Consider the following 108347-nt stretch of genomic DNA (forward strand, 5'->3'; position numbering starts at 1 on the left):
TGAAAGTAGGTCATCGTCAGGCTCTTACAGCCCAGAAAACCCCAGTCAGAATATGACTGGGGTTTTTTGCTTTGCGCAATGGCGTTCGCCAATACAAATACGCGAACAAGCAGAACCACGCAGACGTAAACACGCAGACGTAAAAAAGCCCGATGAATCCATCGGGCTTTTTGCTATCTGAAGCAGCTGAAAATCAGGCAGCCAGGCGCTGCGCGATGCTCAGTGACCAAGCCAGTCCTTCAATTCGTCGGCATGCTCTTCCTCGTCGGAGAGGATGTCCTCGAGCATGCGGCGTGTAGTGGGGTCCTTGTCCCCGATCAGCGCGATCATCTGCCGATACGACTCCACTGCAATACGCTCGGCAATCAGATTGGCGCGCACCATGGCTTGCAGGTCGGTGGACTCGTCGTACGCTGCATGGCTTCGTTCCAGCAGGTGCGACGGCGCAAAGTCTGGTTCACCCCCGAGTTGCACAATTCGTTCGGCAATTCGGTCGGCATGGCCGGACTCTTCATTGGCGTGCACAAGGAACTCGTCCGCAATGGCTGGGGACTCGACGCCATTGGCGGTGAAGTAGTGCCGTTTGTAGCGCAGCACGCAGACGAGCTCGGTCGCCAGTGCATCGTTCAGCAGCTTGACAACATCGTCACGCCACGGCCCGTAGCTAGGCGTCACCGCACCGTCGTCCAGGCTGTTGCGCGCGGCATCGAGGCCACTCTGATCGAGCACCAGGTGCTTGTGTTCAGAGGGCTTGTCTGAAGAGGAAACATCGGATTTCATGAAGGGTCCTTTCGTGGGGAGCTTGAGTTCTTCTGCATCAACGTGTTGACAACGTCAGCCACGTCGGATGTTTTCAGTACCGCTGCCAGCACTGCCGTGACCGACAACAGACGCCACGGCCTGACAAGCACCACAAGCGCCCCTGTGCCGGCGGCGATGGCCATGAGCTTGGCTGGCTGCTTGCGTGCGTAACTTTCCAGCAATGGACGGGCCAATTGGCCGGCCGCATGCGCAGGGTGCCGCTGCCACCAGCGCTGCACCACATTCCGGCCCATGGAAAACCAAAGATTGCCGCTGAGCCCTTGAGGCCGCCCGTTGCGCTCGCCAAGTGGCGGCAAAGCAGCAGCCGCTTCAGCATGCGCATATTCGAGTTCATCTTCGGCCGCTTGGGTTGGCCGGTAGTGTTGCTCTTCGTGAGGCTCGGAGGCCCCATTGAGTTGGCGAACCAGCGCCCGCCGTGACAGCGACAAGCGTTGCTGCGGTGTCAGAGGCGAACGTTCAGCGACGGCCATGTCGAGTTCCTGCTTCACGCAATGCCTGCAGATCAGCATCGAGTTGCGAACGCAGGTCGTCGAAGCCGTGGCTCGGGCTGGGTCGGGTGGCGTACCAGGCGCAGAAAGCTGCAATCACCAAGGCAATGCCCGGCACGGCGACCAGGACCCAGTGAAAGCTGCCGTGAAGCACGCCAAGCAGCACAGCCACGCCAATGAGGCCGAGTGCCAACATGGCGCTGGCCGCCGCCAACACGCCGGCGACGACGCGGGTAACAAGGCCGCGTCCCGCTTGCGCAGTTTCCTGGCGAACGAGAGCGGCGTAGTTTGCTAGGTGATCAGCGACGAGTTCCGGATGCCCGAGCACCGTGGAGAAAATCGGATGAAGCATGGTGCCAGAGGTCGTTGAAGCGACGGGAACTCAGCGAATCAATAGTCGTCCCGGCTGCGGCGGCTGGCGAGCACGATCAGCGCAGTGATGGCTGCACCTGCGGCTGCAGCAATCAGCACCGAGCGAACCGGCTGGTCGGAAATGTAGCGACCCGTCACGTCTGCGGCCTGTTCGAGGCGGCGCTGGGCGCGTGCACTCGTGGTGGAAGCAGCATCGAGTCCACGTTGAACGGCTTGCTGCACGCGAGCAGCCAGTTGTTCAACGGCCGGCTCTGCATCGCGGCGCAGGTCGCGGACCTTTTCGCCGGCCGCATTCACTGCGTTCTGTGCGTAGGCACGAGTGGATTCCACCGCTTCGTTGGCGGTCTGGCGCGCGTCATCGGCGAGTTGCGAGGCGGTCTTGGTCGTGTTCATGTGAAAGTCCTTTCCGGGGAAGTGAAATGCGGGAGCCTGTAGATCGTAACGACGCTACTTGCGTCGTAGCAAGCCGGCAAGGAAGCTGGCAATCGCCAGGATGGCGAAGATCACGAAAAGAATCTTTGCGATTCCCACCGCGCCGGCTGCAATGCCGCTGAAGCCGAGCACTGCGGCGATCAGTGCGATGACCAAAAACACCACCGTGTAATGCAACATGCGGAACTCCTTCGAGGTTGGCCTCGTCGTCTTGAAAAATGGCGGCTTCGGCACCCTTGAGAAGGGATTCGAAGAGCACAGTGCAACCTTAAGTGGGGTAGCGTCTCGGACCTGTCAGCGGTCGGGCGCGGGGTGCGTAGGAGATGGCCGAGTTAGCCTGCGCTGGGGCGTAAAGGAGTTCCGGCCCTCCTCCAACCGTCAGCCGCCTGACGCAGGTTTGACGATGGGCAGCATGGCGCTCAGGTGCGTGCCCTTGCCGGGCGTGGAGGACACCGTGAGCTTGCCGCGCGCGGCTTCCACCCGATGCCGCATGCCCGCCAGGCCATGCGTCGACGGTCGCATGCGTTGGGTGTCGAAGCCCTTGCCGTTGTCTGCCACCTCCACGATCACGTGGCTCTCGTAGTTCTTCATCACGATGGTGGCTTCGCTGGCGTGGGCGTACTTGCCGATGTTGGTCAGGCTCTCTTGCACCATCCGGTAGATGGTGAGCTGGCGCGATTCGTCCATGGCCGCGGGCTCCAGCGCCATTTCGATCTGCAGGCCCGAACGTTCGGCAAACTCGCGTCCCAGGATTTCCAGCGAGGCCACCAGACCGAGATTCGACAGCGAGGACGGCCGCAAGTCTTCGATGATGCGGCGCTTGAGCGCAATCCCGCTGTTGAGCAGCTCGGTCAAATGCTGCAGCCGCTGGATGGCATCGGGCGCGTCGGCGAGCCGCGACTTGAGGCGCGCCACGTCCAGCTTGGCGGCGGTGAGCAGCGAGCCCAACTCGTCGTGCAGTTCACGTGCGAGGTAGCCGCGCTCGGTCTCACGCACGTCCTGCAGGTGGGTTGCCAGTTCTGCCAGCGACGCCGTGCGCTCGCGCACCTCGTCTTCCAGCGCATTGCGTTCGCGCTGCAGGGCCTCCTGCTGGCGCTCGCCGATCGAGCGCAGCGCATGGGTCTGGCGCAGGTACAGGAAAAAGGCGATCAGTGCGGCCAGCGCGACGATGGCGGTACCGATGCGGGCCAGCTGCAGCGAGCGCAACACCTGCGCCTGGCTCTCGTGCAGGGTGTCGTTGCTGATCTTCACCAGTTCGCCCGCGGTCGCGCGGATGGCGTCCATTTCCTCGCGACCGACGTCCGTCGTGATGACGAACTTCCATGCGTCTTCCTTGCCGTCCTGGCGCAGCCGCACGCTCATGTCCATTTCTGCCACCTTGCGCAGCACGTGCTTCGACAGTTCGGTCAACTGATTGAGCTCGGCCGGCCGGCCGGCATACATGCGGCGCAGCGATGCCAACTGGCCGTCGACCTGCTTGACCGCCGTGTCGTAGGGTTGCCGGTAGCTGGCCTCGCCTGTCAGCAAGTAGCCTCTGCTCCCTGTCTCGGCGTCCAGCATGCTCTGCAGAATCTGGCTGAGCGTGCCGCGCACCTGCTGCGCCTCTTCGATGTCGTAAAGCGCGCGGCTGGACTGCCGGTAGCCGGCCTCGTTGATCCCGACGAGGGCCAGCGCAGCGAGTGCCGCAAGCAGCAGGCTGACGGCCATTTTTGGAGGGGCTAACCAGTGCATGAAACTTTCAGGGCTGCGTACTGCGCAAGTTCGTGAATAATTGACAACAATCAGGGACCCGGAATGTCGCGACCCGTATGTCCGCAACACAACGACGAAAGTAACAGATGATCAAAATTGGAATTGTGGACGACCACGCCATCGTGCGGTCTGGCCTCCGGCAGTTCTTCTCCGAGCACGTGGACCTGCGCGTGGCGGGTGAAGCTGCCAGCGGGCGCGAAGCCATCGAACTGGTGCGCACCACGGAGCTGGACGTACTGGTCATGGACCTTTCGATGCCCGGGCAAAGTGGAATCGACGCCCTGGCCATGATCCGCGCCAAGGCGCCGGACGTAGGCATCCTGATCCTGAGCGGCTATCCGGAAGAGCACTACGCGATGAACCTGATCCGCCAGGGCGCAAGCGGCTACCTGAACAAGGAATGCGATCCGATAGAAATCGTGAACGCCATTCGCACCATTTCGCTGGGCCGCCGCTACATCACCCCCGCCGTGGCAGAACTGCTGGCTCGCCAGCTCGACCGCAAGGACGACGCCGCGCCGCACGAGCAACTGTCGGAACGCGAATTCCAGGTGTTCCTGAAGCTGGCCAAGGGCGAAACTGCCGGCGACATCGCCAAGACCCTGTCGTTGTCGGTGAAGACCGTGAGCACTTACCGCACGCGTCTGATGGAGAAGATGAACCTGTCCTCCAACAGCGACCTGACGTACTACGCGCTGAAGAACAAGCTGATCGACTGAGATCTGCGCGACGCAAAAGAAGAGGCCCGAGGCGGCCTCTTCTTCAGCGCGCCCTGGCCGCCCGCAGGGCCTCGGCCTGTACAAGGCAGAAGTCCACCAGCGCGTCGATTTCGTTCGACTTGTCGAACACCGCATCGACACCGAACTCGGCGCAGCGCCGCCGGATGTCGGGCGTCGCATAGTTGCTGAGCACAGCCACCTTCTGAGCGGGCTTGCGGCCCTCGCACGCCTGGAGGACGCCCAACCCGCTGCCCTGCTTGAGAAAAAGGTCGACGATGACCAGGTCCCACCCGTCTTCGTGCGCGCCGAGCCACGCGCGGACGCCGTCCTCGGTCTCGGCAAAACCGACGACCGTGCTGAGGGTGAGCTCTTCCAGAGTGCCAATGAGGTTTTCACGGATCGTGAGGTTGTCTTCGACGACGTATATCTGCAATCTGGAATCCATGCCGAACCGCGCTTCCTCTCACGTTGGCAGGTGCTTTTGCAGCGCCCGCTGATGGGGGAAAGCCTGCATCGGGAGATTGCAGCCATTCCGTCGCGCATCATGCAAGCTGCAGGGGGCGGGCGTTGTAGGCGGGTTCCGACGCTTTCACCCGCGCCACAACGATACCTCGCTCGTAGGCGATGCCCCACGGTCTGTGCGGTCCCTTGCCGACCCGGGCGGCGCGATCGATGAGGTAACAAGGACGCCATGGCAACGAATATCCTGCGAACCCGGCCGCTATGGCTGAAGCTGCTTGGCGGCGTCGTGCTCCTGTTCGCGGCATTGGTGCTGGTGCTTGCGTTTTTTCCCTGGGACGTGCTGCGCGAGCCGCTCAACCGGTACGTCAGCGAGAAGACCGGGCGCAAGTTCGAGATCACGCGGCGGCTCGACGTAGGCCTCGGCTGGCGGCAGGCCACCGTCAAGTTCGACGGCATCGAGTTCGCCAATCCATCCTGGGCGCGCGACGCCTACCTGGTGAAGGCGGACCGCGCCGAATTCGACATTCGCCTCTGGCCGCTCATCACCAGCAAGATCGTGATTCCGCGCCTCGCGCTGTTCGCTCCGGCAGTGGGCCTGCAAATGGAGGCCGATGGCCGCCGTACCTGGGCGTTCGGCAAGGACACCTCGGATGCAGGCAGCGTACCCAGCATCGGCCTGATCCAGGTGGACACCGGCTCGATCGACTTCCTTGCCAAGCACCTGGGCGTCGACCTGCATGCGGACCTGAGCTACGACTCGGCCCTTGGCGAGATGCCCCTGACCTATCGCATCAAGGGCCGCTACAAGGGCCAGCCGCTGACCGCCAACGGGCGCGCCGGCAACGTGCTGCAGATCGATGCCGCAGGAGCGCCGCCGTTCCCTATTGAGATCAACGCCGCCGCCGGGCAGACCCAGTTGAAGGCCGCCGGCAGCGTGGCCGCGTTGTCCGGGCTGGACGGCATCGATGCCAGCTTCGAGATCAAGGGGCAAACGTTGGGCGCGCTGTTCCCGTTGCTCGGCATCGCGCTGCCGCAGACCTCGCCTTATGCGCTGAGCGGAAAGCTGGGCAAGCGCGGCCAGCTTTGGGAGGCTACCGGTCTCAAGGGCAAGCTGGGCTTGTCGGATATCGCAGGCGACATGAAATTCGACCAGGCCGGGAAGTTGCCGCATCTCGCGGGCGATCTGCGTTCGCGGGTGATGGACATGGACGACCTCGGTCCGCTGATCGGCCTTCCGCCGACGGCGCGTACGGCCAACACCGTCGAAGGCGTGGCCCCGCCGCCGACCGTGACCCAGGTCAAGCGGGCTGGCGGTAAGGTGCTGCCCACGGCACCGCTCGACTTCGAGCGCCTGCGCGCCATGAACGCCGACGTCAAGTACACGGCCGACAAGATCCAGAACGTGCGCGATATCCCGCTCGACCGCGGCAGCGTGCAGGTCAAGCTCGACAACGGCGTGCTCACGCTGGATCCGCTCGACCTGGGCGTGGCCGGCGGCAAGCTGGGCGGCGCGATCCGCATCGACGCATCGAAGAACCCCGCGGACATCCGCGCTTCGCTCGACATCAAGGCCATGCAACTGGCCCGCCTGTTCCCCAAGCTCGAGACCACAGGCAACAGCGTGGGGCGGCTCGACGGGCGCATCAACCTGTCGGGGTCGGGCAGCACCGTGGCCAACTGGTTGGGCGGCGTGTCCGGCGACGTGGCCGTGCTCTCGGGCAGCGGCCAGTTCGGCAACCTGCTGCCTGTGTTCGCTACGCTGGTGGGTGGCGACATCATCAAGTTCCTGCTGCGCGGCGACCGCAATGTCGAATTGCGGTGCGCGGCGATGGCGTTCGACGTCAACAAGGGGCTGATGACGGGCCGCACGCTCGTGGTCGACACCACCAACGCCGTCTTCACGGCCACCGGCCAGGCCAACCTCGCGACCGAGGGGCTGGACTTCGTGATTCGCCCCGAACCCAAGAGCAAGAGCATCCTGTCGATCCGCACGCCGCTGGTGTTGAGCGGGAGCTTCGGCGCCCCGAAGGGCGGCCTGCAGGTCGCTCCTCTCGCGGAGCGCGGACTGGCCGCACTGGCATTGGGCGCCATCAATCCGTTGTTGGCCCTGGCCGCGACCATCGAGACAGGCCCGGGCCAGGATTCCGATTGCAAGGGTGTCTTGGCGGATGCAAACAAGCCGGCGCCCGGCGCCGCCGCCAACGGTGCCGCCCGCGCCAAGGGTGCGCGCCAGCCTTCCTAAGCGCCTTGCAGGGTGGGGGCTGCGCTCGGCGCAGGGCGGTGTGCACAGACCCCGCATTGCGGGTCGCGGGCCACGCGCAAGGTATCGAACGAGGTGCTGCGACCGTCGAACATCAGCAGCTTGCCTGCCAGCGATGGGCCGATGCCGGCAAGCAGCTTGAGCGCCTCGCTGGCTTGCAGCGTGCCGATGGTGCCGACCACCGGGCCGAACACCCCCAGAACCGCGCAGCGCGTCTCCTCGAACGCAGCATCCGGTGGGAACAGGCAGGCATAGCAGGGCGAGGCGGCGTCACGGGTGTCGTAGACACTCAGCTGCCCGTCGAACCGGATCGCCGCGCCCGCCACCAACGGTTTGGAATGATTCACGCAAGCGCGGTTGACGGCTTGGCGGGTGACGAAGTTGTCGCAGCAATCCACCACCACATCGGCCTCGGCGACCAGGCGCGAGAGCAACGGCGCGTCGGCGCGCTCGGCGTGGGTCTCGATGGAAATGCCAGGGTTGATGTCGCGCATGGCCTGCGCTGCGGATTCGACCTTGGCGAGACCGACCCGCGCCTGCGTATGGGCGACCTGGCGCTGGAGATTGGTGAGGTCGACCTCGTCGTCGTCGACCAGCGTGATGTGGCCGACACCTGCTGCCGCGAGGTACAGGGCCACCGGCGAGCCGAGCCCGCCGGCACCGATGACAAGAACCCGTCCGGCACTGACGCGCTCTTGCCCGTCGATGCCGAATTCCTCGAGAAGGATGTGGCGCGAGTAGCGCAGCAGCTCGCTATCTTCCATGCGCCACCGGATCAGTTTTCCTTCTTCTCTTCCTTGTTTTCGACGATCACCTGCGTCTTGCTGACCAGCACCGGCTGGCCCTTCAGGCGGTTGAGCGCCTGCACCAGCGGGAAGTCCTTGTCGGTGCCGAACTCGGGCGTCTTGCGGTCCTGCGGCGGCTTCTTGGCTTCTTCCTCGAGGCGCTTGCGGGCTTCGTCGCGGGCCTTTTCACGTTCCGGGTCCTTGACTTCGGGACCCTGGCCGCTGGCCAGGTGCTTCTCGAGGTCGGCCTCGCGCATGCGCAGGGCGGCGAAGGGGCTGCCCTCGGCGCTTTCGTCGACCAGCACATTCGGCACGATGCCCTTGGCCTGGATCGAGGTTCCGCTCGGCGTGTAGTAGCGCGCCGTGGTGATCTTCAGGCCGGTGTCCGGACCGAGCGGGCGCACCGTCTGCACCGAGCCCTTGCCGAAGGTCTGGCTGCCCATGATGATGCCGCGCTTGTGGTCCTGCAGCGCGCCGGCCACGATTTCGCTGGCCGAGGCAGAGCCCTCGTTCACCAGCACCACCAGCGGCACGGTCTTCAGCGCGGCCGGCAGGCTGCGCAGCGGGTCGCTGCCCGAACGGCGCTGGTAGAACTCCGGCGCCGCCTTGTAGACCGACTTGCTTTCGGCCAGCTGGCCATCGGTGGTGACCACCGTGACGTTCTCGGGCAGGAAGGCCGAAGATACCGCCACCGCCGCGTCGAGCAGGCCGCCCGGGTCGTTGCGCAGGTCGAGCACCAGGCCCTTGAGATTGGGATCTTCCTTGTACAACTCGTCGATCTTCTTGACGAAGTCGTCGACCGTACGTTCCTGGAACTGCGACAGGCGGATCCAGCCGTAGCCGGGCTCGATCATCTTGCCGCGCACCGACTGCGTGCGAATTTCCTCGCGCGTGATCGTCACGGGGAAAGTGCGGCTCTCGTCCTTGCGGAAGATGGTCAGCAGCACCTTGGTGTTGGCTTCGCCGCGCATGCGCTTGACCGCCTCGTTCAGCGACAGGCCGCGCACGGCGGTGTCGTCGATCTTGGTGATCAGGTCATTGGGCTTCAGGCCGGCGCGGAACGCTGGGGAGCCTTCGATGGGAGAGACGACCTTGATCAGCCCGTCTTCCTGCGAAATCTCGATGCCCACGCCGACGAATCGGCCGGTCGTGCCTTCGCGAAATTCCTTGAAGGACTTCTTGTCGAAGTACTGGGAATGCGGGTCGAGCCCGGCGACCATGCCCGAAATGGCGTCGGAGATGAGCTTTTTCTCATCGACCGGCTCGACGTAGTCGCTCTTGACCATGCCGAAGACGGCAGCGAGCTGCTGCAATTCCTCGAGCGGCAGTGGCGCAAGCGATCCGCGTGCGACTGTCTGCAACGAGACGGTGGTCAGGACGCCTGCAACGGCGCCGGCGGCGACCCAGCCGGTGATCTTCAATTTCTGGCCCATCATGAGTGCTTGTCCTTGTCGGCGGCTGTCGAACCAATATACACAGCTTGGAAACAATTTGCCTGCCGGGGTTCCACGAAGTGGCCGGCAGAAAGGGGTTTCTTCAGCCTTTACCTTGCGAAGCGACCGCAGCGGCCGCCTGTTCGGCGGCTGCGGCGTCGCCGAGGTAGTAGTGACGCAGGGGCTTCAGGTCGTCGTCGAGCTCGTAGACAAGCGGAATGCCGTTCGGAATATTCAGGCCGACGATGGCGTCGTCCGAAATGCCGTCGAGGTACTTCACCAGCGCCCGGATCGAGTTGCCGTGGGCCGCCACCACCAGGCGCCGCCCGGTGCGGATGGCCGGCGCCATCGATTCGTTCCAGAACGGCAGCACGCGCGCGACCGTGTCCTTCAGGCATTCGGTCAGCGGAATCTGCTCAGGCGACAGCTTGGCGTAGCGCACGTCGCCTCGCTCGCTGCGCGGGTCGCCGGTTTCCAGTGGCGGCGGCGGCGTGCCGTAGCTGCGGCGCCAGACCAGCACCTGCTCGTCGCCGTACTTCTTGGCCGTTTCAGCCTTGTTCAGGCCCTGCAGGCCGCCGTAGTGGCGTTCGTTCAGGCGCCACGAATGCACCACGGGCAGCCAGGTGCGGTCCAGCTCGTCGAGCGTGTGCCACAGGGTGCGGGTGGCGCGCTTGAGCACGCTCGTGTAGGCGACATCGAAGTCGTAACCCTCGGCCTTGAGCAGGCGGCCGGCCTGCTTGGCCTGCTCCACGCCGGTCTCGGTCAGGTCGACGTCGGTCCATCCGGTGAAGCGGTTTTCGAGATTCCAGGTGGATTCGCCGTGACGGATCAGTACCAGTTTGTGCATGTGGGAGGCCTTTGGCTGCGCTTGCGAAACCTCGCATTCTAAAATCCCCGGTTTGCCATTCAAGGAACCCTCGTGAAATTGATCGAATTCGTCACCGCGAACTGGATGCTGATCCTGATCGCGCTCAGCTCGGGCGCCATGCTCGCCTGGCCGCTGGTGCGGGGCGCGGGCGGCGGAACGCTCACGGCGCAGGGTGCCGTGCAGCTCATCAACCGCGAACGCGCCGTGCTCGTCGACGTGCGCGAGCCGGAAGAATTCGCCACCGGCCACATGATCGGCGCCAAGAACGTCCCCCTGAACCAGCTGGAAGAAAAGCTCACCGGCGCCGTCAAGAACAAGAACGTGCCGCTGCTGCTGGTCTGCGCCACCGGCGCCCGCGCCCAGCGCGCCGTGGCCACCGCCAAGAAACTCGGCTACGAGCAGGCCCAAGCGGTCGCCGGCGGCCTCAAGGCCTGGAAAGAAGCTAACCTGCCGGTTGAAAAAGCCTGAGTCTTCCCAAGGTAAAGAGCATGCAAGCCGTCAAGATGTACACCACCGCCGTCTGCCCGTACTGCACCCGTGCGAAGCAGATCCTGAAGTCCAAGGGCGTCGAGCAGATCGAAGAGATCCGCATCGACAGCGACCCGCAAGCCCGCGCCGCCATGATGGAGCTCACCCAGCGCCGCACGGTGCCGCAGATCTTCATCGGCGACACGCACGTCGGCGGCTGCGACGACCTGATCGCGCTCGACGGCCGCGGCGGCCTCGTTCCGCTGCTGCAGGCCGCCTGAAACACAAAGCAACCGGCGTCACGAAGGTGGCCCGGGCGCCGGGCGATAATCATTTGCTCATTCATCTGCAGCCCGCTGCGGGAACCTCTCCCCGGCGGGCATTGTTTTGACTCTCGAAAGTTCAGCCATGGCCGACCAGCAAGCCCAAGATCCCATCTTCCAGATCCAGCGCGTCTACCTCAAGGACCTGTCGCTCGAGCAGCCCAATTCGCCCGCGATCTTGCTGGAACAGGAGCAGCCCACCGTCGACATCCAGCTCGGCGTGGACGCCCAGCCCGTGGCTGACGGCATCTTCGAGATCACCGTGTCGGCCACCGTGCAGACCAAGATCGGCGACAAGACCGTGTTCCTGGTCGAAGCCAAGCAAGCCGGCATCTTCGAGATCCGCCACCTGCCCGAAGACCAGATGGGCGCCATCCTCGGCATCGCCTGCCCGCAAATCGTGTACCCGTACCTGCGCGGCAACGTGGCTGACGTGATCCAGCGCGGCGGCTTCCCGCCCGTGCACCTCGCCGAAATCAACTTCCAGGCGATGTACGAACAGCAGCAGGCGCAGGCCGCCGGCCAAGCCGCCGCGCCGACCCTCACGCAGTAAACCGGCACAACGCCGCCAACGCACGATGAAGATCTGCGTTCATGGCGCCGGTGCCTGGGGCACGGCCGTCGCAGTCAACGCGGCGGCCCGCCACGAGGTCACGCTCTGGGCGCGCGATGCCGCCCAGGCCGACGCCATGTCGGCCGCACGTGAAAACACCCGCTACCTGCCCGGGCTGGCGCTGCCGGCGTCATTGGTCGTGCGCGCTGGCGAGATCGCCCAGGCGCAGGCCGGCGCCGACCTCGTCATCGTGGCCACCCCCATGGCCGCCCTGCGCGAACAGCTCATTGCGCTGCGCGGCACGACCGCGCAGGTGGCCTGGCTGTGCAAGGGCGTCGAGCCCGCGCTCGATGCATCTCCCACCTCCTTCGGCCTGCTGGCCCACGAGATCTGGGCGCAGGTTGCGCCCGACCTGCGGGCGGGCGTGCTCAGCGGCCCCAGCTTCGCGCAAGAAGTTGCCGAAGGGCGGCCCACCGCGCTGGTGGCGGCCAGCCCGCACGCCAGCGTGCGCGACGCGCTGGTCGATGCCTTCCACGGACCGGCGCTGCGCGTCTACGCCAACGAGGACATCGTGGGCGTGGAAGTGGGCGGCGCAGTCAAGAATGTGCTCGCCATAGCCACCGGCCTGTGCGACGGCCTTGCGCTCGGGCTCAACGCCCGTGCGGCCCTGATCACCCGCGGCCTCGCCGAAATGACTCGCTTCGGCCTCGCGCTGGGCGCCCGCGCCGAGACCTTCATGGGCCTGTCGGGTCTGGGCGATCTGGTGCTGACATCCACCGGCGATTTGTCCCGCAACCGCAAGGTCGGGCTGCTGCTGGCCCAGGGCCGTACCCTGGCGCAGGCCGTCGCCTCGCTGGGCCACGTCGCCGAAGGCGTGTACTGCGCGCGCACCGTGGTGCAGCGCGCGCGCGGCCTGGGCATCGAGATGCCGATCGCCGAAGGCGTGGTCGCGTTGCTCGACGGCCGCGTGAGCCCGCAGGATGCCGTGGCCACCCTGACTGGCCGCGACCCCGTGCCTGAATCCGTGCCGTCCACAACGCCCGGCTTGGCGGCTTCCCCTCGTCAATCCTCTTAAAAAAACGCAGAGACAAAGAGCCATGAGCCTTCGCTTTGATTTTTCAGCGTCGGCCGTGGCCGCGCTGGCCCTCTCCGACGCCACCCGCGCTTTGCAGGAAGACGTCGCCGAGGGCGACCTCACCGCGTCGCTGGTCGACCCTGCCCGCACCGCCCGTGCCCGCGTGCTGGCGCGCGAAGCCGCCGTCGTGTGCGGCGCGCCCTGGGTCGAGGCCACGCTGCGGCAGCTCGACCCTCAGGTGCGCATCCATTGGCTGTGCGCCGAAGGCGAGCGCTGCGCCGCCGACCAGACCGTGCTCGAAATCGAAGGGTCCGCCCGCGCGCTGCTGACGGCCGAGCGCACCTCGCTCAACTTCCTGCAACTGCTGAGCGCGGTCGCCACCAAGACGGCGCTGTACGCCGACGCGATCAGCGGCACGCGCGCCCGCATCGTGGACACGCGCAAGACACTGCCGGGCCTGCGCCTGGCTCAGAAGTACGCCGTGCGCACCGGCGGCGGCCTGAACCACCGCATCGGCCTGTACGACGCGGTGCTCATCAAGGAAAACCACATTGCCGCCGCCGGCGGCGTGGCCGCGGCGCTGCGAGCGGTGGCGCCGGTGGCGTCGCAAGCCGCCTTCGTCGAGGTCGAGGTCGAAACCCTGGCCCAGCTGCACGAGGCGCTGGACGCCGGCGCGCGCATGGTGCTGCTCGACAACATGGACCTGCCCACGCTGCGCGAGGCCGTGCGCATCAACGACGCGGTGGGCGACGCGCGCAAGGCGGTGCTCGAGATCTCGGGCGGCGTCACGCTCGACGGCCTGCGCGCCCTGGCCGAGACCGGTGTGGACCGCATCTCGGTCGGCGCGCTGACCAAGGACGTGAAAGCCATCGACTACTCGATGCGCTTTCAATAAAAAGATCTTCTCCATGACGACCGCTTCCGTCATCGACGTCGACTACGAACAGCCTGCGGAATCGGCCGGTTCCGGTTCCGTCTGCGACACCCGCCACGCCTGGGCCCGGGTGCCGCCGGAGCCCTCGCCCGACGAACGCATCGCGCTGAAGAGCCGCATCCGCCGCCTGCTGCGTGAACGCAATGCGGTGATGGTGTCGCACTTCTACGTGCACCCCGACCTGCAGGACCTGGCCGAGGAAACCGGCGGCATCGTGAGCGATTCGCTCGAAATGGCGCGCTTCGGCCGCGACCATGCCGCGCAGACGCTGGTGGTGTCGGGCGTGCGCTTCATGGGTGAGACCTCGAAGATCCTCTCGCCTGAAAAGCGCGTGCTGATGCCCGACCTGGACGCCAACTGCTCGCTCGACCTGGGTTGCCCGGTCGAGCAGTTCAGCGCCTTCTGCGACCAGCACCCGGACCGCACCGTGGTCGTCTACGCCAACACCAGCGCGGCCGTGAAGGCGCGCGCCGACTGGCTGGTCACGTCCAGCTGCGCGCTCGACGTGGTGGGCGCGCTGCATGCGGCAGGGCAGAAGATCCTCTGGGGCCCCGACCGCCACCTGGGCGACTACATCCAGCGCCAGACCGGTGCGGACATGGTCAGCTGGAACGGCGCCTGCATCGTGCACGACGAGTTCAAGGCGCTGGAGCTCGAGCTGCTGATGAAGGAACACCCCAAGGCCAAGGTGCTGGTGCACCCGGAGTCGCCGTCGGACGTCATTGCGCTGGCCGATGCCGTGGGCTCCACCTCGGCCATCCTGGGTGCGGCGCAGCGCATGGACGCCCGCGAGTTCATCGTCGCCACCGACAGCGGCATGCTGCACAAGCTGCGCACGCTGAACCCCGGCAAGACCTTCATCGAGGCGCCGACGGCCGGCAACGGCGGCACCTGCAAGAGCTGCGCGCATTGCCCGTGGATGGCGATGAACGGGCTGGTGGAGCTGGCGAATGCGCTGGAGACGGGCGTGGGGGAGATCCATGTCGATCCGGCGCTGGGGTTGAGGGCGCGGGTGCCGATCGACCGGATGCTGGCGTTTACCGCGGGTTTGAAAAACGGCCATCCGCCGGGCAGTCTGATCGCCGGCATCGGCGCCGCCTGACCCCCGCATTGCTCCTTCCCCCTCTGGGGGAAGGCTGGGATGGGGGCTCGCGGCGCCAAAGACGCCGACAACAATGGATGCGCCGCTTGCCCCCACCCCAACCCTCCCCCGGGAGGGGAGGGAGCAAGACTAGAACTCCACGCTGCAGCTGTCCCCCAGCGCCTCGCGCCACACCTTCACGCGCGCCAGCGACCCCCGCAAATCCGGCAGCGCCTGCGCAATGAACACGCACAGGTTCTCCAGCGTCGGCGGATGCAGCCCCGGCACGTCGTCCAGCAGGTGATGGTCGAGCTGCTCGCGCACCTCTTCCAGCCGCCGGCGCAGCAGTCCCAGGTCGATCACCATGCCCGTCGCGGGATCGCGCTCGCCCGCGAGCCACACCTCCGCGTGGTACGTGTGGCCGTGGACACGGCGGCTGCCTTCGACTTCGATCTCGCGTTTCAGCGTGTGGGCGGCGTCGAAGAAAAAACGTTGGCTGATGGTGAATCGCATCGTCGAAAAAACTCAGGAAAAAAGAGGCCGCCGCTTCAGCGGATGCCGGTGATCTTGTGCGTCTGCACGCTCAGGCGCCACGCCGGCTGCCGCATGCATTCGGCGATGCACAGCTCGGTGTTGGCGATGCGGTCGGGCCCGTCCATCGGTTGCAGGAAGCGGTGCGTGAACTCGCCCGTGCGCGCCATCGTGTCGAGGTCGAATGCGGTCTGCGGCCACACCAGCTTCAGCTCCTGCCCGCGCTGCTGCACCCACGGCGCGCCGGCCTTGGGGCTGATGCACAGCCAGTCGATGCCCTCGGGCGCCTCGACCGTGCCGTTGCTCTCCACCGCGATGCGAAAGTGCCGTGCGTGCAGCGCATCGACCAGCGCCGCGTCGACCTGCAGCAGCGGCTCGCCGCCGGTCAGCACCACGAGGCGGTGGTCGGCGTCGCCCGCCGGCCATTGGGCGGCGATGGTGTCGGCCAGCAGCTCGGCGTTCTTGAACTTGCCGCCCAGCGTGCCGTCGGTGCCGACGAAGTCGGTATCGCAGAAACGGCAGACGGCGGTGGCGCGGTCGGCCTCGCGCCCGCTCCACAGGTTGCAGCCGGCGAAGCGGCAGAACACCGCCGGCATGCCGGCCTGGCCGCCTTCGCCCTGCAGGGTGTAGAAGATTTCCTTGACGCTGTAGCTCATAAGGTGAAGGGAGTCTCGATCTCCAGGTTGTCGATCAGCCGCGTGCGGCCCAGGCGCGCCGCGGCCAGCGCCACGAGCGGCTCGCCGGGCGAATCGGAAGAGGGGGGCTGCAGGTCCGAGCGGCGCCGCAGCACAAGATAGTCCGGTTGCCAGCCGCGCTGCGCCAGCGACTGCATTGCCCGCGCTTCGATCGCGGCCACATCGGTCTCGCCCGCGCGCACCGCCTCGGCCATGGCCTCGAGGGCGCGCGACAGCTGCACGGCTTCGGCGCGCTCGTCCTTGCTCAGGTAGCCGTTGCGCGACGACAGCGCCAGGCCGTCGTCGGCGCGGAAGGTCTCGCTGCCCACGATCTCGATGGGCATCGCGAACTGCCGCACCATGTGGCGGATCGCCATGAGCTGCTGGTAGTCCTTCTTGCCGAACACGGCCACGCGCGGCTGCACGCACTGGAAGAGCTTCATCACCACCGTGCACACGCCGATGAAGAAGCCGGGCCGGAAGTGCCCTTCGAGCACGTCGGCCAGCGCCGGGTCGGGGTGCACCTTGCAGGTCTGGGGCTCGGGGTACAGCACGCGCTCGGTGGGCGCGAACAGCACGTCGCAGCCGGCCGCGCGCAGCTTCTCGCAGTCGCTGTCCCAGGTGCGCGGGTAGGTGTCGAAGTCCTCGTGCGGCAGGAACTGGAGCCGGTTCACGAAGATGCTCGCGACCGTGGCGTCGCCCAGCGGGCGAGCCTGCTTGATGAGCGCGATGTGGCCGTCGTGCAGGTTGCCCATGGTGGGCACGAAGGCCGGGCGCTTGCTGGCGGACAGGCGGGCGCGGAGTTCTTCGATGGTGGTGGCGATGTACATGGTTGGGTTTCTCCCTGCGGGCGTCGGTGGCCGGGCATCCTCGAGTGAAAACAGCAGTCGGTGGGGTCGGTCAGCTGGCCGGCGGCGCCAGCACCGTGGGTGCGGCGGGCTCGGCGAGCGATGGATAGTCGCGGCTGAAATGCAGCCCACGGCTCTCGTGGCGGGCTTGCGCGCAGCGCACGATCAGCTCGGCCACCTGCACCAGGTTGCGCAGCTCGAGCAGGTCGCGCGTGACATGGAAGTTCGCGTAGAACTCCTGGATCTCGGCCTGCAGCAGCGCAATGCGATGGCTCGCGCGCTCCAGCCGCTTGTCGGTGCGAACGATGCCCACGTAGTCCCACATGAAGCGGCGCAGCTCGTCCCAGTTGTGCGAGATGACCACGGCTTCGTCGGCGTCGGTGACGCGGCTGTCGTCCCAGGCGGGAAGCTCGGTGCGTGCATGCACCGGCGCCTGCGCAATGGCGCCGGCCGCGGCGCGCGCGAACACCATGCACTCGACCAGCGAGTTGCTGGCCAGCCGGTTGGCGCCGTGCAGCCCGGTGCAGGCGGTTTCGCCGATCGCGTACAGGCCCGCGATGTCGGTGCGCCCGCTCAGGTCGCTGAGCACGCCGCCGCAGGTGTAGTGCGCGGCCGGTACCACGGGAATCGGCTCGCGCGTGATGTCGATGCCCAGCTCCGCGCAACGCGCGAGGATGTTGGGAAAGTGCTCCTGCAGGAACGCGGGCGGCTGGTGCGAGATGTCGAGGTACACGCAGTCCAGCCCGTGCTTCTTCATCTCGAAGTCGATGGCGCGGGCGACCACGTCGCGCGGCGCGAGTTCGGCGCGCTCGTCGTGCGCCGGCATGAAGCGCGTTCCATCGGGAAGCTTCAGCAATCCGCCTTCGCCGCGCACCGCTTCGCTGATCAGGAAGGACTTGGCGTGCGGGTGGTACAGGCAGGTCGGGTGGAACTGGATGAACTCCAGGTTCGACACCCGGCAGCCGGCGCGCCATGCTGCGGCAATGCCGTCGCCGGTGGCGGTGTCGGGGTTGGTGGTGTACAGGTACACCTTGCCCGCGCCGCCCGTCGCCAGGATGGTGTGCGGCGCGCGAAAGGCCAGCACCTTGTCGGTGGCGTCGTCGAGGGCGTACAGGCCCACGCAGGCCGGGTCGTCGAGCCCGAGCTTGGTGCCGGTGACCAGATCGACCAGCGTGTGGTGCTCGAACAGCGTGATGTTCGGTGTGCGGCGCACCCGCTCGATCAGCACCTGCTGCACGGCCGCGCCGGTGGCATCGGTCACGTGAACGATGCGGCGCTGGCTGTGGCCGCCTTCGCGCGTCAGGTGCAGGCCGCCGCCTTCTTCCCTGGACGCTTCGGAAAACGGAACGCCCAGCTCGCGCAGCCAGCCGATGGCCTCGGGCGCGTGCTCGACCACGAAGCGCGTGGCCTCGGGGTCGCACAGGCCGGCACCGGCCACCAGGGTGTCCTGCACGTGGGCGTCGAAGCTGTCGCCCGCCGCCAGCACCGCCGCAATGCCGCCCTGCGCCCAGGCGCTGGAGCCGTCGTTCAGCGCGCGCTTGGTCAGTACCGCCACGCGGTGCGTGGGGGCCAGGTGCAGCGCGGCCGACAGGCCGGCCAGACCGCTGCCGACGATCAGGACGTCGAAGTCGCGCGCATTCATTGGTTTGAATGCCAGCCGGTGCCCTCGGTCACTTCGTGGAACACCGTGGAACCGGCTTTGCCGGGCCACCAGTGTTGCCCCCTGGAAGGGGGGTGGCGAAGCGACACGAAGTGCGCGAAGACTGGGGGTGAGCCATTGCTAAGTTGGCGAGTAGGCCAGCCGGACGTAGATGGGCGCGAAGGCTTCCGCCTGCGTGATGTCGATCAGCGTTTCCTTCGCAAGCTCCAGCATCGCGATGAAGGTGACGATCAGCACCGGCGTGCCGCGCGTCACGTCGAACAGCTTCTCGAACTCCACGAAGCGCTGCCCCTGCAGGTGGCGCAGCACGATGCTCATGTGCTCGCGCACGTTGAGCTCTTCGCGCGAGATCTTGTGGTGCTGCACGAGCTTGGCGCGCTTCATGATGTCGGCCCACGCATCGCGCAGTTCGATCACGTTCACCTCGGGGAAACGCGGCTTGAGCGACTGCTCGATGTAGACCTGCGCCTTCCAGAAGTCGCGCCCGTAGGTCGGCAGGGCGCTGAGGGCGGCGGCCTGCAGCTTGGTCTGCTCGTACTCCATCAGGCGGCGGACGAGTTCGGCGCGCGGGTCTTCGGCCTCTTCGCCGTCGGCCACCTTCTTCGGCGGCAGCAGCATGCGCGACTTGATCTCGATCAGCATCGCGGCCATCAGCAGGTATTCGGCTGCCAGCTCGAGGTTGGTCTGGCGGATCTCGTCGACGTAGCTCAGGTACTGCCGCGTGAGCCCCGCCATCGGGATGTCGAGGATGTTGAAGTTCTGCTTGCGGATCAGGTAGAGCAGCAAGTCCAGCGGGCCTTCGAAGGCCTCCAGGAACACCTGCAGCGCCTCGGGCGGGATGTACAGGTCCTTCGGCATCGCGAACAGCGGCTCGCCATACAGCCGCGCGAGCGCGACCTGGTCGATCACGTCGGGCATGGCGACCACCAGCGCGCCGGAATCGTCGTTCCTGCTCATTCGGCGATTGCTATCATTTCAATAGCTGAAGGCGCAATGCGGACGCGCGTATCCTGCCAATTCGGCATCAGGAAATTACTTGGATTGCGTCTGGTAGACGTACGGCTGCATCGGGATGCGGGCTTCGTCGTACTCGTTCAGCAGGCTGCGGTCGAGGTGCTTGTCCCAGAGCAGGGCGCGCCCGGCGCGCTGTTCGGCTTCCAGGGTGGGCTTCTTTTCCTTCATCTCTTCGATGAAGTTGGTGATCTCGGAAGAGTAGTGGGGGCGACGGAAGATGGACATAGACTGGACCTTTATGGCGCGAATTTTACCGGGGACGGCATGACGCAACGGCGAGGGTGGCAGATTGGCATGGCAAGCGCACTGCTTGCGGCCGCACTGGGGCTCGCGGCATGCGACCCGAAGAACATCAGCGAGCTGGAAGAAGGCGTCTCCACCGAGGCCGATGTGCGCGCACGTTTCGGCGAGCCCGAGAACGTCTGGGAGGCGCCCGGCCCCGGTCGTGGCGCCCGCGTGTTCGAGTACAACCGCCAGCCCGCGGGCCAGAAGAACTACATGATCACCATCGGGGCCGACGGCAAGATGAGCGCGCTGCGCCAGGTGCTCACGCCCGAGAACTTCGCCAGGGTGCAGCCCGGCCTGATGATGGAAGACCTGCGCAAGCTGCTCGGCAAGCCCGCCAAGGTCGCGCCCTATGCGCTGAAACGCGAGACCGAATGGGAATGGCGCTGGGTGCAGCCGCCGAACTCGCCCATGGTCTTCACCGCCACGCTGAACGACGACCAGCGCGTGGTGCGCAGCGGCTCCTCGCCCGACCGGGGCACCGAGGCGCCCTGAGCCGATCGCCTGGCTTACTGGCTGTCGGGAATCACCGCATCGGCCGCCGCGCCCACCGCCTTGCCGGTGATGCGCACGGTGCCGATGGCGGCATCGGCAGCCAGGCCGACCGCACTGGCGCCCACGCTCACCGCGGTGCCCGCCACGGTCACGACCGCGCAGCCGCCCAGCAAGGCGGACATCGACAGCAGCACAAGCGCACGGCAAAGGCGGGTCATGGGAGCTTCCTTGTCGTCGGTCAGCGCACGCGCATGCCAGGCGTCGCGCCCGGCCAGGGTTCCAGCACGTGGATGCCCGGGTGGGCCCTTTCGTCGCCGTGGCTGGCGGCCAGCACCATGCCTTCGCTGATGCCGAACTTCATCTTGCGCGGCGCCAGGTTGGCGACCAGCACGGTGAGCTTGCCCACGAGCTGCTCGGGCTGGTAGGCCGAGGCGATGCCGCTGAACACGTTTCGGGTCTTTCCCTCGCCGGCATCGAGCGTCAGGCGCAGCAGCTTGGTCGAGCCTTCGACCTTCTCGCAGTTCACGATCTTTGCGATGCGCAGGTCGATCTTCACGAAGTCGTCGATGGTGATGGTGGGTGCGATGGCTTCGCCGCCCGGCAATTCCAGAGCCTCCACGGCGGCCGGGGCGGCTGCTACAGGCTCGGGCGCGTCGAACAGCTTGTCGACCACCTTGGCATCGGCACGCTGCATCAGGTGCTTGTAGTCACCGATGGCGTGGCCCGCAGGCAGCGCTTGCGCCGCATCCGCCCACACCAGCGGCGAAATCTTCATGAAGGCCTCGACGTTCACCGCCAGCGCCGGCAGCACCGGCTTCAGGTACAGCGTGAGCAGGCGGAAGGCCTCGATGCACACGGTGCACACGTCGTGCAGTCGCGCCTCGGCGCCTTCCTTCTTGGCCAGCTCCCAGGGCTTGTTCTGGTCGACGTATTCGTTCACCTTGTCGGCCAGCGCCATCACCTCGCGCAGCGCGCGGGCGTAGTCGCGGCCGTCGTACAGCGATTGCACCTGCGGCGCGGCGGCACGCAGCGCCGACAGCAGCGTTTCGCCATCGGCCGACACGGCGCCCAGCTGGCCTGCGAAGCGCTTGCCGATGAAGCCCGCCGCGCGGCTGGCGATGTTGATGTACTTGCCCACGAGGTCGCTGTTGACGCGCGCCACGAAGTCCTCGGGGTTGAAGTCGATGTCTTCGTTGCGGCCGTTGAGCTTGGCCGCGATGTAGTAGCGCAGCCATTCCGGGTCCAGCCCGATCGACAGGTACTTCAGCGGGTCGATGCCGGTGCCGCGGCTCTTGCTCATCTTCTCGCCGCTCACCGTCAGGTGCCCGTGCACGTACACCGCGTTCGGCGCCTTGCGGCCGCTGAAGTGCAGCATCGCGGGCCAGAACAGCGTGTGGAAGGTGATGATGTCCTTGCCGATGAAGTGCACCTGCTCCAGGTCGGGATCGGCCATGTACTCGGTGTACGAGATGCCGTCCCCGCCCAGCTCGATGCAGCGCTTGTCCAGCAGGTTCTTCAGCGAGGCCAGGTAGCCCACGGGGGCGTCGAGCCACACGTAGAAGTACTTGCCCGGCGCATCGGGAATCTCGATGCCGAAGTAGGGCGCGTCGCGGCTGATGTCCCAGTCGCCCAGGCCGCCCTTGCCTTCGTCGTCCTTGTAGAGCCACTCGCGGATCTTGTTCTGCACTTCGGACTGCACGTGGCCGGGGGCCGCGGTCCATTCCTTCAGGTAGGCCTCGCAGCGCGGGTCCGACAGCTTGAAGAAGAAGTGGTCCGAGCTGCGCAGCTCGGGCTTGGCGCCCGACAGGGCCGAGTAGGGGTTGATCAGCTCGGTGGGCGCGTACACGGCGCCGCACACCTCGCAGTTGTCGCCGTACTGGTCCTTCGAGTGGCAGTTGGGACACTCGCCCTTGATGAAGCGGTCCGCCAGGAACATGCCCTTCTCGGGGTCGTAGAACTGCTCGACGCTCTTGGTTTCGATGAGGCCGGCGGTGCGCAGGTCGCGGTAGATGTCCTGCGCAAGCTGGTGGTTCTCGGGCGCGTCGGTCGAATGCCAGTTGTCGAACGAGATGAAGTAGCCGTCGAGGTAGGGCTTGCGGCCCGCGGCGATCTCGGCCACGAAGGCCTGCGGCGTCACGCCGGCCTTGTCGGCCGCGATGGTGATGGCCGCGCCGTGCGCGTCGTCGGCGCACACGAAGTTGACCTCGGCGCCGTTCATTCGCTGGTTCCGCACCCAGATGTCGGCCTGGATGTACTCCATCATGTGGCCGATATGGAACTTGCCGTTGGCGTACGGCAGGGCGGTGGTGACGAAGAGCTTGCGCGGGGCGGACATCGGGGAGGGCGCTTTCGGGAGTGGAACTGACGGAACCGGGCATTTTAGGTGCGGCGTCGGCGGGCGCGCTTTCATGGGTTTGATGGCAGCATCGCCCGATGCCCCACGCCATCGACCTCGGCGCCTGCATCGCCGGATTTGCCGCCTCTCCCCTTGCACCCTGGGCCGCATCGCTGCCCTGGGAGCTCCCGCGCGGCGAAGGAGATCTTCGTGCGCAGCGGCGAGGGCGGGGCGCTGCAGCCCACGGGCTGCGAGAAGTTCGGCGCGCTCATCGGCGACGGTGTGCGCATCGGCGCCAATGCGGGCATTGCGCCCGGCGCGCTGCTACGGCCGGGACGGGTGGTGGCGCGTGCCTCGCTGCTCGACCCCGAAATCCCCGGCCACGAGTGACCCACGAGGTCGCAGGGTGTCTCGCGCGAGACGTATGCTCCAGCCCCTGATACAGAAAGCGAGACGCCGCCGATGACCACTCCCATTCCCGCAACCCTCATTCCTGGCGATGGCATCGGCCCCGAGATCGTCGACGCCACCCTGGCCGCGCTCGACGCGCTGAAGGCGCCCTTCGTGTGGGACCGCCAGATCGCCGGCCTCGGCGGCGTGGTGGCCGCCGGCGACCCGCTGCCCGTGGCCACGCTGGACAGCATCCGCCGCACCCGCCTGGCCCTGAAGGGCCCGCTGGAAACGCCGTCGGGCGGCGGCTACCGCTCGTCGAACGTGCGGCTGCGCGAGGAGTTCCAGCTGTACGCCAACCTGCGCCCCGCGCTCACCATCATTCCCGGCGGCCGCTACGACAAGATCGACCTCGTGGTGGTGCGCGAGAACCTCGAGGGCCTGTACATCGGCCACGAGCACTACGTGCCGATCGACGGCGACCCCCATGCCGTGGCCATGGCCACCGGCATCAACACCCGCCAGGGCAGCCGCCGCCTGCTGGAGTACGCCTTCGAGACGGCCGTGGCCACGGGCCGCAAGAAGGTCACCATCGTGCACAAGGCCAACATCATGAAGGCGCTCACGGGCATCTTCCTGGAGACCGGCCTCGACCTGTACGAGCAGAAGTACAAGGGCAAGTTCGAGCTCGACACAGTCATCATCGACGCCTGCGCGATGAAGCTGGTGCTCAACCCCTGGCAGTTCGACATGCTGGTCACCACCAACCTGTTCGGCGACATCCTGTCCGACCTGGTGGCGGGCCTGGTGGGCGGCCTGGGCATGGCGCCGGGTGCCAACATCGGCGCCGACGCGGCGATCTTCGAGGCGGTGCACGGCTCCGCACCCGACATCGCCGGCAAGGGCATCGCCAACCCGACGGCCATCATGCTGGCCGCCGCACTGATGCTCGATCACGTCAAGCTGCCCGAGCTGGCCACGCGCCTGCGCAAGGCCATCGACGAGACGCTGAACATCGACAAGGTGCGCACCGGCGACCTGGGCGGCACGGCGGGCACGGCGGCGTTCACGAAGGCGCTGGTCAGCCGTATCAACGGCGGCTGAGGTAGAAGAAAGCAACCAATTCCCCAGGGCTGAAAAAATTCGGCCGGCAGGAACTTCAAAGGGCGACGCGCGCGGCTACAGTGCTGGCCGCACGCGCCTGATTGGCAGGCGGTGCTGTCATATCAAAAACAAGCCTGGAGGGTTTCCAATGAAGAAGTTTCTCGTCGCCACCGCAGTGGCCATCGCCGCGCTCAATCTGGTCGGATGCGCATCCGTGAGCATGGGCAATGCCGAGCAGGATGCGGCAGTGAAGAAGTTCGCCGCGCCTGCGGCCGACAGGTCGGCCTTGTACATCTATCGCAACGAGTCGATGGGCGGCTCGGTGAAGATGGACGTCTCCGTCGACGGCAAACCCATCGGCCAGACCGCCTCGAAGACCTTCCTCTACAAGGAAGTCGCGCCGGGCAAGCACACCATCGCCTCGACGGCCGAGAACACCGACACACTGACCGTCGACACCCAGCCGGGCATGTCGTACTACATCTGGCAGGAAGTGAAGATGGGCGTCATGTATGCGCGCAACAAGCTGCAGCTCGTGGACGCCGCCACCGGCAAGAAGGGCGTTCAGGAAACCAGCCTCGCCGTGACCAAGTAACGGCCTGCGAATGACACCGATGGCGCAAAGCCATCGCTGAACACGTGTACGCTGCCGGGGCCATGCTCCGGTGGCGTTTCTTTTTTGAGCTGCCATGTCCTCGACACCTCTTCCCGTCCTGTCCCTCCTCGAAACCCGTGTCCTCGGCGTGCTGGCCGAAAAGCAGCGCACCGTGCCCGACAGCTACCCGCTCACGCTCAACTCGCTGGTGTCGGGCTGCAACCAGAAGACCAGCCGCAACCCGGTGCTCGAACTCACCGAGTCGCAGGTGCAGGCCGCCATCGACAGCCTGAAGGGCTACAGCCTCGTGGCCGAGACCAGCGGCGGGCGCGCCTTTCGCTACGAGCACAACACCGACCGCGTGCTGCGCATTCCGTCGCAGTCGGTCATCTTGCTGACCGTGCTGATGCTGCGCGGCCCGCAGACGGCGGGCGAACTGCGCATTGCCTGCGACCGCATGCACAACTTTGCCGACATCTCGTCGGTCGAGGGCTTCCTGAACGAGCTGGCCGAGCGCGAGGCCGGCGCGCTGGTGGTCAAGCTCGCCCGCCTGCCCGGTGCGCGCGAAAGCCGGTGGGCGCACCTGCTGAGCGGCGCGCCGGCGGAAGAGGTCGCCGGTCCCGGGTCCGATGCGCCGTATGCCGCGCACGACGTGTCGCTGGGCGAGGTCGCGGCGCTGAAGGCCAACGTGGCACGGCTCGAAACCGAGGTGGCATCGCTGAAGGCGCTGTTGGGGCGCGTGTGCGCCGAGCTGGGTATCTCCGAAGCGGGCTGATTGCGGGGGTTTGCCAGCCGAGCCGGCTGATGGCTGGCAATGGTCTCCTGCGTGCACCACTTCACACAGTCTTCACGCGGACCGCACACGGCGCCTCTAACGTCGTACCCATTGCACACATCAATGGAGCACCGGCCATGGACAACGGACACCTCGCGGCGTGGCGCGACCACATGCCCTTCGACGACATCACCCGGCGCGCGCTGGCGTGGCTCGCCGTCCTGGCTGGCGCCGCCAGCCTCTACGCGTTCTTCTGGTGGGCCGCATCGGCCACCGGCTTCTTCCTGTTTGACGGCTACCGCCACACCTGGCAAGGGCTGGGCACGGCGATCGCGTTTCGCGACCTGGACTCGGCGTACTACCTGTCGAGCTGGGTCTTCTCGGTGATCGGCGGCTTGTTCGGCTGGATCGCGCTGATCGGGTTCGCGGTGGCGCACCGGCGCGGCTGGGACGCCGTGGCGCCGTGGATCAAGACCGGCTGCGCCGTCGGCGTGGGGGCCGGGCTGGCGTTCGAGCCGGGCCGCCTGCTGGCGCTGGCGCCCATCGTCTGCATGGTGGCCCTGCTGCTGCGCTCGATGCTGGTGCTCGCGGCCGACAACACCCGGCCGGGGCTCGGCCTGCGCCAGCAGGCACGCCGCGGCGACGGTGCCTCCATGACCAATGGCACTGTCGCGCCGCAGCCTCGCCGATAGCATGAGCGGGTGACCACCCGCGACCTCGTTTCCCCGCAGTGCCTCGGCGCCCGCCGCGCCGCGCCATGACTGCGGCCGCCGTCGCGCCGCTCGACGACCGCGAGCTCGGCCAGCGCGTGCTGCGCGAGCACGTGGCCTCGGTGTATGCGTCGCGCCGCGTGTCGCTCAGCGCGCACCTGTGCTTTGCCTGTGCGCTGGGCATCGCTTTCTACCTGCAATACGGCACGCAATGGGCGCTGTTCTGGCTGGCGGTGATCGCCGCGGTCGATCTCTACGCGCTGCTCACGCCCGGCTGGCATCCGGGCATTCCGGTGGCCGACAGCCCGTACTGGGCGCGCAAGTACACGCGGCTGGTCACGCTGGTCAGCACCGCCACGGCGCCGGCGCCCCTGTTCGTGATTTCAGGCGACAACCTGCCCATCACCACGCTGCTGGTGGTCGTGATCATGAGCAGCTGGACCCGCGCCATGCAGGCGCTGTGGCCCCTGAAACCCGCGCTGTTCGGCTACGGCCTGCCGATGATGTTGGGGCTGATCGTGGCGCTGGCCTGGCAGCGCGATGCGTTGCACGTCTTCCTCGCGGCCTTCGGTGCGGCGCACCTGGGCCTCACCTTGCGCACCGGCATCCGGCAGAACCGCATCCTCACCGACGCGCTGGTGCTGCGCTTCGAGAACGAGGCGCTGGCCGCGCGCCTGGGCGAGCAGATCGCCGCCACCGAACGCGCCAGCGCCGAGAAAACCCGCTTCCTGGGCACGGCGAGCCACGACCTGCGCCAGCCGCTGCACGCCATTGCGCTGTTCGGCGCGGCGCTGCGCAACGAGCTGAGCGACCGCCCCGAAGGCCGGAACGCCGAGCGCCTGATGCGCGCCGTCGATGCGCTGGGCATGTCGCTGGACACCATGCTCGACGTGTCCCGGCTCGACGCCGGCGTGGTCACGCCCGTGGTGCGCCCGGTGCAGCTCGATGCGCTGTTCGTGCGGATGAACTTCACCTTCGGCCCGCCGGCCGAGCAGAAGGCGCTGCAGCTGCGCGTGCGGGCCAGTCGCCTGTGGGTGCGCAGCGACCCCGAGCTGCTGCACCGCATGCTGTCGAACCTGGTCGACAACGCGCTCAAGTACACGTCGCGCGGCGGTGTGACCGTGATGGCGCGCGAGCGTGGCAACGCGGTGTGGATCGAGGTGCGCGACACCGGCATGGGCATCGCGCCCGAGCAGTCGGGCCGCATCTTCGAGGAGTTCTACCAGGTGGGCAACCTGGGGCGCGACCGCTCGCGCGGGCTGGGCATCGGCCTGTCGATCGTGCAGCGGCTGTCGCGGCTGCTGGGACATCCGGTGCAGCTCCAGTCGCGCTTTGGCCGCGGCACGCGCTTGCGGGTGGTGGTGCCGGTGGCCGAGCCGCCGCCGGGCGTACCGGTCAGCGCGCAGAGCGACGCCGCCGCGCCGCAGCCGCCCGCCGGGGCGCCTGCGGGCTTGCCGCGCCGCGTGCTGCTGATCGACGACGAGGCCGACATTCGCGCCGCCATGACCGGCCTGCTGCACTTTCATGCGATCGACGTGCGCAGCGTGGCCGACGAGGCCGGCGCGGTCGACGAACTGGCGCGCGCGCAGGCCGAGCACCGGCCCTTCGACATGCTGCTGTGCGACTACCGGCTGGCCGACGGCGCCGACGGGCTCGATGCCGGGCTGCGGCTGCAACAGCAACTGCACGGACAGGTGCCCCTGCTGCTGGTGACCGGCGAGACCGCGCCGCACCGGTTGCAGCGCGTGCGTGAATCGGGCGTGCCGGTGCTGTTCAAGCCGGTGGCGGCGGAGAAGCTGCTGCAGGCGATGTCGGCGCTGGTGTCGGCCCGGGGCGCCGCGCACTGAGGGCGCGTCAGGCCGTATTCCAGCCGAAGAAGCGCAGCACCTCGTCGCGTTGCGCCATGGCGTCGGTCCGCCCGAGCGCCATCAGCTCGCGCGTGTAGGCCGACTCGAACAGCAGGTAGCTCGCCAGGGCGCCGCCCTTCACGTCGGCCGCGACCTTCGAGCCGCCCAGCAGGTGCCGCACCGCGCCGGGCAGCGCGTCCACATGGCGCGCCGCGATCACGTCCAGGCGCTCCGAGGGCGAGATCACCAGCAGGTCGAGCGGACGCAGCGCGCTCGCCGCGCGCGCCTCCTCGGGAATCAGCCCCAGCGTGTGATTGATGCGGCGCAGGCGCTCGATGTCCACCGCCAGTGCGTCCAGGAAGATGCTCGAGAGCGCATGGCCCGCGATCTGCGCCATGGTCGGGTAGCCGCTGTGCGTGTTGGGCCCCGGGCTCTCGCGCGGCTCGTGCATGCGGCCCGCGCCAATCACCAGGATGCGCTGCGCACCCAGGTGGATGGCCGCGGCGATGGGCGCGGACTGCCGCATCGAGCCGTCGCCGAAGTACTCGGTGTGGCCTTGCTGCATCGGCAGCGCGGTGGCCGGGAACACGAAGGGAATGGCCGAGGAGGCCAGCAGGTGCATGTGCGTGATGCGGTCGCGCACCGACAGGCGCTGCGAGCGCACCCAGGGCTCCATGGGCACGGCCGCCTCGAAGAAGGTGACGTGCTCTCCCGAGCTGTAGCTCGACGCCGTCACGGCCAGCGCCTGCACGTGGCCTTCGGCCATCAGCCGGGGCAGCCGGTCCAGCGGCACCATGCGCTGCAGAAGCTCGGCCAGCGGCTGGTTGTCGAGCAGCGACTTCGGCTTGATGCGCATCCAGTTGGCCGCGAAGCGCCCCAGGCCGAGCAGCATGCGCCAGCGCGTGCCGCTGCCGATGACCGAGAGCGAATCGGCGCGGTACACCTGCTCGGCGCGGAACTCGCGCCAGACCTTGGCGATGTGCGCCACCATGGCGTCGAAGTTGTCGGCGCCGCAGGCCAGCGCGGCCGCGTTGATGGCGCCCGCCGAGGTGCCGGTGATGACGGGGAAGGGGTTGCCGGTGCCGGTGACCGCGGGGCCGGCGGCGCGCCGGATGTCTGCAATGGCCTCCAGCACGCCCACCTGGTAGGCGGCCCGGGCGCCGCCTCCGGTGAGCAGGAGCCCGGTGACGGGGGGTGTCTCTGGCATTTTTATTGTTTCAGGCTATTGGGAGGCCGTGCGGTGTGGCCTTGGAGAGCGAACTAGACTACCCGCCATTCAGGAGTTAGATCAATGGCACTCACCCCAGAAGGGCTCATGGACGCGCTCAAGGCCGTCGCAGACCCTAACACCGGCAAGGAATTCGTGGCGAGCCGGTCGCTCAAGAACCTGCAGATTTCAGAGGGCGACGTGTCGTTCGAGCTCGAGCTCGGCTACCCCGCCAGGAGCCAGCACGCGGCCATCCGAAAAGCGCTGGTGGCAGCCGCGAAGGCGGTACCCGGCGTGGAGAACGTGTCGGTCAACATCCTCACCAAGGTCATCAGCCACGCGGTGCAGCGCGGCGTGCAGCTGATGCCCAACGTGAAGAACATCATCGCGGTGGCCTCGGGCAAGGGCGGCGTGGGCAAGAGCACCACGGCCGCCAACCTGGCGCTCGCCCTCGCCGCCGAAGGCGCCACGGTGGGCCTGCTGGACGCCGACATCTACGGCCCCAGCCAGCCCATGATGATGGGCATCGAAGGCCGCCCCGACAGCGCCGACGGCAAGACCATGGAGCCCATGGAGCGCCATGGCGTGCAGGTGATGTCGATCGGCTTCCTGGTCGACCAGGACCAGGCCATGATCTGGCGCGGTCCCATGGCCACGCAGGCGCTGGAGCAGCTGCTGCGCCAGACCAACTGGAAAGACCTCGACTACCTGATCGTCGACATGCCCCCGGGCACCGGCGACATCCAGCTCACGCTGAGCCAGCGCGTGCCGATGACGGGCGCGGTGATCGTCACCACGCCGCAGGACATCGCGCTGCTCGACGCCAAGAAGGGCATCAAGATGTTCGAGAAGGTCGGCGTGCCGATCCTGGGCATCGTGGAAAACATGGCAGTGCACATCTGCTCGAACTGCGGTCATGCGGAGCACATCTTCGGCGCGGACGGCGGCAAGAAGATGGCGGCCGAATACCAGATGGAGTACCTCGGCGCGCTGCCGCTGGACATCAAGATTCGCCTGCAGGCGGACAGTGGCGCGCCGACGGTGGTGTCCGAGCCCGACAGCGACGTTGCCGTTCTCTACAAGGACGTGGCCCGTCGCGTGGCCGTGGGCATTGCCGAGAAGGCCAAGGACTTCTCGTCGAAGTTCCCGACGATCTCGATCAGCAAGAACACCTAGAGAGCAAGCGGATGAACCTGCTCGCCTCCATGCGCTACCTGGTGGCGCTGAACGAGCACAAGCACTTCGGCCGCGCAGCGCAGGCCTGCCACATCACGCAGCCTGCCTTGTCGAATGCGCTGCGTGCCCTGGAGGGCGAATTCGGCGTGGTCATCGTCAAGCGCGCCCGCGTGTACGTCGGCCTCACGCACGAGGGCGAGCGCGTGCTGGCCACGGCGCAACGCATGCTGAGGGACAACGAAGTGCTGCTGCAGGAACTGCGCAGCGCAGACGGCGACCCCCATGGGCGCCTGCGCATGGCGGCCGTGCCCACGGCCATCCCCATGCTGTCGCGCTTCGCGGCCATGCTGCAACAGCGGCATGCGGGCATCGTGCCGGCCGTGCTGTCGATGAGCTCGCAGGAGCTGGAGACGGGGCTCGAAAGCCTGTCGATCGACCTCGCGCTCGGCTACACCGAGCGCATGCACCTGCCGGGCGTCAAGCTCACGGCATGGCCGCAGAGCATCGAGCACTATTTCTTGCTGCGCCGCGCCCGCAAGGCGTCGACCGACCAGCTGCGCATCGGCAAGCCCATGACCTGGGCCGAGGCCGGCAAGCTGCCGCTGTGCCTGCTCACGCCCGACATGCACAACCGCACCATCGTCGACCAGGCGCTGCGCGAAGCCGGCGTGCCGGTCACGCCGGCCATCGAGACCAACTCGGTGCTGACGCTGGCGCTGGCCGTGAGCGTGGGCACCGTCAGCAGCGTGCTGCCCGGCGGCATGGTCGCGGCCGTGCGCAGCCACCGCGAACTGGAGGCGCTGCCGCTGGTGGCACCCGAGGTGCGCACGCCCATCGGCTTCATGACGCAGGACGGCGTGCGCTCCTCGCGCGCGCTCGAGGCCGCGCTGGCCTTCATGCAGACGCCCGAGTGGCAGGCCCAGGTGCAGCAGCACAGCGGCACGCTCGGGCAGTGAACGGGCGGTTCATTTACTTATTGAATCGGGCCATGCGTTGATCGAATTTGACGCAGATCAAAGCGTTCACTCACACTCCGCGGCCCGGATCAGCAATTACTTACACATCCGGCGAACTAGGAGAAATATGGCGGGTTCATCTGCAGGCGTTCTCGAGGGAGAGCGCATCAACGGAGGCGGATTGCAGCAGCAACCCGGCTTCCTCGACAAGGAACGCATCATCGCGGGCCCGGGCTTCAACCGCTGGCTGGTGCCACCCGCCGCATTGGCCATTCATTTGTGCATCGGCATGGCCTACGGCTTCTCGGTGTTCTGGCTGCCGCTGTCGAAGGCACTCGGCACCGCGGGCACCGGCGCGCAGGCCTGCGCCAAGGACATGAGCTTCTTCGCCGAGCTCTTCGCCACCACCTGCGACTGGCGCGTGGCCACGCTCGGCTGGATGTACACGCTGTTCTTCGTGTTCCTCGGCTGCTCCGCAGCGCTGTGGGGCGGCTGGCTCGAACGGGCCGGCCCGCGCAAGGCCGGCGTGGTGTCGGCCGTGTGCTGGTGCGGCGGCATGCTGCTGTCGGCGCTGGGCATCCACCTGCACCAGTTCTGGCTGATGATCCTCGGCTCGGGCGTGATCGGCGGCATCGGCCTGGGCCTGGGCTACATCTCGCCGGTGAGCACGCTGATCAAGTGGTTCCCCGACCGCCGCGGCATGGCCACCGGCATGGCCATCATGGGCTTCGGCGGCGGCGCGATGATCGGCTCGCCGCTGGCGGTCGACCTGATGAAGCGCTTCGGCACCGCCACCGACGTGGGCGTGATGCAGACCTTCGTGGTCATGGCGCTCGGCTACTTCGTCTTCATGATGGCCGGCGCGCTGGGCTACCGCGTGCCGCCCTCGGGCTGGAAGCCCGAAGGCTGGACGCCGCACCCGGCGCAGACCAGCAACACCATGATCACCCAGCGCCACGTGCACGTGAAGAAGGTCTGGGGCATTCCCCAGTTCTGGCTCGTGTGGCTGGTGCTGTGCATGAACGTGAGCGCCGGCATCGGCGTGATCGGCATGGCCTCGCCGATGCTGCAGGAGGTGTTCGGCGGCGCGCTGATCGACCTGCCGGCCAAGTACGGCCAGCTCGACAAGGCGCAGCTCGCGGCCATCGCGGTGGTGGCGGGCGGCTTCACCGCGCTGCTGTCGCTGTTCAACATCGGCGGTCGCTTCGTGTGGGCCAGCCTGTCGGACAAGCTGGGGCGCAAGCTCACCTACACGGTGTTCTTCGTGCTCGGCGCCGTGCTGTACGCGAGCATTCCCTCGTCGGCCGGCGCGGGCAGCAAGCTGCTGTTCGTGGGCGCGTGCTGCGTCATCGTGTCGATGTACGGCGGCGGCTTTGCCACCGTGCCGGCCTACCTGGCCGACCTGTTCGGCACGCAGTTCGTGGGCGCCATCCACGGCCGCCTGCTCACCGCATGGGCCACGGCCGGCATCCTCGGGCCGGTGGTGGTGAACTACATGCGCGAGTACCAGCTGGGCCTGGGCCTGCCGCGCGAGCAGGTCTACAACCAGACCATGTACATCCTGGTGGGCATGCTGGTGATCGGCTTCATCGCCAACCTGCTGGTGCGTCCGGTGGCCGACAAGCACTTCATGACCGACGCCGAACTGGCCGTCGAGAAGAAGCTGGCGCACGAAAAGGCCTCGGCCGCCGAAGTGGGCAGCGGCTCGGGCCGCGCCGACGCGGTGAGCCCGCTGGTGGTGGCGCTGGCCTGGATCGCCGTGGGCATTCCCCTGGCGTGGGGCGTCTACAAGACCCTGGTCAGCGCGGCCAAGTTCTTCGGCTGACCTTTCTGAACCTTTGGCCGGCTTGACCGGTCAGCGGCCCGAAGGCCGCGCGGCGAACACCTCGCTCGCCGCCAGCCGGGCCACCGAACAGCCCGGCTTCGGCGTTGCCGCCAGGTCGAAGGTGGCGCGCCGTATTCAGTCTTGCATAGCGACGAACCGGGGCGATGGCTGGCCGCGGGCGGACAATGACGGCCCGCATTGGTTTACGCTTCGTGCCCACATGAAATCCAAAGTCCAGTTCCGCCTGCGCGTCTACCGGGACGACACCATCGCCATCGGTCCCGGCAAGATCGCCGTGCTCGAAGCCGTGGCCGAGACCGGCTCGATCTCCGCGGCCGCCCGGCTGCTCGGCATGTCGTACCGCCGTGCCTGGATGCTGATCGACGAGATGAACCATGCGCTGGCCTCGCCCGCTGTGAACACAGCGGCCGGCGGCTCGCGCGGCGGCGGTACCGCGCTCACGCCGGTGGGCGAAGACATCGTCAAGCACTACCGCGCCATCGAAAACGCGGCGCGGCTGGCCACTGCGGCGGACATCCGCGCGCTGACCCGGCTGCTGGCGCCATGAGTCCAGCGCCGGCAGCCGTTGTCTGCTGCCCTGTGCGGCTCGTATCGGTGGACGGTACCACGCTGCACTTCAGCGGCAACGACATGATGGACGGCACGCCCATGCTCGACATCAAGCCCTGCGTGCCCAGGTTCGACGTGCGCCAGACCGAGCGCGTGGGCTGGTTCGGTGGCAGGCTCGACCCGCTGCAGCGCATCCGCTCCGACGACCGGATGGCCTGAACCGCTGCAGGGGGCGCCAGGGGCTCCCTCTGCGCGCTGCATGCGCGTCACTGCGCCCGATGGTCGATCCAGGCAGCTTGCCGGCGCAGCACCTCGCCAATGTCGTCGGCGTCCGCGTCGGCCACGAAGAAGCACTGGCTCGCGCCGTCGGGCCCGGTGATGGAGAGCACGAAGCCGCCGGCGTCCATGGCGCGCTCGATGCGCCATTCCTGCACCCGCGTCACATGGCGAAGCTCCGGCCGGCCGGAGATCGAGCGGACAACGGTGTCGTGGGCGGATTGGCGCATGGGGACGGTCTCCTACGCTGTATTCCTCAGTATATGAAGACTCATGGTTTTGCGCACCCCCGTGTGAACGTTGAGCCTCACCGTGTAACAATCCCGCCGTATTTTCATGAACACGACGAACTCGCTCATCGCTTCGACCGACTGGTTCCCGCTGGTGCTGTCGCTCAAGGTCGCCGCCGTCGCGACCGTGCTCGCGCTGGTGGCCGGCGTGGCGCTGGGCTTGGTGTTCGCGCGCAAGCGTTTCTTCGGGCGCACCGTGCTGGAGGCCGTGTTCATGCTGCCGCTGGTGCTGCCGCCCACGGTGATCGGCTACGCCATCCTGGTGGCCGCCGGCCGCCGCAGCCCGCTGGGCGCGTGGCTGCGCGAGCACCTCGACTACACCATCATCTTCAGCTGGCACGGCGCCGTGGTGGCCTCGGCCGTGGTGGCGCTGCCCCTGGTGCTGAAGTCGGCCAGCGCCGCCTTCGCGAATGTCGACCGCTCGCTCGAAGCGGCGGCCAGCACGCTGCGGCAGTCGCCGTTGTCCGTGTTCCTGCGCGTGACGTTGCCGCTGGCCTGGCCCGGCATCCTGGCCGGCACGCTGCTCGCGTTCGCGCGGGCCATGGGCGAGTTCGGCGCGTCGCTGATGGTGGCGGGCTCCATCCCCAAGCAGACCCAGACGCTGTCGATGGCCATCTACGACGCGGTGCAGGCCGGGCATGACGACCTGGCGCTGCTGCTGGTCATCGTGACCTCGGTGCTGTCGATCACCGTGCTGGTGCTGTCGAACCGCTTCTTTTCACTTCGCTGATTTCATTCTTGTAAGGTGTTGCACATGCGTCCGTTCCGTCTCTTGTCACTCGCATGCGTGGTCGTGGCGCTTGCCCTGCCGCTGGCCGCCGCTGCGCAGCAGATCACCGTGTCGGCCGCCGCCAGCCTGACCGACGCGTTCAAGGAAATCGGCGCCAGGTTCGAGGCCGCCAGGTCGGGTGCCACGGTGCGCTTCAACTTCGCCGCCTCCGGCGTGCTGCTGCAGCAGATCGGCCAGGGCGCGCCCGTGGACCTGTTCGCCAGCGCCGACCAGGACACCATGAACCGTGCCGTCGAGCAGAAGCTGATCGACACCGCCACCCGCAAGGACTTCGTCACCAACAGCCTGGTGCTCGTCGAGCCCACGCAGGGCGCCGTGGGCGTCAAGACGCTGCAGGACCTGGGCGGCGCCAACGTGAAGAAGATCGCCGTCGGCAAGGTCGCCACCGTGCCGGTCGGCCGCTACACCAAGCAGGTGCTGGACGGCGCCAACCTGTGGACCTCGCTCGAGCCCAAGTTCGTGCAGGCCGACAGCGTGCGCCAGGTGCTCGACTACGTGAGCCGCGGCGAGGTCGAGGCCGGTTTCGTCTACCGCACCGATGCGGCCGTCGCCGGCGACAAGGTGAAGATCGCCTTCACGCCCACCGGCCACACGCCCGTGACCTACCCGATCGCCGTGGTGGCCGACAGCAGGCAGAAGGTGCTGGCCGCTGACTTCGTGGCCTTCCTGTCGACACCCGCGGCCCAGGAAGTCCTCACGCGCTACGGCTTCGGCAAGCCATGATCGATGTCGATCTGAAACTGTCGGTGAAGGACGGGGCACGACGCTTCGACCTCGCCGTGCGCTTTCAGACCGACGTGCCCTTCGCCGCCCTCTACGGCCCGTCGGGCGCGGGCAAGTCGCTCACGCTGCAGGCCATTGCCGGCCTGCTGCATCCCGCGTCGGGCCATGTGCGGCTGGACGGCCGCACGCTGTACGACTCGGCCCAGGGCATAGACGTGCCCGCGCCGGCGCGCCGCGTGGGCTACCTGTTCCAGGACTACGCGCTGTTCCCGCACCTGAGCGTGCGCGAGAACGTGTCCTTCGGCCTGACCGCCTGGCACCGCCGCAAGCCGCCCGCGAAGGACGCCGGGCGCGTGCAGGCCCTGCTCGACAGCTTCGGCCTCGCGGCGCTGGCCGACAGCCGGCCGCAGAAGCTGTCGGGCGGCCAGCAGCAGCGCGTGGCGCTCGCCCGCGCGCTGGCCTGCGAGCCGCAGGTGCTGCTGCTCGACGAGCCCTTTGCCGCGCTCAACCCCATGCTGCGCGCCGAGCTGCGCTCCGAGCTGGCCCAGGTGCGCAAGGACTGGGGCATTCCCGTGCTGATGATCACGCACGACATCGAGGACGTGCTCGCGCTGGCCGACGTGGCCTTCGTGTACAGCAACGGCCAGGTGGTGCGCGAAATCGACCTGCACAACGCCGAGAGCCGCGACTTCGCGCTGCGCGACATCGCGGGTGTGCAGGCGGTCGAGGAGACGCCGCTGCGCAGCAGGCTGCGCGGGCTGCTGATGCAGGGCGCGCGCGGGTGATGTCCGTGTATCGCATAAGCGATACACTTTGGCGATGAAAACCGCCACCATTCCTTCCGTGCGTGTGGAGCCCGAGTTTCGGGACGAAGTCGAGCAGGTGCTTGGCAAGGGCGAGTCCTTGTCCCAGTTCGTCGAGACGGCCGTTCGCGCCTGTGTGCTCCAGCGAAAGAGCCAGGCCGAATTTGTGGCGCGCGGTGTGAAGTCACTCGCCAGCGCGCGTCGCAGCGGTGACTATGTCGACGCCGGCGAGGTGGTTGATCGACTGAAGACAAAGCTTGAATCGGCGAAGAAGCGGCAGGACGCGGCGCGCCGGTGAGTTACGCGGTCCGGTTCACGCGCCAGGCTGTTGAAGATCTGGAGCGGTTGTACGACTTCGTTCTCGAGCGGGAACTCGAAAGGGGCGGTGACCTGGAACTGGCCTCGCGGGCTCTCGATGCCATTGAGCACGGCATTGCCGCACTCGCTTTTTCGCCATTCACTTGCCGCAAGGCAGGCGACAGCCCCTTCATCCGCGAACTTGTGATCCCGTTCGGCGCCAGCGGTTATGTCGCATTGTTCGAAATCGAGGCGAGCGACTCGATCGTCGTGGCTGCGGTCAGGCACCAGCGCGAAGACGACTACCACTGAAGAAAGAACGGCAAAGCCTGGCTGTTCGGCGGGGGGCCTTCATTTCCATTTTGAATCGCTGCATGTGCCAATCCAATTTGACGGCGGCACCCGAGGGACGAACACTCCCGGCATGAGCGAGCAGAAGATCGAGTTTTACAAGGGCCCCGCCGGTGGCTGGGGCGCGTTGCGCAGCGTCACCAACGCGTTGCTGCGCCAGGACATTCCCATCAAGGGCGCGAAGACGCTGCTGTCGGCCAACCAGCCCGACGGCTTCGACTGCCCCGGCTGCGCCTGGCCCGACCGCAACCATGCCTCGACCTTCGAGTTCTGCGAGAACGGCGTGAAGGCCGTGGCCGCCGAAGCCACCGCGCGCCGCGCCGGGCCCGAGCTGTTTGCAAAACACACCGTGGCGCAACTGGCCGAGCAGAGCGATTTCTGGCTCGAAGACCAGGGCCGCCTCACGCACCCCATGGCCTACGAAGCGGCCAGCGACAAGTACGTGCCCATCGAGTGGGACGACGCCTTTGCGCGCATCGCCGGGCACCTGAACGCGTTGCCCGACCCGAACCAGGCCATCTTCTACACCTCGGGCCGCGCGAGCAACGAGGCCGCCTTTCTGTACCAGCTGTTCGTGCGCGAGTACGGCACCAACAACTTCCCCGACTGCTCGAACATGTGCCACGAGCCCAGCGGCAGCGGCATGCGTCCGCAGATCGGCGTGGGCAAGGGCACGGTCACACTCGAAGACTTCGAGAAGGCCGACGCCATCTTCATCTTCGGCCAGAACCCCGGCACCAACCATCCGCGCATGCTCGGCGAGCTGCGCGCGGCGTCGAAGCGCGGGGCGCGCATCGTGAGCTTCAACCCGCTGCGCGAGCGCGGGCTGGAGCGATTCGCCGACCCGCAGGACAAGCTCGAGATGGCGACCATGGGCTCCACGCCCATCAGCACGCACTACTTCCAGCTGCGCGTGGGCGGCGACTTTGCCGCCGTCAAGGGGATGATGAAGCACGTCATCGAGCGCGAGGACGCGGCCGTGGCGCGGGGAGAGCCGTCGGTGCTCGACCATGAATTCATCGCCACCCACACCACCGGCTTCGAGGCCCTGGCCGACGACCTGCGCGCCGAGTCGTGGAGCATCCTGGTGCAGGAGTCGGGCCTGAGCGAAGCGCAGATCCGCGCCGCGGCCGACGTGTACCTGGGCGCCAAGCGGGTCATCGCCTGCTGGGGCATGGGCATCACGCAGCACCAGCATTCGGTGGCCACCATCCAGATGATCGGCAACTGGCTCATGCTGTGCGGCCACATGGGTCGTGAAGGCGCGGGCGCGTGCCCGGTGCGCGGCCACAGCAACGTGCAGGGCGACCGCACCATGGGCATCTGGGAAAAGCCGCCGGCGGCGCTGCTCGACCGGCTGCAGCAGGTGTTCGGCTTCGAGCCGCCGCGCGAGAACGGCGTGGACACGGTCGAGGCCATCCGGCTGATGCTCGACGGCAAGGGCAAGGTGTTCTTCGCGCTCGGCGGCAACTTCGCGGCCGCCACGCCCGACACCTACCAGACCTGGAAAGGCCTGCAGAAGTGCGACCTCACGGTGCACGTGACCACCAAGCTCAACCGCAGCCACGTGATCCACGGACGCGAGGCCCTCATTCTTCCGTGCCTGGGCCGCACCGAGATCGACATGCAGGCCAATGGCCCGCAGGGCGTGACGGTGGAAGATTCGATGAGCATGGTGCACATCTCGATGGGCATCAACCCGCCCGCGTCGGAGCAGCTGCTGTCCGAGCCGGCCATCGTGGCGCGGCTGGCCGCCGCCACCATCGGCGCGCGCAGCAGGACGCCGTGGCTCTGGCTCGTCGAGGACTACGCGCGCATCCGCGACAAGATAGAAGCCGTGTTCGACGACTTCAAGGACTTCAATGCCCGCGTGGCGCACCCCGGCGGCTTTCGGCTGCGCAACACGGCGAGCGAGCGCGTGTGGAACACCGCGTCGAAGAAGGCCGTGTTCTTCACCCACGCCGTGCCGCTGGACACGCACGCCCATCGCGCCCGCGCGCGCTTCGCGAAGAAGGGCGACACCATCGTCTTCACGCTGCTGACCACGCGCTCGCACGACCAGTACAACACCACCATCTACGGCATGGACGACCGCTACCGCGGCGTGTTCGGCCAGCGCCGCGTGGTGTTCATCCACAAGGAAGACATCCGCCAGCTGGGCATGAAGGACGGCGACTGGGTCGACATCCAGACCGTGTGGAGCGACGGCCAGGAGCGCCGGGCCGACCGCTTTATGCTGGTGGCTTACGACATTCCGCGCGGTAACCTGGCGGCGTACTACCCCGAGACCAATCCGCTGGTGCCGCTGTCGTCGGTGGCGGAGAACGCGGGCACGCCGACCTCCAAGTCCATTCCCGTGGTGCTGTCGCTGCATGTGGCGCCCGCAGCCGCGCCTGCTGACGCCGATACCGTGGCGGCATGACTGCTGCCGCCTTCGACGCCGATGCCGTTGCCGTCGCCATCCTGCGCGCGCTGGCCGAGGCGCCGGGCGAGCGCGGCATGTCGCTGCCGCGCCTGGGCAAGCGGCTGGGGCAGGGCGCCAGCGTGGTGATGCGCCAGCTCACGCTGATGGGCGACGCCGCCATCGGCGGCGTGCGCGGGCCCGGCTGGGTGCGCGTGGTGCAGCTCGACGACCGCTGGGTTGCGCACCTCACCGATGCCGGGCGTGCCCTGGTCGACACATTGCCGGCTGACGAAAACCCCGGCTGAGCGGACAATGGCCGAGGCCATGACAGACACCACCGAAACAGACCCCCTGCCGTCGCTTGTGCGGCATGCCGTGCACGTCGTCGGCGAGCGCGGCCTCGCGCCCGAGGGCGTGGTGCGCGACGACACGCTGGCGGCCGAAGTGCCGGTGGCACTGGTGTTCAACGGCGTATCGCACGCGGTGATGATGGCCACGCCGCAAGACCTGGAGGCCTTCGCATTGGGCTTCTCGCTGAGCGAAGGCATCCTCGACACCGCGGCGGACTGCCGCGGCATCGACGTGCAGGTGGTCGATGCCTCCGACGCCGGCCTGCCCGACGGCATGCCCGGCATCGAGGTGCAGCTCGATATTTCCACCCGCAGCTTCGAACGCCTCAAGGACCGCCGCCGCAGCCTCGCCGGGCGCACCGGCTGCGGCGTGTGCGGCGTCGAAAGCTTCGCGGGACTCGACCTCACGCCACAGCGCGTGCCGCCACGCGCATGGATCGAGCGCATCGACCTGGCCACCGTGCTGCGCGCCTTCGCGGCCATGCCGCCGCGCCAGGTGCTCAACGCCGAGGCGGGTGCCATCCACGCAGCCGCATGGGCCACGGTCGACGGCGAGCTCACCGACCTGATGGAAGACGTGGGACGTCACAACGCGCTCGACAAGCTGCTCGGCAAGCTCGCGCGGGCGGGCCGACTTGAAGAACCGGGCTTCGTGCTGATGTCCAGCCGCGGCAGCCACGAGCTGGTGCGCAAGTGCGCGCGCCTGGGCGTTGCGGCGATGGCCACCATTTCCGCGCCGACCTCGATGGGCGTGCGCATGGCCGAACTCAGCGGGCTGCGGTTCTGGGGGCTGTGCCGCGCGCCGCGTGGGGTGCTCTATGCGGACGGGTTTGCGGTTCAGCCCAGCCCCAGCACCGCATCCGCCACTGCCTCGATCCCCTGATCCGACAGATCGGTTGCCGCCACGCTGCGTCGCCGGTCCCACGCCTTGAAGTGCAGCTCCTGCGACTTCTCGTAATGCGGGTCGTAATGCAACGCCATCAGCTCCGCGAACAGATGCGGCAAGGCTGCTTCGTGCGCCCATTGCTGCCAGCGCGCCACCGTTTCCTTGCCCTGCAGCTCCTTCAGCACCCCGAGCTTGTCGGCCAGCGCGCCGCGGTCGTCGCCCAGGTAGGCGTAGTCGCGCAGCAGGTAGGCGAGGCGCGCCTCGGGCGTGGCGGCCACCTCGATGCACGACGCCGCGCGCATTCGCGCCACCAGCGACAACGGCAGCGACACCCTGCCGATGCGAATGCTCTCGCCTTCCACATACAGCGGGCGCGAGAGATCGAGGGTTTCGAGCACCGCCGCAATGCGCGTCTCGAAGTGCTTCTGCGAGGGCTGCGCTACGCCCGGCAGCGCGCCCAGCAATGAACCCTTGTGGTTCGCGAAATCTTCCAGGTCGAGCACCTGCGCGCCGCGCGCGGCCAGCGCATGCAGCACGCGGGTCTTGGCGCTGCCGGTGGCGCCGCAGACCACGCGCAGGTCTAGCTGCGGGGTCAGCGTATCGATCTGCGTGATCACGTGGCGGCGAAAGCTCTTGTAGCCGCCCGCGAGCTGCTGCGCGTCCCAGCCCACGAGGCGCAGCCAAGTCACCATCGAGCCGCTGCGCATGCCGCCGCGCCAGCAGTAGACCAGCGGCTTCCAGTTCTCAGGCCGGTCGGCCAGGGTGTCGCGCAGATGCCGTGCGATGTTGGCCGCCACCATGGCGCCGCCGATGCGCCGCGCCTCGAAGGCGCCGGTCTGCACGTAGATGGTGCCGACGATGCGGCGCTCGTCGTCGTCGAGCACCGGGCAGTTGATGGCACCGGGAATGTGGTCGAGCGCGAACTCGGCCGGCGAGCGGGCGTCGATCAGCGTGTCGAAGGCGTGGCGGTCGGGCACGCGCACGGGCTGGCGATGACTCATGGGAGGAACCTCATGCCGCGATTGTCAGGCGTACGCCGGGCCTAGGCCCTTTCGCAAGCGAGCGCTCGCCAAGTCCACGAAGGTGACCAGCACGAACATCGCGATCAGCACCGTCATCGCCTGCTGCTGCTGGAAGATCGACAGGTGGAAGTACAGCAGCTGCCCCAGCCCGCCGCCGCCGACGAAGCCCAGCACGGCCGCCATGCGGATGTTCATTTCCCAGCGGTAGAGCGTGTAGGCCACCCACTGCGGCAGCACGATGGGCAGGCTGGCGTAGCTGAAGGCCGCGACCGGGCCGGCGCCCGAGAGCGTCAGCGCATGCTCGGGCTCGCGCGGGGCGTTCTCCAGCGCTTCGGCGAACAGGCGGCCCAGCACCCCCGTGGTGTGCAGCGACAAGGCCAGCGCCCCGGCAAAAGGGCCGATGCCCGCGGCCAGCACCATCAGCGCGGCCCACACGAGCTCGGGCACGCTGCGCAGAAAGTTGAGGACAAAGCGCGCGCCATGGCGCAACACACCGCCCGCGCGGCCCGACGCCGGCAGCGCGAGCAGCGCGCCCGCAACAGCCGCCAGCACGGTGCCCAGGGCCGACACCGCGAGCGTCTGCAACGCGCCGTTGCCAACCTTGGCGAGGAAGTCCGGCGACACATCGGGCGGGAAGAACTCCGCGATGAACTTGCCCATGAGGCGCAGCGACTCCGAGGAGGCCAGCGCGCGGTAGTCGATGCCCAGGTAGACAAAGCTCGCCACCACCGCCACGCCGATCAGCAGCAGCGCGATGCGGCAGCGCCAGCAGGGCCGCGGGGGAGGGGGCAGAACGGGAAGAGGGGACAACGTGGTCATGCCAGCAGCCTCCGCAAGGCAGTGCTCAGCAGGTCGGCCAGCAGCACCAGCGCCAGGAACACCAGCAGGATGCTGCTCGCCTCGCCGCCGTTGAGCATCTTCATCGACTGGTCCATCAGCTGGCCCAGCCCGCCCGCGCCCACGAAGCCCATCACGACCGAGGCGCGCACCGCGCATTCCCAGCGGTACACGGTGTAGGAGGCCAGTTCCTGCGCGGTGTTCGGCAGCAGGCCGTAGCACAGCGCCGAGAACCGGCCGCTGCCGCTTTCGAGCAGGGCGCGCGCGGGCCGGGTGTCGGTCGATTCGAGGATCTCCGCGTACACCTTGCCCAGCATGCCGCCGTAGGTGATGGCCAGCGCCAGCACGCCCGACGCCGGCCCGAGCCCGAGCGCGCGCACGAACAGCAGCGCCCACACGATCTCCGGAATGGCGCGCAGCACCATCAGCAGCCAGCGCGCGGCCTGCCGCACCACGCCGGCCTGCACCCGGCCGGGGCCCGGGCCGATGCGCGAGATCGACAGCGCCCGCGTGGTCACGAAGCCCAGCGGCGCGCCGATCAGCAGCGCCAGCGCGGTGCCGGCCGTGGCCATGGCCAGCGTCTCGAGCGTGGCCTTGAAAAGCAGCGCAAGAAAGTCGGGCGAGCCGTCGGGCGGAAAGAAGCCCGCGAGAAAGCCGCCGATCACCGCGAGGTTGCCGCCTTCGAACAGCGCCCAGGGCTTGAATTCGGACAGCGCCAGCATCGGCCATGCGATGACGAGCGCGGCGAGCCACGCGGCCAGGCGGCGCGCTGCGTGCGGATCGCGATGGGCGATGGCCGTGCTCACGGGCAGTCGGGCCGCTGGAAGGCTGCTTCCGCCGTCGCGCCCGGCGGCAGGGGCCGTTGCGTGGCGACGCCGCCTTCGCTCGCATAGAGCGCATCGAGCATCGCCGGCGTGACCTGCGCGGCGGGCAGGTCGAACATCACCTGCCCGTTGCGCATGCCGACGATGCGCGGAAACCAGCGCAGCGCCAGGTCCACCGCATGCAGCGAGGCCACGAGCGTGGCGCCGGTGGTGTCGCTCTGCGCGACCAGTTGGCCGATGGCGGCGTCGGCCAGCGTGGGGTCGAGCGCCGACACGGGCTCGTCGGCCAGCAGCAGGGCGGGGCGCTGGTACAGCGCGCGTGCAATGCCCACGCGCTGCAGCTGCCCGCCCGAGAGGCGGTCGCAGCGGTCGAACAGGCGGTCTTCCATCGACAGGCGCGAGAGTGCCTCGTGCGCGCCGGCGATGTCGGAGGGGTAGAACAGCGAGCCCAGCGCGCGCAGCGTCGACCATTCGCCGAGCCGCCCCGCGAGCACCGCCGTGACCACGCGCAGGCGCGGCGCGATCGGCGGCGACTGGTGCACGGTGCCGATGCGCGCGCGCAGCTTCTTCAGCGCGGCGGCCGGCAGTTGCCAGGGGCTGGTGTCCAGTGCCCGCACTTCGCCTTCGGTGGGCCGCAGCGCGGCGCCCAGCACGCGCAGCAGCGTGGTCTTGCCGGCACCCGAGGGGCCGATGACGGCGATGCGTTCGCCGTCGCGCGCGGCGAGCGCGACGCCGGCCAGGGCGCGGTGGGCGTTGGGGTGGACGACGCCCACGCCTTCCAGCGAAAAACTCATCCGCGCAGGCTCACTTGATCAACCCAGCCGACTTCCCCGCCGTCTCGATCCCGTCATAGTTCGACGACTTCGTCGGAATGAACTTGCTCGCGCGCTGCAGCGCCATGATGTCCTTGTGCGCCGGGTTGGCCGGGTCTAGCTTCAGGAAGGCATCGGTCAGCTTCTTCTGCAGCACCGGGTCCATGCCCGGGCGCACCGTCCAGTTGTAGTCGTAGTAGGTCGGCGTGGTCGCCAGCACGCGCACCTTGGCGGCGTTCGGGTTCTTGGCCTCGACCAGCTTGTCCCACACCGACGCATTCAGCACGCCCGCTTCCGCACGCGATGCGGCCACGAAAGCCACCGTGGCGTCGTGCGCGCCCGAGAACGCGACCGTCTTGAAGTCCTTCTCGGGGTTGATGCCCGCCTGCAGCAGGAAGTAGCGCGGCATCAGGCTGCCCGAGGTGGAAGAAGGCGCACCGAAGGCAAAGGTCTTGCCCTTCAGGTCGGCCAAGGTCTTGGCGGGACTGTCGATGGGCACGATGAACTTGCTGGTGAACACCTCGTCTTCCGCGCGCTGCACGATCGGCACCGCACCGCCGTTGGTGCGGATGCGCGCCTGCACGAAGGTGAAGCCGCCCAGCCAGGCCAGGTCGATCTTGTTGGTCGCCAGGCCCTCGACCACGGCGGCGTAGTCGGTCACGGGCGTGAACTGCACGTCCATGCCGGTTTCCTTCTTGAGGTAGTCGCCCAGCGGCGTGAACTTGCGCTGCAGTTCGGTGGGCGCCTCGTCGGGAATGGCCGAGACGCGCAGCACGCCCTGGGCGAGCGCGCCGAAGCTGGCGAGGGAAACAGTGAGCGCAAGTGCCAGTCGGGAGAGCTTGTTCATGAGGTGGCCTGTGGTGGTTGTGAAAAAAGGGTGTATTCGGGAGAAGGGGCGCAGCAGGGGCGGGGCTTCGATAATCGCGGCTTGTCTCATTCGACCGAAGCGCTGCCATGACCGATGCCGCCACCCCCAGACCCATGAATCCGCTGGCACCGCTGCGGCTCACCAGCTTCTCGCACGGTGGCGGCTGCGGCTGCAAGATTGCACCCGGTGTGCTGTCGCAGATCCTGAAGAACCATGCCGGGGGAATGATCCCACCCGAGCTCATGGTGGGCATCGAGACCGCCGACGACGCGGCAGTCTACAGGCTCAACGACCAGCAGGCGCTGATCGCCACCACCGACTTCTTCATGCCCATCGTGGACGACCCCTACGAGTTCGGGCGCATCGCGGCGACCAACGCCATCAGCGACGTGTACGCGATGGGCGGCCGGCCGATCATGGCGCTGGCGCTGGTCGCCATGCCGATCAACCAGCTGCCGGTGGAAGTGATCGCCGAGATCGTGCGCGGCGGGCAGGACGTGTGCCGCGCGGCGGGCATTCCCATTGCCGGCGGCCACACCATCGATTCGGTCGAGCCGATCTATGGCCTGGTCGCGATGGGGCTGGTGCACCCTGACCGCGTGCGGCGCAATGCCGATGCAAGAGCCGGCGACGTGCTCGTGCTGGGCAAGCCGCTGGGCGTGGGCGTGCTGTCGGCCGCGCTCAAGAAAGAGCAGTTGCCCGAGGCCGGCTATCGCCAGCTGATCGACAACACGACCAAGCTCAACACGCCGGGCATCGCGCTGTCGGCGCTCGACGGCGTGCATGCGCTGACAGATGTGACGGGCTTTGGGCTGGCCGGACACGCGCTCGAGCTGGCGCGGGGGGCAAAGCTCACTGCGGTGGTCGAGTGGTCGAAGGTGCCGTTGCTCGACAACGTGGCGGCGATGGCGGCCGAGGGTTTCGTCACCGGTGCATCGGGTCGCAACTGGACCGGGTATGGGGCCGATGTGGAACTGGCTGCCGGCCTGCCGGCCACCGCGCAGGATTTGCTGAGCGATCCGCAGACCTCGGGCGGCCTGCTCGTGAGCTGTGCGCCTGAAGCGGTGGATGGCGTTTTGAAGATCTTCCGTGACGAAGGGTTTGCGCAGGCTGCGGTGATCGGGCTTGTAGAGGCCGGTGAGCCCTCGCTGCGTGTGGTGCCGTAGCTCCCCGCATTTCGCCCTCCCCCTCTGGGGGAGGGCAGGGGTAGGGGCAAGCGGCGGTCGATGAAGCACTGCGCAAAAACCAGCGCCGCTTGCCCCCATCCCAGCCTTCCCCCAGCGGGGGAAGGAGCAAGACAGAAGCGGCGGAAGGGGGAAGGAGTCGAACCTTCCCGGCGACGACTGGCGCCACCCACTGGGTTTGAAGCCCAGCCGCCCCACCAGGGACGATCCCCTCCCATAAGCGCTGTTCACGGGCTCGCCCCGAACAACGACGTATCAGGCCGCAGCAGGTGCGTGTCTTTCACGCGCCGCGTATAGCCCACACGGTCAAAGAATTCCAGCAGCTGGATCGCGCGCTTGCGACCCAGCCCTGTCGCATCGCGAAAGCTCGCCGCCTGCAAGCCCTCCGGCCCTTCGAGGCAATCGCGCGCCATGGCCGCCAGCCGCTCGACGGTCGCCAGCGGATAGTACAAGTCCTTCACCACCTGGAAGGCCTCGCCGCGGCGCGCGAGGCTTGCGAGCGTCTGCCGCACCATCGGCTCGCTCGCCGCGCAGTCCTTCGCCAGGTCGCGCACCCACGGTGGATCGAAGCCGCCGTCGGCCAGCCTGGGCAGCAGCTTCTGCGCGAGCTTCTGCTCGGCCTCGTTCAGGCGTGCCGCATGGTCTGGCAGGTGCAGCCAGGTGCCGCTGCGCACCAGCGCGCCGCGTGCCAGCAGCGCGTCGATCGCATGGCGCCACAGCGCATCGTCGGTGCGCGGCGCGGCCAGGCGCTTGAGGCGGCGCGCATCGGGGCCGACCTCGTCGGGCGCGCCCTGGTGAAAGTCGGCGAGCCGGTTGATGACCTGGGCTTCGAGCGCGTCCAGGTGCATGCCCGCGATGGCCGTGCGGTCGATGCGCACCGCGTCGCCGGGCCACGGCAGCGCCGCTTCGCTGGCCAGCGACAGTGCGCGCGCCAGCCGCTCGGCATCGATGCCCAGCGGCGCGTTGTGCAGCAGCGCGGCCACACGCGCGGCGCGCGCGTCGACGGCCCATGCCGCCAGCGTGCGCAGCCGCTCAGGCGTGCGCCGGTAACGCACCGGCGCGAACGGGTCGAGCACGCGCACGCCGGCCACGGTGCGGGTGGCCGAGGCGTCGCGCAGCACGCCGCGGTCACCATGCCAGGCGCCCACCTCTTCGCGCAAGACCAGTTGGGCCAGCGCGGTTTCGCCCGGTGCGATCGCATCGCGGTCGAGCAAGGCCACCGAGGCCATCACATCGCTCGCACCCATGTGCGCATGCACCGTCGCGCCCGAGCGCAGGGGCTTGGCTTCGTCCGGCCAGAGCGTGAGCAGCACGTCGATGCGCGCCGTCGCGAGTGCGATCGCCGGGGTGCAGACCCAGTCGCCGCGGCGCACCTCGTCCTTCGTCACGCCGGCCAGTGCGAGCGCGCAGCGTTGCCCCGCGTGCGCCGATTCGGCCTGCTTGTTCTGGGCGTGAATGCCGCGCACCCGCACCGTGCGCTCGCCGGGCGCCACGCGCAGCTCGTCGCCGATGCGCACCGTGCCACTGAAGACGGTGCCGGTGACGACGGTGCCCACACCCGCCAGCGTGAAGGCACGGTCCACCGCAAGGCGGAACGCGAGGTCGTCTTCGCGCGCGTGCGCTTCGCGTGCGACATCGAGCAGCCGCGTGCGCAATGCGTCGATGCCTTCCCCCGTGGTGGCGGACATCGCGAGCACCGGCGCGCTGGAAAGCGCCGTGGGCGCGAGCAAGGCGTCGATTTCCGCACGCACGTCGTGGAGCCTTGCGTCGCGCACCGCCTCGTCGACGCGGTCGATCTTGGTGAGTGCGACGGTCGCCTCCCGCACACCCAGCAGCGCGACCACCGCCAGATGCTCGCGCGTCTGCGGCATCACGCCGTCGTCGGCCGCCACCACCAGCAGCGCATGGTCGATGCCGGTGGCACCGGCCAGCATGGTGTGCAGCAGCCGCTCGTGGCCCGGCACGTCGACGAAGCCGAGCGACACGCCGTCGGGCGCGTGCAGGTAGGCGTAACCCAGCTCGATGGAGATGCCGCGGCGCTTTTCCTCGGGCAGCCGGTCGGTGTCCACGCCGGTGAGCGCGCGCACCAGCGTGGTCTTGCCGTGGTCGATGTGGCCTGCGGTGCCGATGATCATGACGGGGGGGCTTGCTCCTTCCCCCTTTGGGGGAAGGTCGGGATGGGGGCCTGCCCTCGATCAGGCGCTGCCCTTCTCCGAAGGCCGTCGTGCCCCCACCCCGGCCCTTCCCCAGAGGGGGAGGGAGGAATGCGGGGCGATGTCACGAGAGCTGCTCCTTCAGCAAAGGCAACTGCGCAACGAATGGTGCGCTGTCTTCCAGGCAGCGCAGGTCGAGCAGCAGGCGGTCTTGCGCGATGCGGCCGATCACCGGCAGCGGCAGGCTGCGCAAGGCGGTGGCGAGCGCGTCGAGCGCCGTGCCCAGGCCCTTCTTCGACGTGCCGGCCGGCGCGAGCGCCAGGCCCGCCGAAGGCAGGCGTTCGACGGGCAACGAGCCGGAGCCGATCTGCCCCAGCAGCGGCACGACCGCGACGGTGAAGCGCGGCGACACGGCGGCCTGCACGGCAGGAAGAAGCGCCTCGGCCATCTCGCGGATCGCCTCGGCCGGCCGCGTCAGCAGCCGCAGCGTGGGCAGGTCCTGCGCGAGCCGCTCGGGCCGCAGGTAAAGCGCCAGCGTGGCTTCCAGCGCGGCCAGCGGCAGCTTGCTCATGCGCAGCGCGCGCTTCATCGGGAACTTGCGGATGCGGCCCACGGCCTCCTTGCTGCCGACGATGAGGCCGGCCTGCGGGCCGCCCAGCAACTTGTCGCCCGAGAAGGTGACCACGTCGCAGCCGGCGGCCAGCATCTCCTGCGGCAGCGGCTCGCGCGGCAGGCCGTAGTGCGCCAGGTCGATCAGCGAGCCGCTGCCCAGGTCGGTGGCCAGCGGCACGCCGCGCGCGTGCGCGATGCCGGCGAGCGTGGCCTCGTCGACCGCGGCCGTGAAGCCCTGCACCGCGTAGTTGCTGGTGTGCACCTTCATCACCAGCGCGGTGTGGTCGTTGATGGCGCGCTCGTAGTCCTGCGGGTGCGTGCGGTTGGTGGTGCCGACCTCGACCATGCGCGCGCCGGCGCTGGCCATCACGTCGGGCATGCGGAAGGCGCCGCCGATCTCGACCAGTTCGCCGCGCGAGACGATCACCTCGCGCTCGCGAGCGAGCGCCGCGATGGTGAGCAGCACCGCGGCCGCGTTGTTGTTGACCACCGTGGCGGCTTCGGCGCCGGTGATGGTGCACAGCAGCTCTTCGACCAGCGAATCGCGGTCGCCGCGGCTGCCGGTGGCCAGGTCGTACTCGAGGTTGTTGGGCGAGGTCATCACCGCGAGCAGCCGCTGCAGCGCGGCATCGGCGAGCAGCGCGCGTCCGAGGTTGGTGTGGATGACGGTGCCCGTCAGGTTGAGCACGGCGCGCATGCGCGGTGCGAGGCGGGAGCGCACACGCGCTGCCAGCGCCGCGCCGAGGGCCTGCTGATGCACGTCGGACGCCGGCAGCGTTCCGGCAACGGCTTGCGCACGGAGCCCTTCCAGCAATGCGCGCGCTTCCTTCACCACCAGTGTGCGGCCGTGCTCGGTGAGCAATGCGCCCGGCACTTCGAGGCGCAGCAGTTGATCGACAGAAGGCAGATCCTGGGGCCTTGCCGTCGAGCCGTGGACCACGGACTCTTTCGGCGTCGCCATCAGCCGCCTCCGCCGTCGTCTGCGATCTCGGGGTCGCCGAACAGCAGCATCAGGTTGTGGCCGCTGCGTTGATGCCCGGCTTCGGAGACAAGCAGGTCGAGCGTGACGCTGGCCAAGTCGTCGGCGACGGGTTCGACCTCGGGGTCTTTCTCCATCGCGATCTGCTTGAGGTAGTGGCCGCAGCTGTCGCAGCACTCGGCCTTCACCGCGCCTTCGCGCGCGCCGGTGGCCGGCAGTTCCACGCCGGACTGCGGCGAGAGCGATTCGAAGTGGATGCCCTTGGTGCTCTCGCAGTGCGCGCACTTGATGCGCACGTAGTGCCACTCGGTGCTGCACAGCGAGCAGTGCAGGTAGCGAAACCCCGCTTCGTCCGCGCCGATGCGCGTGACGCTCACGGTGGGCGCGCTGCCGCAGCAGGGGCATTCGGTGCCGGGGTCGGTGCGGCCGAAGATGCTTTCGCCGTCGCGTTCGGCCACCTGCAGCACGAGATGGGTCCAGTAGGCCTGCAGCCCGGCAGCGATCAACGGGGCCGCGGCCAGGTCGAGCCCGAACATGATGCGGCGCGAAAGAAGGTCGGCCTGCTGTTCGAGCCATGCGTCGTCGGCGGCCACCACGCGGTCGAGCGTGTCGCGTGCCGCGCCTTCGGGCACGCGAACGCGGAAGAGACCGAGCAGCCTGCGAAGCTCTTGTCGCCACACGGCATCGCGCGTCCAGCCGAACGCGGGCATCGGCGGCTTGAGCACTTGCGCCGCGGCTTCGAGCGCGGTCGATTCGGGCAGCGCAACCTGCGGGTAGTTCTGCAGCACCTGGTGCTGCGCCTGCGCAAGGTCTGCGATGAAGATCAGGTACTCGCGCATCGGATGCGAGGCCGCGAGCTGGCGCAATCGCAATTGCCGGTCGGAGAACACGGCGGCACGCACGGGCAGGCGCAGGAACGGCATCTGCCGCCCGGCCTGCATCGCGATCTGTTCGGGATCGAGAACCCGCGTGGTCCGGATCGGCGGAGGACTGTTCATTGCGCTCACTCTACAGCGATCTGGCGATTTGTCTTGCTCCTTCCCCTGCCGGGGGAAGGCTGGGATGGGGGCAGTGCCCAACGAGCACCCGGGTGGTGTCCAGGCCGTCGTGCCCCCACCCCAGCCCTCCCCCGGGAGGGGAGGAGGAAATGCGGGGAGGCGCTATTCACCGCGCGTCATCTTTCGATGCCACAGCGGGTGGTTCAGCTTGGCCCAACCCTCGGTGACGGTGCCGCGCGTCATGGCGCGCAGCGTGCCCTTGACCCAGATCGCGGCGTAGATGTGCGTGATGACCGAAAGTATCAGCACCACCGCCGACACCGAATGCACCACCACCGCGATGCGCCGCAGCAGGATGGGGAAGAACCCGACGAACCACGGGCTCCAGAACATGAAGCCGGTCACGAACAGCAGCAGCAGGCTCACGCCGAAGGCCCAGAACACCAGCTTCTGACCGGCGTTGTACTTGCCCACGGGCGGCATGCCCGACTTGTCGCCCTTGAGCATCCTGGGCGCGTTCTTGATCCACTCGCGGTCGCCACGGTCGAGCACGTTCTCGCGCCACATCGTGAAGAACAGGAACACGAAGCCCAGCACCATCAGCACGCCCATGAAGGGATGCAGGATGCGCGTCCACGGCCCGCCGCCGAACAGCGTGCTCAGGAAGAACAGGGCCGGGTGGAAGAAGGCCAGGCCCGAGAGCGCGGCCGCGAAGAACATGATCGCAACGAACCAGTGGTTCATGCGCGTCGCATCGCGGTAGCGGCGAAGGTAGTAGCGGGTCATCGCGTTCTCCTCATGCACGGGGTGTGTCGTGGGGGCGCTCGGCGGTTGCCGTCGACGACGCCGGCGGCGCCTCGATCACCACCACGTCGCCGGGCCTGCCGTCGAGATCGGCGTCCGGATGCTCTTCCTTCGGCTCGATCGGCCCGGTCTTCATGTAGTGGAAGAAGCTCCCCACCACCGCACCGATCATCGCGACCATCGCCAGCGGCTTGGCCACGCCCTTCCACAGCGACACCAGCGGGCTGATGTGCGGGTCTTTGGGCAGGCCGGCATACAGGCCAGGGCGGTCGGCATGCTGCAGCACATACATGACGTGCGTGCCGCCCACGCCGGCCGGGTCGTAGACGCCGGCGTTGGCGAAGCCCCGGTCCTTCAGGTCGACGATGCGTTCCGAGGCGTACTCGTGCATGTCTTCCTTGGTGCCGAAGTGCAGCGCGCCCGTGGGGCAGGCCTTGACGCAGGCCGGCTCCAGGCCCACGCCCACGCGGTCGGAGCACAACGAGCACTTGTAGGCCTTGTTGTCGGCCTTGCTGATGCGCGGCACGTCGAAGGGACAGCCGGTGACGCAGTTGCCGCAGCCCACGCAGTGCTCGCTGATGAAGTCGACGATGCCGTTGCTGTACTTGACGATGGCGCCCGGCGCGGGGCAAGACTTCAGGCAGCCGGGGTCGTCGCAGTGCATGCAGCCATCCTTGCGGATCAGCCATTCGAGCTTGCCGGCTTCGGGCTCCACTTCGGAGAACTTCATCACCGTCCAGGAGGCCGGCGTGAGGTCGACCGGGTTGTCGTAGGTGCCGTGGTTGGTGCCGACCTCGTCGCGCAGGTCGTTCCACTGCATGCACGCGACCTGGCAGGCCTTGCAGCCAATGCAGGTGGACACGTCGATGAGCTTGGCCACCTGCTGCACCTGCGGGCGGTGGCGGATGTCGGGCGAGGGCGTGGTGGTGGCCGAGCGGGCGGCGATGTCGAGGGTCTGGAGGGAGGACATCAGCGGCTCCGGTTTTTGGTCTTGCCCCTTCCCCCTTTGGGGGAAGGCTGGGATGGGGGCAGGCCTTCGAGGAAGCGCTGCGTGGCAGTGGAGGCCGTCGTGCCCCCACCCCGGCCCTCCCCCGGAAGAGGAGGGAGAAAGACGAAGGCATCGAGGGCGTTGAGGAACTGCTTCATCTCACGCCTTCTCGATGTTCACAGTGAACGACTTGTACTCCGGCGTCTGCGTGTTCGCGTCCCCCACGAAGGGCGTGAGCGTGTTCACCAGGTAGCCCGGCTTCGCGATGCCGACGAAGCCCCAGTGGTTCGGCAGCCCCACCGTGTGCACCGTGCGGCCGTCCACCTGCAGGCCGACGATGCGCTTGGTCACCACCGCCACCGCCTTGATGTGGCCGCGCTTGCTCCACACCTTGACCATGTCGCCGTGCGCGATGCCCTTGTCCTTCGCCAGCTCCTCGCCGATCTCCACGAACTGCTGCGGCTGGATGATGGCCGAGGTGCGCACGTTCTTGGTCCAGTAGTGGAAGTGCTCGGTCAGCCGGTAGCTGGTCGCCACGTACGGAAAATCAGCCGGCACGCCCAGTCGCTCGAGGTCGCCCTTGAAGATGCGTGCCGCCGGGTTGGCGCGCGCCACCGCGTTGTTCGGGTGCATCAGGTTGTTGACCAGCGGCGACTCGAAGGGCTCGTAGTGTTCCGGCAGCGGCCCTTCGGCCATGCCGGTGGGCGCGAAGAGCCGCGCCACGCCCTCGGCCGTCATGATGAACGGGCGCACCGCCTCGGCCTCCATCGGGTTGGCGTCGGGCCGGATGTCAGGGATGTCGGAGCCTGCCCACTTGGTGCCGTCCCAGGCGATGAGGCCGCGCCTGGCGATCCACGGCTTGCCGGTGGTGGGATCGGTCGAGGCGGCGTTGTACAGGATGCGCCGGTTCGCCGGCCAGGCCCACGACCAGTTCAGCGCCTGCCCGATGCCGTAGGGGTCGGCGTTGTCGCGCCGCGCCATCTGGTTGCCGGCCTGCGTCCACGCGCCGCTGTAGATCCAGCAGCCGCTGGCCGTGCTGCCGTCGTCGCGCAGCAGGCCGAAGCCCGAGAGCTGCTCGCCGGCCTTGGCCGTGGGCGGCTTGCTCGGGTCCTTCGGGTCGAGCAGGTCGGTGAGCGCGCGGCCGTTGTATTCCATCGCCAGCTCCTGCGCGGAGGGCGAATGCGGGATCTTGTACGGCCAGGTCAGCTTGACGATCGGGTCGGGGAAGGCGCCGCCGTCCTTGATGTACGCCGTGCGAATGCGGTTGAAGAGGCTCGCCACGATCTCGATGTCGCCCTTGGCCTCGCCCGGCGGCTCCGCGCCCTTGTAGTGCCATTGCAGCCATCGGCTGGAGTTGGTGAGCGAGCCGTCTTCTTCCGCGAAGCAGGTGGAGGGCAGGCGGAACACCGTGGTCTGGATGTCCGCGGTCTTCACGTCGTTGAACTCGCCGAAGTTGCGCCAGAACTCGCTGGTCTCGGTGACCAGCGGGTCGATGGTGACCAGGAACTTGAGCTTCGAGAGGCCGTCGACGATCTTCTTCTTGTCGGGGAACGAGCCCACCGGGTTGAAGCCCTGGCAGATGTAGCCGTTGAGCTTGCCCAGGTTCATGAGCTCGAAGGCCTGCAGGATGTCGTAGAGCTTGTCGATCTTGGGCAGGTAGTGAAAGCCCCACTCGTTCTGCGCGGTGGCCGCGTCGCCCCACCACGCCTTCTGCATGCTGACGAAGAACTTCGGGTAGTTCTGCCAGTAGCTCATCTGGTTGGGGCGCAGGGGTTTCAGCGCACGGGTCTTGTAGTAGTCCTCCAGCGTCTGCTCGCTGTCACGCGCCAGCGACATGTAGCCCGGCAGCGAGTTCGACAGCAGCCCCAGGTCCGTCAGGCCCTGGATGTTGCTGTGCCCGCGCAGCGCGTTCATGCCCCCGCCCGCCACGCCGATGTTGCCCAGCAGCAGCTGCACGATGGCGGCGGTGCGGATCATCTGCGAGCCCTGGCTGTGCTGCGTCCAGCCCAGCGCATACAGGATGGTCATGGTGCGCGTGGACGTGCTGGTGCTCGCGATGTACTCGCACACCTTCAAAAACTTGTCCTGCGGGGTGCCCGTGATGCGGCTCACCAGCTCGGGCGTGTAGCGCGAATAGTGCCGCTTCATGACCTGCAGCACGCACTGCGGGTCCTGCATGGTCATGTCGACCCTGGCCATGCCGGCCTCGTCGAGCGCGTAGTTCCACGACTTGGGGTCGTAGTTGCGCTTCTCGGCGTTGTAGCCGCTGAAGATACCGTCCTCGAACTTGTAGTCAGGCCCGACGATGAACGGCGCGTTGGTGTAGTTGCGCACGTACTCGGTCTGGATCTTCTCGTTGCCCAGCAGGTAGTTGATGACCCCGGCCAGGAACGCGATGTCCGAGCCCGCGCGCACCGGGGCGTAGTAGTCGGCCATGGCGGCCGAGCGCGTGAATCGCGGGTCGACCACGACCAGGCGTGCCTTGTTCTGCTTCTTGGCCTCGATCACCCACTTGAAGCCGCACGGATGCGCCTCCGCCGCGTTGCCGCCCATGATCAGCACGACATCCGCGTTCTGGATGTCCTGCCAGTGGTTGGTCATTGCGCCTCTGCCGAACGTCGGGGCCAGACTGGCCACCGTGGGTCCGTGTCAAACGCGTGCCTGGTTGTCGAAGACCAGCATTCCGGTCGAGCGGAATGCCTTGTGGGTGATGTAGCCGGTTTCGTTGGACGAGGCCGAGGCGCACAGCATGCCGGAGCTGGTCCAGCGGTTCACCGTCTTGCCGTCGGCGTTGGTGGTCTGGAAGTTGGCGTCGCGGTCGGCCTTGAGCAGCCTGGCGATGCGGTCGAGCGCCTCGTCCCAGCCGATGCGCTTCCACTCGGTGGCGCCCGCCTCGCGCACCTCGGGGTACTTCAGGCGGTTGGGGCTGTGCACGAAGTCGAGCAGGCCCGCGCCCTTGGGGCACAGCGTGCCGCGGTTCACGGGGTGGTCGGCGTCGCCCTCGATGTGCAGGATGTCGGACACCACGTTCTTCGCCTTGTCGCCCAGGCTGTACATGATGATCCCGCAGCCCACCGAGCAGTAGGGGCAGGTGTTGCGCGTCTCGGTGGTGCGCGCGAGCTTGAAGTTGCGGGCCTCGGCCAGCGCGGCGGTCGGCGAGAAGCCGAGCGCCACGATGCTGGAGCCGACCAGCCCCGCGCTGCTCACGCGGAAGAATTGCCGGCGGTTCATGTCCATGACGTGACCTCCTGCAGCGGTGAAGTGGGGTGTTTCATCGGGAGCTTCTTCTTTGCCTGGGGAAAGCTGGAGGCGGCGAACCGCGCTACTTGGGCGCGGTGCCGTCGCCGCCGCTCGGCGAGGGCGCCGCGCCGCCGGAGGAGCCGCCGCCGTTCGGGCCGCTCATGCCGCCGACGGCCGCGCCGCCTTCGGAGGGGCCCTTGTGTGCGGCAGAAGCGTCGACCTTGTCGCCGGAGTCGGCGGGTTTGATGCCGGCCGGGCTGGCGCCCGAAGGCGCGGTGGCAGGCGCACTCGCGGCCATGCCGGTCGTGGGCTTGGGGTCGCAGGCAGTCAAGAACAAACACGCGGCCAGGCAAAGGCCGACGGCTGGCAGGCGCTGGGAACGAGGCATCGACACTCCTTCGTGGGAAAGGCGATCGGACCGCGGATTGTTGGTGTGTCCCCGCGGCCACCCCTTGAATGTTCGGTGTTCCGGGGCGGGGATGTTTTTTTGCATCATGCGACAGCACCTTGATGCGATCAAGTAGGCCAAGGCCGGCAATCACCCCGCAATAACCCTTGAATGCCGCCGCGTGGGGGCCTCTGGGCTATCGTCGCGGCCATGAATGCCTCCCTCCGCCTGGGTTGGCGCACGCTCTGGCGCGATCTGCGCGCCGGCGAGTTGCGCCTGTTGATCGTCGCCGTGCTGCTGGCCGTGGCCGCGCTGACGGCAGTCGGCTTTTTTGCCGACCGCCTGCAGGGCGGACTGAAGCGCGATGCGCGCCAGCTGCTGGGCGGCGACGCGGTGGTGGTCAGCGACAACCCCACGCCCGAGGCCTTCATGGCGCAGGCGAAGTCGCTGGGCCTGGAAGGCACCGGCACCTACGGCTTTCCGACCATGGCGCGGGCCGAGGACGCGCAGGGCGGCGCCAGCAAGCTGGTGGCATTGAAGGCCGTCGCGCCGGGCTACCCGCTGCGCGGCAGCCTGCAGACCTCGACCACGCTCGACGGCGCGGGCGCGGTCACGCGCGACATTCCGCCGGCCGGCGAGGTGTGGGTCGATGCCTCGCTGCTCGACTCGCTCGGCCTGAAGGTCGGCGACACGCTGCTGCTGGGCGACGCCGGCCTGCGCGTGGGCCGCGTCATCACGCTGGAGCCCGACCGCGGCGCCGGCTTCATGAGCTTCTCGCCGCGCGTGATGCTCAACCAGGCCGACGTGGCGCGCACCGCGCTCGTGCAGCCGGCCAGCCGCGTGGGCTACCGCTATGCGGTGGCCGGCAACGACGTGGCGGTGAAGCGCTTCACCGACTGGGCCGACGCCTCCATCAAGAAGGGCGAGCTGCGCGGCGTGCGGCTCGATTCCTTCGAGAGCGGCCGTCCCGAGATGCGCCAGACGCTGGACCGCGCCGAGAAATTCCTCAGCCTGGTGGCGCTGCTGGCGGCGCTGCTGTCGGCCGTGGCCGTGGCGCTGGCCGCGCGCGGCTTCGCGGCCAGCCACCTGGACGACTGCGCCATGCTGCGCGTGCTGGGCCAGAGCCAGCGCACCATCGCCATGGCCTATGCCTTCGAATTCGCGGTGATCGGCCTGGTGGCCAGCGCGCTGGGCGTGGCCATCGGCTTCGCGGTGCACTACGTGTTCGTGCTGCTGCTGGCCGGCCTGGTCGAGACCGCGCTGCCGGCCGCCACGCTGTGGCCCGTGGCCTTCGGCCTGGGCATGGGCCTCACGCTGCTGTTCGCCTTTGGCCTGCCGCCGGTGCTGCAGCTGGCCAAGGTGCCGCCGCTGCGCGTGATCCGGCGCGACGTGGGCGGTCTCAAGCCGGCGTCGCTGGCCGTGCTGGGCGTGGGCGTGGCAGGCTTCGCGGCCTTGCTGATGGCGGCCAGCAGCGACCTCAAGCTGGGGCTGATCGCGGTCGGCGGTTTCGCGGCCGCGGTGGCCGTGTTCGCATTGCTGAGCTGGCTGGCGGTGAAGGTGCTGCGCCGCAGCGTGAACGAAACCACCGCGCCGCGCTGGCTGGTGCTGGCCACGCGGCAGATCTCTGCGCGGCCGGCCTATGCGGTGGTGCAGGTCAGCGCGCTGTCCGTCGGGCTGCTGGCGCTGGTGCTGCTGGTGCTGCTGCGCACCGACCTGGTGGCCAGCTGGCGCAAGGCCACGCCGCCCGACGCGCCGAACCGCTTCGTCATCAACGTCATGCCCGACCAGAGCGACGCCTTCCAGAAGTCGCTGCGCGACGCGGGCGTGGCCAAGTTCGACTGGTACCCGATGATCCGCGGCCGCCTGGTCGCCATCAACGACAAGCCCGTGACGCCAGACGACTACGCCGAAGACCGTGCCAAGCGCCTGGTGGACCGCGAGTTCAACCTGAGCAACGCCACGCAGGCACCCGCGCACAACGGCATCACCGCCGGCAAGTGGACGCCCGGCGCGGCCGGCGAGGTGAGCGTGGAAGAGGGCCTGGCCGAGACGCTGGGCCTGAAGCTGGGCGACAGCCTGCGCTTCGACATCGGCGGCATGCAGAACGACGCGCGCGTCACCTCGCTGCGCAAGGTCGACTGGGGCTCGCTGCACGCCAACTTCTTCGTGATGTACACCGTGGCCTCGCTGGCCGACGTGCCGGTGACCTACATGGGCGCCTTCCGCGCGCCCGAGACCAAGGGCTTCGACAACGCCCTGGTGCGCAGCTACCCCAACGTGACCAACGTGGACATGAGCGCGACCATCAACCAGGTGCAGCGCGTGCTCGACCAGGTGATCCGCGCGGTCGAGTTCCTGTTCGGCTTCACGCTGGCGGCGGGCCTGGTGGTGCTGTTCGCGGCGGTGACGGCCACGCGCGAAGAGCGCGCACGCGAGTTCGCCGTGATGCGCGCGGTGGGCGCGCGCGCCAGCCTGCTGCGGCAGGTGCAGCGCGCCGAGCTGGTGGGGGTCGGGCTGCTCGCGGGCTTTCTTGCGAGCATCGTGGCTTCGGTGATCGGCTGGGCGCTGGCGCGCTACGTGTTCGAGTTCACCTGGACCGCGTCGCCGCTGGTGCCCGTTGCCGGCGCGCTGGCCGGCGCGGTGCTGGCGCTGGGCGCGGGCTGGTGGGGCCTGCGCGACGTGCTGCGCCGGCCCGTGGTCGACACGCTGCGGCGCGCGTCCGAGTAGCAACGCCCGGCGCTGGACAGCGCCGCGCAGTTTTTTCTTCTGCCGTCGAGGCCGCGGGGTCGGGGATGCAATACATTCCCCGACCCCGTATTCAATTCAGAAGAGAACCCCTGCATGCGCTTGGCGTCATTCCAGATCACCAACTTTCGCTCGATCCACGACAGCGGCCTCATCGATTCCTCGCAGATCACGGCGATCCTCGGTCGAAATGACAGCGGCAAGTCGAACCTGCTGCGCGCGCTGCACAGCCTGAACCCGGCCGAGGGCCTGGCCGAGCTGAGCCCCATCAAGGACTTTCCGCGCCACCGCCGCCTGGACGAGTGCACCGGCGACACGCCGGTCGTCTTCACGCGCTGGGCGCTGGACGACGGCGAGCAGGCTGCGCTGGCCGACATGCTTCCGCGCGCGGCCGGCGTGCGCCATGTCACCGCGAGCCGGGGCTACGGCACGGCGCGCTCGGCCGGGCTCGAAGGGCTCGCGGCGCTGTCGCTCGACGTGAGCGACATCAAGGGCAAGGTGCGCAAGATCGTGCCGGCCGTGAAGGCGGCCGCCGAGAAGGTCGCTGACGAGGCCCGGGCCCTGCTGGAACAGGCGGCCGACACCTTCGACGCCGTGATGATCATGAGCCCCGACTACATCCGGTGGTCCGCCGGCGCGGTCGCGGCGGCGCAGGCATTGCGCCGTGCGCTGGCCGCGGCGGGCGCCGAGCTCAGCGACAAGCAGGACCAGATGCTGGCCGAGCTGGAAGACATGGCCCTGGCCATTGCCAACGACGCGCCGGCGCTGGCCAGGGCACAGGCCTGGGTGCTCGAGAAGCTCCCGCGCTTCGTCTACGTCGACGAGTACCCGGCGCTGCCCGGGCGCCAGAACATCGCCGAGTACCTGGGGCGCCAGGGCTGGGGCCAGCTCACGCCCGCGCAACGCAGCTTCGGCCAGCTGTGCAAGGTGGCGGGGCTGGACCCGCAGCGGCTGCAGGACCTGCTCGAGAAGAACGACCTGGCCACGCGCAACCAGCTGGCCAACCGCGCCGGCGCGGTGGTCACGGCAGAGATCCGCCGGCTGTGGAAGGACCGGGCGTTGAAGGTGCGCTTCAACCTCGACGGGCAGCACCTGGACACGCTGGTGTCCGACCCGGGCGACGCCTACGAGGTGGAGGTGAACCTCGACGAGCGCAGCCGCGGCTTCCAGTGGTTCTTCTCGTTCTACGTCGCGTTCTTCGCCGACACCCAGGGCGGCCGGGCGCAGGACGCCGTGCTGCTGCTGGACGAGCCCGGGCTGCACCTGCACGCCCACTCTCAGGCCGACCTGCTGGCGCACTTCGAGAAAGACTTCGGCAGCCAGATTCTCTACACCACGCACTCGCCGTTCATGGTGCCCGTGCACCGGCCCGACGCGGTGCGCACGGCCAGCAGGAGCGAGCGCGCCGGCACCACGGTGAGCAACACGGCCGAGGGCGATGCGCGCACGCGGTTTGCGCTGACGGCCGCTCTGGCGTTGAGCCGGATGGCGGCCGAGGCTGCGCCGGCGGCCGTGCCCAGCCCGGCGGCGGCAGTTCCTGCACCCGCCCCGGCGGCAGTCGCAGAGCCGGCCTGATCCGTTGCGGCAGGGCTCAGGCGGTCAGGCCCGGCTGTCCGCCGCTTCCAGCCGCGCCATCGCCTGGTTCACCGCGCCCAGGCGCACGTCCTGCGTGCGCGAGGCCTCGACGATGGCTTCCATGATCTTCGAGGCCTGCTGCGCCGAGTGCTGAATTTCCTGCATCACGCGGCCCGACTCCTGCACCTTTGCATTGCCGGTCTGCACGCGGGCCGCCGAAGCGGAGATCAGCCCGCTGATCTCGCGCGCGGCCGCCGCGCTGCGGTGGGCCAGGCTGCGCACCTCGCCGGCGACCACGGCAAAGCCGCGTCCCTCTTCGCCCGCGCGGGCGGCTTCCACGGCCGCGTTGAGCGCCAGCATGTTGGTCTGGAAGGCAATGCCGTCGATCAGCCCCACGATGTCGGAGATGCGCTTGGAGTCCGCCTGGATCTGCTGCATCGTCGTCATGGCGTCGGCCGAGGCGCTGGCGCCGTCGAGCGCAACCGTGGCGACCTGGCGGGTGTGGCTGTGCGCGTCGTCCGCCTGCGTGGCGCTCTGCTTGACCAGGTGCTGCAGTTCCTCGAACGCGCCCTGCACCATGCGCGTGGCTTCGAACCGTGCCGTGATGTCGGTGGCGTACTTGACCACCTTGAACGGCTGGCCCGACTGGTCCAGCACGGGGTTGTAGTTGGCCTCGATCCACACCGTGTTGCCTTCGCGGCCGACGCGCGCGAACTGGCCCTGGTGGAACTGCCCGCGCCCGAGGTGCTCCCAGAACGCGCGGTACGCGGCGCCCTGGCGCTCCTCGGCGCTCACGAACATGCTGTGGTGCTTGCCGACGATCTCGTGTTCGTGGCGGTAGCCCAGTGCGTCCAGAAAGTTGCGGTTGGCGCGCAGGATGCGGCCTTGCAGGTCGAATTCGATCACGGCCTGCGCCCGGCCGACCGCGGCCAGCTGGCTTTGCGTCTCGGCGTCGCGCAGCACCTGCTGCGAGATGTCCATGGCGTACTTGACGACCCGCACCACCTTGCCCGAGCCGTCGAACACGGGGCTGTAGTTGGCCTGCAGCCACACCTCGCGGCCGTTGCCGGTGATGCGTCGGCAGCGCCCCACAAAGGCCTCGCCGCGCTGCAGCCGGCTCCAGAACTGCAGATAGTTCGGCGAACCCTGCTCGGTCGCGTCGACAAAGGTGCGGTGGTGCCGGCCCTTGAGTTCCCTCAGCGAATAGCCCATGAGCGCCAGGAAGGGCTCGTTGGCATAGACCACGGTGCCGTTAGGCTCGAACTCGATGACCGCCTGGTTGCGGTAGAGCGACTGGAGCTGGCGGCGCGCGGAAACACGCGGACCCGACACAAGGGAGACCAGGGATGCGAAGAGGTTCATGACTCGAATCTGAGAACGATGGCATTACTCTACGCAGGCAAAGTCTGTCCGGATGTAAGAAATGTGCGCAATTTAATTGCGTAGCAGCCTATCTTTCAGAGGTCATCCGACCACCCGCTTCAGCGCCTCGAAGCAGGCCGGGTCGATGGCGGTGCCGACGCTTGCGGCCATCACCGTGAGCGCTCCGGCGAGCGGAACCGCAGCGCGGTAGGGGCGCGTGGCGCAGAGCGCATCGAAGATGTCCGCGGTCGTGATGATGCGTGTCTCCAGCGGGATCTGTTCCGCCTTCAGCCCACGCGGATAGCCCGTGCCGTCGAGCCGCTCGTGGTGGGCCGCCGCGATGCGTCCCAGGTCGCCGAAGGCGCCGATGCGCGACAGGATCGTTTCGGTGTGCTGCGCATGCCGCCGCACGGCGTCCCATTCGGCGCGGTCCAGCTTGCCGGGCTTGTCGAGCACCGCGTTGCTCACGCCCAGCTTGCCGACGTCGTGCAGCAGTGCGCCGCGGCGCAGCCAGCGCCGGCGCGCGGGCGCCAGGCCGAACTCAAGGGCGATGTTGTCCACGCTGGCGGCCACGCGCGCGCTGTGGCCGGCCATGAACGGGCTCTTGCCGTCCACCACCTCGCCGAAGGCTTCGGCGATGTCATCGAGATAGCCGTCGTCCAGCGCGACCCGGCCCCTGGCCGGTTCCATCGCGAACACGCGGGCCTCCAATGCCGGCGAAGCCAGGCGGTGCCAGAACAGGGGGTCGAGCGCGACGTGGTCGAACGCCGCCACCAGCGACGGGTCGAACCAGGTGCCCGCGCGGCGGCGCACTTCATGAATGGCCAGGGGGGCGTGCCCCGCGCCATGGAGCACCTCCACCGCCTGGGACAGCAACGCGATGCGCGCATGCAGCGGAATGGCGTCGCCCTTGAGTTGTTGCGGCCGTCCGCTGCCGTCCCAGTGTTCGTCCAGGCTTGCAATGCCTTGCGCCACCGGCTCGCCGAAGCGCAACCGCCGGGCGATGGCCGCGCCGCGCGTGCAGCGGGTGCGAATGAGCTCGTCCGCAATCAGCGGGCCGTTGCGCAGCACGTGCAGCAGCCCGCGCAGCCGCGCCGGAAGGCCGGCCTTCGAGCCGGTGTGCCTGAACACGAAGCGCAGCATGCGCGGCCAGCTGTCGCCGACCTGCTTGAACTCGCGCTTGAAGCGCAGGTCGTCGGTCATGTACAGCTCGGAAATGCGCGCGGCGTTGCTGCTGCAGCCCAGATCCTTGAGAAGCACGGTGTAGTACAGGTCGCGCAGCGACGCCTCGTCCAGGCCGATCTGCCGCCCGATGTTCATGCCGATCCAGCAGGCGCGCACGCAATGCCCCCTCGGCTGGCCCGAGGTGAGGTCCAGCGCGTGGCTCAGGGGTCCGATGAGTTCGGACAGCGCGAGGCCGCCGGCCGTGAACGCCTGCGAGTCCGGGAAGGCGTGGGAGGAAGGCATCTCCGTGTTATCGGCACGGCCGCCGGAAACTTTAAGCCTTAGTTCTCAATGCCGGTGGCGTCGCCGGCTGGCTTGAACATGTGCTCGCCCGCGAAATCCACGAACGCGCGCACCTTGGGCGAGAGCTGCCGGCTCGACGGCCACAGCGCCGAGAACTGGCCCTGGCGCACCAGGTGCGTGGCCAGCACACGCTGGAGTTCGCCGCGGCGCAGCGCATCGCGCGCCAGAAAGTCGGGCATGTAGGCCACGCCGAGGCCCGCGATGGCCGCGCCCAGCATGGCCTCCATGTTGTTGCACAGCAGGCCCGGCGGCAGCTGTTCGGGCAGGCCGGGCAGGTCCCATTCCTCGACCTTGCCGCCGGTGACGAACTTGTAGCGCAGGCAGGCGTGCCGCGCGAGGTCGGCCGGCACCAGCGGCACGCCGTGGCGCGCCAGGTAGGCGGGCGACGCCGCCAGCACGAAATGGAACGGGCCGAGCCGGCGCGCGACCAGCTGCGAGTCGACCAGCTCGCCGCTGCGGATGGCCACGTCCACGCCTTCGGCGATCACGTCGACCAGCCGGTCGTTGAAGTCGAGGTCGAGCTCGATCTCGGGAAAGCGCGCCTTGAAGGCCGGCAGCACCGGCAGCAGGAAGCGATAGCCGATGGTCGGCAGGCTCACGCGCAGGCGGCCGCGCGGCGCGGCCACGGCGTCCTGCATCATGGCGCGCGCGTCGTCCAGTTCGTCGAGGATGCGGCGGCAGCGCTCGTGGAACATCGCGCCTTCCTGCGTGAGCCGCGTGTGGCGCGTGGTGCGGTTGAACAGGCGCACCCCGAGCTGCTGTTCCAGCCGCGCGACGTTCTTGCCCACGGCGGAGGCCGAGATGCCCAGCAGCCGCCCGGCCTTGGCGAAGCTCAGGAGGTCCGCCGCGCGCACGAAGGATTCGAGTCCGCTGAAACTGTCCATGGATTGGCAACCTTGGGTTGGGGGTCTGAGGATCAAAGGCGCCATTCTCATTGCATTGAATCCTTTTTATCTTTGCCCCTTCTTGTTCTTTCTGCGCGAAGGCGCTTTTTCGATGCTGTCGTCCTCCCCCAAGAACTGGCTGCTCGCCGCCGTCTGCCTGGCCGCGCTGGGCATGCCGCTGAGCTTCACCGGCCCGGCCGTGGTGCTGCCCGCCGTGCATGCCGCGCTCGGCGGCAGCCCGGTGCAACTGAACTGGGTGACCAATGCCTTCATGCTGAGCTTCGGCGCCACGCTGATGGCCGCCGGCGCGCTGGCCGATGCGTACGGCCGCAAGCGGGTGTTCCTGCTGGGGCTCGCGGTGATGGCGCTGGGCAGTTCGCTGCTGACGCTGGCGCCGGGCATCTTGGCCTTCGACCTCGCGCGCGCCCTGCAGGGGCTGGGCTCGGCCGCGGCCTTCGCGGCAGGCACCGCCGCGCTGGCGCAGGTGTTCGACGGCGCGGCGCGCATGCGGGCGTTCAGCCTCATCGGCACCGCGTTCGGCGTGGGGCTGTCGTGCGGCTCCGCGCTGTCGGGCTGGCTGGCCGTGGCGTTCGGCTGGCAGGCCGTGATGCTGGGCCCCGGGGCCGTCAGCCTCGTGGCGCTGTGCATGGCCGCGGCCTGCATGCGCGAGTCGCGCAATCCGCACGCGATGGGCCTGGACCTGCCGGGCACCATCACCTTCACCGCCGCGCTGAGCCTGCTCACGCTGGGCGTGCTGCAGGCGCCCGACAGCGGCTGGGGCAGCCCGTGGGTCGTCGGCCCGCTGGCGGGCGCGGCGCTGATGGGTGCGGCCTTCATCGCCATCGAGCGGCGCGTGGCGCACCCGATGCTCGACCTGACGCTGTTCCGCTTTCCGCGCTTCGTCGGCGTGCAGCTGCTGGCCGCGGCGCCGGCCTATGGCTTCGTGGTGCTGCTGGTGCTGCTGCCGATCCGCTTCATCGGGCTGGAAGGGCGCAGCGCGCTGGAGGCGGGCAGCATCATGTTCGCGCTGTCGGGGCCCATCCTCGTGGTGCCGACGCTGGCCGCGTGGCTGGCGCACCGGTTCTCGGCCGGTGCGATTTCCGCGGTCGGGCTGCTGGTGTGCGCGGCCGGGCTGGTCTGGCTGAGCCGCTGCGCGCCGGGCGCGCCGCTGCACGAACTGGCCGGGGCGCTGCTGCTGATCGGCGCGGGCATCGGCCTGCCGTGGGGCCTGATGGACGGGCTGGCCGTGAGCGTGGTGCCGCGCGAGCGTGCGGGCATGGCGTCGGGCATCTTCAACACGGTGCGGGTGGCGGGCGAGGGCATCGCGCTGGCGCTGGTCGGGGCGGGGCTCGCGGCGCTGGTGGCGGCGCAGCTGGGGCGCCTGGGCCATGACGCCGGGGCGTCGCAGGCGGCCCAGCGCATGACGACGGGCGACCTGTCGCAGGCGATGGCGTTGCTGCCCGGCATCGACCGCGCGGTGCTGCTTCAGGCGTACGGCGCGGCGTTCGGCACCTTGCTGTGCGTGCTGGCGGGGGTGACGGTGCTGACGGCGCTGGTGGTGTTCGTGTTCCTGCGCGGCGAGGCGCAGGCGCAAGAGGCGGCGGGGGCGTTGAAGTCGCCGGCTTGCTGAGGGGACGTCTTGCTCCTTCCCCTCACGGGGGAAGGCTGGGATGGGGGCACGCGGCCTTAGCAAAAGCCGCTGGTGTTTGACATGCCGCTTGCCCCCACCCCAGCCCTCCCCCGGAAGGGGAGGGAGCAAGGCAGGGTGTCACAAGGAAGCACTCGATCTTCCTGTCCAATAGCGGCATGGACCATTCACCGAACGCGCTCGCAGAGCGGCTGACCGAACTCGAGATCAAGTCCAGCTACGCCGAAGACCTGCTCGAGCAACTGAACATGACGATCTACCGCCAGCAGGAACAGATCGACCGGCTGATCCGGCAGGTTGCGCAACTGCGCGAGCAGAGCCAGAACGCGATGCAGGACGGCTCGGGGAGCAATCCTCGCGACGAGTTGCCGCCGCATTACTGAGGCGCAGGCTCGGCCGTGCGCACCGAGGCAGGCGCTCAGCCGTGTGCACGAGGCAGGCGCTCAGCCGTGCGCGTGCCAGAGCACGGCGAAGAAATGGCAGGTGCTGCCCGCGAGCACGAACAGGTGCCACACCGAATGCGCAAAGCGCACCTTGTTGTCGAACAGGAACACCACGGCGCCCGCCGTGTAGAAGAGCCCGCCCGCCACCAGCCAGCCCAGCCCCGCCGCCGACATGCGCTCGTACAGCGGCACGGCCGCCATCAGCGCCATCCAGCCCATCGCCACGTACAGCCCGGTCGACCACAGCGGATGCTGCAACCGGTTGAACAGCTTGGCGCTCACGCCCAGCACCGCGGCCGCGCAAATGGCCCCGAACAGTGTCCAGCCCAGCGGGCCGCGCAGCACGCCGAACAGGAAGGGCATTTAGCTGCCCGCGATGAACAGGTAGATGGCCGCGTGGTCCAGCCGGTTGAACCAGGCCTTGGCGCGGCCCATGGGCAGCGCGTGGTACAGCGTGGAAATCAGGTACAGCACGATCGCCGTGCCCGCGAACAGGCAGGCGCCGACCACGCCCGCGGCCTGCCCCTTCTGCGCCGCGCTGTAGACCAGCACGGGCAACGAGGCGATGGCCAGCACCAGGCCCAGGCCGTGGCTCAGCGTGTTGAAGAGTTCTTCCATCGCCGTCTGGTCGCGTGCCGCCAGGAGGGTGCTGCGTGCCGCGGGTTGCGTCTGTGAAGGAGCTGTCATCGATACCTCATGCGCGTGGGGTGGATGTGGGGAGCCGGTTTGCAAGAACCGCACCGTGCCGGTTTGGCCCGGCCCTATTTGACCTGCTGCTTGCCCAGCTTGCGCGCCAGCGTGCGCCGGTGCATGCCGAGCCTGCGCGCGGTCTCCGAGATGTTGAAGCCGGTCTCGGCCAGCGTTTCGTGGATGCGCTCCCATTCGAGCGTCTTGATCGAGGTCGAGCGGTTGGTCAGCTCCACCTCGGTGGTGCCGGCCGCACGGCCGAAGGCGGCCTCGATGTCGTCGGTGTTCGACGGCTTGGCCAGGTAGTGGCAGGCGCCCAGCTTGATGGCCTCCACCGCGGTGGCGATGCTGGCGAAGCCCGTGAGCACCACGATCAGCATCTTGGGGTTGTGACGGTGCAGGATCTGCACGCAGGCCAGGCCCGAGGCCTCGCCGTTGAGCTTCAGGTCGACCACCGCGTAGCCGGGCGACCTGGCGGCCAGCAGGGACTCGACCTCCACGAGGTTGCTCGCCTGCGCCACGCCGTAGCCGCGGCGCTCGAACGAGCGGCCGAGCGCGCGCGCGAAAGCGTCGTCGTCCTCGACGATCAGCAACTGGCGCTCAGCTTCGGTGTCTGTCATGGCCTTCCGATTCGATGGTTCCGCTCGCCGGGAGGGCGTCGTTCCCGACGAACGCGACTTCCTCTTCTTCCACTTCTTCCTCTTCCAGCACGATCGCCGCCAGCGGCAGCGTGATCTTCACGATGGCGCCGCCTTCGGGCCGGTTGAGCGCCGCGACGCGTCCGCCCACCGTGCGCGCCACGTTGACGACCAGAAACAGCCCCAGGCCACCGCCGGGGCGGCCCTTGCTCGACTGGTAGGGTTTGCCGAACTCCTTCAGGATGGCCGGCAGGAAGCCGGGGCCCGCGTCGGTGACGGTGATGGTCAGCGTGTCGGCGTCGTGCGCCGCTTCCAGGCGCAGCCAGTGCGGCGAGGCTTCCAGTGCATTGTCGAGGACGTTGCAGATCATCTGCTTGAGCGCCGAGTCGGAGACCATGGGCAGGTCGCGGCCAAAGCGGTTGTCGTACTCGAAGTCCTCGATGGGGCGGGTGGTGCGCCATTCCGCGACCAGCGCGTCCAGGAAGGTGCTGACGGTGGTTTCCTCGGACGACTCGCCGCGCGCCTCGCCGGCCGACAGCAGGATGCCGCTCACGATGCTCTTGCAGCGCTGGATCTGCAGTTCCATTTCGGCCACCTCGGTCAGCAGCTCGGGGTCGGAGCTGAAGTGCGGCAGCCGGCGCCAGTCGCCCAGGATCACCGCCAGCGTGGCCAGCGGCGTGCCCAGCTCATGCGCCGCGCCCGAGGCCAGCAGGCCCATGCGCACGATGTGTTCTTCTTCCGAGGCGCGCTGGCGCATGTCGGCCAGCCGCGCATCGCGTGCGCGCAGGTTGCGGCTGATGCGGGTGATGAAGATCACCAGCAGCGCCGCGTTCAGCGCAAAGCACACCAGCATGCCCTGGATGTAGGGGCTCCACAGGCCGCGGTCGTGGTCCAGCGGCAGCGCGAGCGGGCGCGAGAACAGCGCCAGCAGCGCAAAGCACAGGCTGGTGATGACCACGATGGTCCAGGTCGACCAGGGCTTGAGCAGCACCGCGCCCAGCGTCACCTGCAGCAGGAACAGAAACACGAAGGGGTTGGTCGCGCCGCCGCTCAGGTAGAGCTGCGCCGTGAGCGTGGCCACGTCGATCAGCAGCGCCAGGAACAGTTCGCCGTTGGTCACGCGCCGGGGGCTGCGCGAGCGCCACAGGCTGACCATGTTGAAGAGCGCCAGGCAGGTCAGCACCTGCAGCATGTGGTCCAGCGGCAGCCGGATGGCGAAGCCGTAGTGCACCAGCAAGATGGTGACCACCTGCCCGACCACGGCGAACCAGCGCAGCTGGATCAGCTGCAGCATGTTCTGGTGGCCGGTGGCGTTGTCCAGGTTCGAGAACCCGACGCGGGGGGCAGGCAGCTCGCCCGCGACAGCCTCGGTCGTGGCGAACATCTTGGGTGGGGTGGGCGTCGGCATGGCCTGCATTTTCGCCGCACCCTTGGGGCTCACTCCGGTGACCCTCGGCGCTTCTCGTCGCGCCAGACGAACCACGCCGCGCCCAGCACCATCAGCGCCAGGCCGTACCAGGTGAAGGCATAGACCGCGTGGCTGTTGGGAAAGGCGATGACCGTCAGGCCGCCGGCGGGCCATTCGGGTGTGTCGGTGGACTGCGCTGCCTGCGCCGGTGCCGCTTCGGCGTCGATGAAGTAGGGCGCCACGTTCGTCAGGCCGCGCGCTGCGGCAATGGCCTGCACGTCGCGCGAGAACCAGCGGTCAGCCGCGGGGTCGTTCTTGCGCAGGAAGCCGCCGTTCGGCTCGGTGAGGCGCAGCAGGCCGTCGACGGTGGTCTCGCCCTGGGGCTCGGGGGCGGTGCGCGCCTTGCGTTCACGCGCTTCGGGTGGCACGAAGCCGCGGTTGACCAGCACCGTGGTGCCGTCGGCGGCCTTCAGCGGGGTCAGCACCCAGAAGCCGGCGCCGAGCCGGGTGCTGGCCTGCACCAGGGTCTCTTTGTCGTGGAGGAAGGTGCCGGCGATGCGAAGGTGCCGGTACTCGTCGTTGGCCGCGCTGATGGCGGACCATTCGCCTTGCCCGGGGGCCGCGGAGGCCGGGGCGTGCACGCGCTGGTCGACGCGGGCGATGAGATCGAGCTTCCAGGCGCGGCGCTCGACTTGCCAGGTGCCGAGTGCGAAGAACCCGGCAAAGGCGATGACGGCGCAGGCCGCCAGCGCCACCCGCGCGGCGGCTGAGCGGTGGTGGCGGACTGCGCTCGCCGTCAAGGCATGTTCTTCATGTCGTGCATGGACGGCATCATGTTGGTGTTCATGTGATACATGACCCACAGCGAGCCGGCCAGCGTGATGACCACGACCACGATGGTGAAGATGAGCGCAAGCAGGTTCCAGCCGCCTTCGGACTTGGCGTCCATGTGCAGGAAATACACCATGTGCACCACGATCTGCACCACGGCGAAAGCCAGGATGACCAGGGCGGTCGTGTTGGGCTTGTCGAACACCTTGGCCATCACCAGCCAGAACGGAATGGCGGTCAGGATCACGGCCAGCACGAAGCCGGTCATGTAGCCCTTGAAGGTGCTGTGGCTCACGGGGCCGTCGTCATGGTCGTCGTGGCCATGTGCGCCGTGGCCGGCGTTGTCGATATGCGCGCTCATTGCAGCGATCCCATCAGGTACACGAAGGTGAAGACGCCGATCCAGACCACGTCCAGAAAGTGCCAGAACATCGACAGGCACATCAGGCGGCGGCGGTTGGCGGCGGTGAAGCCGTGCTTGGGCAGCTGGAACATCAGCACGATGAGCCAGACGATGCCGAAGGTCACGTGCAGGCCGTGGGTGCCCACCAGCGCGAAGAACGACGACAGGAAGGCGCTGCGCTGCGGGCCGGCGCCTTCGTGGATCAGGTGCGCGAATTCATACAGCTCCAGGCCGATGAAGCCCGCGCCCAGCAGGCCGGTGATGGCCAGCCAGACCAGCACGCCGCCCATGCGGCGCTGCTGCATCTGCAGCATGGCGAAGCCGTAGGTGATGGACGACAGCAGCAGCAGCGAGGTGTTGATCGCCACCAGCGGCAGGTCGAACAGGTCGGCGCCCGAGGGGCCGGCCGCGTAGCTGCGGCCCAGCACGCCGTACACCGCGAACAGGCACGCGAAGATCAGGCAGTCGCTCATCAGGTAGAGCCAGAACCCCAGCAGGGTCCCGTTCTCCGGATGGTGGTCTTCGTTGCGGACGTTGAACAGCTCGAAGGTGGGCACGCTCGAGGCGTTGCCCACGGTGTTCGTGTGGCTGGAGGGGAGGGTGGTGCTGTTAGACATGGGCAGCCAGGAGGCGCGTGCGCGCGTCTTCGGTGCGAACCACTTCATCCGCGGGGATGTGGTAGTCGCGCTTGTAGTTGAAGGTGTGGACGATGATGGCGACCAGCATGGCGACGAAGCTCACGCCGGCCAGCAGCCACATCTGCCAGATCATGGCGAAGCCGAGCACCGCGCTCAGTGCGGCGATGACGAAGCCGGCGGCCGTGTTCTTGGGCATGTGGATCGGGCTGAAGCCGTCCAGTGCGCGCTGGTAGCCGCGGGCCTTCATGTCCGACCAGGCGTCGTTGTCATGGATGCGCGGGGTGAACGCGAAGTTGTAGGCCGGCGGGGGCGACGAGGTCGACCATTCGAGCGTGCGGCCGTCCCACGGGTCGCCCGTGGTGTCGCGCAGCGAATCGCGGCGGATGTAGCTCACCACCAGCTGGATGATGAAGCACGCAATGCCCAGTGCGATCAGCACGGCGCCGAAGGCGGCGACCTGGAACCAGATCTGCAGCGACATGTCCTGGAAGTGGCTCATGCGGCGCGTGACGCCCATCAGGCCGAGCACGTACAGCGGCATGAAGGCGGTCCAGAAGCCGACGATCCAGAACCAGAACGAGCACTTGCCCCAGAACGGGTCGAGCTTGTAGCCGAAGGCCTTCGGGAACCAGTAGGTGATGCCCGCCAGCATGCCGAACAGCACGCCGCCGATGATCACGTTGTGGAAGTGGGCGATCAGGAACAGGCTGTTGTGCAGCACGAAGTCGGCCGGGGGGACCGCCAGCAGCACGCCGGTCATGCCGCCGAACACGAAGGTGATCATGAAGCCGATGGTCCACATCATGGGCAGCTCGAAACGGATCCGGCCGCGGTACATGGTGAAGAGCCAGTTGAAGATCTTCGCCCCGGTCGGGATCGAGATGATCATGGTCGTGATGCCGAAGAACGAGTTCACGCTGGCGCCGGAGCCCATGGTGAAGAAGTGGTGCAGCCACACGAGGTACGACAGGATGGTGATCACCACCGTGGCGTACACCATCGAGGCGTAGCCGAACAGGCGCTTGCCGGAGAAGGTGGAGACCACTTCCGAGAAGATGCCGAAGGCCGGCAGGATCAGGATGTACACCTCGGGGTGGCCCCAGATCCAGATCAGGTTCACGTACATCATGGCGTTGCCGCCCATGTCGTTCGTGAAGAAGTTGGTGCCGACGTAGCGGTCGAGCGACAGCAGGGCCAGCACGGCGGTCAGCACCGGGAATGCGGCGACGATCAGCACGTTGGTGCACAGGGCGGTCCAGGTGAAGACGGGCATCTTCATCATGGTCATGCCGGGTGCGCGCATCTTCACGATGGTCGCCAGCAGGTTCACGCCCGAGAGCAACGTGCCCACCCCCGCTATCTGCAACGACCATATGTAGTAGTCGACCCCCACGTCGGGGCTGAAGATGATGCCCGACAGCGGCGGGTATGCCAGCCAGCCGGTCTTGGCGAACTCGCCCACGAACAGCGACGCCATCACGAGGCCGGCGCCGAAGGTGGTCATCCAGAAGCTGAAGTTGTTCAGGAACGGGAAGGCCACGTCGCGCGCGCCGATCTGCAGCGGCACCACGAAGTTCATGAGGCCAGTGACCAGCGGCATCGCCACGAAGAAGATCATGATCACGCCGTGGGCGGTGAAGACCTGGTCGTAGTGGTGCGGCGGTAAAAAGCCGGCGTTGTCGCCGAAGGCCATGGCCTGCTGGGCGCGCATCATCAGCGCGTCGGCAAAGCCGCGCAGCAGCATCACCAGGCCCAGGATGATGTACATGATGCCGATCTTCTTGTGGTCGATGCTGGTGATCCAGTCACGCCACAAGGGGCCCCACAGCTTGAAGTACGTCAGGGCGATGAGGACGGCGAGGCCGCCCAGCACCACGCCGCCGAAGGTTGCGAGCAGGATGGGCTCGTGGAAGGGAATCGCCTCCCAGGAGAGGCGGCCGAAGACCAGCTTCGTGAGGTCGAGGTGTTCGAGCATCGTTATTCTTCGGTAGTGCACATTGCCGTGACGTACTTACGCTTCGGCGAATTGATGTTGTCGGGCTGCCAGGGTTGCATGGTGGCCACGTTGAAGGCGCCGGGCTTGCCCAGTCCGCCGTCGGCATCGATGGCCATCATCTGCTTCATGCACATCTTGCTGCTGTCGACGCAGCGGTTCAGGATGGCGTCGTACAGGTCGGGCGCGACGGTCGCGTAGTGGCGCACCGGCTCGCGTTCGCTGGGCGCCTCGAGCTTCTGGTAGAGCGCGCGGCTGAGTTCGCCTTCGGTGCCGGTCTTGACCTTGGCGACCCACTGGTCGAAGTCGCCGTGGCTCAGGCCGTGGAACTTGAAGCGCATGCCCGAGAAGCCGGCGCCGCTGTAGTTGGCCGAGAAGCCTTCGAACTCGCCCGGCTTGTTGATGACCGCGTTCAGCTTGGTCTCCATGCCGGGCATGGCGTAGATCTGGCCGGCCAGCGCGGGAATGAAGAAGGAGTTCATCACCGAGGAGGCCGTGATCTTGAACAGGATCGGGCGGTCCACCGGGGCGGCCAGCTCGTTCACCGTGGCAATGCCCTGCTCAGGGTAGATGAAGAGCCACTTCCAGTCGAGCGCCACCACTTCGACCACCAGCGGTTGCGTGTCCGCGGGAATGGCGCGCTGGGCGTCGATGCGGCGCAGCGGCTGGTAGGGGTCCAGCGTGTGGGTGCTGATCCAGGTGATGGCGCCGAGCGCGATGATGATGAGCAGCGGCGCCGCCCAGATCGCCAGCTCGAGCTGGGTGGAGTGGTCCCAGTCGGGGCTGTAGACCGCTTCCTTGTTCGACTGGCGGTATCGCCAGGCGAAAAGAATGGTCAGGGCGACCACCGGGATGATGATGATCAGCATCAGCACGGTGGAGACGACGATGAGGCGTCCCTGCTGATGGGCGATGTCGCCGGAGGGGTTCATCAACACCGTGTTACAGCCGGCCAGGAGGGCGACTGGAAGCAGCAGGAGTGATCGGCGAAGGTTCTTTAGGATGTGCATGCCGTGGGGAAAAGAGGTGCAGGGTCGGCGCAAAATGACCCCACAATCTACGCCGTGAGACGGGTTTTGCCTATTGGACGTTTTGTCCTATGGCGGTAAACGTGTTTCGGTGAGACGCTACAGGTTGTCCATGATCCTTATGTGTCGCGCGCCCCCGCGACATTCGAAATACAGCAAGCAATGACGACGTCCAGCATCACTCCGCCAGGCGCCCATCCGCAGCCGAGCTCGCCTGAACGCGACGCCCGCCCGGGTGACGACCACTCGCACATCGCCCCCGGCGAAATCGCCGTCGGCGTGATCATCGGCCGCGCCTCCGAATATTTCGACTTCTTCGTCTACGGCATCGCCTCGGTGCTGGTGTTCCCGGCGGTCTTCTTTCCGTTCGAGCAGCACCTCGAAGGCGTGCTGTACTCCTTCCTGATCTTTTCCTTCGCATTCATCGCGCGTCCGTTCGGAACTGTCATCTCGATGGCCATCCAGCGACGTTTCGGGCGGGAAGCCAAGCTGACGCTGGCGCTCTTCGTGCTGGGCACGTCCACGGCGGGCATCGCGTTCCTGCCGGGCTATGCCAGCCTGGGCTTCACGGCCATCGTGCTGCTGTCGGTGTTCCGCTTCGGCCAGGGCCTGGCGCTGGGCGGCTCGTGGGACGGCCTGCCGTCGCTGCTGGCGCTGAACGCACCGGCCAACCGCCGCGGCTGGTACGCCATGCTGGGCCAGCTGGGCGCGCCCATCGGCTTCTTCATTGCCAGCGCACTGTTTGCCTACCTGTATTCGAGCCTGCCGCGCGAGGATTTCCTCGACTGGGGCTGGCGCTACAGCTTCTACGTGGCCTTCGCCATCAACGTGGTGGCGCTGTTCGCCCGCCTGCGCCTGGTGGCCACCGAAGAGTATTCGCGCCTGCTCGAAGAGCGCGAACTGCAGCCCACCAGCGTGGTCGAGCTGGTGCGCTCGCAGGGCAGCAACCTGCTGATCGGTGCCTTCGCCGCGCTGGCCAGCTATGCGCTGTTCCACCTGATCACCGTGTTCCCGCTGTCCTGGATCACGCTGTACTCCGACCAGTCGGTCTCCGAATTCCTGGTGGTGCAGATGATCGGCGCGGTGCTGTGCGCCGCCGGCATCGTGGCCTCGGGCCTGCTGGCCGACCGCATCGGCCGCCGCTTCACGCTGGGTGGCCTGGCTGCCGTGATCGCCGCGTTCAGCGGGTTTGCACCCACGCTGCTCGACGGCGGCCGGGTCGGCCAGGACATCTTCATCCTGCTGGGCTTCGTGCTGCTGGGCCTGTCGTACGGTCAGGCGGCTGGCGCCGTGACGTCCAACTTCGCCCCCAAGTACCGCTACGTCGGCGCGGCCCTCACGGCCGACCTGGCCTGGCTCGTCGGTGCCGCGTTCGCGCCGCTGGTCGCGCTGGGCCTGTCGGCCCACTTCGGGCTGGCCTACGTCAGCATCTACCTGCTGTCGGGCGCCGTCGCCACGCTGGTGGCGCTCGGGTTGAACCGGGCGCTGGTGCGCGACTGACCGCCGGCACTGCCGCCACGTTTCTTTCAAAAGGGGCCTTTCGGCCCCTTTTTCATGAGGATGACCGGATGTTCGCCGCTGCAATTTTCGACATGGACGGGCTGCTCATCGATTCGGAGCGCCCCATCATGGCCGCCTGGATCGAGGCCGCCCGCACGCTCGACATCGAGCTTTCGCACAGCCAGTACCTGCAGGTGGTGGGGCTGGCGATGGCGGAGTCGCGGCTCATCCTGGCCGGGCTGCTGGGCGGCACCGAGGCCTACACCCATGCCGTCGACCATGTGCGCCAGCGCCTGCAGCTGGAGCGCTCGGACGGCACGCCGCTGTTTCCCATCAAGCCCGGCGCGGCCGAGCTGCTGGGCGCGTTGCGCCAGCGGGGTACGCGCTGCGCCGTGGCGTCGTCGTCCACCCGCGGGCAGATCGAGGCCTGCCTGGGCAGTCTCGGCGTGCTGCACCATTTCTCGGCCTTCGCGGGCGGCGACGAGGTGGCGCGTGCCAAACCCGATCCGGCGCTCTACCTGCTCGCGGCCGAGCGCCTGGGCGTGGACCCGGCGGAGTGCATCGCCTTCGAGGACAGCGAGAACGGCGCCAAGGCCGCGCTGGCCGCCGGCCTGCGCGTGGTCGTGGTGCCTGATCTGAAGCATCCGCCCACGGCCATCGTCGAGCGGGCGTTCCATGTGCTCGAGTCGCTGAACGACGCGGTGCCGCACCTGCCTCGCTGGTTTCCGGCGGAGGCGGCGAGGCTGCGGTGACCAAGTGCGGCACGCGCCTTTCTTGAAAGGCCGGCCGCAACCCGCGTGATTCAGAGCACTTCGTCGCGCAACTGCGGAAACACCTTCGACACCTTCGCGAGCAGGTAGTCGCCGTAGCGCCCGTTGAAGGCGTGCACGTTGGCACGGTCCCAGCGCTCGGCGCTGTCGTCGCGCGCCTGGGCCCCCTTGACGCCTTCGAGGCCCTCGATGCGCTGCACGCGCGCGTCGAAGTTCGGGTCGAAGAACAGCGGGAACGACAGCCGGTCGTGGCCCGAGGTGTTGCGCTTGACCCGGTGCGGCGTCGATTTGTACAGCCCGCCGGTCATGCGGTCGAGCATGTCGCCGATGTTGCAGACGAACGAGCCGGCAACGGGCGGCGCGTCGACCCAGCCGCCGGGCGTGTGCACCGCGAGGCCGCCGATGTGGTCCTGGTGCAGCACGGTCAGCAGCCCGTAGTCGGTGTGCTCGCCCACGCCCCATTGCACGTCGAGGCCTTCGGGCACGGGCTGCGTCGGGTAGTTGAACAGCCGGAAAAGGATGAGCGGATCGGCCGTGTAGCGCTCGCGGAAGTAGGCCGCCGGCAGGCCCAGGCTCAGCGCAATGCCTTCCATCAACCGGTGGCCCAGCTGCGTGACCGCCGCCATGTAGTCGAGGATGGTTTCGCGAAAGTCCGGCACGTCGGGGAACAGGTTGGGCCCATGCACCGGCGTCTTCGCCTGCACCAGCGGGTGGGTGGCGGGCAGCTCGGTGCCGAGATAGAGGCCTTTCTTCCAGTCGGGCCGGCCCGAGGTCAGCTCGCCGCCGAGCGGAAAGTAGCCACGCCACGCACGGCCGCCGAGGGCCATGCGCCACTGCATCTTGGTGTCCTCAGGCAGCGCGAAGAAGCGGTGGCTCAGGTCTTCGAGCCGCTGCACCAGCGCCGCATCGACGCCGTGGCCCGTCACGTAGAAGAAGCCGTGCGCGCGGCAGGCCGCGCCGATCTGCGCGGCCACCGCGTCGCGCCCGGCAGTGCCGGCCACCAGCGGCGCCACGTCGATGAGGGGGAGGGAGGCGAGGTTCGTCATGCGTCGCGTGCAAAAGGGGAGCGGATGTCGGACAGGAACTGCTGCGCGCGCGAATGCTGCGGGCGGTTGAAGAAGTCGTCGGGCGTGGCGCGCTCCAGCACCTTGCCTTCGTCCATGAACAGCACGCGGTCGGCCACTTCGCGTGCGAAGCCCATCTCGTGCGTCACGCAGACCATGGTCATGCCGTCGCGCGTGAGGTCGCGCATCACCAGCAGCACCTCGCCGACCATCTCGGGGTCGAGCGCGCTGGTGGGCTCGTCGAACAGCATCAGCGGCGGCTGCATGGCCAACGCCCGGGCGATCGCCACGCGCTGCTGCTGGCCGCCCGAGAGTTCGCTCGGCCACGCATTGGCCTTGTTGGACAGGCCCACGCGGTGCAGCAGCGCCATCGCGCGCTCGTCGGCCTCCTGGCGCGACAGGCCGCGCAGCTGCATCGGCGCCATCGTGCAGTTCTGCAGCACCGTGAGGTGCGGGAACAGGTTGAACTGCTGGAACACGAAGCCGATGCGCGAGCGGAAGGCGTTCACGTCCAGGCCGCCCGCGTGGATGTCCTGGCCGTCGACCACGATGCGGCCCGACTGGATCGGCTCCAGCCGGTTGAAGGTGCGGATCAGCGTCGACTTGCCCGAGCCCGAGGGCCCGCACACGACCACCACCTCGCCCTTGTGGATGGTCTCGGTCACGTCGACCAGGGCGTGGTAGCTGCCGTACCACTTGTTGACTTTGTCGAGTTCGATCATGCGGTCACCTTGGCGGTGGCGGTGGAGATGCCGCGGCGCGCGAGCCGGCGTTCCAGCCAGTAGGCGAAGCGCGACAGGCCGAAGCAGAGAATGAAGTACGTGCCGCCCAGGATCAGGTAGATCTGCGCGGGCTTGGTGAACACCTGTGTGTTGATCTGCGTGGCGATGAACGACACCTCGGCCAGTCCGATGATGTAGCCCAGCGAGGTCTCCTTGATGGTCGAGACGAACTGGTTCACCAGCGAGGGCAGCATGCTGCGCAGCGCTTGCGGCAGCACCACCAGGAGCATCGCGCGCCCGTAGCCCAGGCCCAGCGCGCGGGCGGTTTCCATCTGTCCGCGCGGCAGGCCCTGGATGCCGGCGCGCACGATCTCCGCCAGGTAGGCCGCATCGAAGATGACCAGCGCGATCAGCATGGTGGTGAACTGGTCGGTCTTCACGCCGGTGACGCTGGGCAGGAAGAAGTAGGCCCAGAAGATCACCATCAGCAGCGGCACCCCGCGCACCACGAACACGAAGCCGGTGACCGGCCAGCGAAGCCACCGCCACGGGCTCACGCGCGCCAGGCCCAGCAAGATGCCCAGCGGCAGTGCCAGCACCAGGCCGCACGAGGCCAGCAGCAGCGTGAGCACCAGCCCGCCGAGCGGGCCGTTCGGGTACTGCCCGATGAGGAAGTACACCCAGTAGTCGTTGATGATTTCAACCATTGACACGACGCCTTCAGACGGTCCGCACCGGGTACCGGTGGTGGTACCACGTGGCCAGCCCCGTGATGACCAGCGACACCGTCAGGTAAGCCGCGCTCGCGAACGCGAAGGACTCGAAGCTGCGAAAGGTCGCGCTCTCGACCTGGCCGGCCTGATACATCAGCTCGGCCACGCCGATCACGGTGGCGATGGAGGTGTTCTTCCACAGGCTCAGTGTCTGCGAGATGAGCGGCGGCACCGTCACGCGCAACGCCTGCGGCAGCACCACGCGGCGCATGGTGGCCAGGTAGCTGAAGCCCATCGCGCGGCCCGCCTCGAACTGCACGGTGGGAATCGCGCGGATGCCGCTGCGGATGTCTTCCGCCATGAAGGCCGCGGTGTAGAGCGCGAGCGCGATGATGGCGCTGTAGGCCTCGATGTGGCCGGCGTAGAGCCGTTGCTTGATGCCTTCGGGCAGCAGTTCGGGCGCACCGAAATACCAGAACAGCATGTGCGCGAGCAGCGGGATGTTGCGGATCGATTCCACGTAGGCAAAGCCCAGCCACCGCATCGGCGCGAAGGGCGACAGCCGCAGCATGGCCACCACCAGCGCGATGGGCAGGGCCAGCACCAGCGCGGCCACGAGCAGCTGCAGCGACAGCAGCAGGCCCGCGACCAGCATGTCGTGGTACTTGCCGGTGAGCAGCAAGGAATAGTCGAACAGGGGCATGGGGGGCGACAGTATCACTGCCGCGAAGGGGATTCGCTCCCTCCCCCGCTGGGGGAGGGTTGGGGTGGGGGCAGGGCGGCGCTTGAAAAGGCGCTGCGTTCCATCGGACGCCGCTTGCCCCCATCCCGGCCTTCCCCCGGGAGGGGAAGGAGAAATACCAAGGTCAGTCGATCTTGTCGCTGTCGAGCTTGAAGTCGCGCGTCTGGAAGCCCGAGGCCGTCGTCGGCCCGTACCACTTCACGAAGATCTTCTGCGCCTCGCCCGACTTCTCGAGCTCGCGCAGCGTGTCGTCCACCACCGCCTTCAGGCCGCTCTCGCCCTTCTTGATGCCGATGGCCAGCGCCTCGGTGCTCAGGTTCTGCTTGAGCACCACGTACTGCGCCTTCTGCGGGCCCAGCTTGGCGTAGCTGCGCAGCAGCGCCGCCTCGTCGTCCACGTAGCCCACGCCCTTGCCCTGCTGCAGCGCCTGGAAGGCCTGCTGGCTCGTGTCGAAGGTCACGACCTCGACGTTGGGCACCGCCTTGCGGATGTTGGGCTCCTGCGTGCCGCCGCGGATGGTCAGCACCTTCTTGCCCGCGAGCTGCGGCACCTCGTTGATGCCGCTGTCCTTCTTCACGATGGCCTTCTGGCCGGTGACGAAGGTGGTGAGCGAGAAGTCGATCTGCGCCTCGCGCTCCTTGTTGTGCGTGAGGCCGGCGGCCACCAGGTCCACGTGGCCCTGCTGCAGCTCGGGAATGCGCGCGGCCACCGCAATCTGCTTGAGCACCGGCTTCACGCCGATCTTCTTGGCGATGGCGTTCACCAGGTCGACCTCGTAGCCGACGATCTGGCGCGTCTTCGGGTCGACGAAGGTCGCGGGCTCGTCGGTGCCGAGCACGCCGACGACCAGCTCGCCCTTCTTCTTGATGTCGGCCAGCTGGTCGGCGTGGGCGACGGTGCCGAGCAGCAGGGTGGACGCGGCGACGGCCGCGGCAATGAGGTTCAGGCGCATGTTCTTCTCCTTCGGTGAAAGCAAGGGCGGAACCTTATCAATAAAACTTCGATTCATTAAATGATCAATTCATATATCGACATGTGCATACAACTATGAGTGGTGCCCAGTTCAATCGAGCGGATCCCATGGCATGGGCGAGCCTGCACCGCCCCCACCGCAATAGGTCCATGGCTTGTCGGCGTGCGCTCCTTCGTAGGCACCCCTGAAGCCCGCGTCGAACTGACGCCAGCCCGTCTCCGATCGGGCGGCATCGGATTCGAACATGCCCAGGAGTGTTGCGAGAATTTGCCGCCACTCGGAGCCCGTGCCGAACACCGAGCCAATCTCCATGGTGTCGAGGTGAACGAAGGCGAGGGGGGCATGCGCGACCATCGCTGAGAACTGGTCGAACCACCGCGGTTCCATGGCGGGGAAGCGCGACGTCAAAAGCGAGCGTCTCGCGGCAAGCGCCGCCATGGCCCCTGTCCGAGGAGCAACCAGGTAGGGCCAGAGAACGTCCGGCTCGCCTGGATCGGGCACGTCGATGATGTCCTCGCGCTGGAAAAGAGCGAGCCACAGCAGCGGAAGGCGGGAATTGGACAGCAGGAAGGGTGAGTCGTCGGAAACCTCCCCCTGTCCCGGCTCGGCTTTGGCGTCTGAAAAATACAGATACGAATAGCTTCCCATGGTCTCGTCTCCCTTCGCAGGCGGATTCGGGAAATGATGAGGTTCGCCAAGCCCGTCCGCCGCGCCGCTCGCATTCTGCCTCTGGGGCGGTTGAGGGCCCGTTGCCCGGGCAGGGTTAAATTCGCAGGATGAGAACGTGCGGCTCCCAGCCGCTCTTCGGTCTTCCCATCTTCAGCGAACATCCCATGATCATCAAACCCCGCGTGCGCGGCTTCATCTGTGTCACGACCCATCCCACGGGTTGCGAAGCCAACGTGAGGCAGCAGATCGGCTACGTCAAGGCACAGGGCCAGATCGCAGGCGGGCCGAAGAAGGTGCTGGTGATCGGCGCATCGACGGGCTACGGGCTCGCCGCGCGCATCACCGCGGCCTTCGGCTGTGGCGCCGACACGCTCGGCGTGTTCTTCGACCGGCCCGGCAGCGAGAACAGGCCTGGCTCGCCCGGCTGGTACAACACGGCCGCCTTCCATCGCGCAGCGGCCGAAGAAGGCCTCTATGCCAAGAGCATCAACGGCGACGGTTTCTCCGACGACATCAAGCAGAAGACCATCGATGCGATCCGCGCCGATCTCGGCCAGGTCGACCTCGTCGTCTACAGCCTGGCCGCACCGCGCCGCACGCACCCGAAGACCGGCGAGGTCTTCAACTCGACGCTCAAGCCCATCGGCAAGGCGGTGACACTGCGCGGCCTCGACACCGACAACGAGGTCGTGAGAGAAACGCTGCTCGAGCCCGCCACCGAGGAAGAGATCGCCAACACCGTCGCCGTGATGGGCGGCGAGGACTGGCAGATGTGGATAGACGCGCTGCAGGTGGCCGGCGTGCTGGCCGATGGTGCGAAGACCACCGCCTTCACGTACCTGGGCGAGCAGATCACGCACGACATCTACTGGAACGGCTCCATCGGCGCCGCCAAGAAAGACCTCGACCAGAAGGTGCTCGGCATCCGCGCCGGGCTGGCTGAAAAGGGCGGGGACGCGCGCGTCTCCGTGCTGAAGGCGGTCGTCACGCAGGCGAGCTCGGCCATTCCGATGATGCCGCTGTACCTCTCGCTGCTGTTCAAGGTGATGAAGGCGAAGGGCACGCACGAGGGCTGCATCGAACAGGTCTACGGCCTCTATGCCGACAGCCTCTACGGCAGCTCACCGCACATCGACGACGAAGGCCGTCTGCGCGCCGACTACAAGGAACTGGCACCCGATGTTCAGGCGCAGGTGCTGGCACTGTGGCCCCAGGTCACCAGCGAGAACATCCACGCGCTCACCGACTTCGCGGGCTACAAGACCGAGTTCCTGCGGCTCTTCGGCTTCGCGGTCGAAGGCGTGGACTACGAGGCCGACGTGAATCCCGATGTGGAGATTCCGAACCTCGTGCAGGGCTAGCAAGCGCACAGAGAGATACTCCCGCCCATGCAGATTCAAGACAAGCCGCCCGCCGGCACGCCCTTCGAGTGGATCGGCGGCGAACCCAAGGTCGAGGCGCTGGTCGAGCGCTTCTACGACCTGATGGACCTCGAACCCGCCTACGCGCAGCTGCGCGCCGTGCACGGCACCAGCCTGGACAACGCACGCCAGCGCCTGTTCTGGTTCCTGTGCGGCTGGCTCGGCGGCCCGCAGCACTACACCGACCGTTTCGGCCATCCGATGCTGCGCGCGCGCCACCTGCCGCAGAGCATCGGCGGACACTCCATCGGCATCAAGGAGCGCGACCAGTGGCTGGCCTGCATGGACCAGGCCATGGGCGAGACGGGCGTGCCCGAAGACCTGCGCGAACGCCTGCGCGACTCTTTTTTCAAGACCGCCGACTGGATGCGCAATCGCGGCGAATGACCGACCCACAACGATTTCGAAAGACGCTTTCCTCATCATGAATTCCATCGTCATCATCGGCGGCGGCCACGCCGCGGCCCAGTTGTGTGCCGGCCTTGCGGAGGCAGGGCAGGGCGCGCGCGTGCACCTGGTCTGCGAAGAGGCCTGCGAGCCGTACCACCGCCCGCCGCTGTCCAAGGCCTTCCTCAAGAGCGCCGAAGAGGTCACGCAGCCGCACAAGGCCGCCGACTGGTACCGCGAAGCGGGCATCACGCTGCACCTGGGCGATGCGGCCGTGGGCATCGACCGCGAGGCGCACACCGTCACGCTGCGCTCCGGCGCGGTGCTGCCGTGGGAGCGCCTGGTGCTGGCCACCGGCACGCGGGCGCGCCAGATGCCCGATTTGAAGCCGGACCTGGAGAACGTCGCCAGCCTGCGCGCCGCCGATGAAGCGCATCGCCTGCGCGCGCGGCTCGCCTCGGCCGAGCGGGTCACCGTGCTGGGCGGCGGTTTCATCGGGCTCGAAGTGGCGGCCACCGCCAAGGCGCTCGGCAAGTCGGTGCAGGTGATCGAAAGCGCGCCGCGCCTGCTGGGCCGCGCCGTGTCGCCCGAGCTGTCGGCGCACGTGCTCGCCACGCACCGCGCGGCGGGCATCGACATCGTGCTCGGCGCGCAGACCGGCGCGTTTGAGGTCGAGGGCGACCGGCTGTTGTCGGTGCAGGTCAACGGCGTGAAGCAACCGGTCGACCTGCTGCTGCTGGGCATCGGCGCGGTGCCCGAGACCGCGCTCGCGCAAGCGGCCGGCATCGAATGCGCCGACGGCATCGTGGTCGACGCACAGATGCAGACCAGCGCGGCCGGTGTGCTGGCGGTGGGCGACTGCACACGCTTTCCCGACCGCCGTGCGGGCCGCGTGCTGCGGCTCGAATCGGTGCAGAACGCCAACGACCAGGCCCGCACGGCTGTCGCCACGCTGACCGGCGCGGGCCGCGATCACGATTCGGTGGCGTGGTTCTGGTCCGACCAGGGCAGCATGCGCCTGCAGATGGCGGGCCTGATGCCGGCCGAGGGCACGCCGGGCCTGACCAGCGTGCGCCGCCCGGGCCCCAAGCCCGAGGCGTTCTCGCTGTTCCACTATGTCGACGGGCAGCTCGTGTGCGTGGAGTCGGTGAACGCGCCGGTCGACCACATGATGAGCCGCAAGCTGCTCGAAGCGGGGCGCAGCCCGGATGCGGCGGCTGTAGCTGACGTGTCGGTGCCGTTGAAAAACCACCTGGCCTGAAGCCGCCCCGTCTTGCACCCTCCCCCCAAAGGGGGAAGGCGCCAGACTCAGCGCCGCACGGGCGCCAGCAGCACCACCAGCGCCCCCGCCCCGCCTTCGGCCGGCTTGGCCTGCACGAAGGCGATGACTTCGTTCTTCTGGATCAGCCAGCGCTGCGCCTTCGTCTTCAGCACCGGCTGCTTGCCCGGCGAGCCCAGCCCCTTGCCGTGCACCACGCGCACGCAGCGCAGCCCCTGCTTGTGGGCGGTGCGGATGAAGCCGCCGAGCGCCTCGCGCGCCTCGTCGCTGCGCAGGCCGTGCAGGTCGAGCTGCGCCTGGATGGACCATTCGCCCTTGCGCAGCCGCGCCGTCACGCCGGTGCCGATGCCGGGGCGGCGGAAGCTCATGGCGTCGTCCACGTCGAGCAGCGTGGTCACGTCGAACTCGTCGGACAGCGACTCGCGCAGCACGCGCTGCTCGTCGAGCTGGTGCTGCACCGGGATGGGCGCGGGCCGATCGGGCGCGAGCGGCACCGACGCCTTGCGGCGCAGCGGCTCGGTGGCACCGATGGCGCGGGCGAACAGGTCTTTTTCGGCCGCGCGCCTGCGTTCGGCCGCGGCCTTGGCCGCCGCTTCGGCGGCTTCGCGTTCGCGCGTTTCGGCAAGCACGCGCTGCACCTGCTTCAGGTCGGCCAGGTTCTTGAGGGAGGGGGGACGCGGCGCCATCAGAGCAGCCCTTTCTCGGCCATCGAGAAACTCTGCCCGGGGCTCACGATGACGTGGTCGAGCACCCGCACGTCCACCAGGGCCAGCGCGGCGCGCAGCGTTTGCGTGAGCGACTCGTCCGCGCGCGAGGGCTCGATGCTGCCGCTCGGGTGGTTGTGCGACAGCACCACGGCCGCGGCCTGGTGGTGGATGGCGCGAGTGACCACTTCGCGCGGGTAGACGCTGGTCTGCGTGAGCGTGCCGCGAAACAGCTCTTCCAGCGCGATCAGGCGGTGCTGCACGTCGAGGAACACCACCGCGAACACTTCGTGGGGGCGCGAGCCGATGTGCAGCTGCAGGTACTGCTTGACCGTATCGGGCGAATCGAACACCGCGCGTTCTTGCAGCCGCTCGCCCATGGCGCGGCGGGCCAGCTCGAGCACCGCGATCAGCTCGGAGCGCTTGGCGCTGCCGCCCATGCCCTTCACGGTCTTGAGCTCGTCGGGGCCGGTGTGCAGCAGGCCCGACAGGCCGCCGAAGCGGTCGAGCAACTGCTGCGCCAGCTGCAGCACGTTCTGGCCCGCCACCCCGGTGCGCAGCAGCAGGGCCAGCAGCTCGGCGTCCGCAAGCGCGGCGGCCCCGCGCGAGATGAGTTTTTCGCGCGGGCGGGCGGCGAGAGGGAGGTCCTTGAATGCCATGAAACCCTGGGTGAAACCTTGGCGGAGCCGGGTGGAAGTCCCGCTCCTTAAAATGAGGGCCAGTTTATCGGGACACCCACCTTGTCTTTGCCCACCTCTGATGCCCCCATGTCCCAAGTTGTGACTTCTGGCTCCTTCCTGACCCTGCATTACCGGCTGGCCGGCCCCGCGGGCGACATCATCAACACCTTCGCCGACAAGCCCGCGACCCTGTCGCTGGGCACCGGGGAGCTTTCTCCCGCCATGGAGCAGCGCCTGATGGGCCTGGAAGAGGGCACGCACGCCACCTTCGAGCTGCCCGCCGGCGAGGCCTTCGGCAAGCGCAACCCCGACATGCAGCAGTGGGTGGCCCGCACGCTGCTCGCGAAGATGGGGGACCCCGACGAGAAGTACGCCACGGGCGACGTGGTGCAGTTCCCCACGCCCGACGGCACCGGCAGCTACGCCGGTGCGGTGGTCGAGGCCAGCGACACGGCGGTGCGCTTCGACTTCAACCACCCGCTGGCCGGCCAGCCCGTCACTTTCGAAGTGAAGCTGATCGGCGTGCTATGAAACCGGCCATTTCCGAAGTCCTCCTTGCCGAGCCGCGCGGCTTCTGCGCCGGCGTCGACCGCGCCATCGAGATCGTGGAGCGCGCGCTGGCCAAGTTCGGCGCGCCGATCTATGTGCGCCACGAGATCGTGCACAACACCTACGTGGTGAACGAGCTCAAGGCCAAGGGCGCGATCTTCATCGAGGAGCTGTCCGACGTGCCGCCCGGCGCCACGCTGGTGTTCAGCGCGCACGGCGTGAGCAAGGCGGTGGAGCAGGAGGCGCGCGACCGCGGCTTCGAGATCTTCGACGCCACCTGCCCGCTGGTGACCAAGGTGCACGTCGAGGTGGCCAAGCTCGCGAAAGAGGGCTACGAGTTCATCATGATCGGCCACAAGGGCCACCCCGAGGTCGAGGGCACGATGGGCCAGCTCACGAGCGGCATCCACCTGGTGGAAGACGTGGCCGACGTGGCCAAGGTCTCGCCGGGCCAGACGGACAAGCTCGCCGTGGTCACGCAGACCACGCTCAGCGTGGACGACGCCGCCGAGATCGCCGCCGCCGTGCGCGCGCGCTTTCCGAAGGTGCGCGAGCCCAAGCAACAAGACATCTGCTACGCCACCCAGAACCGCCAGGACGCGGTGAAGATCATGAGCCCGCAGGTCGACCTGGTGATCGTGGTCGGCAGCCCCACCAGCTCCAACAGCAACCGCCTGCGCGAGCTGGCCGAGCGCCTGGGCACCGAGAGCTACATGGTCGATTCCGCCGAAGAGCTCCGGCCCGAGTGGTTCGAAGGCAAGGCCCGCATCGGCCTCACGGCCGGTGCCTCGGCGCCCGAAGTGCTGGTGAGCGAGGTGATCGACCGCGTGCGCGCGTTGGGCGCGGTGTCGGTGCGCAAGATGGACGGCATCGAGGAAACCATCAAGTTTCCGCTCCCCAAGGGCCTCAAGCTCGACGATATTCCCCCTCCCGGACACATCTCTTGAACGACACGACAACAACTCACTGGCGCTCTGAAATCGATAGCGCGGCCGCCAGGCTGGACGAACGTGCCGGCCACTTTTTGCGCCAAACCCCGCTGTGGAAGCTGCCGGCTGCCGCATTCGGCGTCGACGCGCCGGGCGCCGAGGTCTGGCTGAAGCTGGAGCATATGCAGGTCAGCGGCAGCTTCAAGGCGCGCGGCATGATGAACCGGCTGCTGGCCAACGACATTCCCGCCAGCGGCGTGGTCGTGGCCTCGGGCGGCAACGCCGGCATTGCCACCGCCGCCGCCGCGCAGGCGCTGGGCGTGCCTTGCCAGGTGTTCCTGCCCGGCGTGTCGCCCGAAGCCAAGCGCGCGCGCCTGCGTGCGCTCGGCGCCGAAGTGGTGGTGGTCGGCCAGCTGTACCCCGACGCGCTGGCCGCCTGCCTCACGCGCCAGAAGGAATCGGGCGCCCTGCTTACCCATGCCTACGACCAGCCCGAAGTGGTGGCCGGCGCCGGCACGCTGGGCCGCGAAATCGAAGCGCAGGGTGGCCTGCCCGACGCGGTGCTCGTGAGCGTGGGCGGCGGCGGCCTCATCGGCGGCCTGGCCGGCTGGTTCGAGAAGCGCGCCCGCGTGGTGGCGCTCGAGCCCGAGAAGGCCCCCACGCTGTACCGCGCCCGCGAAGCCGGCGAGCCTGTCGACGTGGACGTGAGCGGCATCGCCGCCGATTCTCTGGGCGCGCGCCGCATCGGCAACATCGCCTGGCAGATCACGCAGCAGCAGGTCGAACACGCGATGCTGCTGTCCGACGAAGCCATCCGCACCGCCCAGCAGTGGCTGTGGAAGGAGCTCAAGCTCGCCGTGGAGCCGGCCGCCGCGCTGCCGCTGGCGGCGCTGCAGACCGGCGCCTACGTGCCGCGCGCGGGCGAGAAGGTGTGCCTGATCGTCTGCGGCGCCAACGTCGACCCCGCCACCGTCGCCTGACAGCCCCAGAAACCCGAACTCTAGAATCGACCGATGCTCGACATCACCCTGCTCCGCAAAGACCTGGCCTCCGCTGTGGCCGGCCTCGAAAAACGCAAGAAGAACCAGCCCTACCTCGACGTGTCGGCGTTCACCGCGCTCGAGGCCGAGCGCAAGACCGTGCAGACCCGCAGCGAGGAAATCCAGGCGCGACGGAACACGCTGAACAAGCAGATCGGCCCGCTCAAGGCCAAGGGCGAGTCCACCGACGCGCTGATGGCCGAGGTCAATGCGCTGAAGGCCGAGCAGGAGTCGCAATCGAAGCGCCTCGACGAGATCCAGCCCGAACTGCATGCGCTGCTGCTCGCCGTGCCCAACCTGCCGCACGCCAGCGTGCCGCTGGGCGAAGACGAGACCGGCAACGTCGAAGTGCGCCGCTGGGCCCCGCAAGGCGGCGCCGGCGCCAACGCCGTGCCCCTGGCCTTCGCACCCAAGGATCACGTCGACCTGGGCGCGCCGCTGGGCCTCGACTTCGAGATGGGCGCCAAGCTCGCCGGCTCGCGCTTCACCGTCATGAAGGGCCCGATCGCGCGGCTGCACCGCGCGCTGGCGCAGTTCATGATCGACACGCAGACCGAGAAGCACGGCTACACCGAGTGCTACGTGCCCTACATCGTCAACGCCGCCACGCTCAGCGGCACCGGCCAGCTGCCCAAGTTCGAGGGCGACCTGTTCGCCGCGAAGAAGGGCGGCCAGGACGGCGAGCCCGCGCCCGACCATTCGGCGCTGTACCTCATTCCGACCAGCGAAGTGCCGCTGACCAACTTCGTGCGCGACGAGGTGGTGGCCGAGTCGCAACTGCCGATCAAGCTCACGGCCCACACGCCGTGCTTCCGCTCCGAAGCGGGGAGCGCGGGGCGAGACACGCGCGGCATGATCCGCCAGCACCAGTTCGACAAGGTCGAGATGGTGCAGGTCGTGCACCCCGACACCAGCTACGACGCGCTCGAGCAGATGACCGGTCACGCCGAGGCCGTGCTGCAGGCGCTGGAGCTGCCCTACCGCGTGGTGCTGCTGTGCACCGGCGACATGGGTTTCGGCGCCACCAAGACCTACGACCTGGAAGTGTGGCTGCCGGCGCAGGACACGTACCGCGAGATCAGCTCGGTGTCGAACTGCGAAGCCTTCCAGGCGCGCCGCCTGCAGGCCCGCTTCAAGAATGCCAACGGCAAGAACGAACTGGTGCACACCCTGAACGGTTCCGGCTTGGCCGTGGGCCGCGCGCTGGTGGCGGTGCTGGAGAACCACCAGAACGAAGACGGCTCGATCAACGTGCCGGCTGCGTTGCGCCCGTACATCGGCGGCGCTGAAATCTTGCGCGCCTGATTCTTTTTGTAGAAACGCCTTCAATTACCCGTATAATCGAAGGCTCGACAGACACCGGAGAGGTGGCAGAGTGGTCGAATGTACCTGACTCGAAATCAGGCGTACTAGCGATAGTACCGAGGGTTCGAATCCCTCCCTCTCCTCCAAGAATGGCCCCGCAAGGGGCTATTTTTTTGCCTGTTTTATGTCCATGGCCCACGTTGCGGCCGCTCTTTCCAGCGACTCTTCGGCCGAGCTTGCGGCCCATTCCCGCTTTTTTGCTTTCCCCAGTCAGGCCCCTGCGGCCCAGCTCCGATCCATGAAGATTGTCAGATTTCTCCCGGTCCTCGCGCTTTGCATTGCTTCCACTGCCTTTGCGGCCGGCAAGCCCACCTTCGATTCGCCGGAGACCGAGAAATTCGTGCGCCGGCTGACTGCGGATCTTGATGCGAAGAAGCTGGTTCAGGTCGACAGCGTGTCGCTGGGACGCGAGTACCGGGCGAACGAGGTCGCGGCCGACAACAAGTACAAGGGCAAGTACCTGTTCGTCAAAGCGACGGTCGACAAGGTCCGCAAGGACGCGTTCGGCAACATCGTGGTCATGGTGCGCTCCGACAACCAGTTCATGCCCAACAGCGCGCGCCTGGACAAGACCGTGGCGGTGATCACGGGTCTGGAAGGCAATGCGAACGTCGTGTCGATGAAGACGGTTTCCGCCGATGATGCCGCGGGCGCCCTGTCGAAGGGGCAGAAGCTCCGCATGCTCTGCCAGGGCGACGGCATGCTCCTTGGCGGCGTGACGCTGGCGGTTTGCGACACCATCAGCCAGTGACCAGGCGTCTCTCGCCGAACCGGAACAGCCCCGCAAGGGGCTATTTTTTTGCCTGTACGTTCCCCGATCGCAAAGAAAAAGGCGCTGCGCGGGGACAGGCCGCCGGCGCAACGCCCCGGTCGCAAAAGCAGGTTTGCCCGACCTACTCGATCTTGAACACGAACTCCTGCGTCGCCAGGATCTCCGCATCCCCCGTCGTCTGGCATTCGTATCGCATCATGGCCGAGCGCACGGCCGACTGGTACACCTTCGGCCCCGACAGGAAGCGCACCTCCGTCACGCGTCCGCCCTTGATGCGCACCTCCGCCTTCACCACGCCGCTCGTGCCTTCGTCCAGCGCCTTGCGCGGCATCTCGGGCTTGACCTGCCTCGGGCATGCGACGGCGATGTCGGTCGACGCCGCCTGCGCCGGTGGGGCCGGCGGCGCGGGTGGCGCAGGCGGTGCGGCCGGCGGCGGCGCGACCGGCTCCTGGCTTTGCACCGCCGTGATCGCGGGCGCGGTGCTCGGCGGCGGCGTCACGGCCGGCGGCGGCACGTAGGCCGGCTTGGGCGGTGGCGGCGCCTTGGGCGGCGCCTGCTTGATGACCTTCTTCGGCGGCGGCGGTGGAGGAGGCGGCGGAGGCGGCGGCAGCTTCACCTCCGCGATGATCGTCGCGTCCATCGGCTTCTTGATCATCTCCACCGCCTGGCGGGCCAGGCCCGACACGAGCGCATAGCCGACCAGCACATGGAACAGCACCATCACGCCGATGCCCACGGGGCCGAAGCGCGACTTGGGGTCGAAGTCGTTGGTGCGGCTCATGGAACGAACTGCTCCGAACCCATGATGCCCAGCTTGGTCAGGCCCGAGCGCTGCGCCGAGGCCATCACGCCGGCCACCACGTTGTACTTGGCGCCCTTGTCGGGGCGCAGGTGCACCTCGGGCTGCACCGGCTGCGCGGCGACCTGCTCGAAGCGCCGCTCCACCTCGGCCAGCTCGCCCACGGCCGCGCCGTTCCACAGCACGGTGCTGCGCGCGTCGATGTCGATGCGCAGCACCTCGGGCTTGATGTCGCTGGGCGGCGGGTTGCCGTTGGGCATGTTGAGGTTCACCGCGTGCAGCTGGATCGGGATGGTGATGATCAGCATGATCAGAAGCACCAGCATCACGTCGATCAGCGGGGTGGTGTTGATGTCCATCATGGGCTCGTCGGACGGCGCGCCGCTGCGGCGCCCCTGTTTTTCTTTTCGCATGGCTGTGCCTTCTCAGTTGCGCGCGGGGGGCTCGGTGATGAAGCCCACCTTCACGATGCCGGCCGACTGGCACGCGAAGATGATCTTGCCCACGGGCTCGTAGTCGGAATGCCAGTCGCCGCGGATGTGCACCTCGGGCTGCGGCGTCATCGCGGCCACCTTCTTCAGCTTGTCGGCCAGGCTCGTCACGTCGCGCACGGGGGTGTCGTACCAGTAGATGCGCCCCGCGGCGTCCACCGACAGCACCACGGTATCGGGCTTGCTTTCGCGCACCTCGTTGCGCTGCTTGGGCACGTCCACCGGCACCGAGTAATTGACCACCGGGATGGTGATGAGGAAGATGATCAGCAGCACCAGCATCACGTCGACCAGCGGCGTGGTGTTGATGGCGGCAATGGCCTGTTCCTCGTCGCCTCCGGCGGATGGGATGTTCATCGCCATGGTGTGGGTCGCTCGCTTGCGTGCGGTGTCGCGGCGCTCAGGCCGGGGCGCTGCCGGCCAGGATCACCGAGTGAAGCTCGCCGCTGAACTCGCGCACGTCGTCCATCACGGTGATGTTGCGGCGCAGGAGCCAGTTGTAGCCCAGCACCGCGGGCACGGCCACGGCCAGGCCGATGGCGGTCATGATGAGCGACTCGCCCACCGGCCCGGCCACCTTGTCGATCGACGCCTGCCCCGCGATGCCGATGGCGGTGAGCGCGTGGTAGATGCCCCAGACCGTGCCGAACAGCCCGACGAAGGGCGCGGTGGAGCCCACCGTGGCCAGCAGCGACATGCCGTTGCTCAGGCGGCGCTGCACGCGCTCGGTGGCGCGGTGGATGCACAGGTCGACGAAGTCCGCGAAGTCGACCTTGCCGCGCAGGCCGTCGTGCTTGCGCGTGGCGTGCACGCCCGCGTCGGCGATGAAGCGGAAGGGGCTGCCCTCGGCCAGCCGCTCGGTGCCGGCCTGAACGGTGCCTTCGTTCCAGAACGCGTTGTCGACCTCCTTCGCCTGGCGGCCCATGCGCATCTGCTCGAGCAGCTTGGTGACGATCACGTACCAGCTGCCCATCGACATGATCGCCAGGATGAGCAGCACGGCCTTGGCCACCAGGTCGCTCTGCGCCCAAAGTGCGCCCACGCCGTAGGGGTTGTCGACCTTGGCCGCGGCGGGTGCCGACACGGAGGGTGCCGCGGTCGGCATTGCGACTGCCGAGGCTGCCGGCGCGGAAGCGGCTGCGGCCGCGGGTTCTGCCGCCGCTGCAGGGGCCGCGGCGGCCTGTGCTTCGGCAGCGTGCGGCGTGGCGGCCAGTGTGAGTGCCAGAACGATCGGGGCGGCCGCGGCCATCAGCTTTGCGCAGAAGGTTTTCATCATGAGTGACTCCAAAAAAACAATACGTGTCCAGCGTCAGGCCGCGGGCTTGGCCGCATGCCAACCCTGGGCCTTGCCCCAGACGGCGTGCACGGCCGCACCGTTGCCGCGCACGACGTGGTAGCGGTCGTAGGGCGCGGCGGTCATGCAGGCGTGGTGCGGCAGGATGCGCACGCGGCTGCCCAGGGGCAGGGCGTCGAACATGGCCTGCACGGCCGCCTTGTCGTCGCCTTCGCAGGCGACCAGGCCGTGCTCCTGGTGCAGCTCGGCCACGCGCAAGCCGGGCAGCGGCGTGGTGCCCTGCGCATGGCACACCAGCCCGAAGCCCAGGCCGTCGCGAAACTCCGCGCCCGACGCGTCCTTCGACAGCGCGAGCGCGCCCGCGTCGATCAGCACCCGGCGCGAGCGCGGGTTGTGCCCGATCACCGTGGCCAGCACCGACAGCGCGATGTCCTCGATGCGGCAGATGCCGCGCGCGGCCTGGTCCAGGTCGAAGAAGGTGTAGACGCCGGGGCGCATCTCGGTGACGCCGTCGAGCCGGTCGGCGCACACCGCCGTCGGCGTGGCGCCCACGCTGACCGTGCCCACCTCGAAGCCGGCCGCGCGCAGCCGTGCGGCCGCATGCACCGCGCCGGCCCGCTCGGCCTCGGCAATGCGGCGTATCGCGGCCAGCCCGGCGGCGTGGTAGCTGTGGCCCGCATGCGTGAGCACGCCGGCCAGTTGCAGCGACTCGCTGTCTTGCACTTCTCGCGCAATGGCCAGCAGTGCCTCGTCGTCGGGCGCGACGCCACCGCGCCCTCCGCCGGTGTCGATCTCGATCAGCAGGGCGAACTTCGCACCCAGCGCGCGCGCACGCGCGGCCGCAGCCTGCACCGCCTCCACGCGATCGGCCAGCAAGGTCACGCGTGCGCCGTGCGTGCGTTGCACCAGGTGCAGCGCATCGATCTTGCCCGCGTCGATGCCCACCGCATAGGTGATGTCGAGGAAGCCGCGGCTGGCGAAGTAGTCCGCCTCGGCCACGGTCGACACCGTGATGGCGCCGCTGTGTCCGCGCGTGGCCAGGCGCGCCACCTCGGCTGACTTCGAGGTCTTCAGGTGCGGGCGCAGCGCCACGCCGTGGCGTGCCGCGCGCTGCGCCATCGCCTCGCAGTTGCGCTCGAGCACGGTGGCGTCGAGCAGCAGCGCGGGCGTGGTGAGTTCGGCCAGCACCGTGCGGCCGAGTTCCATCATTGCGCCCATCCGAGCTCCGCCATCATCAGGTCGACCGCTTGCGCGATCTGCTCCACGAAAGGTGGCAGCAGCACCAGCGTCATGTGCGCGGCGCCCTCCACCAACTGCAGGCGGCCGCGCGTCGACAAAGCCGCATGGTCCTGCTGGTACTCGGGCCAGAGCCGCTGGAGGTTCGCGGCGCCTTCGACCGCTGGCGGCAGCTTGTCCTGCGATGCCCACACCACCGCCACCGGACGCGCGCCCAGGTCGGGCGATGCCGCGGCCTGCTGCGCGACCTGCGGCAGGCCCGTGTGCTCCGAGACCATCGTGTCGATGGTCTCGGGCGTGTAGGTCGCCTTCAGCTGCCGCACCACCTCGGGCATGTCGGCGAACATCGCCTCGATCGGCGCCATCTCCGGCGGCGGCGCGCCCCCGGCCTGGAAGGCGCTGCGCTTCGCACGCTCGGCATCCAGGTGCGCCTGCGGCAGCGGCTGCCTGAACAGTTCGTACTGGTCGGGGTGGCTGGCGTCGAGCATCACCAGCCCCACCACCTGCTCGGGATACAGCCCCGTGTAGATGCGGTTGAGCAGCCCGCCCATCGAATGGCCGACCAGCACGACCGGCCCGGTCACGCCGGCCGCCGTCAGCAGCGCGTGCAGCCGGTGCGCATTGCGCTGGCCGTCGAAGGGCTCGGGGTCGGCGTCGCTCCAGCCCATGCCGGGGCGGTCGTAGGCAACCACCGGGTACCTGGCCGACAGCGCCTGCCGCAGCCGCCCGTAGGTCGCCGAGGCGCAGCCGCCGCCGGCCTCGATCACCAGCGTCGGCTGCAGCGCGCTGGCCGGTGCCGGGCCGCTGCGCTGCAGGTGCATGGCGAGCCCGCCGACGTCGTACAGCTCGCCGGGCGCGGCGATCTTCCATGGCTTGGCCGCCTGCGCGGGCAGGCGCCTGGGCGCTTCCACGCGCGGCCAGTAGTCGAGGTCGCGCACGCGGTACGGCAGGTTGGCGAAGTCGGTGCTCAGCGAGGCCGGCGTCGACACGTACAGCACCGACTTGGCGATGGGACCGAACTCGGCATGAAAGTGCTGCGCCGACTTTACGATGACCAGCTTCTTGGCCGAGAGGTCGATGCCCAGGCCCGTGAAGAGGTCGGTGCCGATGACCTGGTTGCGCTTGCTGATGAGCACGATGTCCACGCCGTCGGCGGCCTGCACCCACACGCACGGGCCCATGGGCGTGCGCACGCCCGAGAGGCCGCCCTGCGAATGCGCCTCCACCACGCGCTTGACGGTCACGTGCAGGTCGATCGGGTCGCCCGAGGCCGGGCCGCACTTGCCGCCCAGGCGCAGCTCGAAGCTCGCGCCTTCGCCCGCGTCGCGGCACAGCTGCACCGCGCCCAGGTCCCACACGCCGCCGAAGGCCACGTCGCCGATGCCGCGCTCGACCACCGCGCGCAGCATGAAGGTGCTGTCGCTGGTGGCGCCGCCGCCGGGGTTGTCGGCGGTGTCGGCAATGACCACGGGGCCGTCGGGCGTGGCCATGGCCTTGGCGAGCGTCTCTTCGATCGAGAGCGAGGGCACGCCGGTCTCGTGGCGCAGGTCCCAGAAGGCGCGGCCCAGTTCCTCCGCGAGCCTGGCGGCGAGCACGGGGTCGTTGTCGGTCACGACCCACAGCTTGGCGCCCGACTCGGGCACGTCGGCCCAGGGGAAGCCATGGCCCAGCGACACCGAGAGCACGCCCGGCAGCTGTTCGGCAGCCTGCATGCGGCGCACGAAGCCGGCCATCGGTTCGCGCGTGGTGTGCCACTTGCCGACCATGCGGCAGTCGTGCACGGCCGTCACGGGGTGCACGCGGCCCTGCGCGGTGTCGACGACGATGCGGATCAGCTCGGTCAGGCGATCGAACGCGTCGGTGTGCGGATATTCCTTGTAGCAAATGATCGCGTCCGACTCGGTCAGCATCTTCTGCGTGAAGTGGCAGTGCAGGTCGAGCGACACGCCGATGGGCACCTTCGGCCCGACGATCTCGCGCACGCGCGAGATCACGTCGCCTTCGCAATCGTCGTAGCCGTCGGCCACCATCGCGCCGTGCAGCACGAGGATCACGCCGTCGACCGGCCCGGCGTTGCGCAGGTCGTCCAGGATTTCATCGCGCAGACGTTCGTACACGCTGCGCACAGTGCGACCCAGGGGCTGCGCAAAGGCCAGCAGGCTCTCGACCGTCTCGTGTCCTTCGGCGGCGAGCTGCCTGCGCACTTCCACCGCGTACAGGCCGTAGCCGGCCGCGTCGCGTGTGCTCGCATCGCCGCGAAAGATGCCGTATTCCTCGTAGCTGCCAAGGCCGGTGGGGGCCGAGACAAAGGTGTTGGTCTCGGTGGCGAACAGGGTGGTGAAGAACTTCATGCGCGGGGCTCCTGGCGGGCAAGGTGGATGTTTCTCGAGCGCGTCGTGGCGAACAGCAGTCCCACGACCCGGCCGCCCTTGCGCTCCACGTTGAGAACCGATTTGCCCAGCTGGGACAGCACCGGGTCGATCGAGGAGAGCGTCATCACGTCGGCCGACAACGGCGTCAGCACGCACACGTGCTGGCCATGGCGGCCCTGCACGGTGAGCTGCAGCTTGCCGTCGACCAGCGCCATCTGCGCGGTGGCGTCGAGGTCGGGGCTTGTGTAGTCGCCGCACAGCTGGTCGGCGAGCGACACGGCATCGGGCGCGGTCTCGGGCAGGCGCTCGAAGCGGCGCGGCTGGCCGCCTTCGTGCAGCACGAAGGCATCGGGTGCGCGCTGGGGATCGATGTCGGCGGTGTCGAGCACGAGGTCGTTCGTGGGCAGGTCCTGCAGGCCCAGCCACAGCTTGCCGTCGCCCTGGTTCAAGGGTTTGGCCTCGCCGGCCTGCCACGACATCGCCAGCTTGCCGGCCACGTCCACGAAGCCCAGCACGCCGCCCGTGGAGGGGGCGTGGTAGCGCTGGCCGGGCAGCGCGGGGAAGGCGCTGGCCAGCGGGCGCACGTCGGGCGGCGCCAGCGCGTCGCCCAGCAGCAGCTCGATCACCTTGAGGGCCAGCGCCCCCGGCGACACCGGCGCGCCGTTCACCATGGCGATGATGTCCAGCCCGCGGCTGGGCACGCTGATCATCTGCGACTGCGCGCCGAGCACGGCGCCGGCGTGGTGGACGATCTCGACGCCGCGGTACGGGTGGCGCGCCAGCCCGAAGCCGTAGTTCACCTTCGAGCCCGACGACAGCGTGGTGGGCGCCGACAACAGGGCCCAGCTCTTCTCGCTGCCCACGATCTTCTCGCTGCCATGCATGTGCGCCAGCCAGCGCAGCATGTCGTCCGCGGTCGACACCAGCGAGCCGCCGCCGTCGAGTTCGCACGGGTACAGGCCGCGGCGCCAGCCGCCGCCGGGCGCGGGCATGTACAGGCCGGCCATGCCGGGGACCACGTCGAGGTCGGTCTGCACCGACGACGTCTGGTGCATGCCCAGCGGGCCGAACAGGCGCGCCTTCAGGAAGTCGTCGAAGCTCTGGCCGCTCACGCGCTCGACGATCTTGGCCAGCAGGAAGTAGCCGCCGTTGCTGTAGACCATGTGCGTGCCCGGCTCGAAGTTCAGCTCGCTCTGGCGTGCCATGGCCGGCAGGCCCGGGCCGGGCAGCGTGAACGTGAGGCCGTGCGCAATGGCCCACAGCTCGTCATGGCCGCGCCAGCCGCTGGTGTGCGTGAGCAGGTGGCGCAGCGTGGGGCCGTTGGCGCTGAGCTGCGGCAGCTCGGGCAGGTATTTCTGCACCGGGTCTTCCACGTCGAGCAGGCCGTCTTCGGCCAGCAGCAGCACGGCCATGGCCGTGAAGTGCTTGCTGGTGGAGGCGATGCGCATGCGCGTGGTCGGCGTGAGGGCCACGCCCATCTCCAGGCTGGCCATGCCGACGGCGCGGCGGTACAGCAGGCGGCCATGTTGTGCGACGGCCAGCACCAGGCCGGGCGCGTCGCTGCGGTTGAGGGGCGCCACCAGCGCGTCGATGGCGGCCAGTGCGCAAGCGGTGTCAGAGGGGGAGGCGGAGGATTCGGGTTGTGACATGGAAGGACGACAAGCGATGAAGGATCGGAGCGGGAAGAAAGGTCAGGTCGGCTGCGCTTCGCGCATCAGGCGCACGAACGGGCCTTCGGTGGCGCGCAGCACCATGGCGCCCAGGCAGCCGCCGACCAGCGTGGTCGCGACGATGGACACGGCCAACCCGTTGGGCATTGACTTGAGGGCGTCCGACAACATGCCGACCATCAGCGGCCCCACCACGCCGAAGGGCAGGCTGGCCAGCGTGAGCATCGCGATGGTGCGGGCGCGCAGGTGCGGCGGCGCCGCGTCCTGCAGCACGTTGGGCAGCAGCACCGCGCTGCCGATGAGCGGCACCACCAGGAGACCCAGCAGCATGAAGTTGTGGTTGGCCGAGCTCGTGAACAGCAGCAGCGCCGACATCAGTGCCGCCGAGAGGTTGCCCAGCATGATCAGGCGCAGCGCCGCGGCCGGCCCCATGCGCGGCTGCACATAGCGCATCGACAGCACGCCCAGCAGGCCGCCGGCCACCGTGCCGCACAGGAAGGCCAGGCCCATGCCCTGACCCATCTGCACCGGCGTGACGCCGTAGGTGCGCGCCGTGACGATCGGCAGCCAGGTGCCCAGCGAGCTCAGGCCCACGCTGGTCAGGCCCACGCCGGTCACCAGGCCCGCGAAGGTGCGCCAGTGCAGGCGCAGGTGTTCGCGCAGGGTCGTGGCGCCCGAAGCGTCGGCGGCCTTTGCACCCGGCTTCGCTGCCTGCGCACCGCCGCGCGGCGTGCGCCGGATCGACAGCACCAGCAGCGTCACGGGAATCCCGGCGCAGGCCAGCACGAAGAAGGTCAGGCGCCAGGCTTCGAGCTGCTGCATCGCGACGGGCAGCCAGGGCCGCAGGTCGTTCGTGAGGTGCACGATGGTGCCGCCCAGCAGCGCACCCAGCGCGCTGCCGAAGATGGCCGACAGCGCGAACACCGCGTTGGCCAGCACCCGCTGCGCACGCGGGAACAGGTCGGGGATCATGCTGTTGGTGATGGGCGTGAGGCCGGCCTCGCCCACGCCCAGGCCGACGGAGGCGACGAACAGCACGCCGTAGTCCATGGCCGTGCCGCGCATGGCGGTGGCGGCGCTCCACAGCACCACGCAGGCGGCGAGCACCACGCGCCGGTCGTAGCGGTCGCTGAGCCAGCCCAGCGGCAAGGTGGCGATGCCGGTGAACAGCACGATGCCGGCGCCCTGCAGCAGGCCGATCTGCGTGTCGGAAAGCGACAGCGTCTGGCGGATCGGCTCCGTCAGCAGCGTGAGGATGACCTTGTCGATCGACCCCAGCACGGTGGCGATGATGAGCACCGACAGTGCATACCAGGCGCTGGTGGGCGCCTTGAGGGTCGTTTCCAGGGCCGCAGGGGCGGCCGCATCCAGCGGCATCGGCGCCGCGAAAGGTGGGAGGCCAGCCATGTCAGAACGGAACGTTGACGTTCACGCCGATGGTGCGCGCCGGCACGAGCGCCGCGGTCACCACGTTCGGGTTCGCGTTGAGTCCTGTCTCGATCGACACGATGCCGCGCCGGTTCGTCAGGTTGCGCACATAGGCCGAGACGCTGAAGCGCTTGAAGTCGATGCCTGCCTGCAGGTCGACCAGCGTATAGGCCGGCATCATGATGCTCGGCAAGGCCGTGCTGCCGCGGTAGCCCGCGTCGCGCTTGCCGGTGTAGCGCGCGCTGATGCCGACGTAGGCCGGGTGGTCGGCGAGGCTGAAGTTGCGCGTCACGCCCAGCGTGGTGGCAAAGCGCGGCGTGTGCGGCAGGCGCGTGCCGGCCTTGGCGCCCAGGCCCGTGGCGTCCTCGGTCAGGCGCGCGTCGATCGCGGCGGCGTTGGCGGTGAAGCGCCATTCCTTGCTGGGCTTCCAGTTGAGCGTGAGCTCGCTGCCCTTGATGCGGGCCGAGCCCGCATTGGTGACGAAAGTGAAGCCGCCGCTGCGCGTGGGCTGCTGCACGCCGCTCCACTCGATGTCGTAGAGCGCCGCTTCCAGCGACAGCGTGCGGTCGAGCAGGTCGGCCTTGTAGCCCAGCTCGTAGCTCCACAGCGAGTCGGAGTTGTACATCGGCTGCACCACGTTGCGGTCGGTGTTGGCCTTCAGCACATTCGGACCGCCGGGGCGGTAGCCGCTGGCCGCGCGGAAGTACGCGGTGCTCGTCTCCGACAGCGTGTACTTGGCCGCGGCCAGGTAGGTGGTCGGGCTTTCCGACGAGGTGCCTGCGGCCTCGGAGGCGACCGCGCCGACCAGCTGGCCGGTCTGGCGGCTGGCGTACTTCTGGTTGTTGCGCGACAGGCGCAGGCCGCCGGTGAGCGAGAACGCGGGCGTGACGTTCCAGGTGATGTCGCCGTAGGCCGCCTCCTCGCGGTAGCGCGACGACTGCGTCGACGTCAGCAGGCCGAGGCTGCCCCGGCCCCCGATCAGGTTGGCGTCCATGACGCCGTTGTTGCTGCCGCGCTCGCGGTTCAGGTACAGGCCCGCCAGCCACTCGATGGTGGTGCCCGAGCGCGAGGTCAGGCGGAACTCCTGGCTGACGCGGTGCTGCTCCACGGCGCTGTTGACCGGCACCGAGGCCACCGGCACGCGCAGCGCGCTCAACGCCGGTCCGTACAGGCCGGTGACGTCGACGGTGTTGTTGATCTTCACGTCCTGCGCGGAGGTGATCGAGTTCAGCCGGGCCCAGCCGAAGTCGTACTCCACGTCCAGACCGAACAGCTGCGTGAGGTTGCGGACCGATTCGTTGGCCGACAGCTGGCGCGTGCGCTCCCGGCCCCAGGGGCGCAGCGTGCGCTTGTCCATCTCTTCGAAGCCCAGGCCCTTGCGATGCACGTCCTGCACCGTGCCCGTGAGGCGCACCGTGAGTTCGCGGGTGGGCGTGAGCAGCAGCGAGACCCGGCCGCCGTCGGTGTGGCCGCGGTCGATGTTGCGGCCACTCGCCAGGCCCGAGGCGTCGTAGCTGCCGCCGAGCTGGTCGGTGAAGGCGGCGAAGCGCACGGCCGCCACGTCTTCCTTGATCGGCACGTTGAGCACCGCGCTGGTCGTGAAGCCGGGGCCGCCGCCCTGCGTCCACGAGGTGCCGAGCCGCACCGAGCCCGCGAACTCCATGGTGTCGGGCTGGTTGGTCACGTACTTGAGCACGCCGCTCATGGCGCCGGCGCCGTACAGCGTGCCCTGCGGGCCGCGCAGCACCTCGATGTGGCTCAGGTCGAGCATGCCCATGTCCAGCGGCGTGTTGCCGCCGTTCGCGCCGGCCGAGCTCAGGCCGGTGGCCACGTCGTCCACGTACACGCCCACGGTCGCGATGCCCTGCACCGGGCCCATGGTCAGGCCGCGCATGGTGAGCGTGCCGCCCACGCTGCCGCTGCTCGTGAGGTTCACGCCCGGCTGCTCGGCCACGTAGTCGGCCAGGTTCTTGGCACCGGCGCGCTCCAGCGTCTCGGCCTTCATCACGTTGACCTGCATGGGCACTTCGCGCACCGGCTCGCGGCGGCGCGTGGCCGTCACGGTCACGCTGTCGAGCGACTGCGGTTCTTCGGTGGTCGGGCGCGTCACCACCGGCGCGGCGGTGTAGACCACGATGGCGCCGTCGTCGCCGCGGCGCGTGTTCAGCGGCGTGCCTTCGAGGATGCGCGCGAGCGCATCCTGCGGCGCCAGCGCACCCTTCACGCCGCGCGTGGCGAAGCCCTTCACGTCGTCCACCTTGTAGATCAGCTGCACCCCGCCCTGGGCCACGTAGGCGTCCAGCGCGCTCCTCAGGTCGCCGCCCGCGATGTCGAAACTCTGCAGGGCCTGCACCTGTGCCTGGCCCTGCGCCTGGGCCTGCGTGGACAGCCCGCCGATCAGCGCGCAACTGCCCGCGATGACCCAGGGGCGAAGGGCCACGCGTTTGCTTTTCTTCACGGACGGCACGGAAGGCAGGGTAGCGCTTTGCTCGATTCGATTCATGATCTACAGCGTGGTATTTGTTGGGGTACCCACTGAGACGAATGCGTCGTCACATTCCGGTAATAAGCTAGTTCGAAATTCTTGTTTCGTTGCCGCTGTCCTGCACCACCAGGCCGAAGCCCTGCTTGAGCAACGCCACGAAGCCGGCCATGTTGCCGGCGTCGAAACTGCCCCCGATCCGGATCTGCGCGACCGCCGCGTCGGTGATGACGAGCTTGCGCGTGTTGTAGCGGTTGAACTGTGTGGCCGCGTCGCCCAGCGTGGTCTGGTCGAACACGAGCTTGCCCTGGCGCCAGCTGAGCTCGTCGTCGATCTGCTTGGGGGCCTTGGGCATCACCAGCACGTTGCCCGCGTTGGCCACTGCCGCCTGGTTGCGCACGAGCACGGTGGGCGCGACGCCGTTGGCGGCCTGTGCCGACGCGATCTGCACGCGGCCTTCCTCCACCACCACGTTCACCTGGTCGCCCTGGCGGCGGACCACGAAGCGCGTGCCCAGCACGGTGATGCGGCGCTCGCCCGCGATCACCACGAACGGGCGCTTCTTGTCGTGCGCGATGTCGAAGTAGGCCTCGCCGTCTTCCAGCCACACCTTGCGCCCGCTGTCGTTCACCAGCGTGCGCAGCTGCGTGGCGGTGTTCAGCGTGAGCACCGAGCCGTCGGCCAGCGCCACCTGCTGGCGCGCGCCCACCGCGGTGGCGTAGTGCTCGCTCTGCCAGTCTTGTGTGTACCGCCAGCCCAGCCAGCTGCAGGCGCAGGCCGTGAGCAGCATGCCGGCCGCGATGCGTTGCGTGGAAAAGCGCGGCAGCCAGCGTGCGCCGCCTTGCCGCGGCGAGGGGCCGAACCGGGGGGCGCGCGCCGGCAGCGGAATGGGGACCGTTGCGGGGGAGGGCGCAGGCGCGGGCGCCGCTGTCGGTGTCGGAGCCGGTGGCGCGCGCAGGGCGCTCAAGCGGTCGGCGCGCTGCCAGGCGCTTGACAGCCGCAGCCACGCGATGCGGTGCGCGATCGACTCGGCGATCCAGGCGTCCAGCTGCTGCTGGTCGGTGTCGCCCCAGCTGCCGCTGTCGCGGCGGGCCAGCCAGTCGGCGGCGGCGGATTCGATGCGTTCGGCGTCGGTCATGGCGAGAGCCTCTTGTCGTTCTGTGCCCGGCCGAAGGCCTTGGTGTCGAGCTGCACGCCGCTGGCGAGCATGGCGTCCGCCAAGGCCCGCACGCCGCGCGACACCTGGCGCTCGACCGTGTCTTCGGTGATGCCCAGCTGCGAGGCCACCTCGCGCTGCGAGAGGCCGTCGATCTTGCGCATTTCCACCACGCGGCGGCACTTCGAAGGCAGGGCGTCGAGCGCCGTCTGCAGCAGCCGCAGTTCGCCGCGGCCCGCGGCATGGCGCTCGGGCGTCAGTTCGTCGGCCGAGAAGTCGAGCGCGTCCAGGTCGGCAATGATTTCGATGGACACGATCTGTGCGCGCCGTGCACGGTCGATCAGCAGGTTGCGGGCGGTGGCGAAGACAAAGGGCTTGACCAGGTCGGGGAGGGCTTTGGCAGCCGATTCATAGATACGCACGTAAACGTCCTGGCGCAGGTCGGGTATTTCGGCGTCGTCCCGCCAGTTGCGGCGAAGGAACCGCGTGAGCGCGGCCTCCATCGGCAGCACTTCGCTGACGAACCAGGTGTCCAAGTCACTGAGAACCAAAAGAGCGCTCCTGGGAATGGCCGGATGGATGACGACGGGCCGCCGGGATCGGCGACAGACAGTGAGACGAACGCCGACAGGATTTCCGGTAACGCACGACGGAAATACCGGAAACCGCGGGCTGGCTCGTCTCACAAGGGTCACAAGAAAAATCACATCGCGGGAAGCACATCCAAATGAATCGAATCGGGAGGCAGAGCGTCACCCCCCCTGGCGGAGCCCGGCGGCACATGGCCATGGCCCTTGCGTTGAGCGGCGTCCTGCTGGCCTTGCCGTCGCCGGCTTCGGTGCCGGCCCGCGAGTTTGACGTGGACAGCGGCGCGCTCAAGCCCGCGCTCGACACTTTCATCGCCCAGTCGGGCGTGCAGCTCATCTACAAGGTGGAGGACGTCAAGGCCCTGTCCACGCGCGGCGTCAAGGGAAAGATCGCGCCCGAGGTGGCGCTGGACCGCCTGCTGGAGGGTACCCGCCTGCGCATCCGCCGCGGCCAGGACGGCGCCATGGTGCTCATTGCGCCGGCGGACCGGAAGCAGCCCTGAAATTCCGCTCCCCCGGCCGCCGCGCTTCAGCCCGGCTTAAGGCGGGCGGCCGATACTGGTCGGGACGGTCGGCTGGCGCTGGTAGAGGTCGCTCAGGCACCCGCCCCGCAGGGGTGGTTCCTCGAAGCCGGCGATCGTCCCATCTTCGAGTTTGGCGCGGGGTGGCAGCGAGGGTTTTCCACGCTGCCCGTTTCGCAGGCACCGTGGTGCAGGCCACGCCAGGCAACGATTCCGCGCGAACTTCGCACGGTTGTCCCCAGTGTTGTCCCCAATCGGCGGGGACAACCTCCACCCGGCCCGATTCAGGCCTGTTCCGGTCGGCCCGGGCCGATTCGAGCCGGTTCTGCCCGGTTCAAGCCCAGGCGAGCGCCGGCGCTTCCGCGCGCCGGTTCGGCTCGGTGGACGTGGCCGGAAGCGTGGCCGGAAGCGTGGCGGGAAATGTGACGGGAAACGCCAGGCCGTGCCCCGGGGTGTCGGCAGGCACCGGCGTCACCGGGAGGTGGCGCAGCTCGTAGCCCCGCCCGTACACCGAATGCAGCACGAACTCGCTCTGCTTGTGCAGCGCCAGCTTGCGCCGGATGTTGGCCACGCAGCAGTCGAGCACGCGGCTCTTGCGTTCGATGCGCGAGTCCATCCACAGCGAGGCCAGCAGCCAGTCGCGCTCCAGCAGCCTGCCGGCATTGCGGAACAGCAGCAGCGCCAGCTCGAACTCGCGGGGTTTCAGGCGGATGTCCTCGCCCTTGTGCATCACCAGCTTGCGGCTGCCCAGGAACTGGTAGTCCCCGAAGCTCGCACTCACCGTCTGCGGATGCAGCAGCGTCTGGTTGCGGCGCAGCGCCTCGCGCGCACGCAGTTCCACCTCGAAATCGTCCACCGGCAGCACCGCGAAGTCGATGGGGGCGCCGTTCGGCTCGGCGTCGACCGACGACAGCACCGCCGCCAGCAGCTCGCGCTGCAGCGCATTGGCCACCAGGAAGATCGGCAGGCGCAGCGCCTTGCACATCGAGGTCAGCACCGGCCATGCCCCTTCGTCCTTCAGCACCACCAGGAGCAGGCCGAACTGGCTGCCGTGGGTCACGGCCAGCAGGAACTCGGAGCTGCTGTCGAAGCGCACCGGGGTGCAGCCCATCAGGCGCAGCCTGTGGCCCCACGACTGGGTCTGGGCTTCGTCGCAGCCCACCATGGCCACCTGGCGCGAGCCCTGGGCGTTCTTCGTGTCGATAGCTTCCATCGGATCTCAGGGGTTGGGGCCGGTGTTCAGCCCGCTGCGAGGCGTGTTCCGGCGCCCGGCTGGGTCTTGCGAACGCCGTCCGGGCCGTAGAAGAGTTGTGCGCTGGCCTGCAGGAAATGCAGGGCCTGCTGCGTGAAGTCGAGGTGCGCGTACACCATGGAGCCGTTGCGCATGTTGTGGCTGCGGGCCTGCACGGCCAGCACCAGCAGCTCGGCCCAGGCCTGCTGCACGGGCTTGCCGTCTGCCGCCGCGGCGGCATCGCCCCCGGCACGGCCGGGCCCGAAGCCCAGCGCCACCTGCAGCGCCTCGCGTTCGATGTCCAGCGCCGCCATGCGGTCCAGCAGGCGGGTTTTCTCCGCGGCAATGCCCGCCAGGTCGCCGAACACGTGGTCGGACATCGCCTTGGCCTCGCGGTCCAGCAGGGCCAGGAATTCCTGGATGCTGGCGGCTTCGGTGCGCAGGTGCGTCAGCAAGGAGGCGGTCATTCGCGGCCTTTCGGATCGGGTTTGGCCTCGACCGGGGCGTCGAGCAGGTCGCGCACGCTGGCCAGCAGGCCGTCGGCGATGCGCTCGGGTCGGATCTGGTAGCGCCCGGCCCGGATGTCCTCGCGGATCGCGGCCACCCGGGCGGCGTCGAAATCGCTCCCACCCACGGCGCTGGGCATGGCGTGGACGTGCGCGGAAGGCTGTGCCGCTTCCTTGGGGCGCGCGGCGGCGGCTGCTGCCGTGGTGGCGGCGGCGCTCGTGGCGGCCGCGCCCGTGGCGGGCGGTCGGGGAAGGGGCGTGGCCGAAGGGGCGGGTTGATCGATTTTCAAGGTGATTCCTCAGGGGCTGACCCATATATCGGCAGCACGGGCAAGAACTTTAGAAGCGGCTTGCAACAAAGCGTACGGCAAGTCTTCAGGGGCCGCTCGGCTCACTGGGCCAGCTGGATCTGCCCCTGCATGTCCGCCACGCCGCTGACCAGCCGCCCGTCGAGCGTCTTGGCCTGCACCACGGCGCCCGCTGCGGCGCCGCTCATGGCCTTGGCGTCGGTGCTGACCACGAAACCCTGGCCCTGCGCCACCACCTTCACGGACTGGCCCTGCTGGATCACGGTCACGCCGCGCACCAGCTCCTTGCGCAACGGCGCGCCCGGTGCAATGCGGTTCGACGCCACCACGCCGTTGAGTTCGCCGGCGCTGGTGATCACCGAGCGCGGCAGCCGCGACAGGTCGCCCGTGCGTTCGGTGAAGTCGCCCGCGCCCAGCGGACGGCCCGCGTCGATGGCGCGCGCGGCCACGAAGTAGCTGCCTTCCACCGACACATGCGCCTGCACGAAGCGCGTCCAGGGCCGTTCGGTCTGGCAGCGCACGCCCACCGACACGCGGCCCCAGGGCGTCGCGCCCGGTGGCAAGAACACTTCGGGCGCGTCGCAGGCGGGCAGGGCGGCGGTGCCGCGGCCTTCCAGGCGCACCGTCACCTTGCCCGGCAGGCCGGCGGTCTGCACCTGCAGGTACCTGGCGATGGCGGCTTCCGCGGCCGGGTTCGGCACATCCTGCGCGGGCTGCTGCGCGGGCTCCGCCGCCAGTGCGAACACCGGGCAGCAGGCGACAGGCAGCATGGCCAGCACGGTGTGCAGCAGGCGGGTGCGCAGCTTGAAGAGGGTCATCGGAGGCGTCTGGATAGGGGCGTGGAATGCGGTGCGTCCTGTACAGGGGGCACAAGCCACCGCCCGGAAATTCTAGAAATTCCCGGTGCGATCGAAGGTGCGAGCAGCAGGCGAAAACCCCCTTTGTTCGAACGATTGCAAACGCGGGTCATGCATAGACTCGCTTTCCATCTGTCGCCGCGCCTTGCGCATTCGCGACGCTTCAACGGATGGAACACACATGATCGACAAGCTGGATGCGGCGTTTCGCTTCAACCGCGAAGCCCTCAACCTCCGGGCGGAACGCCAGGAGGTGATTGCGGCCAACATCGCCCATGCCGACACGCCCAACTACAAGGCGCGCGACTTCGACTTCAGCGCCCGCCTGAGCGAGGCCGTGGAACGCGGACGCTCGTCGCAGTCGATGTCGATGGCCACCACGTCGGCGCGCCACATCGAGGGCCAGGCGCAGACGGCCTCCGACAAGGACCTGCTCTACCGCACCCCCAACCAGTCGAGCATCGACGGCAACACCGTCGAGATGGACGTCGAGCGCATCGCCTTCGCCGACAACGCTCTGCGCTACGAGTCGAACCTCACGGTGCTCAACGCCAAGATCAAGTCGATGCTTTCGGCGGTCGCGCCCTAAGCCCAGGAGGCACGCATGCCGTTTCCCA

112 protein-coding genes, 2 tRNA genes and 1 pseudogene (1 of these 115 running past the window's edge) are annotated in these 108347 nt (G+C 68.2%); 48 read left to right on the forward strand and 67 right to left on the reverse strand.

What is annotated here, in order from left to right; all coding sequences use genetic code 11:
* Positions 1-181 (forward strand): hypothetical protein (locus AC0IYU_RS21940; RefSeq protein WP_472121044.1); only part of this gene is annotated, 181 nt, incomplete at its 5' end.
* Between the two features lie 38 nt (positions 182-219).
* Here the strand turns inward: AC0IYU_RS21940 and AC0IYU_RS21945 are convergent.
* The 6 genes from AC0IYU_RS21945 to AC0IYU_RS21970 all read right to left on the reverse strand — a co-directional run bounded on the left by AC0IYU_RS21945 (position 220) and on the right by AC0IYU_RS21970 (position 3845).
* Positions 220-780, reverse strand: coding sequence for a ferritin-like domain-containing protein (locus AC0IYU_RS21945; RefSeq protein WP_472121047.1), 561 nt, complete (start codon positions 778-780; stop codon positions 220-222).
* The gene (locus AC0IYU_RS21950; protein WP_472121361.1) at positions 777-1292 is read right to left on the reverse strand and encodes a hypothetical protein; all 516 of its coding nucleotides are present in this window, start codon (positions 1290-1292) and stop codon (positions 777-779) included. The genes AC0IYU_RS21945 and AC0IYU_RS21950 overlap by 4 nt, the downstream gene beginning before the upstream one ends.
* Positions 1279-1662 (reverse strand): phage holin family protein, encoded by a 384-nt coding sequence (locus tag AC0IYU_RS21955; protein WP_472121049.1) that lies wholly within the window; start codon positions 1660-1662, stop codon positions 1279-1281. The genes AC0IYU_RS21950 and AC0IYU_RS21955 overlap by 14 nt, the downstream gene beginning before the upstream one ends.
* A gap of 38 nt (positions 1663-1700) precedes the next feature.
* The gene (locus AC0IYU_RS21960) at positions 1701-2075 is read right to left on the reverse strand and encodes a hypothetical protein (protein ID WP_371086375.1); all 375 of its coding nucleotides are present in this window, start codon (positions 2073-2075) and stop codon (positions 1701-1703) included.
* Positions 2076-2129: 54 nt separating this feature from the next.
* Positions 2130-2294 carry a DUF1328 domain-containing protein gene (locus AC0IYU_RS21965; protein WP_472121052.1) on the reverse strand — a complete coding sequence of 55 codons (165 nt, stop codon included), beginning with the start codon at positions 2292-2294 and terminating at the stop codon, positions 2130-2132.
* Between the two features lie 198 nt (positions 2295-2492).
* Positions 2493-3845: a CHASE3 domain-containing protein gene (locus tag AC0IYU_RS21970; RefSeq protein WP_472121053.1), complete on the reverse strand. Its 1353-nt coding sequence runs from the start codon at positions 3843-3845 to the stop codon at positions 2493-2495.
* A gap of 107 nt (positions 3846-3952) precedes the next feature.
* Here AC0IYU_RS21970 and AC0IYU_RS21975 point away from each other — a divergent pair, with 107 nt between their 5' ends.
* Entirely contained in the window at positions 3953-4585 is a 633-nt protein-coding gene (locus AC0IYU_RS21975) for a response regulator (RefSeq protein WP_007837167.1), read from the forward strand.
* Between the two features lie 43 nt (positions 4586-4628).
* On the opposite strand, the gene AC0IYU_RS21980 is transcribed toward AC0IYU_RS21975, so the two are convergent.
* Positions 4629-5030, reverse strand: coding sequence for a response regulator (locus tag AC0IYU_RS21980; protein WP_472121056.1), 402 nt, complete (start codon positions 5028-5030; stop codon positions 4629-4631).
* Positions 5031-5276: 246 nt separating this feature from the next.
* On the opposite strand from AC0IYU_RS21980, the gene AC0IYU_RS21985 reads away from it, so the two are divergent.
* Complete coding sequence (locus AC0IYU_RS21985; protein WP_472121059.1) at positions 5277-7289, forward strand: AsmA family protein; 2013 nt, start codon at positions 5277-5279, stop codon at positions 7287-7289.
* Here the strand turns inward: AC0IYU_RS21985 and AC0IYU_RS21990 are convergent.
* The 3 genes from AC0IYU_RS21990 to gpmA all read right to left on the reverse strand — a co-directional run bounded on the left by AC0IYU_RS21990 (position 7286) and on the right by gpmA (position 10372).
* Positions 7286-8071 carry a HesA/MoeB/ThiF family protein gene (locus AC0IYU_RS21990; protein ID WP_472121061.1) on the reverse strand — a complete coding sequence of 262 codons (786 nt, stop codon included), beginning with the start codon at positions 8069-8071 and terminating at the stop codon, positions 7286-7288. The two genes, AC0IYU_RS21985 and AC0IYU_RS21990, sit on opposite strands and share 4 nt — an antisense overlap.
* Positions 8072-8082: 11 nt before the next feature.
* Positions 8083-9525, reverse strand: a complete 1443-nt coding sequence (locus tag AC0IYU_RS21995; RefSeq protein WP_435436685.1) for a S41 family peptidase — start codon at positions 9523-9525, stop codon at positions 8083-8085.
* Between the two features lie 103 nt (positions 9526-9628).
* Entirely contained in the window at positions 9629-10372 is a 744-nt protein-coding gene (gpmA, locus tag AC0IYU_RS22000) for a 2,3-diphosphoglycerate-dependent phosphoglycerate mutase (RefSeq protein ID WP_435484766.1), read from the reverse strand.
* A 105-nt stretch (positions 10373-10477) separates the two neighbouring features.
* On the opposite strand from gpmA, the gene AC0IYU_RS22005 reads away from it, so the two are divergent.
* The 6 genes from AC0IYU_RS22005 (at position 10478) to nadA (ending at position 14848) form a co-directional block, all read left to right on the forward strand.
* On the forward strand, positions 10478-10861 hold the full coding sequence (locus AC0IYU_RS22005) for a rhodanese-like domain-containing protein (RefSeq protein ID WP_472121365.1): 384 nt from the start codon (positions 10478-10480) through the stop codon (positions 10859-10861).
* Between the two features lie 20 nt (positions 10862-10881).
* Complete coding sequence (gene grxC / locus AC0IYU_RS22010) at positions 10882-11142, forward strand: glutaredoxin 3 (protein ID WP_435436057.1); 261 nt, start codon at positions 10882-10884, stop codon at positions 11140-11142.
* 127 nt (positions 11143-11269) lie between these two features.
* On the forward strand, positions 11270-11737 hold the full coding sequence (secB, locus tag AC0IYU_RS22015) for a protein-export chaperone SecB (protein ID WP_409169529.1): 468 nt from the start codon (positions 11270-11272) through the stop codon (positions 11735-11737).
* A 25-nt stretch (positions 11738-11762) separates the two neighbouring features.
* Complete coding sequence (locus tag AC0IYU_RS22020; protein ID WP_472121064.1) at positions 11763-12812, forward strand: NAD(P)H-dependent glycerol-3-phosphate dehydrogenase; 1050 nt, start codon at positions 11763-11765, stop codon at positions 12810-12812.
* 22 nt (positions 12813-12834) lie between these two features.
* Entirely contained in the window at positions 12835-13707 is an 873-nt protein-coding gene (gene nadC / locus AC0IYU_RS22025) for a carboxylating nicotinate-nucleotide diphosphorylase (protein WP_472121067.1), read from the forward strand.
* A 13-nt stretch (positions 13708-13720) separates the two neighbouring features.
* Positions 13721-14848, forward strand: coding sequence for a quinolinate synthase NadA (gene nadA / locus AC0IYU_RS22030; RefSeq protein WP_472121069.1), 1128 nt, complete (start codon positions 13721-13723; stop codon positions 14846-14848).
* Between the two features lie 129 nt (positions 14849-14977).
* On the opposite strand, the gene AC0IYU_RS22035 is transcribed toward nadA, so the two are convergent.
* From AC0IYU_RS22035 to AC0IYU_RS22060, 6 genes are all read right to left on the reverse strand, one after another.
* A complete protein-coding gene (locus AC0IYU_RS22035; RefSeq protein ID WP_435484762.1) occupies positions 14978-15340 on the reverse strand; it encodes a 6-pyruvoyl trahydropterin synthase family protein in 363 nt (120 codons plus the stop codon).
* 35 nt (positions 15341-15375) lie between these two features.
* Positions 15376-16014: a 7-carboxy-7-deazaguanine synthase gene (gene queE, locus AC0IYU_RS22040; RefSeq protein WP_472121071.1), complete on the reverse strand. Its 639-nt coding sequence runs from the start codon at positions 16012-16014 to the stop codon at positions 15376-15378.
* On the reverse strand, positions 16011-16862 hold the full coding sequence (gene panC / locus AC0IYU_RS22045) for a pantoate--beta-alanine ligase (protein ID WP_472121073.1): 852 nt from the start codon (positions 16860-16862) through the stop codon (positions 16011-16013). The genes queE and panC overlap by 4 nt, the downstream gene beginning before the upstream one ends.
* Before the next feature lie 70 nt (positions 16863-16932).
* The gene (nadB, locus tag AC0IYU_RS22050) at positions 16933-18522 is read right to left on the reverse strand and encodes an L-aspartate oxidase (RefSeq protein ID WP_472121074.1); all 1590 of its coding nucleotides are present in this window, start codon (positions 18520-18522) and stop codon (positions 16933-16935) included.
* A 138-nt stretch (positions 18523-18660) separates the two neighbouring features.
* On the reverse strand, positions 18661-19497 hold the full coding sequence (locus AC0IYU_RS22055; protein ID WP_435436065.1) for a segregation and condensation protein A: 837 nt from the start codon (positions 19495-19497) through the stop codon (positions 18661-18663).
* Positions 19498-19572: 75 nt separating this feature from the next.
* Positions 19573-19779, reverse strand: a complete 207-nt coding sequence (locus AC0IYU_RS22060; RefSeq protein WP_435436067.1) for a DUF3460 family protein — start codon at positions 19777-19779, stop codon at positions 19573-19575.
* Between the two features lie 69 nt (positions 19780-19848).
* Between AC0IYU_RS22060 and AC0IYU_RS22065 the strand changes: the two genes are divergently transcribed.
* Positions 19849-20334, forward strand: a complete 486-nt coding sequence (locus AC0IYU_RS22065; protein WP_472121077.1) for an outer membrane protein assembly factor BamE — start codon at positions 19849-19851, stop codon at positions 20332-20334.
* A 14-nt stretch (positions 20335-20348) separates the two neighbouring features.
* On the opposite strand, the gene AC0IYU_RS22070 is transcribed toward AC0IYU_RS22065, so the two are convergent.
* Together AC0IYU_RS22070 and metG are read right to left on the reverse strand one after the other, a co-directional pair.
* A complete protein-coding gene (locus AC0IYU_RS22070) occupies positions 20349-20552 on the reverse strand; it encodes a hypothetical protein (protein ID WP_435484751.1) in 204 nt (67 codons plus the stop codon).
* Between the two features lie 20 nt (positions 20553-20572).
* The gene (metG, locus tag AC0IYU_RS22075) at positions 20573-22669 is read right to left on the reverse strand and encodes a methionine--tRNA ligase (protein ID WP_472121080.1); all 2097 of its coding nucleotides are present in this window, start codon (positions 22667-22669) and stop codon (positions 20573-20575) included.
* A gap of 210 nt (positions 22670-22879) precedes the next feature.
* Here metG and AC0IYU_RS22080 point away from each other — a divergent pair, with 210 nt between their 5' ends.
* The 6 genes from AC0IYU_RS22080 (at position 22880) to AC0IYU_RS22105 (ending at position 28090) form a co-directional block, all read left to right on the forward strand.
* Complete coding sequence (locus AC0IYU_RS22080; protein WP_472121082.1) at positions 22880-23059, forward strand: hypothetical protein; 180 nt, start codon at positions 22880-22882, stop codon at positions 23057-23059.
* A gap of 72 nt (positions 23060-23131) precedes the next feature.
* On the forward strand, positions 23132-24163 hold the full coding sequence (locus tag AC0IYU_RS22085) for an isocitrate/isopropylmalate dehydrogenase family protein (protein WP_472121084.1): 1032 nt from the start codon (positions 23132-23134) through the stop codon (positions 24161-24163).
* 148 nt (positions 24164-24311) lie between these two features.
* The gene (locus AC0IYU_RS22090) at positions 24312-24758 is read left to right on the forward strand and encodes a DUF2846 domain-containing protein (protein ID WP_472121086.1); all 447 of its coding nucleotides are present in this window, start codon (positions 24312-24314) and stop codon (positions 24756-24758) included.
* A gap of 94 nt (positions 24759-24852) precedes the next feature.
* Positions 24853-25533 carry a YceH family protein gene (locus AC0IYU_RS22095; protein WP_435436079.1) on the forward strand — a complete coding sequence of 227 codons (681 nt, stop codon included), beginning with the start codon at positions 24853-24855 and terminating at the stop codon, positions 25531-25533.
* Between the two features lie 137 nt (positions 25534-25670).
* Complete coding sequence (locus tag AC0IYU_RS22100) at positions 25671-26225, forward strand: hypothetical protein (protein ID WP_472121088.1); 555 nt, start codon at positions 25671-25673, stop codon at positions 26223-26225.
* Between the two features lie 65 nt (positions 26226-26290).
* A complete protein-coding gene (locus AC0IYU_RS22105) occupies positions 26291-28090 on the forward strand; it encodes an ATP-binding response regulator (protein WP_472121090.1) in 1800 nt (599 codons plus the stop codon).
* Positions 28091-28097: 7 nt separating this feature from the next.
* Here the strand turns inward: AC0IYU_RS22105 and AC0IYU_RS22110 are convergent, their stop codons facing one another.
* Positions 28098-29297: a patatin-like phospholipase family protein gene (locus AC0IYU_RS22110; protein WP_472121093.1), complete on the reverse strand. Its 1200-nt coding sequence runs from the start codon at positions 29295-29297 to the stop codon at positions 28098-28100.
* An 84-nt stretch (positions 29298-29381) separates the two neighbouring features.
* Here AC0IYU_RS22110 and apbC point away from each other — a divergent pair, with 84 nt between their 5' ends.
* The 5 genes from apbC (at position 29382) to AC0IYU_RS22135 (ending at position 34043) form a co-directional block, all read left to right on the forward strand.
* Complete coding sequence (gene apbC, locus AC0IYU_RS22115) at positions 29382-30473, forward strand: iron-sulfur cluster carrier protein ApbC (protein ID WP_435484742.1); 1092 nt, start codon at positions 29382-29384, stop codon at positions 30471-30473.
* 11 nt (positions 30474-30484) lie between these two features.
* The gene (locus AC0IYU_RS22120) at positions 30485-31429 is read left to right on the forward strand and encodes a LysR substrate-binding domain-containing protein (RefSeq protein WP_472121095.1); all 945 of its coding nucleotides are present in this window, start codon (positions 30485-30487) and stop codon (positions 31427-31429) included.
* A gap of 127 nt (positions 31430-31556) precedes the next feature.
* Positions 31557-33254 carry an OFA family MFS transporter gene (locus AC0IYU_RS22125; protein ID WP_472121096.1) on the forward strand — a complete coding sequence of 566 codons (1698 nt, stop codon included), beginning with the start codon at positions 31557-31559 and terminating at the stop codon, positions 33252-33254.
* Between the two features lie 220 nt (positions 33255-33474).
* Complete coding sequence (locus tag AC0IYU_RS22130) at positions 33475-33822, forward strand: winged helix-turn-helix domain-containing protein (protein ID WP_116910874.1); 348 nt, start codon at positions 33475-33477, stop codon at positions 33820-33822.
* On the forward strand, positions 33819-34043 hold the full coding sequence (locus AC0IYU_RS22135) for a TrmO family methyltransferase domain-containing protein (protein ID WP_472121098.1): 225 nt from the start codon (positions 33819-33821) through the stop codon (positions 34041-34043). The genes AC0IYU_RS22130 and AC0IYU_RS22135 overlap by 4 nt, the downstream gene beginning before the upstream one ends.
* A 47-nt stretch (positions 34044-34090) precedes the next feature.
* Here AC0IYU_RS22135 and AC0IYU_RS22140 read toward each other — a convergent pair whose 3' ends face one another.
* On the reverse strand, positions 34091-34330 hold the full coding sequence (locus tag AC0IYU_RS22140) for a hypothetical protein (RefSeq protein WP_472121101.1): 240 nt from the start codon (positions 34328-34330) through the stop codon (positions 34091-34093).
* A gap of 106 nt (positions 34331-34436) precedes the next feature.
* Between AC0IYU_RS22140 and modB the strand changes: the two genes are divergently transcribed.
* The 8 genes from modB (at position 34437) to fdhD (ending at position 40991) form a co-directional block, all read left to right on the forward strand.
* A complete protein-coding gene (gene modB, locus AC0IYU_RS22145; protein WP_472121103.1) occupies positions 34437-35120 on the forward strand; it encodes a molybdate ABC transporter permease subunit in 684 nt (227 codons plus the stop codon).
* Positions 35121-35144: 24 nt separating this feature from the next.
* A complete protein-coding gene (gene modA, locus AC0IYU_RS22150; protein ID WP_472121106.1) occupies positions 35145-35903 on the forward strand; it encodes a molybdate ABC transporter substrate-binding protein in 759 nt (252 codons plus the stop codon).
* Complete coding sequence (locus AC0IYU_RS22155) at positions 35900-36688, forward strand: ABC transporter ATP-binding protein (RefSeq protein ID WP_472121108.1); 789 nt, start codon at positions 35900-35902, stop codon at positions 36686-36688. The genes modA and AC0IYU_RS22155 overlap by 4 nt, the downstream gene beginning before the upstream one ends.
* A 34-nt stretch (positions 36689-36722) precedes the next feature.
* Positions 36723-37004 carry a YlcI/YnfO family protein gene (locus tag AC0IYU_RS22160; protein WP_435484736.1) on the forward strand — a complete coding sequence of 94 codons (282 nt, stop codon included), beginning with the start codon at positions 36723-36725 and terminating at the stop codon, positions 37002-37004.
* Positions 37001-37315 (forward strand): type II toxin-antitoxin system RelE/ParE family toxin, encoded by a 315-nt coding sequence (locus tag AC0IYU_RS22165; RefSeq protein ID WP_472121111.1) that lies wholly within the window; start codon positions 37001-37003, stop codon positions 37313-37315. The genes AC0IYU_RS22160 and AC0IYU_RS22165 overlap by 4 nt, the downstream gene beginning before the upstream one ends.
* 112 nt (positions 37316-37427) lie before the next feature.
* Entirely contained in the window at positions 37428-39776 is a 2349-nt protein-coding gene (locus tag AC0IYU_RS22170) for an FdhF/YdeP family oxidoreductase (RefSeq protein ID WP_472121113.1), read from the forward strand.
* The gene (locus tag AC0IYU_RS22175) at positions 39773-40063 is read left to right on the forward strand and encodes a hypothetical protein (protein ID WP_472121115.1); all 291 of its coding nucleotides are present in this window, start codon (positions 39773-39775) and stop codon (positions 40061-40063) included. Before AC0IYU_RS22170 ends, AC0IYU_RS22175 begins: the two co-directional genes overlap by 4 nt.
* 19 nt (positions 40064-40082) lie before the next feature.
* Complete coding sequence (fdhD, locus tag AC0IYU_RS22180; protein WP_472121118.1) at positions 40083-40991, forward strand: formate dehydrogenase accessory sulfurtransferase FdhD; 909 nt, start codon at positions 40083-40085, stop codon at positions 40989-40991.
* Here fdhD and mnmH read toward each other — a convergent pair.
* Genes mnmH through AC0IYU_RS22205 form a run of 5 tightly spaced genes read right to left on the reverse strand, consistent with a single transcriptional unit; the run spans position 40946 to position 45336 of the window.
* Complete coding sequence (mnmH, locus tag AC0IYU_RS22185) at positions 40946-41995, reverse strand: tRNA 2-selenouridine(34) synthase MnmH (RefSeq protein ID WP_472121120.1); 1050 nt, start codon at positions 41993-41995, stop codon at positions 40946-40948. The genes fdhD and mnmH overlap by 46 nt on opposite strands.
* A 24-nt stretch (positions 41996-42019) precedes the next feature.
* Positions 42020-42835 (reverse strand): phosphonate ABC transporter, permease protein PhnE, encoded by an 816-nt coding sequence (gene phnE / locus AC0IYU_RS22190; RefSeq protein WP_472121122.1) that lies wholly within the window; start codon positions 42833-42835, stop codon positions 42020-42022.
* Positions 42832-43659 (reverse strand): PhnE/PtxC family ABC transporter permease, encoded by an 828-nt coding sequence (locus tag AC0IYU_RS22195; RefSeq protein WP_472121125.1) that lies wholly within the window; start codon positions 43657-43659, stop codon positions 42832-42834. The genes phnE and AC0IYU_RS22195 overlap by 4 nt, the downstream gene beginning before the upstream one ends.
* The gene (locus AC0IYU_RS22200) at positions 43656-44471 is read right to left on the reverse strand and encodes a phosphonate ABC transporter ATP-binding protein (RefSeq protein ID WP_472121127.1); all 816 of its coding nucleotides are present in this window, start codon (positions 44469-44471) and stop codon (positions 43656-43658) included. Before AC0IYU_RS22200 ends, AC0IYU_RS22195 begins: the two co-directional genes overlap by 4 nt.
* A gap of 10 nt (positions 44472-44481) precedes the next feature.
* Complete coding sequence (locus tag AC0IYU_RS22205) at positions 44482-45336, reverse strand: putative selenate ABC transporter substrate-binding protein (protein WP_435484727.1); 855 nt, start codon at positions 45334-45336, stop codon at positions 44482-44484.
* A 134-nt stretch (positions 45337-45470) separates the two neighbouring features.
* Here AC0IYU_RS22205 and selD point away from each other — a divergent pair, with 134 nt between their 5' ends.
* Entirely contained in the window at positions 45471-46523 is a 1053-nt protein-coding gene (selD, locus tag AC0IYU_RS22210) for a selenide, water dikinase SelD (protein ID WP_472121367.1), read from the forward strand.
* Between the two features lie 141 nt (positions 46524-46664).
* Here the strand turns inward: selD and AC0IYU_RS22215 are convergent.
* The 8 genes from AC0IYU_RS22215 to AC0IYU_RS22250 all read right to left on the reverse strand — a co-directional run bounded on the left by AC0IYU_RS22215 (position 46665) and on the right by AC0IYU_RS22250 (position 56703).
* A tRNA-Sec gene (locus AC0IYU_RS22215) sits at positions 46665-46757 on the reverse strand.
* Positions 46758-46768: 11 nt separating this feature from the next.
* Positions 46769-48676 carry a selenocysteine-specific translation elongation factor gene (selB, locus tag AC0IYU_RS22220; RefSeq protein ID WP_472121130.1) on the reverse strand — a complete coding sequence of 636 codons (1908 nt, stop codon included), beginning with the start codon at positions 48674-48676 and terminating at the stop codon, positions 46769-46771.
* A 142-nt stretch (positions 48677-48818) separates the two neighbouring features.
* Positions 48819-50267, reverse strand: coding sequence for an L-seryl-tRNA(Sec) selenium transferase (gene selA, locus AC0IYU_RS22225; RefSeq protein WP_472121132.1), 1449 nt, complete (start codon positions 50265-50267; stop codon positions 48819-48821).
* On the reverse strand, positions 50267-51283 hold the full coding sequence (fdhE, locus tag AC0IYU_RS22230; RefSeq protein ID WP_472121134.1) for a formate dehydrogenase accessory protein FdhE: 1017 nt from the start codon (positions 51281-51283) through the stop codon (positions 50267-50269). The genes selA and fdhE overlap by 1 nt, the downstream gene beginning before the upstream one ends.
* 162 nt (positions 51284-51445) lie before the next feature.
* Positions 51446-52069, reverse strand: a complete 624-nt coding sequence (locus AC0IYU_RS22235; protein ID WP_472121136.1) for a formate dehydrogenase subunit gamma — start codon at positions 52067-52069, stop codon at positions 51446-51448.
* Between the two features lie 10 nt (positions 52070-52079).
* Positions 52080-53057, reverse strand: a complete 978-nt coding sequence (fdxH, locus tag AC0IYU_RS22240; protein WP_472121139.1) for a formate dehydrogenase subunit beta — start codon at positions 53055-53057, stop codon at positions 52080-52082.
* Positions 53058-53234: 177 nt separating this feature from the next.
* On the reverse strand, positions 53235-56312 hold the full coding sequence (fdnG, locus tag AC0IYU_RS22245) for a formate dehydrogenase-N subunit alpha (RefSeq protein WP_472121141.1): 3078 nt from the start codon (positions 56310-56312) through the stop codon (positions 53235-53237).
* An 85-nt stretch (positions 56313-56397) separates the two neighbouring features.
* Complete coding sequence (locus tag AC0IYU_RS22250; protein ID WP_472121144.1) at positions 56398-56703, reverse strand: hypothetical protein; 306 nt, start codon at positions 56701-56703, stop codon at positions 56398-56400.
* 210 nt (positions 56704-56913) lie between these two features.
* On the opposite strand from AC0IYU_RS22250, the gene AC0IYU_RS22255 reads away from it, so the two are divergent.
* Positions 56914-59430 carry an ABC transporter permease gene (locus AC0IYU_RS22255; protein ID WP_472121146.1) on the forward strand — a complete coding sequence of 839 codons (2517 nt, stop codon included), beginning with the start codon at positions 56914-56916 and terminating at the stop codon, positions 59428-59430.
* A gap of 114 nt (positions 59431-59544) precedes the next feature.
* Entirely contained in the window at positions 59545-61023 is a 1479-nt protein-coding gene (locus AC0IYU_RS22260; protein WP_472121148.1) for an ATP-dependent nuclease, read from the forward strand.
* Positions 61024-61047: 24 nt separating this feature from the next.
* Here AC0IYU_RS22260 and AC0IYU_RS22265 read toward each other — a convergent pair whose 3' ends face one another.
* The 3 genes from AC0IYU_RS22265 to AC0IYU_RS22275 all read right to left on the reverse strand — a co-directional run bounded on the left by AC0IYU_RS22265 (position 61048) and on the right by AC0IYU_RS22275 (position 64796).
* Positions 61048-62385 carry a methyl-accepting chemotaxis protein gene (locus AC0IYU_RS22265; protein ID WP_472121150.1) on the reverse strand — a complete coding sequence of 446 codons (1338 nt, stop codon included), beginning with the start codon at positions 62383-62385 and terminating at the stop codon, positions 61048-61050.
* 102 nt (positions 62386-62487) lie between these two features.
* A complete protein-coding gene (locus AC0IYU_RS22270; RefSeq protein ID WP_472121152.1) occupies positions 62488-63852 on the reverse strand; it encodes an HD-GYP domain-containing protein in 1365 nt (454 codons plus the stop codon).
* A gap of 38 nt (positions 63853-63890) precedes the next feature.
* On the reverse strand, positions 63891-64796 hold the full coding sequence (locus AC0IYU_RS22275) for a LysR family transcriptional regulator (protein ID WP_472121155.1): 906 nt from the start codon (positions 64794-64796) through the stop codon (positions 63891-63893).
* Positions 64797-64908: 112 nt separating this feature from the next.
* Between AC0IYU_RS22275 and AC0IYU_RS22280 the strand changes: the two genes are divergently transcribed.
* Both AC0IYU_RS22280 and AC0IYU_RS22285 read left to right on the forward strand, forming a co-directional pair.
* A complete protein-coding gene (locus AC0IYU_RS22280) occupies positions 64909-66426 on the forward strand; it encodes an MFS transporter (RefSeq protein ID WP_472121157.1) in 1518 nt (505 codons plus the stop codon).
* 176 nt (positions 66427-66602) lie between these two features.
* Positions 66603-66827, forward strand: coding sequence for a SlyX family protein (locus tag AC0IYU_RS22285; RefSeq protein ID WP_472121159.1), 225 nt, complete (start codon positions 66603-66605; stop codon positions 66825-66827).
* 60 nt (positions 66828-66887) lie between these two features.
* Here AC0IYU_RS22285 and trhA read toward each other — a convergent pair.
* The 8 genes and pseudogenes from trhA to cyoA all read right to left on the reverse strand — a co-directional run bounded on the left by trhA (position 66888) and on the right by cyoA (position 74495).
* A pseudogene (gene trhA, locus AC0IYU_RS22290) lies at positions 66888-67574 on the reverse strand (PAQR family membrane homeostasis protein TrhA).
* Between the two features lie 74 nt (positions 67575-67648).
* Positions 67649-68194 (reverse strand): response regulator transcription factor, encoded by a 546-nt coding sequence (locus tag AC0IYU_RS22295; protein WP_472121162.1) that lies wholly within the window; start codon positions 68192-68194, stop codon positions 67649-67651.
* The gene (locus AC0IYU_RS22300) at positions 68175-69620 is read right to left on the reverse strand and encodes an ATP-binding protein (protein WP_472121164.1); all 1446 of its coding nucleotides are present in this window, start codon (positions 69618-69620) and stop codon (positions 68175-68177) included. Before AC0IYU_RS22300 ends, AC0IYU_RS22295 begins: the two co-directional genes overlap by 20 nt.
* Before the next feature lie 29 nt (positions 69621-69649).
* A complete protein-coding gene (locus AC0IYU_RS22305; RefSeq protein ID WP_472121167.1) occupies positions 69650-70420 on the reverse strand; it encodes an SURF1 family protein in 771 nt (256 codons plus the stop codon).
* Positions 70417-70812: a cytochrome o ubiquinol oxidase subunit IV gene (cyoD, locus tag AC0IYU_RS22310; protein ID WP_435484709.1), complete on the reverse strand. Its 396-nt coding sequence runs from the start codon at positions 70810-70812 to the stop codon at positions 70417-70419. Before cyoD ends, AC0IYU_RS22305 begins: the two co-directional genes overlap by 4 nt.
* The gene (gene cyoC / locus AC0IYU_RS22315) at positions 70809-71471 is read right to left on the reverse strand and encodes a cytochrome o ubiquinol oxidase subunit III (protein WP_472121170.1); all 663 of its coding nucleotides are present in this window, start codon (positions 71469-71471) and stop codon (positions 70809-70811) included. Before cyoC ends, cyoD begins: the two co-directional genes overlap by 4 nt.
* Entirely contained in the window at positions 71464-73467 is a 2004-nt protein-coding gene (gene cyoB / locus AC0IYU_RS22320) for a cytochrome o ubiquinol oxidase subunit I (RefSeq protein ID WP_435484707.1), read from the reverse strand. Before cyoB ends, cyoC begins: the two co-directional genes overlap by 8 nt.
* A 2-nt stretch (positions 73468-73469) precedes the next feature.
* Positions 73470-74495 (reverse strand): ubiquinol oxidase subunit II, encoded by a 1026-nt coding sequence (gene cyoA, locus AC0IYU_RS22325; RefSeq protein ID WP_472121173.1) that lies wholly within the window; start codon positions 74493-74495, stop codon positions 73470-73472.
* Positions 74496-74675: 180 nt separating this feature from the next.
* Between cyoA and AC0IYU_RS22330 the strand changes: the two genes are divergently transcribed.
* Both AC0IYU_RS22330 and AC0IYU_RS22335 read left to right on the forward strand, forming a co-directional pair.
* Positions 74676-76013, forward strand: coding sequence for an MFS transporter (locus tag AC0IYU_RS22330; protein WP_435436124.1), 1338 nt, complete (start codon positions 74676-74678; stop codon positions 76011-76013).
* A 68-nt stretch (positions 76014-76081) separates the two neighbouring features.
* Positions 76082-76765, forward strand: coding sequence for an HAD family hydrolase (locus AC0IYU_RS22335; RefSeq protein ID WP_472121176.1), 684 nt, complete (start codon positions 76082-76084; stop codon positions 76763-76765).
* A gap of 50 nt (positions 76766-76815) precedes the next feature.
* Here AC0IYU_RS22335 and AC0IYU_RS22340 read toward each other — a convergent pair whose 3' ends face one another.
* From AC0IYU_RS22340 to AC0IYU_RS22365, 6 genes are all read right to left on the reverse strand, one after another.
* The gene (locus tag AC0IYU_RS22340; RefSeq protein WP_472121179.1) at positions 76816-77829 is read right to left on the reverse strand and encodes an isopenicillin N synthase family dioxygenase; all 1014 of its coding nucleotides are present in this window, start codon (positions 77827-77829) and stop codon (positions 76816-76818) included.
* A complete protein-coding gene (locus tag AC0IYU_RS22345) occupies positions 77826-78569 on the reverse strand; it encodes an amino acid ABC transporter ATP-binding protein (protein WP_472121181.1) in 744 nt (247 codons plus the stop codon). Before AC0IYU_RS22345 ends, AC0IYU_RS22340 begins: the two co-directional genes overlap by 4 nt.
* The gene (locus tag AC0IYU_RS22350) at positions 78566-79276 is read right to left on the reverse strand and encodes an amino acid ABC transporter permease (protein WP_472121184.1); all 711 of its coding nucleotides are present in this window, start codon (positions 79274-79276) and stop codon (positions 78566-78568) included. Before AC0IYU_RS22350 ends, AC0IYU_RS22345 begins: the two co-directional genes overlap by 4 nt.
* A 13-nt stretch (positions 79277-79289) precedes the next feature.
* The gene (locus AC0IYU_RS22355; protein WP_472121187.1) at positions 79290-79985 is read right to left on the reverse strand and encodes an amino acid ABC transporter permease; all 696 of its coding nucleotides are present in this window, start codon (positions 79983-79985) and stop codon (positions 79290-79292) included.
* A gap of 163 nt (positions 79986-80148) precedes the next feature.
* Positions 80149-80976 (reverse strand): ABC transporter substrate-binding protein, encoded by an 828-nt coding sequence (locus AC0IYU_RS22360; protein WP_472121190.1) that lies wholly within the window; start codon positions 80974-80976, stop codon positions 80149-80151.
* A gap of 111 nt (positions 80977-81087) precedes the next feature.
* Positions 81088-81645: a hypothetical protein gene (locus AC0IYU_RS22365; RefSeq protein ID WP_472121193.1), complete on the reverse strand. Its 558-nt coding sequence runs from the start codon at positions 81643-81645 to the stop codon at positions 81088-81090.
* 185 nt (positions 81646-81830) lie between these two features.
* On the opposite strand from AC0IYU_RS22365, the gene fabV reads away from it, so the two are divergent.
* Genes fabV through AC0IYU_RS22380 form a run of 3 tightly spaced genes read left to right on the forward strand, consistent with a single transcriptional unit; the run spans position 81831 to position 84735 of the window.
* Positions 81831-83027 (forward strand): enoyl-ACP reductase FabV, encoded by a 1197-nt coding sequence (gene fabV / locus AC0IYU_RS22370; protein WP_472121196.1) that lies wholly within the window; start codon positions 81831-81833, stop codon positions 83025-83027.
* A 27-nt stretch (positions 83028-83054) separates the two neighbouring features.
* Positions 83055-83474, forward strand: coding sequence for a group II truncated hemoglobin (locus AC0IYU_RS22375; RefSeq protein ID WP_472121199.1), 420 nt, complete (start codon positions 83055-83057; stop codon positions 83472-83474).
* Between the two features lie 37 nt (positions 83475-83511).
* Positions 83512-84735: an NAD(P)/FAD-dependent oxidoreductase gene (locus tag AC0IYU_RS22380; protein WP_472121202.1), complete on the forward strand. Its 1224-nt coding sequence runs from the start codon at positions 83512-83514 to the stop codon at positions 84733-84735.
* A gap of 47 nt (positions 84736-84782) precedes the next feature.
* Here AC0IYU_RS22380 and AC0IYU_RS22385 read toward each other — a convergent pair whose 3' ends face one another.
* Entirely contained in the window at positions 84783-85439 is a 657-nt protein-coding gene (locus AC0IYU_RS22385) for a Smr/MutS family protein (protein ID WP_472121204.1), read from the reverse strand.
* Positions 85439-86116 (reverse strand): RadC family protein, encoded by a 678-nt coding sequence (radC, locus tag AC0IYU_RS22390; protein WP_472121207.1) that lies wholly within the window; start codon positions 86114-86116, stop codon positions 85439-85441. Before radC ends, AC0IYU_RS22385 begins: the two co-directional genes overlap by 1 nt.
* 108 nt (positions 86117-86224) lie before the next feature.
* Here radC and AC0IYU_RS22395 point away from each other — a divergent pair, with 108 nt between their 5' ends.
* From AC0IYU_RS22395 to AC0IYU_RS22420, 6 genes are all read left to right on the forward strand, one after another.
* Positions 86225-86668 carry an FKBP-type peptidyl-prolyl cis-trans isomerase gene (locus AC0IYU_RS22395; protein WP_472121208.1) on the forward strand — a complete coding sequence of 148 codons (444 nt, stop codon included), beginning with the start codon at positions 86225-86227 and terminating at the stop codon, positions 86666-86668.
* A complete protein-coding gene (gene ispH, locus AC0IYU_RS22400; RefSeq protein WP_472121211.1) occupies positions 86665-87633 on the forward strand; it encodes a 4-hydroxy-3-methylbut-2-enyl diphosphate reductase in 969 nt (322 codons plus the stop codon). The genes AC0IYU_RS22395 and ispH overlap by 4 nt, the downstream gene beginning before the upstream one ends.
* Positions 87630-88595: a threonine/serine dehydratase gene (locus AC0IYU_RS22405; protein ID WP_472121213.1), complete on the forward strand. Its 966-nt coding sequence runs from the start codon at positions 87630-87632 to the stop codon at positions 88593-88595. The genes ispH and AC0IYU_RS22405 overlap by 4 nt, the downstream gene beginning before the upstream one ends.
* A 33-nt stretch (positions 88596-88628) precedes the next feature.
* A complete protein-coding gene (gene serS / locus AC0IYU_RS22410) occupies positions 88629-89960 on the forward strand; it encodes a serine--tRNA ligase (RefSeq protein WP_435484694.1) in 1332 nt (443 codons plus the stop codon).
* Between the two features lie 56 nt (positions 89961-90016).
* Positions 90017-90106: transfer RNA gene (locus tag AC0IYU_RS22415), tRNA-Ser, on the forward strand.
* 44 nt (positions 90107-90150) lie between these two features.
* Positions 90151-90771 (forward strand): OB-fold protein, encoded by a 621-nt coding sequence (locus AC0IYU_RS22420; protein ID WP_472121215.1) that lies wholly within the window; start codon positions 90151-90153, stop codon positions 90769-90771.
* Between the two features lie 142 nt (positions 90772-90913).
* On the opposite strand, the gene AC0IYU_RS22425 is transcribed toward AC0IYU_RS22420, so the two are convergent.
* The 11 genes from AC0IYU_RS22425 to AC0IYU_RS22475 form a co-directional block, all read right to left on the reverse strand.
* Positions 90914-91573: an energy transducer TonB gene (locus tag AC0IYU_RS22425; RefSeq protein ID WP_472121217.1), complete on the reverse strand. Its 660-nt coding sequence runs from the start codon at positions 91571-91573 to the stop codon at positions 90914-90916.
* Positions 91570-92004, reverse strand: a complete 435-nt coding sequence (locus AC0IYU_RS22430) for an ExbD/TolR family protein (protein WP_472121219.1) — start codon at positions 92002-92004, stop codon at positions 91570-91572. Before AC0IYU_RS22430 ends, AC0IYU_RS22425 begins: the two co-directional genes overlap by 4 nt.
* A gap of 12 nt (positions 92005-92016) precedes the next feature.
* Positions 92017-92445 carry an ExbD/TolR family protein gene (locus tag AC0IYU_RS22435; protein ID WP_472121221.1) on the reverse strand — a complete coding sequence of 143 codons (429 nt, stop codon included), beginning with the start codon at positions 92443-92445 and terminating at the stop codon, positions 92017-92019.
* 37 nt (positions 92446-92482) lie between these two features.
* Positions 92483-93358 carry a MotA/TolQ/ExbB proton channel family protein gene (locus AC0IYU_RS22440; protein ID WP_472121223.1) on the reverse strand — a complete coding sequence of 292 codons (876 nt, stop codon included), beginning with the start codon at positions 93356-93358 and terminating at the stop codon, positions 92483-92485.
* 33 nt (positions 93359-93391) lie between these two features.
* Positions 93392-94585, reverse strand: coding sequence for an alanine racemase (locus AC0IYU_RS22445; protein ID WP_472121226.1), 1194 nt, complete (start codon positions 94583-94585; stop codon positions 93392-93394).
* Positions 94582-96963, reverse strand: coding sequence for an alpha/beta fold hydrolase (locus tag AC0IYU_RS22450; RefSeq protein ID WP_472121228.1), 2382 nt, complete (start codon positions 96961-96963; stop codon positions 94582-94584). The genes AC0IYU_RS22445 and AC0IYU_RS22450 overlap by 4 nt, the downstream gene beginning before the upstream one ends.
* The gene (locus tag AC0IYU_RS22455) at positions 96960-98633 is read right to left on the reverse strand and encodes a serine hydrolase domain-containing protein (protein WP_472121231.1); all 1674 of its coding nucleotides are present in this window, start codon (positions 98631-98633) and stop codon (positions 96960-96962) included. The genes AC0IYU_RS22450 and AC0IYU_RS22455 overlap by 4 nt, the downstream gene beginning before the upstream one ends.
* 42 nt (positions 98634-98675) lie before the next feature.
* Positions 98676-100061 (reverse strand): MFS transporter, encoded by a 1386-nt coding sequence (locus AC0IYU_RS22460; RefSeq protein ID WP_472121234.1) that lies wholly within the window; start codon positions 100059-100061, stop codon positions 98676-98678.
* A gap of 1 nt (position 100062) precedes the next feature.
* Positions 100063-102522: a TonB-dependent receptor gene (locus tag AC0IYU_RS22465; protein WP_472121237.1), complete on the reverse strand. Its 2460-nt coding sequence runs from the start codon at positions 102520-102522 to the stop codon at positions 100063-100065.
* Positions 102523-102652: 130 nt separating this feature from the next.
* On the reverse strand, positions 102653-103702 hold the full coding sequence (locus tag AC0IYU_RS22470) for a FecR family protein (RefSeq protein WP_472121240.1): 1050 nt from the start codon (positions 103700-103702) through the stop codon (positions 102653-102655).
* Complete coding sequence (locus AC0IYU_RS22475; protein ID WP_472121241.1) at positions 103699-104256, reverse strand: RNA polymerase sigma factor; 558 nt, start codon at positions 104254-104256, stop codon at positions 103699-103701. Before AC0IYU_RS22475 ends, AC0IYU_RS22470 begins: the two co-directional genes overlap by 4 nt.
* 245 nt (positions 104257-104501) lie before the next feature.
* Between AC0IYU_RS22475 and AC0IYU_RS22480 the strand changes: the two genes are divergently transcribed.
* On the forward strand, positions 104502-104810 hold the full coding sequence (locus AC0IYU_RS22480; protein WP_472121243.1) for an STN domain-containing protein: 309 nt from the start codon (positions 104502-104504) through the stop codon (positions 104808-104810).
* Between the two features lie 352 nt (positions 104811-105162).
* Here AC0IYU_RS22480 and AC0IYU_RS22485 read toward each other — a convergent pair whose 3' ends face one another.
* The 4 genes from AC0IYU_RS22485 to flgA all read right to left on the reverse strand — a co-directional run bounded on the left by AC0IYU_RS22485 (position 105163) and on the right by flgA (position 107691).
* Positions 105163-106041, reverse strand: coding sequence for a winged helix-turn-helix domain-containing protein (locus AC0IYU_RS22485; protein ID WP_472121245.1), 879 nt, complete (start codon positions 106039-106041; stop codon positions 105163-105165).
* Between the two features lie 26 nt (positions 106042-106067).
* The gene (locus AC0IYU_RS22490) at positions 106068-106526 is read right to left on the reverse strand and encodes a flagella synthesis protein FlgN (protein ID WP_472121247.1); all 459 of its coding nucleotides are present in this window, start codon (positions 106524-106526) and stop codon (positions 106068-106070) included.
* Positions 106523-106855, reverse strand: a complete 333-nt coding sequence (gene flgM, locus AC0IYU_RS22495) for a flagellar biosynthesis anti-sigma factor FlgM (protein WP_472121250.1) — start codon at positions 106853-106855, stop codon at positions 106523-106525. Before flgM ends, AC0IYU_RS22490 begins: the two co-directional genes overlap by 4 nt.
* 101 nt (positions 106856-106956) lie before the next feature.
* Positions 106957-107691, reverse strand: a complete 735-nt coding sequence (gene flgA, locus AC0IYU_RS22500; RefSeq protein ID WP_472121253.1) for a flagellar basal body P-ring formation chaperone FlgA — start codon at positions 107689-107691, stop codon at positions 106957-106959.
* Positions 107692-107911: 220 nt separating this feature from the next.
* On the opposite strand from flgA, the gene flgB reads away from it, so the two are divergent.
* Positions 107912-108319: a flagellar basal body rod protein FlgB gene (flgB, locus tag AC0IYU_RS22505; protein WP_435436158.1), complete on the forward strand. Its 408-nt coding sequence runs from the start codon at positions 107912-107914 to the stop codon at positions 108317-108319.
* Between the two features lie 15 nt (positions 108320-108334).
* Positions 108335-108347, forward strand: the 5' portion of a protein-coding gene (gene flgC / locus AC0IYU_RS22510) for a flagellar basal body rod protein FlgC (RefSeq protein WP_472121255.1). 404 nt of this gene lie beyond the right edge of the window; the window shows 13 of its 417 coding nt (coding positions 1-13); the start codon lies at positions 108335-108337; its stop codon lies off the right edge, out of view.

This window comes from Variovorax sp. AC103 (assembly GCF_979254005.1).

Bases quoted from the DNA above. Each gene is read 5' to 3' on its own strand.
- AC0IYU_RS21945 (WP_472121047.1), bottom strand. From the start codon at position 780: ATGAAATCCGATGTTTCCTCTTCAGACAAGCCCTCTGAACACAAGCAC.
- AC0IYU_RS21950 (WP_472121361.1), bottom strand. From the start codon at position 1,292: ATGGCCGTCGCTGAACGTTCGCCTCTGACACCGCAGCAACGCTTGTCG.
- AC0IYU_RS21955 (WP_472121049.1), bottom strand. From the start codon at position 1,662: ATGCTTCATCCGATTTTCTCCACGGTGCTCGGGCATCCGGAACTCGTC.
- AC0IYU_RS21960 (WP_371086375.1), bottom strand. From the start codon at position 2,075: ATGAACACGACCAAGACCGCCTCGCAACTCGCCGATGACGCGCGCCAG.
- AC0IYU_RS21965 (WP_472121052.1), bottom strand. From the start codon at position 2,294: ATGTTGCATTACACGGTGGTGTTTTTGGTCATCGCACTGATCGCCGCA.
- AC0IYU_RS21970 (WP_472121053.1), bottom strand. From the start codon at position 3,845: ATGCACTGGTTAGCCCCTCCAAAAATGGCCGTCAGCCTGCTGCTTGCG.
- AC0IYU_RS21975 (WP_007837167.1), top strand. From the start codon at position 3,953: ATGATCAAAATTGGAATTGTGGACGACCACGCCATCGTGCGGTCTGGC.
- AC0IYU_RS21980 (WP_472121056.1), bottom strand. From the start codon at position 5,030: ATGGATTCCAGATTGCAGATATACGTCGTCGAAGACAACCTCACGATC.
- AC0IYU_RS21985 (WP_472121059.1), top strand. From the start codon at position 5,277: ATGGCAACGAATATCCTGCGAACCCGGCCGCTATGGCTGAAGCTGCTT.
- AC0IYU_RS21990 (WP_472121061.1), bottom strand. From the start codon at position 8,071: ATGGAAGATAGCGAGCTGCTGCGCTACTCGCGCCACATCCTTCTCGAG.
- AC0IYU_RS21995 (WP_435436685.1), bottom strand. From the start codon at position 9,525: ATGGGCCAGAAATTGAAGATCACCGGCTGGGTCGCCGCCGGCGCCGTT.
- gpmA (WP_435484766.1), bottom strand. From the start codon at position 10,372: ATGCACAAACTGGTACTGATCCGTCACGGCGAATCCACCTGGAATCTC.
- AC0IYU_RS22005 (WP_472121365.1), top strand. From the start codon at position 10,478: ATGCTGATCCTGATCGCGCTCAGCTCGGGCGCCATGCTCGCCTGGCCG.
- grxC (WP_435436057.1), top strand. From the start codon at position 10,882: ATGCAAGCCGTCAAGATGTACACCACCGCCGTCTGCCCGTACTGCACC.
- secB (WP_409169529.1), top strand. From the start codon at position 11,270: ATGGCCGACCAGCAAGCCCAAGATCCCATCTTCCAGATCCAGCGCGTC.
- AC0IYU_RS22020 (WP_472121064.1), top strand. From the start codon at position 11,763: ATGAAGATCTGCGTTCATGGCGCCGGTGCCTGGGGCACGGCCGTCGCA.
- nadC (WP_472121067.1), top strand. From the start codon at position 12,835: ATGAGCCTTCGCTTTGATTTTTCAGCGTCGGCCGTGGCCGCGCTGGCC.
- nadA (WP_472121069.1), top strand. From the start codon at position 13,721: ATGACGACCGCTTCCGTCATCGACGTCGACTACGAACAGCCTGCGGAA.
- AC0IYU_RS22035 (WP_435484762.1), bottom strand. From the start codon at position 15,340: ATGCGATTCACCATCAGCCAACGTTTTTTCTTCGACGCCGCCCACACG.
- queE (WP_472121071.1), bottom strand. From the start codon at position 16,014: ATGAGCTACAGCGTCAAGGAAATCTTCTACACCCTGCAGGGCGAAGGC.
- panC (WP_472121073.1), bottom strand. From the start codon at position 16,862: ATGTACATCGCCACCACCATCGAAGAACTCCGCGCCCGCCTGTCCGCC.
- nadB (WP_472121074.1), bottom strand. From the start codon at position 18,522: ATGAATGCGCGCGACTTCGACGTCCTGATCGTCGGCAGCGGTCTGGCC.
- AC0IYU_RS22055 (WP_435436065.1), bottom strand. From the start codon at position 19,497: ATGAGCAGGAACGACGATTCCGGCGCGCTGGTGGTCGCCATGCCCGAC.
- AC0IYU_RS22060 (WP_435436067.1), bottom strand. From the start codon at position 19,779: ATGTCCATCTTCCGTCGCCCCCACTACTCTTCCGAGATCACCAACTTC.
- AC0IYU_RS22065 (WP_472121077.1), top strand. From the start codon at position 19,849: ATGGCAAGCGCACTGCTTGCGGCCGCACTGGGGCTCGCGGCATGCGAC.
- AC0IYU_RS22070 (WP_435484751.1), bottom strand. From the start codon at position 20,552: ATGACCCGCCTTTGCCGTGCGCTTGTGCTGCTGTCGATGTCCGCCTTG.
- metG (WP_472121080.1), bottom strand. From the start codon at position 22,669: ATGTCCGCCCCGCGCAAGCTCTTCGTCACCACCGCCCTGCCGTACGCC.
- AC0IYU_RS22085 (WP_472121084.1), top strand. From the start codon at position 23,132: ATGACCACTCCCATTCCCGCAACCCTCATTCCTGGCGATGGCATCGGC.
- AC0IYU_RS22090 (WP_472121086.1), top strand. From the start codon at position 24,312: ATGAAGAAGTTTCTCGTCGCCACCGCAGTGGCCATCGCCGCGCTCAAT.
- AC0IYU_RS22095 (WP_435436079.1), top strand. From the start codon at position 24,853: ATGTCCTCGACACCTCTTCCCGTCCTGTCCCTCCTCGAAACCCGTGTC.
- AC0IYU_RS22100 (WP_472121088.1), top strand. From the start codon at position 25,671: ATGGACAACGGACACCTCGCGGCGTGGCGCGACCACATGCCCTTCGAC.
- AC0IYU_RS22105 (WP_472121090.1), top strand. From the start codon at position 26,291: ATGACTGCGGCCGCCGTCGCGCCGCTCGACGACCGCGAGCTCGGCCAG.
- AC0IYU_RS22110 (WP_472121093.1), bottom strand. From the start codon at position 29,297: ATGCCAGAGACACCCCCCGTCACCGGGCTCCTGCTCACCGGAGGCGGC.
- apbC (WP_435484742.1), top strand. From the start codon at position 29,382: ATGGCACTCACCCCAGAAGGGCTCATGGACGCGCTCAAGGCCGTCGCA.
- AC0IYU_RS22120 (WP_472121095.1), top strand. From the start codon at position 30,485: ATGAACCTGCTCGCCTCCATGCGCTACCTGGTGGCGCTGAACGAGCAC.
- AC0IYU_RS22125 (WP_472121096.1), top strand. From the start codon at position 31,557: ATGGCGGGTTCATCTGCAGGCGTTCTCGAGGGAGAGCGCATCAACGGA.
- AC0IYU_RS22130 (WP_116910874.1), top strand. From the start codon at position 33,475: ATGAAATCCAAAGTCCAGTTCCGCCTGCGCGTCTACCGGGACGACACC.
- AC0IYU_RS22135 (WP_472121098.1), top strand. From the start codon at position 33,819: ATGAGTCCAGCGCCGGCAGCCGTTGTCTGCTGCCCTGTGCGGCTCGTA.
- AC0IYU_RS22140 (WP_472121101.1), bottom strand. From the start codon at position 34,330: ATGCGCCAATCCGCCCACGACACCGTTGTCCGCTCGATCTCCGGCCGG.
- modB (WP_472121103.1), top strand. From the start codon at position 34,437: ATGAACACGACGAACTCGCTCATCGCTTCGACCGACTGGTTCCCGCTG.
- modA (WP_472121106.1), top strand. From the start codon at position 35,145: ATGCGTCCGTTCCGTCTCTTGTCACTCGCATGCGTGGTCGTGGCGCTT.
- AC0IYU_RS22155 (WP_472121108.1), top strand. From the start codon at position 35,900: ATGATCGATGTCGATCTGAAACTGTCGGTGAAGGACGGGGCACGACGC.
- AC0IYU_RS22160 (WP_435484736.1), top strand. From the start codon at position 36,723: ATGAAAACCGCCACCATTCCTTCCGTGCGTGTGGAGCCCGAGTTTCGG.
- AC0IYU_RS22170 (WP_472121113.1), top strand. From the start codon at position 37,428: ATGAGCGAGCAGAAGATCGAGTTTTACAAGGGCCCCGCCGGTGGCTGG.
- AC0IYU_RS22175 (WP_472121115.1), top strand. From the start codon at position 39,773: ATGACTGCTGCCGCCTTCGACGCCGATGCCGTTGCCGTCGCCATCCTG.
- fdhD (WP_472121118.1), top strand. From the start codon at position 40,083: ATGACAGACACCACCGAAACAGACCCCCTGCCGTCGCTTGTGCGGCAT.
- mnmH (WP_472121120.1), bottom strand. From the start codon at position 41,995: ATGAGTCATCGCCAGCCCGTGCGCGTGCCCGACCGCCACGCCTTCGAC.
- phnE (WP_472121122.1), bottom strand. From the start codon at position 42,835: ATGACCACGTTGTCCCCTCTTCCCGTTCTGCCCCCTCCCCCGCGGCCC.
- AC0IYU_RS22200 (WP_472121127.1), bottom strand. From the start codon at position 44,471: ATGAGTTTTTCGCTGGAAGGCGTGGGCGTCGTCCACCCCAACGCCCAC.
- AC0IYU_RS22205 (WP_435484727.1), bottom strand. From the start codon at position 45,336: ATGAACAAGCTCTCCCGACTGGCACTTGCGCTCACTGTTTCCCTCGCC.
- selD (WP_472121367.1), top strand. From the start codon at position 45,471: ATGAATCCGCTGGCACCGCTGCGGCTCACCAGCTTCTCGCACGGTGGC.
- selB (WP_472121130.1), bottom strand. From the start codon at position 48,676: ATGATCATCGGCACCGCAGGCCACATCGACCACGGCAAGACCACGCTG.
- selA (WP_472121132.1), bottom strand. From the start codon at position 50,267: ATGGCGACGCCGAAAGAGTCCGTGGTCCACGGCTCGACGGCAAGGCCC.
- fdhE (WP_472121134.1), bottom strand. From the start codon at position 51,283: ATGAACAGTCCTCCGCCGATCCGGACCACGCGGGTTCTCGATCCCGAA.
- AC0IYU_RS22235 (WP_472121136.1), bottom strand. From the start codon at position 52,069: ATGACCCGCTACTACCTTCGCCGCTACCGCGATGCGACGCGCATGAAC.
- fdxH (WP_472121139.1), bottom strand. From the start codon at position 53,057: ATGTCCTCCCTCCAGACCCTCGACATCGCCGCCCGCTCGGCCACCACC.
- AC0IYU_RS22250 (WP_472121144.1), bottom strand. From the start codon at position 56,703: ATGCCTCGTTCCCAGCGCCTGCCAGCCGTCGGCCTTTGCCTGGCCGCG.
- AC0IYU_RS22255 (WP_472121146.1), top strand. From the start codon at position 56,914: ATGAATGCCTCCCTCCGCCTGGGTTGGCGCACGCTCTGGCGCGATCTG.
- AC0IYU_RS22260 (WP_472121148.1), top strand. From the start codon at position 59,545: ATGCGCTTGGCGTCATTCCAGATCACCAACTTTCGCTCGATCCACGAC.
- AC0IYU_RS22265 (WP_472121150.1), bottom strand. From the start codon at position 62,385: ATGAACCTCTTCGCATCCCTGGTCTCCCTTGTGTCGGGTCCGCGTGTT.
- AC0IYU_RS22270 (WP_472121152.1), bottom strand. From the start codon at position 63,852: ATGCCTTCCTCCCACGCCTTCCCGGACTCGCAGGCGTTCACGGCCGGC.
- AC0IYU_RS22275 (WP_472121155.1), bottom strand. From the start codon at position 64,796: ATGGACAGTTTCAGCGGACTCGAATCCTTCGTGCGCGCGGCGGACCTC.
- AC0IYU_RS22280 (WP_472121157.1), top strand. From the start codon at position 64,909: ATGCTGTCGTCCTCCCCCAAGAACTGGCTGCTCGCCGCCGTCTGCCTG.
- AC0IYU_RS22285 (WP_472121159.1), top strand. From the start codon at position 66,603: ATGGACCATTCACCGAACGCGCTCGCAGAGCGGCTGACCGAACTCGAG.
- AC0IYU_RS22295 (WP_472121162.1), bottom strand. From the start codon at position 68,194: ATGACAGACACCGAAGCTGAGCGCCAGTTGCTGATCGTCGAGGACGAC.
- AC0IYU_RS22300 (WP_472121164.1), bottom strand. From the start codon at position 69,620: ATGCCGACGCCCACCCCACCCAAGATGTTCGCCACGACCGAGGCTGTC.
- cyoD (WP_435484709.1), bottom strand. From the start codon at position 70,812: ATGAGCGCGCATATCGACAACGCCGGCCACGGCGCACATGGCCACGAC.
- cyoC (WP_472121170.1), bottom strand. From the start codon at position 71,471: ATGTCTAACAGCACCACCCTCCCCTCCAGCCACACGAACACCGTGGGC.
- cyoB (WP_435484707.1), bottom strand. From the start codon at position 73,467: ATGCTCGAACACCTCGACCTCACGAAGCTGGTCTTCGGCCGCCTCTCC.
- cyoA (WP_472121173.1), bottom strand. From the start codon at position 74,495: ATGCACATCCTAAAGAACCTTCGCCGATCACTCCTGCTGCTTCCAGTC.
- AC0IYU_RS22330 (WP_435436124.1), top strand. From the start codon at position 74,676: ATGACGACGTCCAGCATCACTCCGCCAGGCGCCCATCCGCAGCCGAGC.
- AC0IYU_RS22335 (WP_472121176.1), top strand. From the start codon at position 76,082: ATGTTCGCCGCTGCAATTTTCGACATGGACGGGCTGCTCATCGATTCG.
- AC0IYU_RS22340 (WP_472121179.1), bottom strand. From the start codon at position 77,829: ATGACGAACCTCGCCTCCCTCCCCCTCATCGACGTGGCGCCGCTGGTG.
- AC0IYU_RS22345 (WP_472121181.1), bottom strand. From the start codon at position 78,569: ATGATCGAACTCGACAAAGTCAACAAGTGGTACGGCAGCTACCACGCC.
- AC0IYU_RS22350 (WP_472121184.1), bottom strand. From the start codon at position 79,276: ATGGTTGAAATCATCAACGACTACTGGGTGTACTTCCTCATCGGGCAG.
- AC0IYU_RS22355 (WP_472121187.1), bottom strand. From the start codon at position 79,985: ATGCCCCTGTTCGACTATTCCTTGCTGCTCACCGGCAAGTACCACGAC.
- AC0IYU_RS22360 (WP_472121190.1), bottom strand. From the start codon at position 80,976: ATGCGCCTGAACCTCATTGCCGCGGCCGTCGCCGCGTCCACCCTGCTG.
- AC0IYU_RS22365 (WP_472121193.1), bottom strand. From the start codon at position 81,645: ATGGGAAGCTATTCGTATCTGTATTTTTCAGACGCCAAAGCCGAGCCG.
- fabV (WP_472121196.1), top strand. From the start codon at position 81,831: ATGATCATCAAACCCCGCGTGCGCGGCTTCATCTGTGTCACGACCCAT.
- AC0IYU_RS22375 (WP_472121199.1), top strand. From the start codon at position 83,055: ATGCAGATTCAAGACAAGCCGCCCGCCGGCACGCCCTTCGAGTGGATC.
- AC0IYU_RS22380 (WP_472121202.1), top strand. From the start codon at position 83,512: ATGAATTCCATCGTCATCATCGGCGGCGGCCACGCCGCGGCCCAGTTG.
- AC0IYU_RS22385 (WP_472121204.1), bottom strand. From the start codon at position 85,439: ATGGCGCCGCGTCCCCCCTCCCTCAAGAACCTGGCCGACCTGAAGCAG.
- radC (WP_472121207.1), bottom strand. From the start codon at position 86,116: ATGGCATTCAAGGACCTCCCTCTCGCCGCCCGCCCGCGCGAAAAACTC.
- AC0IYU_RS22395 (WP_472121208.1), top strand. From the start codon at position 86,225: ATGTCCCAAGTTGTGACTTCTGGCTCCTTCCTGACCCTGCATTACCGG.
- ispH (WP_472121211.1), top strand. From the start codon at position 86,665: ATGAAACCGGCCATTTCCGAAGTCCTCCTTGCCGAGCCGCGCGGCTTC.
- serS (WP_435484694.1), top strand. From the start codon at position 88,629: ATGCTCGACATCACCCTGCTCCGCAAAGACCTGGCCTCCGCTGTGGCC.
- AC0IYU_RS22420 (WP_472121215.1), top strand. From the start codon at position 90,151: ATGGCCCACGTTGCGGCCGCTCTTTCCAGCGACTCTTCGGCCGAGCTT.
- AC0IYU_RS22425 (WP_472121217.1), bottom strand. From the start codon at position 91,573: ATGAGCCGCACCAACGACTTCGACCCCAAGTCGCGCTTCGGCCCCGTG.
- AC0IYU_RS22430 (WP_472121219.1), bottom strand. From the start codon at position 92,004: ATGCGAAAAGAAAAACAGGGGCGCCGCAGCGGCGCGCCGTCCGACGAG.
- AC0IYU_RS22435 (WP_472121221.1), bottom strand. From the start codon at position 92,445: ATGGCGATGAACATCCCATCCGCCGGAGGCGACGAGGAACAGGCCATT.
- AC0IYU_RS22440 (WP_472121223.1), bottom strand. From the start codon at position 93,358: ATGATGAAAACCTTCTGCGCAAAGCTGATGGCCGCGGCCGCCCCGATC.
- AC0IYU_RS22445 (WP_472121226.1), bottom strand. From the start codon at position 94,585: ATGATGGAACTCGGCCGCACGGTGCTGGCCGAACTCACCACGCCCGCG.
- AC0IYU_RS22450 (WP_472121228.1), bottom strand. From the start codon at position 96,963: ATGAAGTTCTTCACCACCCTGTTCGCCACCGAGACCAACACCTTTGTC.
- AC0IYU_RS22455 (WP_472121231.1), bottom strand. From the start codon at position 98,633: ATGTCACAACCCGAATCCTCCGCCTCCCCCTCTGACACCGCTTGCGCA.
- AC0IYU_RS22460 (WP_472121234.1), bottom strand. From the start codon at position 100,061: ATGGCTGGCCTCCCACCTTTCGCGGCGCCGATGCCGCTGGATGCGGCC.
- AC0IYU_RS22470 (WP_472121240.1), bottom strand. From the start codon at position 103,702: ATGACCGACGCCGAACGCATCGAATCCGCCGCCGCCGACTGGCTGGCC.
- AC0IYU_RS22480 (WP_472121243.1), top strand. From the start codon at position 104,502: ATGGCCATGGCCCTTGCGTTGAGCGGCGTCCTGCTGGCCTTGCCGTCG.
- AC0IYU_RS22485 (WP_472121245.1), bottom strand. From the start codon at position 106,041: ATGGAAGCTATCGACACGAAGAACGCCCAGGGCTCGCGCCAGGTGGCC.
- AC0IYU_RS22490 (WP_472121247.1), bottom strand. From the start codon at position 106,526: ATGACCGCCTCCTTGCTGACGCACCTGCGCACCGAAGCCGCCAGCATC.
- flgA (WP_472121253.1), bottom strand. From the start codon at position 107,691: ATGACCCTCTTCAAGCTGCGCACCCGCCTGCTGCACACCGTGCTGGCC.
- flgB (WP_435436158.1), top strand. From the start codon at position 107,912: ATGATCGACAAGCTGGATGCGGCGTTTCGCTTCAACCGCGAAGCCCTC.